The organism is Methylibium petroleiphilum PM1 (assembly GCF_000015725.1).
GTDB lineage: Bacteria > Pseudomonadota > Gammaproteobacteria > Burkholderiales > Burkholderiaceae_C > Methylibium > Methylibium petroleiphilum.
In genome coordinates, this window is record NC_008825.1 from 3,358,279 (window position 1) to 3,470,493 (window position 112,215).

Genomic DNA, 112,215 nt, shown 5'->3' on the forward strand with positions numbered 1-112,215 from the left:
CCGCGGCCGCCCCGCTGCGTTCGCTGCGCCTCCATGGCGACTTCCACCCTGGCAACCTGCTGTGGACGCCTCAGGGCCCCCATTTCGTCGATCTCGACGACGCGGCGATGGGTCCCGCCGTACAGGATCTGTGGACGCTGCTGTCGGGAGACCCGGATGTCGCCCGACAGCAACTCGCCGCGCTGCTGGAGGGCTACGAAACGTTCTGCGACTTCGACCGCCGCGAGCTCGCACTGGTCGAGGCGCTTCGCACCCTGCGGATGATCCACCACAGCGCCTGGCTCGCACAGCGTTGGGACGATCCGGCCTTCCCCGCCGCGTTCCCGTGGTTCGGCGCGCCGAGCTACTGGTCCCAGCAGATCGAGCACCTGCTGATGCAGATCGACGTGATGACCGGCGCGTAGCGCCGGTCAGCGCAGAACGGAGCGGCTCAGACCAGCAGCCGGTTCACGCGCTGCACGTAGGCAGCCGGGTCGTCGAGCTGGCCGCCTTCGGCCAGCACGGCCTGGTCGAACAGCACCTGCGCCAGATCGTCGAAGCGCTCGCTGCCATCGAGGCGCTTCACCAGCGCGTGTTCGGTGTTGACCTCCAGGATCGGCAGGCTCGTCGGTGCGCTCTGGCCGGCCTGCTTCAGCAGGCGCGCAAGGTGCCCGCTGATATCGCCATCTTCCACCACCAGGCAGGCCGGTGAATCGACCAGCCGTGTCGTCACGCGTACGTCCTTGGCGCGCTCCTTCAACGTGTCCTTCAACTTCTCCAGCACCGGCTTGAAGGCCTCGGCCGCTGCCTCGGCCTGCTGCTTCTCGCCCTCGTCCTGCAGCTTGCCCAGGTCCACCGCGCCCTTGGCCACGCTCTGCAGCGGCTTGCCCTCGAACTCGAACAGGTGAGAGAGCATCCACTCGTCGACGCGGTCCGTCAGCAGCAGCACCTCGATGCCCTTCTTGCGGAACACCTCGAGTTGCGGGCTGTGCCGTGCCGCCGCCGTGGTGTCGGCGGTGATGTAGTAGATCGCCTCCTGGCCGTCCTTCATGCGCGCCAGGTAATCGGCCAGCGACACCCCCTCGTCGGCCTGGGTCGATGCGAAGCGCAACAGCTTGGCCAGGCGCTCCCGGTTCGCGTGGTCCTCGCCCACGCCTTCCTTGAGCACCGCGCCGAACTCGCGCCAGAAGGCGGCGTACTGGTCGCGCCGCGCGGCGTCTTCGCTGCCCGCCATCTCTTCCAGCATGCCCAGCACGCGCTTGGTCGAGCCTTCACGGATCGCCTTCACGTCGCGACTTTCCTGCAGCAGCTCGCGCGAGACGTTCAGCGGCAGGTCGCTCGAATCGATCACGCCCTTGACGAAGCGCAGGTAGCTCGGCATCAGCGCCTGTGCGTCGTCCATGATGAAGACGCGTTTCACGTAGAGCTTGATGCCGCCCTGGCGGTCGCGGTTCCACAGGTCGTGCGGCGCCTTCGCCGGCAGGTAGAGCAGCTGGATGTACTCGCTGCGGCCCTCGACGCGGTTGTGCGTGTAGGCCAGCGGCGGCGTGCTGTCGTGGCTGAACTGTTCGTAGAAACTCTTGTATTCCGCGTCGGTGATCTCGCTCTTCGGGCGGGCCCACAGCGCAGCCGCCTTGTTGACGGTCTCCCATGCGTCCTGAGTCACGTACTCGCTCTTCTCCGCGTCCCAGACCTGCCCGCGCATCAGGATCGGCAAGGAAATGTGATCGGAGTAACGACCGATGACGGACTTGAGCTTCCACGCGCTGAGGAACTCGTCCTCGCCGTCGCGCAGATGCAGCGTCACCGAGGTACCCCGCTGCGCACGAACGAGATTCTCGACCTCGAAGTCGCCGGTGCCAGCGCTGCTCCAGCGCACCCCCTCTTCGGCCTTCAGCCCGGCGCGGCGCGACTCGACCGTGATGCGGTCGGCAACGATGTAGCCACTGTAGAAACCCACACCGAACTGGCCGATCAGCTGCGCGTCCTTCGCCTGCTCGCCCGACAGCTTGCCGACGAACTCGCGGGTGCCGCTCTTGGCGATGGTGCCCAGGTTGGCGATCACCTCGTCGGCACTCATGCCGATGCCGTTGTCGGCGATCGTGATCGTGCGCGCCTCCTTGTCGAAACTCACGCGCACTTCCAGGGTCGAAGCATCCTCGTACAGTGCGGCGTCGTTCAAGGCCTCGAAGCGCAGCTTGTCGCAGGCGTCCGAGGCGTTGGAGATCAACTCGCGGAGAAATATCTCCTTGTTAGAGTACAAGGAGTGGGTCACGAGGTGCAGCAGCTGCTGCACCTCGGCTTGGAATGACAAGGTCTGCTTGTTCATGGCGGCCTGAAAATCGTTGACAGGGTGCACGGGCGCGAGAGCCGAATGTGCGCCGAAGATTGTGGGGCCACTTGCCGGTCTTTCAAGACCGCGAGACCCCGGACCCGCGGGCCGCAGCGCGGCCCTGCTGCCCACCGCGGCCCGCGCCAGCGAGCCGGACCGCGACAGCCCCGAGGAGAACAACAACGCCATGGAGACATCAGCTCTCGCCCTGTCCACTGCACCGCTGTGGACCCTGGAAGGTCTGCGCGGTGCCGACCCCGTGCTGGGGATCGCGCTGTTGATCATCATCGCCGTCGTCACCGGCGAGGCGGTGCGTCGCTGGACGCGCCTTCCGCGCACCTGCGGCCACATGCTGGTCGGCGTGATCGCCAGTCCGCTGGCCCTGCGCCTGCTGGAGCGCACCGATCTCGATCCGTGGAAGCCGCTGCTCGATCTGGCAGTCGGCGTGCTCGTGTTCGAGCTCGGGGCCCGCATCCGCCCGCGCTGGCTGTTCGACAACCCCACCCTGGCGCTGCAGTGCATCGCCGAATCGGTGCTCGCGGCGGCCGCCGTGACCGCGGGCCTGGTGATGCTCGGCGCACCGGCGATGTCGGCGGCGCTGGTCGGCGCCGTGGCGATGGCCACCTCCCCGGTCATCACGATGGCCGCCGTGCACGAGACCCAGCCACGTGGTCAGGTCACCGAGCGGCTGCTGATGATGACCGCGCTCAACAGCGTGCTCGCCGTACTCGCGCTGAAGATCTGGCGCGTGATCGCGACCGCTGACGCGCCGCTGAGCTCCGAGTGGCTCCCGGCACTGGCCAATGCGGTCTATGTGCTGTGCGGCTCGTTCCTGCTCGGCGCATTGCTCGGCCTGCTGCTGACGTGGATGTCACGTCCCATGCGCCGCACGATGGCCAGCGCGGTGCTGCAGATCGGCCTGCTGGTGCTCGGCGCGCTGCTGGCCACGCAATGGACGCTGTCGCCGCTGCTGGCGCTGTTGGTCGCCGGCGTCGTGGCGCGCGCACGCATGGGCCACGGCCTGACCATCGAGCCGCAGCTCGGCACCGCCGGCGCCGCGCTGACCGTGCTGCTGTTCGTGAGCCTGGGGCTGGTCAGCTCGGTCGAGAGCTTCTGGAGCCTGTGGCCCTGGGTGCTGGCGATCATCGTCGCGCGCGCGCTCGGCAAGGGACTGGCGGTGGCGGCGCTCGCGCGACCCAGCGGCCTGAGTCTGAAGCAGTCGCTGGCCCTCACCGTGGCACTGCAGCCGATGGCGCAGTCGGCCCTGCTGCTGGGTGCGGCCACCTACGGCTGGCCGGCCGATGCGCCGATCGTCGATGCCGCCGTGCTGCAGGCGCTGGTGATCGCCGTCACGCTGATGCAGCTCAGCGGCCCGGTGTGGTCGGTGCTGGGACTGCGCCATCTCGCCCGCGAAGTCCCGGAACGGAGCTGACCATGGCCTTGCAAGATTTCACCCCTTCGGAGCCGCTGACCCTCGGCGTCGAGCTCGAGCTGCAGTTGCTCAGCACCCACGACTTCGACCTCGCACCGCAGGCGGAGGACCTGCTGCGCGAGACCGCCAAGCACAGCGGCGCGTGGGACATCAAGCCCGAGATCACGCGCAGCATGATCGAGATCGGCAGCTCCATCCAGCGCCGTCATGGCCCGCTGCGGGAGGAGCTGCGCGACATGCGCAACCAGCTGACGCGCGCGGCGCGCAAGCTCAACATCGCCATCGCCGGGGGTGGCACCCACGCGTACCAGCATTGGAGCGAACAGCAGATCTTTCCAGCCGAACGCTTTCGCTACATCAGCGAGCTGTACGGTTATCTCGCCAAGCAGTTCACCGTGTTCGGCCAGCACGTGCATGTCGGCTGCCCTGACGGCGACCAGGCGCTGTGGCTGCTGCATGCCCTGTCGCGCTACGTGCCGCACTTCATCGCGCTGTCGGCCTCATCGCCCTACGTTCAGGGACAGGACACCGGCTTCGATTCGGCACGGCTCAACTCGGTGTTCGCCTTCCCGCTGTCGGGCCGTGCGCCGTTCGTGCGCAGCTGGGAGGAGTTCGGCGGCTTCTTCGACAAGATGACGGCGACCGGCGTCGTGCAATCGATGAAGGACTTCTACTGGGACATCCGCCCCAAGCCCGAGTTCGGCACCATCGAGCTGCGCGTCTGCGATACGCCGCTGAGCGTCGACAAGGCCGCGGCACTGGCGTGCTACCTGCAATGCATCTGCCGTCAGCTGCGCGAGGAGAAGCCCTTCGAGCCCAGCGAGGACGACTACCTCGTCTACACCTTCAACCGCTTCCAGGCCTGCCGCTTCGGGCTCGACGGCGAGATCGTCGACCCGAAGACCAAGCAGCGCTCGCGCCTGCGCGACGACATTCTGCGTACCTTGACGCGCCTGGACGAGCACGCGCTCGACCTGGAGGCGCTCGATGCGACGCAGTTACTGCGCGACTCGCTGTTCGAGGGCAACGATGCCCGCTGGCTGCGAACGCAGCGCGCGGCGATGCTGCCGCTGCCTGCCGTGGTGGAGGCTGCCGCCCGGCGCTGGGGTGAATGATCGACGGGTGCCACCCACGCAGAGCGACAGTTGTCGCCTGCGTGGCCGTGACATCCGTCGCATTGATGCAACGCGCGGACGGTCCAGCCTGCGTCTGGAGCGCGCCGGCGCCTCGGAAACGCAGCTTCGATGACGGGCACAAAGCTTGCCCTGTCGGGTTCACCCGTTGCACGGGTCGAACGACACGCGCACATCACTCACAGGAGACTCACCGATGGTCCTGCTCGAATTCGCCATGGCACCGCTCACCAAGGGCGAGAGCGTCAGCCCCTTCGTCGCCCGCTCGCTCGACATCATCGACAAGAGCGGCGTGCCTTACCAGCTCACACCGATGGGCACGATCCTCGAAGGCGAATGGCACGAGGTGATCGCCGTCGTCAGCGCCTGCTTCGAGGCGATGAGCGCCGACTGCGACCGGGTGGGCACGAACATCAAGATCGACTACCGCGCCGGCCCGGGTGGACGGCTGCAGTCGAAGCTCGACTCCGTTCAGCAGAAGCTGGGACGCACGCTGTCAACCTGACAGCGCGCCCGCGGGAACTGCGGCCCGTGCCGGCCGCAGATCCTGCAAAAGATCAAGCAGCGAGGTCTTCCGGCGTCTTGCCGCCAGCGATCGCATCCAGGAACCACTGCGGGCGCCGCCCGTGGCCCGACCAGCTGTGGCCGGCGTCGTCGCGGTACTTCACTTTGCTGGCGGTCCGAGCCGGCTTCTTCTTTTTCGCCCCGGTGCCGCGCGGTTTGCGGCCCGACGCGGCGAGCCCGAGATCGGCCGCGCTCAGGTCATAGAACGCTATCGCCTCGCGGATGCGCTCGATCACGTCTTTCACTTCGCGCTTCTTGAGAGCTTCCGCCTGACGCTGCAGCGTCGCGATTTCTTTTTGGATCTGGGCCAGTGATTTCGCCATTCCGATGTCCTTCGTGTTGGTATCCATGCCAGTGAGAGCATAAGCCCACGCCGGTAAAATCGCTGGCAGTCGCCCGGCATCGAGGCGCCGCAGCCGCCGGCTGCTTCCACTCTCAACGAAAGCCCCGCCCGCCATGAGCCTCAAATGCGGCATCGTGGGTTTGCCCAATGTCGGCAAATCCACTCTTTTCAATGCGCTCACCAAAGCCGGTATCGCCGCGGAGAACTATCCGTTCTGCACGATCGAGCCCAATGTCGGCGTCGTCGAATTGCCCGATCCGCGGCTGCAGGCGCTGGCCGCCATCGTCGTGCCGGAGAAGCTGGTGCCGGCCATCGTCGAGTTCGTCGACATCGCCGGCCTCGTGGCTGGCGCGAGCCAGGGCGAGGGCCTGGGCAACCAGTTTCTCGCCCATATCCGCGAGACCGATGCGATCGTGAACGTGGTGCGCTGCTTCGACGACGAAAACGTGATCCACGTCGCCGGCAAGGTCGACCCGATCGCCGACATCGAGGTGATCCAGACCGAGCTCTGTCTGGCCGATCTCTCCACGGTCGAGAAGACGCTGCAGCGCTCGATCAAGGCCGCAAAGTCCGGCAATGACAAGGAAGCCGCCAAGCTGGTCGACGTCCTGCAGAAATGCCAGACGGCGCTGAACGAGGCGCGTCCAGTGCGCAGCATCGCCTTCAGCAAGGAAGAAATGGCGATCCTCAAGCCGCTGTGCCTCATCACGGCCAAGCCGGCGATGTTCGTGGGCAACGTCGACGAAGGCGGCTTCCAGGACAACCCGTATCTCGACAAGCTGCGAGCCTATGCCGAGAGCCAGCGGGCACCCGTTGTGGCCATCTGCGCCAAGACCGAGGCCGAGCTCGCCGACATGTCGGACGAGGACCGGCTGATGTTCCTGCAAGAGATGGGACAGGAGGAGCCCGGGCTGAACAGGCTGATCCGTGCGGCCTTCAAGCTGCTGGGCCTGCAGACCTACTTCACCGCCGGCGTGAAGGAGGTGCGAGCCTGGACCATCCACATCGGCGACACCGCGCCGCAGGCCGCCGGGGTGATCCACACCGATTTCGAGCGCGGGTTCATCCGGGCTCAGACCATCGCCTTCAACGATTTCATCGCGTTCAAGGGCGAGCAGGGCGCCAAGGAGGCCGGCAAGATGCGCGCCGAAGGGAAGGACTACGTCGTCAAGGACGGCGACGTGCTGAACTTCCTGTTCAACGTCTGAGCGTCTGTTCGTGAAGAGACCCGGCGGCGCAAGCGCTGGCGGGGTGTGAAGGCGGCCACGGCACGGCCTGCAGCGTGTGCCGACGGAGGCTGCCACGCCCATCGCCGGTGGTAGGCTCGCAGGCGATCGCCCCCGTCCTCATGGCCGATACGCTCACTCACTCCAGTCCGACAGCCTCCGCCCCCCCCTTCGTCGCCACATCGCTGGTGACCCTGGTGCTGGTCGCGCTGGCCTATGTGCTGACGGGCGCGGCCTCGCTGCAACTCGCGATCCCCCCCGGCTACGCTTCGCCGCTGTTCCCGCCGGCCGGCATCGCGCTGGCCGCGGCCTTGGTCTACGGTTGGCGGGTGCTGCCGGCGGTGATGCTCGGGAGCCTGAGCGTGCAGATGCTCGTGTACTTCAACGGCGATCAGCAGCATGTCTTCCGCGATTCGCTCACCGGGCTCGCAATCGCTTGCGGTGCGACGATGCAGACTGCGCTCGGCGCCTGGCTGGTGCGCCGCGGCCTGAGGGAGCCACTGACGCTGGACGGGCCGGCTTCGATCCTGCGCCTGTTCGGTTTCGGTGCGTTGGCCGCCTGTACCGTCGGGGCAAGCCTGAGCGTCCTGGCGCTGTGGTTGGCCGGTCTGCTGCCGACCGCCCTGCTATTCGACACCTGGTGGACCTGGTGGGGCGGCGATGCCTTGGGCGTGATGATCGCCACACCCGTGGTGCTGACGCTGATCGGCCGACCGCGGACCGCCTGGCGCCCGCGCCGCAACACCGTGGCCTTGCCGTTGGTGGTTGCCACCTTGCTGCTGGCGCTGGCCATCTGGCAAGTCGCCCGCTGGGACGGCCAGCGCGACGCGGCGCGCTTCGAGCGCGATGCGATCAGCGTGAGCCGTACAGTCGAGCTGCGGCTCAATGCCCACCTCGACGCACTGGATGCGATGCACAGCATCTATGTCGCGTCGTCGAACGTCGACAGCCGTGAGTTCGAGCGGGCCAGCGCCGGCTGGCTGCGCAAGCTGCCGAGCGTGCAGGCGATCGGTTGGCATGAGCGCGTTGCGCGGCAGGACCTGCCGGCCTTCGAGGCAAGCCTGCGCTCTCTCGGTCAACCGCACTACCGCGTGTTCGAACGCGACAGCGCCCTCAGCGCGAACGACTCCGAACTGATGGTGATGCGCTACATCGAGCCGCGTGCTGGCAACGACACCGCGCTGGGTGTCAACGCGCTGTCGATTCGCGCTGCCCGCGAGGCCATCGCGCGCGCGCGCCTGAACGATGGCGCCACGGTCACCCCTGGCTTCAGGCTCACGCAGGAAACCGCACAGCAGACCGGCGTTGTCGTCTATCGCGCCGTGTACCGTGGGGACGAGCCATCACGCAGCTTGCAGGGAATGGTCTTCATTACTCTACGCATGGAAGACGCTCTGGCCCGGCTTGCTGTCGGTGCCCCACGCTACCTTCAGTTCTGTCTGCTGGACAGTGATGCCCCCCCCGAGAGCCGGCTGCTGGCCGGCTCGTCCGACTGCGCGCGCCCTGCCGTCAATCCCCTATGGAGCCACACCGCGGAGATCCCGTTCGCCGGTCGCACCTGGGAGCTTCGGGTGCAGGCACCGAATGGCGTTCCCAATGGGCCCGCCGCCGGGCCGCTATCGGGAGAGAGCGCGACGGCTTGGCTGTTCTCACTGACCGGGCTGCTCGGCACCGGCATGATGGGTGCGCTGCTTCTGCTCGTCACAGGGCGCACTCGGCAGACCGAAACGGCTGTCGCAGAACGTACCGAGCAGTTGGAGCACGAGATCACCGAGCGCCTGGCCACCGAACAGGCGCTGCGCGAGAGCGAGCAGCGCTTCCGCAGCATCTTCAACTCGGTGCCTATCGGCGTGGTCTACACCGACCTTCAGGGCCGCATCAAGCAGCCTAACGCAGCCTACTGCACCATGACCGGCTACAGCGAAGAAGAGCTGTTGAGCCTGTCGCTCGCCAGCCTGACCCACCCCGAGGACCGTGCCGCCGATCTGGCAAGCCAGCAGGATCTGGTGGACGGGCGGCTGCCGCTGTACCGACGGCGCAAACGCTACGTCACCAGGAACGGCCCGGTACTGTGGGTCAGCGTGACGGTCAGCCTGCTGCGCGACGAGCACGGCCAGCCGCACCGGCTGGTGGGACTGGTCGAGGACATCAGCGAGCACCTGCGCCTCGAAGAAGCGGAGCATGCGCGCGAATCCGCGGAGACCGCCAACCGCGCGAAAAACGAGTTCCTTTCGCGCATGAGCCACGAACTGCGCACGCCGCTCAACGCGATGCTCGGCTTCGCGCAACTGCTCGACCTCGACCGCGGCGAGCCTCTGCACGAGCGCCACCGGATGTGGGTAACGCAGATCCAACAGGCCGGCTGGCATCTGCTGGAGATGATCAACGACGTGCTGGACCTGTCGCGCATCGAGTCCGGCACACTGAGCCTGCAGGTCGAGTCGTTGTCGCTGGAGCCGCTGATCGCCGCATCGATGGCACTGGTGGAGCCGCAGGCGCGCGGTCGCGGCCTCACGCTTGTCCGCACGATGGCCGAGCACGCCCCGCTGCAGGTTTTGGGCGACGCGACTCGCGTCAAGCAGATCCTCACCAACCTGCTGAGCAACGCCGTCAAATACAACCGCGAGGCGGGTGAGGTGCGTGTGTCGACCCGTCGCACTGAGGACCGCGATGGCACGCCGATGCTGGAACTCGACGTCTGCGACACCGGCCTGGGCATCGAGCCTCAGCTGCTGACCCAGCTGTTCCAGCCCTTCAACCGGCTGGGGCGCGAGCGTGGCGCGACCGAAGGCACCGGCATCGGCCTAGTGATCGCCAAGCTGCTGGCCGAGCGCCAGGGCGGGTCGCTGAAGGTGCGAAGCGAGCCCGGTGTCGGCTCGACCTTCACGCTGCGCCTGCCGCTGGACTCGCAAGCGCGGCCGATGACCGCGAGCCAGGAGGCCGACGAAGAGGCCAACGCAGCCTACAACCGTCGTCATGTGCTCTACATCGAGGACAACGACACCAACGTCGAGGTGATGCGCGGCATCTTCGGCCTGCGTCCGCAGGTCCGTCTGGCCGTCGCGACCACCGGGCTGGACGGCTTGGCGGCCGTGCGCACCTCGGCGCCCGACCTGATCCTGCTCGACATGCACCTGCCCGACATCGACGGCATGGTGCTGCTCCAGCACCTGAAGTCCGACGAGCAGACCGCCGAGATCCCGGTCATCGCCGTCTCCGCCGACGCGCTGCCGGCCCAGATCTCGGCCGCCCTGGGGGCCGGCGCGATCCGCTACCTCACGAAGCCGGTCGCCATCGACGAGGTGCTCGGCGTCCTGGACGAGCTGCTGTCGCAGCTGACGACCCGCTTCGGCTAGCCCCCCGCGATTCACCGGCCGGGCGGGAACACGACGCGCACGCGCAGGCCGCAGCCGTCTTCGCCGTCGAGCAACTCGACCCCCGCGTTGTGCGAGCGAGCGATGTCGCGCACGATGGCCAACCCGAGGCCGCTCCCGGCTCCCGTCGAGCCCGGTGCACGGTAGAAGCGCTCGAACACCTTGGCGCGCTCTTCGGCCGCAATGCCGGGGCCGTTGTCTTCCACCTCGAACATCGACCTCGGTGCACCGTCCTGCTGCTTCAGGACACCGGTGCGTACCGTGATCCGGGCCGGCCGCTGGACGGTGCCGGTCGCGTACTCCAGCGCGTTGTGGATCAGGTTGGCGAGCAGCTCACCGAGCAGATGGCGGTGCCCACGCACCGGCGCTGCCTCGAGCTGGAACCCGAGATCGGCGCCGCGTTCCAGTGCGCGCGGAACCCAGTCCTGCGCGGCGTCCTGGGCCCCCGCCTTCAGGTCGACCGGATCCCCAGGCTCGTTGCTGCTGGCCTCGCTGCGTGCCAGCGCCAGCAGCTGGTCCGCGGCCCGGGCCACGCGCTGCGTCGAACGATGCACGCGCTCGAGCGTTGCATGGACGGCGGGCGGGTGGGCTTCCAGCAACGCCAGCTCGGACTCGGTCCGCAGCGCAGTCAGCGGGGTGCGCAACTGGTGTGCCGCATCGGCGATGAAATGGCGCTGCCGCGTCGCGTCGGCCGCCACGCGCTGCAGCAGCTGGTCGATCGCGTTGAGGAGCGGCTGCACCTCGCTGGGCATGCGCCCGCGACGCAGGGGCCGCAGGTCGTCGAGCGAGCGCTGCGCCAGCTGCTCGTTGACGGACTCGAGCGGCTGCATCGCGTGCCGCACCACCCACCAGATCGCCACCGCGAACACCAATGCGAACACCAGCGCGAGCGTCAGTGTCAGCACCAGCGATTCGTTGCGCGCCTTGTCCCGCTTGACCAGCGTCTCCGCCACGCGAACCTGACACAGCCGGGCGCCGCACTCGACCGCGTGCACCGCCATCCGCACGGGATGATCGTCGACCCGCGTGTTGAACATCCGGCGCTCGCCACGAGCGAGCGTGATCGGCGGACTGGCCAGCGGGGCGTCGCCAGCCAGCCGCTGGCCGTCGGCGTCGAGCACGATGTAGTAGGTGGTGTCCGTTGCGCTCGTGCGCAGCGACTGCTCGGTCTGCTGGTTCAGCTCGAACTCCACCTGCCCGTCGATCACGTGCACCAGGTTGCCCAGCGCCAAGGCCCAGTCGCTCAGTCCGACGTCGTAGGCATCGCTGGTGCGCTGCAGCTGGCCGCGCAGGTCAAAGAACAGCCGCACCGGCGCGATCAGCACCGTGAGGAGCACCACCCACAGCAGGAGGGTGGCCTTCAGGCTGTTGAGCATCACTGCACGGAGGGAGCGGCTCCGGCGACTTCTTCCACGAGGTAGCCGAAGCCGCGCACGGCGCGGATGCGCAGGCCGGCCGGCTCGATCTTCGGCCGCAGGCGCGAGACGTAGACCTCGACCGCGTTCTCCGACAGCGCATCGTCCCAGCCACTGATGGCCTGCAGAATCTGCTCCTTGCCGACGACATGTCCGACCCGGCTGAGCAGGTACTCGAGCACCGCCCATTCGCGCGCCGACAAATCGAGCGGCTGTTCGCCGATCCAGGCCCGGTTGGCCTCGAGGTCCATGCGCAACCCACCCATCGAGAGCACGCTGCCCTGGCGCGCCTGGTGACGGCGCGTCAGCACCTTCACCCGCGCGATCAACTCGGCCAGCGCGAACGGCTTGACGAGGTAGTCGTCGGCGCCCATCTCGAGGCCGTGCACGCGATCCTCGATCGCGTCGCGCGCGGTCAGCATCAGGACCGGCAGGGTCGAGCCCTGCTCGCGCACACGACGCAGCGTCTCGAAGCCATCGATGCCGATCAGGCCGATGTCGAGGATCAGGAGGTCGTAGGGATCCGTCTTGACAGACGTCGGGACCGGTTCCCCGCGGGGCGTGTGGTCGACCACCCAGCCTTGCGAGCGCAGTGCGCGCGCCGTCGACTCGGCCAGTGCCGGGTCGTCTTCAGCCAGCAGGATGTGCATGGAGGATGGGTCTTGCGCGAGTGCCTTGGAACGGTGAATCATGTTCGAAGTGGAAGCGATGACCATGGCCCGCACTGTAGCGCGCAGGCCTGCCTCCCCGTCGACCCGCATCGTCTCCGCTGCGTTCGGCAGCGTACTGACGGTGGGCTGACGCCAACCTGAGGGGAGATGCACGCCGGCCGCGCGATCCGGCCTCAGCAGAACGCCTGGATTCCCGTGATGGCCCGCCCGAGGATCAGGGCATGCACGTCGTGCGTGCCCTCGTAGGTGTTGACCACCTCGAGGTTGACCAGGTGGCGCGCCACGCCGAACTCGTCGGAGATGCCGTTGCCGCCCATCATGTCGCGCGCCATCCGGGCGATCTCCAGGCTCTTGCCGCAGGAGTTGCGCTTCATGATGCTGGTGATCTCGACCGCCGCCGTGCCTTCGTCCTTCATGCGCCCCAGCCGCAGGCAGCCCTGCAGACCCAGCGTGATCTCGGTCTGCATGTCGGCAAGCTTCTTCTGGATCAGCTGGTTGGCCGCCAGCGGCCGGCCGAACTGCGGGCGGTCGAGCACGTACTGGCGGGCGCGGTGGAAACAGTCCTCCGCAGCACCCAGCGCTCCCCAGGCGATGCCGTAGCGGGCGCTGTTGAGGCAGGTGAAGGGCCCCTTCAGGCCGCGCACCTCGGGAAAGGCGTTCTCCTCGGGACAGAACACCTCGTCCATGACGATCTCGCCGGTGAGCGAGGCCCGCAGGCCGACCTTGCCGTGCACCGCAGGGGCTTCCAGGCCCTTCATGCCCTTGTCCAGGATGAAGCCTCGGATCTGCCCGCCATCGTCCTTGGCCCAGACAACGAAGACGTCGGCGATGGGGCTGTTGGTGATCCACATCTTGGCGCCGCTGAGGACGTAGCCGCCCTGCACGGCGCGCGCGCGCGTGGCCAGGCTGCCGGGGTCGGAACCGTGGTTGGGCTCGGTGAGGCCGAAGCAGCCGATCCATTCGCCGCGGGCGAGCTTGGGCAGGTACTTCTGTTTCTGGGCTTCGGTCCCGAAGGCGTGGATGGGCACCATGACGAGCGAGCTCTGCACGCTCATCATCGAGCGGTATCCGGAATCGACACGTTCGACCTCGCGGGCCACCAGGCCGTAACAAACGTGGTTGAGGCCGGCGCCACCATAGGCTTCGGGAAGCGTGGCGCCGAGCAGGCCGAGCTCGCCCATCTCGCGGAAGATGGCCGGGTCGGTCTTCTCGTGGCGAAAGGCCTCCAGCACACGAGGCGCCAGGCGGTCCCGGCAGTAAGCCTGCGCGGCGTCGCGCACAGCGCGTTCGTCCTCGCTCAGCTGGCTGTCGAGCAGCAGGGGGTCGTCCCAATGGAAGCTGGCGGCCATGGCGGTCTCCGGGTAAGAAACGCAGTCTAGCGAGCTCGCAGCGCCCGGGGTGACGGGCCATCGCACCTCGACCGCAGCGGCATTTGTAAGCATATGCTCACTACCGAAGAGGTTTCGGCTTGCCCGATCGAAGCAGCGTGATCCGGGCAGTCCTTGGCCCTTCCGTCTTGGAGTTTTAGCACTCGTTTTACGTGAGTGCTAATATTGATGGAACGAAAGGAGGTTCTGGATGTCTTTCGATGCCATGAACACCACGCTGTCCCTGAACACTTCCGCGGGCTCGCAGGCGCTGACGGTGCGCGATCCGTGGGCGCTGGTCCCGTCGCTCGGCGACCTGAATGCCTATATCGCCGCCGTGAACCGCCTGCCGATGCTGACGCTCGAGGAAGAGCAGTCGCTCGGCCAGCGGCTGCGTGACGAACACGACCTCGAGGCTGCCGGTCGCTTGGTGCTGTCGCACTTGCGTCTGGTCGTGTCGGTATCGCGTCAGTACCTGGGCTACGGACTCCCTCACGGCGACCTGATCCAGGAAGGCAATGTCGGCCTGATGAAGGCCGTCAAGCGCTTCGACCCCAGCCAGGGCGTGCGACTGGTCAGCTATGCGCTGCACTGGATCAAGGCCGAAATTCACGAGTACGTGCTGCGCAACTGGCGCATGGTCAAGCTGGCGACCACGAAGGCACAGCGCAAGCTGTTCTTCAACCTGCGCTCGATGAAACAGGGTTTCAAGGGCGATGCCACCGACAGCGACCTGCACCGCAGCACGCTGACCGATGCCGAGATCGACATCGTGGCCAGTGAACTCAAGGTCAAGCGCGAGGAAGTGATCGAGATGGAGACGCGCCTGTCGGGTGGCGATGTCGCGCTCGATCCACAGACCGACGACGGCGACGAGAGCTACGCGCCGATCGCCTATCTGGCCGACGACCGCCACGAGCCGACGCGTGTGCTCGACGCCCAGCGCCGTGACGCGCTGGCCGGCGACGGCATCGGCGAGGCGCTGGACGTGCTGGACGCGCGCAGCCGACGCATCGTCGAGGAACGCTGGCTCAAGGTCAACGACAACGGTTCAGGCGGCATGACGCTGCATGAACTGGCCGCCGAGTACGGCGTCAGCGCCGAGCGGATCCGCCAGATCGAGGTAGCCGCCATGAAGAAGATGCGCAAGGCGCTGGCCGCCTACGCCTGAGTCCCTGACGTGCCTTGCGGCGACGACAAAGCGGCCCGCGGGCCGCTTTGTTCATGGGGCCGGCCTTTTTTCAGGCCAGCAACTGCTTCAGATCGGCTACCCAGGCCTCGATCGGCTGTCCGTAGCGCACGAACAGACGGAGCCGCCCTTGCGGATCGTAGACGTACGCGCCCGCCGTGTGGTCCATCGTGTAGCTGTCCGCCGCCTTGCCCGGGACCTTGCGGAAGAAGGCCTTGAAGGACTTCGCGACCGCCTGGGTCTGCTCGGGCGTGCTGCGCAGCGCGACGAAGCTCGGGTCGAAGCTGCTCATATAGGCCTTCAGGATCTCCGGCGTGTCGCGCTCCGGATCGACGGTGATGAAGACCGCCTGCAGCTTGTCGCCGTCCGCGCCGAGCTGCTTCTTCACGGCGGCCAGTTCGGCCATCGTGGTGGGGCAGACATCGGGGCACTGTGTGTACCCGAAGAACACCACGGTCGCCTTGCCCTTGAAGTCGGCCAGCGTGCGCGGGTGCCCCTCGACGTCGCTCAGAGCGAAGTCGCGTGCGTAGTCGGCGCCGGTGATGTCGATGCCCTTGAAGGGCTCGGCGGGCTTGTCCGCCGGGTCGCAGGCGGCCAGCAGCCCGAGCGCGGCACAGACGGTGAGTACGGCGAGCCTGCGCATCATCATGGCGTACCCCGCAGCAGCGGGCCCAGGTAGTGGTCGAGCAGCAAGGCCGCGAACAGCAGCGACAGGTGCCAGATCGAGAAACGGAAGGTGCGTCGCGCCAGCGCTTCGCTGTAGTGGCGCCACAGCCGGAAAGCATGGCCGCAGAAGCCCACGCCCAACGCGCAGGCCGCGACCAGGTAGAACCAGCCGCTCATGCCGTAGACGAAGGGCAGCAGGGTCGCGGCGAACAGCACGAAGGTGTAGAGCAGGATCTGCAGGCGCGTAAAGTCGTTGCCGTGCGTCACCGGCAGCATCGGCAGACCGGCCCGCGCATAGTCTTCGGCGCGGTAGAGCGCCAGCGCCCAGAAATGCGGCGGCGTCCACAGAAAGATGATCAGGCAGAGGATCCACGGTTCGGCGCCGAGTTCTCCGCGCATCGCGGCCCAGCCCAGCACCGGCGGCATCGCGCCCGAGGCACCCCCGATCACGATGTTCTGCGGCGTCGCCGGCTTCAGCAACACGGTGTAGATCACTGCATAGCCGACAAAGGTGGCGAAGGTGAGCCACATCGTCAGCGCATTGACCCAGACCCACAGCACGGCCATGCCGGCCGCGCACAGCAGCACGGCGAAGCTGAGGGTCTGGGTGTTGCTCAGCTCGCCCTTCGCTGTCGGGCGCCAGGCCGTGCGCTTCATCTTCGAATCGATGGTCTGCTCGACCAGGCAGTTGAAGGCTGCGGCGGCGCTGGCCACCAGCCAGATGCCGATCGAGGCCGCCAGGGCCACGCCCCAAGCAGGCAGCGACGGCCAGCCGGGCACGGCCAACAGCATGCCGATGGCTGCGCAGAACACGATGAGCTGCACCACGCGCGGCTTGGTCAGCGCGCTGAACTGGCGCCAGCGCGACAGCCAGGTGTGCAGCGCGGCGGGTGGGGTGGCGAGGGTCTCGGACATGTCTGCAGCAAGAAGCAATTCTAGGAAGCGCGGCGCGCCACGAGCGGCGCGGTGGCCCGGGACGACGCGGCAACCGGGCGCGCCGACGTGGTACGCAACAGCAACGCCGTCAACAGCAGTACCAGCGCGGCCGCGCCGCCGGTGTGGGCCACGGCCGCCAGCAGCGGCCAGTCGAGCACGACGTTGCTGACGCCGGTAACGACCTGCCACGCAGCCACGCCGACCAACCCCGCGGCGTAGCGGCGCAGCGCCGGTTCTCGCGCCAGCCGCCACACCAGCCAGGCCAAGCCACCGAGCAGCAGCAGCGCACCCAGGCGATGCGTCATGTGGATCGCCGTCAGCGCCGCGAACGGCAGCCACGCGCCGTCCTTGCCCACGCCCAGCGGGCGCAGCACGGCGAAGCCGTGCTCGAAGTCCATCGTCGGCCACCAGCGCCCCTGGCAGGTGGGGAAATCGCTGCAGGCCAGCACCGCATAGTTGGTGCTGACCCAGGCGCCGAGCGCGATCTGCAGCACGGCCAGCAATGACACGATGACCAAGCTGCGGCGCAACGCGGAGCTCACCCCCACGACCCGGTCGGCGGCCGGACGCCAGGCCTGTGCCGCCAGCAGCGCCAACAACGCGAGTCCGCCGAGCAGGTGCGCCGTGACGATGGCCGGGTAGAGCTTCAAGGTCACCGTGAAGGCACCGAAGGCGCCCTGCACACAGACCCATAGCAGTGTGACGGTGGCCCACCAAGGAGAGACCCGCGTCGGCGCTTCGGAACTCCCCCGGCCGTCGCGGCGCCACTGCTGCCAGCTCAGCAGTGTCATCACGGTGATCAGGACACCGACCGCCGTCGCGAGGTAGCGGTGCACCATCTCGACCCAGGCCTTGCCGTGCGTGACCGGGCCGGTCGGCAGCACACTCTGAGCGGCCTGGATCTCGTCACGGGCGCCCAGCGGGCTGGCGCTGCCATAGCAGCCTGGCCAGTCAGGACAGCCGAGTCCGGAATCGGTGAGCCGCGTGAAGGCGCCGAACAGCACCAAGTCGAAAGTGAGAAAGAGCGTCAGCACCGTCAGCGCCCGCAACCGGCCGCGGCCGTCGCCGGAGCGCGTGCGCGCCCACACCCAGGCCAGCGGGCCGAGCGCGATCACGCAGCCCAGCAGCGCCATGCGCGCGAGCGGCTCGAGGTTGACGAGGGCTGCCGAGTCCATCTGCCGCCTTCAGCGCCCCGGCTCGTCCCAGCTGGCCGCTGCGCGCATCAGCTTCTCGAGGTCGCGCTTGATGCGATCGGGCTCGCTCGGGGCCGGAAAGCGCATCATGTAATTGCCGAGCGGATCGACCAGGAAGAAGTGCGCTGCCAGCCCCTGGCGGTCGCTGCCCGCCAGCCAGCGGTCGAGCGCCGCCGCCGGCGCCCGCAGCACGGTGGCGCCCTGCAGGGCCGGCATCAGCTCGGAACGGGGGGCTGCGGCATCGTCGATCAGCCAGACGCGATCGAGCCGGTCCTTGTGCTTGCCGAGAGATTCCCGCAATTGCCGCTGCAGGTAGAGCTGGCGCTCGCACTGCGCATCGCAGGCCCCGCCCGCCACCGCGATCAGCAGCCACTGGCCCTTGAGGCGGGACGGATCGACACCGGCGCCCTGCAGGTCGCTCAAGGGCAGCTCCTCCGCGCTCGGCAGGGGCCGCTGCGGCTCCACGAGCATGCCGTGGTTGGTGCGTCCCTGGGGCCGGATGACGTAATAGGTGAAGTAGGAGGCGATCACCGGTGCCGCGCACACCAGCAGCACCAGCAGCATCTTCAGACGCCCGTGACGCACTGCGGCGTTCGGCAGCGTCGGCGACGGCAGACTGTGCACGGCGAAGCTCAGCGGCTCCGCGGTGGCCGCCTCAGCGCGCGGTGCGCCGCCGCCGGAGCCAGGGTTGGAGGAGTTGGAACCAGACATACAAACCGGTCAGCAGGGTGGCCAGGGCGAACCACTGGAAGGCATAGCCGTAGTGCTTGTGCACGTCGACTGCCGGTCGCGGCCATTGCCGCAGCAGGCCGTCTTCGGGCACGCCGCCTTCCGTCTGGACGATGGAGAGCGGACGCAGCCCGAGTCCCGTTTCTCGGGCATAGGCATCGATGACGATATTTTGCCGGAGCCGGCCCGACTCCTCGTCGGCAAAGGCATACAGCCGAGCAGGAGCCGGGGCGATCTGCCCGACCAACTCCACCCGGCCGCCGGCAGTCGGCACGTCGGGCAGCAGCGCGCGGTCGCGCAGGTCGCGTGGCGCCCAGCCGCGCTGTACCAGCACGGCATCACCGGGCGCAAGCTCCAGTGGCGTGAGCAGGAAGAAGCCCGGACGACCGTTCATCTGGCGGTTGTCGAGAAAGACGCTGTGCTCCGGCCGCCAGCGCCCGGCCAGCGTGATGCGCCGGTGCCATTGGCCGGCGGCGGTCGCGGCATCGCGGGCCAGCGCCACGGCCGGCAGCGGCGGCAGCGCGCCCCGCGTGTCGAGGCTCGCCTGCAGCGCCTCCTTCTCGGCCGCACGCGACAGCTGCCACGCACCGAGACGTGCCGTCAACGCCACGCCGGCGACGGCGGCCAGCAGCACGATCCAGCGGCGCGCCGCCGGGCTCACCGCACCGCCCCGGGCCGGATGCCATACAGTGGCCGGATGAAATGGATCGTGATCCTGGCCTTCGTCGCCATCCTGCTCGCCCTGGCTGCGGCCGGCCGCGCACTGCTCAAGGACGGCCGTGACGGCGCTCCCAAGACAGACCGCATGCTGCATGCGCTCGCTTGGCGGATCGGGCTGTCAGTGGCTTTGTTCGTGTTCATCCTCGTTGCCTACCGGTTTGGCTGGATCCAGCCGACCGGCCTGCCCTTGTCGCCGCGCTGATCCGGCAAAAGGAAAAGAGCGCCTGTGGCGCTCTTTTCACCTCGTCGCTCGGCGCTCTCCGCCCAGCCTCGGGCATGGCGGGCAGCGCCCGGCAATCGCTCACATCCAGTAGACGACCACGTACAGGCCCAGCCACACCACGTCGACGAAGTGCCAGTACCACGCAGCGCCTTCGAAACCGAAATGACGCTCCGGTGTGAAGTGCCCCTTCATCAGCCGAATCGTGATGAACAGCAACATCAGCATGCCGACGAACACGTGGAAGCCGTGGAAGCCGGTCAGCATGAAGAAGGTCGACCCGAACACGCCGCTGCTGAGCTTGAGGTTCAGCTCGGTGTAGGCGTGGTGGTATTCATAGCCCTGGACGAATAGGAAGGTCAGGCCCAGCAACACGGTCAGCCACATGAAGGCGATGGTCTTGCCGCGGTGGTTCTCGCGCAGGGCATGGTGGGCAATGGTCAGCGTCACGCCCGAGGTGAGCAGCAGCGCGGTGTTGATCGTCGGCAGCCAAAACGGGCCCATCGTCGTGAAGGGCTCGACGATACCGGCCGGCGAGGCCGTGGCGCCAGCGGCAACGCTCGGCCACACCGCCTTGAAGTCAGGCCACAGCAGTGCATTCTCGAGGTCCCCTAGGTTGGGCACCGAATGCACGCGCGTCCAGTACAGCGCGCCGAAGAAGGCCGCGAAGAACATCACTTCCGAGAAGATGAACCAGCTCATGCTCCAGCGGAAGGACACGTCGATGCGATCGCTGTACTGTCCACCTTCGCTCTCGCCGATGGCCTGGCGGAACCACTGCTGCAGCACGAAGGCCCACCACAGCAGCCCGAACAGCAGCACGTAGGCGCCCCAGCCATGGCCGTTGACCCACTGGCCGGCGCCGAAGATCACGAACAACAGGCCGATGGCGGCCATGATCGGGTGCCGCGAGGGCCCCGGCACGAAGTAGTAGGGCGTCTGCCCGTGGGTTGCTGCCGACATGTTTTCTCCTCAGAACTCTTGCCTGTCTTGCTGGCCTGACTCGATCCGGGCCGCCTGCCGGCGGACCGCGTCGATCAGTCCCATTTTCGTCTGCATGACCATCTTTCCGACCCGCCCGCTCAGGCCGCGACACCGCTGCCGATGACCCAGCGCACCAGCACCAGCAGCGCGCCGATGAACAGCAGCACCCCGGCGACCCCGGCGATCACGACGTGCAGCGGATTGATCTCGTTCACGTCACGCTCGTATTCGGACGACTTGCGGACGCCGAAGAACGACCACGCCACGGCCCGCGCCGTGCGCATGAACGAGCCCTTGCGACGCGAAGCCTGCCGCAGCGTCGCCCCCGCGTCGCCTTGCGAGCCGCTCAAAGCGCCGCCCCCGCCTTCAAGGCCGCCACGGGGCCGGTCGGAGCCGCAGGCGTCTTGCCGCCCACCTCGAAGAAGGTGTAGCTGAGCGTGATCGTGCGCACGTCCTTCGGCAGCTTCGGGTCGATGTAGAACACGACCGGCCACTGCTTGGATTCCCCCGGCTGCAACTGGTACTCGTTGAAGCAGAAGCATTCCAGCTTGTTGAAGTGCGACATCGCCTGCTTGGGGGCGTAACTCGGGATCGCCTGCGCCGCCATGGCGCGGTTCTGGACGTTGCGGAACTCGTACATCACCGTCGTCAGCTCGCCCGGATGAACTTCCAGCGAGCGCACCGCCGGCTTGAAGTCCCAGGGACCGCGCGCATTGGCATCGAACTCGACCGTGATGCTGCGGCTGAGGTCCACCTGCGTGTTGGCAGGCTTCACCGCGCCCGTACCGTTGACCGTGCGCTCCGACAGCGACAGCACGTTGATGCCGAGCGCCTCACAGATGTGCTTGTAGATCGGCACCAATCCATAGCCGAAGCCGAACATCACCAGCACGACGACCGAAAGCTTGAACAGCATGTGCCGGTTGTCGCCGCCCAGACGGCGGTCGCTGCGGGCGGCGGCGCGATCGGGGGTCGCCATGGCGATGCTCAGTGGTGAAGGAACGTGATCTTGACCACGAAGCCCGCCAGGAACGCGAACGCGACCGACGCCAGGATCAGCGCGAGGCGCAGGTTGCGCTTGCGTTGCTCGGGGGTGATCGCCATCGCGTGCTCCCGCCCAGCCGTCAGCCGATGATCTTGGTGGCCGAGGCGTTGAGCTTGGGCGGCGTCTCGAACGTGTGGAAGGGAGCCGGCGACGGCACTTCCCACTCCAGGCCCTCGGCGGCCTCCCAGGGCTTCTGCGGCGCCGGCTCACCCTTGCCTCGCATCGCCGGGATGACGATGAAGAACAGGAAGTAGACCTGCATCAGCCCGAAGCCGAAGGCGCCGACGGTCGCGAGCGCATTGAAGTCGGCGAACTGCATCGGGTAGTCGGCGTAGCGACGCGGCATGCCTGCCAGCCCGAGGAAGTGCATCGGGAAGAAGGTGACGTTGAAGAAGATCAGCGAACCCCAGAAATGGATCTTGCCGCGCGTCTCCGAGTACATCACCCCGGTCCACTTCGGGCTCCAGTAATAGTAGCCGGCGAACATCGCGTACAGCGAGCCGGCCACCAGCACGTAGTGGAAGTGGGCCACGACGTAGTAGGTGTCCTGCAGCTGGATGTCCACCGGCGCCACGGCGAGGATCAGGCCGGTGAAGCCACCCATCGTGAACACGAAAATGAAGCCCACCGCGAACAGCATCGGCGTCTCGAAGGTCATCGAGCCGCGCCACATGGTGGCGATCCAGTTGAACACCTTCACCCCGGTGGGGATGGCGATCAGCATCGTCGCGTACATGAAGAACAGCTGCCCCGTCACCGGCATGCCGGTGGTGAACATGTGGTGCGCCCAGACGATGAACGACAGGATCGCGATCGATGATGTGGCGTACACCATCGAGGTGTAGCCGAACAGGCGCTTGCGGGCGAAGGCCGGGATGATGGCGCTCACGATGCCGAACGCCGGCAGGATCATGATGTAGACCTCGGGGTGACCGAAGAACCAGAAGATGTGCTGGTACATCACCGGGTCACCGCCGCCAGCGGGGTTGAAGAAGCTCGTACCGAAGTGGCGATCGGTCAGCGTCATCGTGATCGCGCCGGCGAGCACTGGCATCACCGCGATCAGCAGGTAGGCGGTGATCAGCCAGGTCCAGCAGAACAGCGGCATCTTCATCAGCGTCATGCCGGGCGCGCGCATGTTGAGGATGGTGACGATGATGTTGATCGAACCCATGATCGAGCTCGCGCCCATGATGTGCATCGCGAAGATGCCGGCATCCATCGACGGGCCCATCTGCAGCGTCAGCGGTGCATAGAGCGTCCAGCCGGCGGCCGGGGCGCCGCCCGGCATGAAGAACGAGCCGACCAGCATCAGCGCGGCCGGGATCAGCAGCCAGAAGCTGAAGTTGTTCATCCGCGCGAAGGCCATGTCGGCCGCGCCGACCTGCAGCGGGATCATCCAGTTCGCGAAGCCCACGAAGGCCGGCATGATGGCGCCGAACACCATGATCAGGCCGTGCATCGTGGTGAGCTGGTTGAACAGCTCCGGATTCACCACCTGCAGACCGGGCTGGAACAGCTCGGCACGGATGCCGAGCGCCAGCACGCCGCCGATCATCAGCATGGTCAGCGAGAACAGCAGGTACAGCGTTCCGATGTCCTTGTGGTTGGTAGCGAACAGCCAACGCCGCCAGCCGTGGGGATGATCGTGCGCGTGGTCGTGCGCGTGGTCGCCGTGATGATCAAGAACTGCACTCATGGGGCTATCCTCTTTCCGAAACCGGGGCTTACTTGCGAGCGGCGAGCACGTCGGCCGGCTGCACGATCTGACCGGTCGCGTTCGACCAGTGGTTCTTGGTGTAGGTGATGACGGCGGCGATCTCCGTGTCCGACAGGTGCTTCCAGGCGGGCATCGCACCATTGTTCTGGCCGTTGAGCAGGATCGCGATCTGCTTGGTCTTGTCGGCATCGAGCACCACGGCGGCACCGTCGATCGGCTTGATCGCGCCCGCGCCCTTGCCGCTCGCCTGGTGGCAGGCAGCGCAGTTGGCAGCATAGACCTTCTCGCCGCGGGCCACGAGTTCGGGCAGTTCCCAGACCTTGGCCGGATCGTCGGCTTTGGCGGCCAGCTTCTTCTTCTCGCCTTCCACCCACACCGCGTAGTCGGCCTGCGACAGCACCTTCACGTGGATCGGCATGTAGGCGTGCTCCTTGCCGCAAAGTTCGGCGCACTGGCCGTAGAAGTCACCGGTCTTCTCGGCGCGGAACCAGGTGTCGCGCACGAAGCCGGGGATCGCATCCTGCTTGATGCCGAAGGCCGGCACCATGAAGGCGTGGATCACGTCGTTGGCAGTGGTGATGATGCGCACCTTCTTGTCGACAGGCACCACCAGCGGGTTGTCGACCTTGAGCAGGTAGTCGTCGGTCGGTTCGGGCTTGCCGCTGTCCGACATCAGGCGATGCGAGGTATCGAGCGTGGAGACGAAGGCGATCCCCTCACCCTCACCCTTGAGGTAGTCGTAGCCCCACTTCCACTGGTAGCCGGTGGCCTTGATGGTCAGGTCGGCGTTGGTGGTGTCCTTCATCGCGACCACGACCTTGGTGGCGGGCAGCGCCATCAGGATCACGATGAAGAACGGCACGACGGTCCAGATGATCTCGACCGTGGTCGATTCGTGGAAGTTGGCCGGCTTCGCCCCCTTGGAGCGACGGTGCTTGAAGATCGAATAGAACATGACGCCGAACACGGCGACGAAGATGACCATGCAGATCACGAGCATGAAGTAGTGCAGCCATTGCTGTTCAGCCGCAATGCGCGTCACCGGCGGGTGCAGGTCGAGCTGATTCACGGCCGGACCGCCCGGCAGGTCGTTGACGGCCAGAGCCGCCGTCGTGTACAGCGTGGCCGCCAGTCCAAGACCGGTCGCCATGGCCTGCCGTCGGAGGGCGCTCGCGGCGTTGCTAAGGGCGTTGATCGTCTTCATCGTGCTCACTTCCAAACAAAACCGTCTCAGGCAGTGTCGCTCGCGACGCCCGCCGGCCACCACCCCCCCGGCATCTGCCGCAGGGCCGTGCGAAATTCTTCGGCCAGCGCCCGCCGCAGTTCGGGCCGCACATAGCGCCCGACCGCGATCACCCGGCCCTGTCCCGACAACTCGATCAATGACCGGTCATCGTCCCGCGGTTCCACCCGCACCCAGTCCGGAACGAACTCGGCACGCTCGATGCGCCCTCCGTTGAGATGCTCCACGACCAGACGCCCCGGCAACAGAGTGATGAGTTCCCGGTCGGCGGCATGCCTGGCATACACCAGCAAGGCCAGACCGACCAGAAACAACTCCACCCACGCGAACGGCATCACCAGCGTGGCGCCGCCCAACCAGAAGCATGTCGCGATTCCCAACGAGATCACGCACAGCGATGCATAAACCGACAGCAACTGCGCGGGCGAGAAGGAGCAATTGCGCTTGAGGCTCCATTCCACCGACACCGCGGCGCCGCCGCGGGATTCGGCCGGAGCAGCATGGACCTGACCGAATTTCAGGTGTGCCTCGGGCCGGTCCGGTGCGAAAGGCGCTGACATGCTGCTACCGATCCTGATCACCTACCGTGTGGGAAGCTCGGGAGACCATACCCCCGCACTTCACACCGGCGCGCAGTTTATCCCAGCGCCCGACACAGCCTCAAGCATCACTTGCCGATTTGCCGCCGGCACGCGCGAGACTGCGCAAGGTCTCAGCCGAGATACGCGTCTCCGCGGCGATCCGGACACGCGGCAACGGTCGAAATGCGTGGCCGTAGACGATCTCGAAGCTCAGCTGCAGTCGCCCATCCGGTCCGGTGAGTGCCGATTCGAGTTCCGCCAGCAACCGGGTCCGCCAGCGCGGCGTGCGCAGGCCCGCGTGGCGCTGTGCCGCGGCATTGCCGCCGAGCGTTCGCAGTTCCGCCAGCGCCGTCGAGGCATCGGCCCAGGTCAGCGTCAGCGGCTCCATGTCCATCACCGGATCGGCGAAGCCGGCACGCACCATCGCATCGCCCAGGTCGTGCATGTCGATGAAGGCGTGGCCAGCGTCGGGCCAACCCAGTCGCCGGTACAGACCGCGCAGTTCGCGCAGGGTGTCCGGGCCGAAGCACGAGAACATCACGAAGCCATCGACGGCCAAGGCTTCGCGCCATCGCTCGAACAGCCGCACGGGGTCGGCAGACCAATGCAGCATCATGTTGGACCACAGGAGTTGGGCCCGCGCATCCCTGGGAGCCGCATGCTCGGTCCAGACCGGCATCGTCGGCTGCATCCAGCGCTTCGGCGGCCACCATGGTCGGCGCGCGGTGCGCGCACTGCGCTGCGTCAGTCCTTCGTTCGGCTCCACCGCCTCGATGCGTGCCCGCGGGTACTGCGCGCGCAGGGCGGACGCACCCCCCCCCTGCGCCGACCACCAGTCGATCACCACGGCCGGGGTCGCCTTCACGATGGACAGCCGCTCGGCCATGCGGCGCGCAATTTCACCATGCAGCCAGGGCGCCGAGGACATGCGTGCCGCGCGCCGCAGGTACGCCTGCACCGCAGCCGGCTGCGGGCCGGGCGTTGAAGCGGCAGGCTGGGGAGTGGGGTCCATGGGACGCGGCAGTATATTGAGTCGACCATGCTCGCTGGCGCCACTTCACCACGAGAGTTGATCCGCGCGGGTCGCGCGATGTTCGACCGCTGGCCGAACCGCTGCGCGGTCTGCCATGCGGGCACGCGGGGCGCGGCGGCGCGCATCTGCGATGACTGCCTGACGCGGTTCGCACCGAACGTGCCACGCTGCGAACGCTGTGCCTTGCAGCGCCCCGACGGCGTGACCGTCTGCGGCAGCTGCCTGCGAAACCCGCCTCCCTGGTCGCGGGCCGTCGTGGCCTGCGACTACGCCTACCCGTGGGATGGCCTGCTGAACGCGCTCAAGTTCCACGACGCGATCGACCTGGCCGCGCCACTGGCGCAACGCCTGGCGCTCGCCTTGCAGCGGCGCACACCGTCGCCGCCAGTCGAGTTGCTGTTGCCGGTGCCGCTGGCCGCTGCGCGCCTGCGCGAGCGCGGCTACAACCAGGCGGCGTTGCTGGGCCGGCAGCTGGCGCGCCGACTGGACCTCCGCACCGAACCGCAGTGGCTGCTGCGTACGAGCGACACACCGCACCAGACAGCACTCCCTCGCGCGGCACGCCTCACCAACCTGCGCGGCGCGTTTGCCGTCGAACCGTTGGCCCTGGCGGCGCTGCGCGACCGCCACGTCGCGCTGGCCGATGACGTGATGACGACCGGCGCGACCGCTGCAGAACTCACACGCGTGCTGTACGCGGCCGGCGCGGCCTCGGTCCAGGTCTGGGTGGTGGCACGCACACCGGACTGAGCCGGACGCAGCGCCGACAATGCATCTGCCCTCTCCCCATTCGCCATGTTCCATATCGTCCTCGTCGAACCCGAGATCCCACCGAACACCGGCAACGTGATCCGGCTCGCGGCCAACACCGGCTGCACGCTGCACCTGGTGGAGCCGCTGGGCTTCTCGATGGAAGACAAGCTACTGCAACGCGCCGGACTCGATTACCACGAGCACGCCGCGGTACGACGCCACGCGAGCTGGGAGGCACTGCTGGTGGCGGAGCAACCCGATCCTCAGCGGCTGTTCGCCTTCACGACCCGGGGCAGCCGACCGCTGACCGAAGTGCCGTGGCAGGCTGGCGATTGGCTGGTGTTCGGCTGCGAGACCCGCGGGCTCGACCCGACGCTGCGCGACCGCTTCCCGGCCGCGCAGCGCGTGCGGCTGCCGATGCGCGCCGGCCAGCGCAGCCTCAATCTGTCGAACGCGGTGGCCGTGGCGGTGTTCGAGGCCTGGCGCCAGCAGGACTTTGCCGGCGCCTCGGGGGCGCCGGCAGGTTGAGCCTTCAGGCCTCTGCCAGCGGCATCGTGCAATAGCGGCCGATCAACGCCAGCAGCTCTTCCTCGCTGTAGGGCTTGCCCAGGTAGTGATTCACACCGAGCTGCGATGCGTAATCGCGGTGCTTTTGGGCGATACGCGAAGTGATCATGATGACCGGCAGCGCCGCGAGCTGGGCATCGGCGCGGATGTTGCGCACCAGGTCGAAGCCATCCATCCGTGGCATCTCGATGTCGGACAACACCACCGACGGGCGCTCTTCCGCCAGGCGCTCGAGCGCTTCGAGGCCGTCCTTCGCCAGCAACACACGGTAGCCTTCGCGCACCAGCAGGCGCTGCGTGACGCGCCGCACCGTGAGCGAATCGTCGACCACCAGCACCAGCGGCGCCGCCTTCGCGGCCGGTGCGGTGGCCTCGGTCAGGTCCGGCACATCGCTCGCCTCGTGCGACGCCATTGCCTGGCGTGCCACGTCACCGTACACCGTGGCGAGCGCCACCGGGTTGTAGATCAACGACACCACGCCGGACGCGAGCAGCGTCATGCCTGCCAGCCCTGGCAGGCGCGACAGTTGCGGGCCGAGGTTCTTGACCACGACTTCCTGATTGCCCAGCACCTCGTCGACGTGCAACGCAACGCGCTGCTGCGCCGAACGCACGACGACGACCGGCAGCGAGCGGCCCACCAGTTCGGTGCCCCGCCGGCTGAGCTGCAGCAGCGCGCCGAGCCAGAAGAACGGCAGCGAGTGGCCGGCGTACGGGTAGCTGCCCGAGGCATAGGCCGCGGCCAACTCGTCGGTGTTGGCGCGTCGGACCAGCTCGACCAGCGTGGCCGGGATCGCCACCGTCGCATTGCCGCTGCGCAACATCACGACCTGGGTCACGGCGGTGGTGAGCGGCAGGATCAGCCTGAAACTGGCGCCCTGGCCCGCGGCGCTGGCCGTCTCGATCCGGCCGCCGACCGCGTTGACCTCGGCACGCACCACGTCCATGCCGACGCCACGGCCGGACAACTCGGTCACCTTTTCGGCCGTGGTGAAGCCAGGCGTGAAGATCAGGTTCGCGAGCTCCGCATCGCTGTGCGGCGCATGAGGGTCGATCAGTCCCATGGACGCGGCCTTGTCGCGGATCCGCGGCAGATTCAGGCCCGCGCCGTCGTCGCGGAACTCCACGCTGACTTCATTGCCCTCCTGGTGCAGCGACACGACGACGGTCCCGATCGGGTCCTTGCCGGCCGCCACGCGCTGCTCGGGTGGCTCGATGCCATGCGTGATGCAGTTGCGCAGCAGGTGCTCGAAGGCGCCGGTCATGCGGTCCAGCACGCCGCGGTCGACTTCGATCGACCCACCGACAATGTCGAGCCGCACCTGCTTGCCGGTTTCCTTGGCAGCCTGGCGCACGACACGGTAGAGGCGGTCGGACAGCCCCTCGAACTCGACCATGCGCGTGCGCAGCAGGTCGTCCTGCAGGTCGCGGGTCAGGCGCGCCTGGGCGGCCAGTTCGTCCTCCGCCGTTTCCAGCGTGCGTTGCAAGGTGCGCTGCACGGTGGCCACGTCGTTGACCGACTCGGCCATCATCCGCGTCAGCTCCTGAAAGCGCGTGAAACGGTCGAACTCCAGCGGGTCGAACGACTGCGCGGCGGCCTTGGCCGCCTCCATGCGCGTGCTCATCTGCGTTTCGGCCTGCAACTCGATGTCGCGCAGCTGGCCGCGCAGGCGCTCGAGGTTGTCGGTCAGGTCGCCGAGAGAATTCTTGATCTGCCCGACCTGAGATTCCAGGCGTGCTCGGGCGATGCTCACTTCGCCCGCCTCGTTGACCATGCGATCGAGCAACTGGGTGCGCACCCGCACCGCTGCAACCGACGCCAGCGGGATGGCCTTCTCGGCCACCACTGCCATCGGCACGTCTGCCTCCTGCGCAAAGCGTGCCCAGTCGATCGCCGGCCCCGGCGGGACCGCCGACGCTTCCGCGGCAGGCTCCGGCGTTGCGAGCAATTCCTCAGCCAGGCCCGGTGGCAGCTCGATCGCGGTCGCGTCCAGCACGGCACTCTCGTCGAGCGGCGGCCAGGCGGTGGTCACCACCGGCGCTTCCGGTGTGTCGATCAGCGGCTGCACGGCCTCCTGCGCGGCCGCATAGGCCTGCGCATCGCGCTGGCACAAGGCCTCGAACGTCGCATTGAGACCGTCGGCACGGCCGAGCAGTTGATCGACCTCGTGCTCACTCGCCGCATCGCGCGCCAGCAGATGTTCGATCGCGGTCTCGAGACGGTGCGCCAGTTCGCCCAGGCGCATCGCGCCGGCGAGGCGAGCGCCGCCCTTGAGGGTGTGCAGGGTCCGCATCGCCGCCGCGGCATGCGACACCTCGTGCGGCTGCTGCGTCCAGGCTCGCAGGTGGGCCGCCAACTCGGGCAGCAGCTCCTGCGCCTCTTCCTCGAAGAACGGGAACAGGTCGGGGTCGACCGCGTCGACAGCGTCGATGTCCTCGTCGCTGTCGAGCGCCGCCATGCGAGCGGCCCGCTGCGGCTCGACGGGCAGCGGCGCCAAAGCCTTGAACTCGGCCTGCCCCAGGTCAACGATGGCTGCAGGAGCCGCCGGCGCGTCGGCGACGGGTTCGATGCCCATCACTGCGGATCCCGGCACCTCGATCGCGGCGCCGGATGCAGTGTCCTGCGGCGCATTGGCTTGCACCTCGACACGCCGCACGAGGTCGAGCTCGTGCAAGGCCAGACGATCGAGCAGCTCCGCGCTAGGCGACTTGAGGAATCCAGCGGCGAACTGGTGCAGCAGGCGGCGCACTTCATCGGCGACATCTACATACAGCTGCGCATCGGCGCTGGTCCCGCCGCCCAACGCCTGAGAATGCACCAGCGCGTGCTCGAGCTGCCGCGCCAGCAACGACAGGTCGCCGAAACCGACGGTGGCGGAACTGCCGGCCAGCGAGTGCGCCAGCGAGATGGCCGACTCGCCCACCGGGCGGTGCAACTCATGCGCCCATTCGGACAGCTCGGTCCCGAGTCGACGTGACAGCTCGTCGGCCTCGTTCAGGTAGATGTTGAACAGCGGGATGCCGATCTGCAGCGGCCCGACGATCTTGACCTGCTCGCTGGTCGGCTCGCCGACGGTGGTCGCGTCGGTCGACTCATCGCGCTCCTCTGCTCCCTCGAACGGCCCATCGACCGTGGGCGACAGCTCGCCCGCACGCGACGGCTCCAGGGCGACCACGATGTCGCCCGACTCGAAGGGCATGGTGTCGGAGTCCGCAACGTCGTCGAACGGAACGGCCGGGGTGCCGTCCTCCCGGGCCATCACGCCCGGCAACGGCTCGAGGGACTGCAACACTTCGGCGCTGGGCAGCAGCGGCTCGATCAGTGCCGGTGTTTCGGCGGCCGGATCGGCAATGACGTCTTCGGCCAGCTCCGGCACCTCGAGATCGAAGGTGGTGATGGACTCCAGGACCGGCGCGGCCGACGGCAACTCCTCGAGCGGCAGCGGCTCGGTCGCAGCGTGCTCGAAGGCCGGCGCGGAGTCGAGAGCCTCCAGGCCTTCGATCGTCGGCAAAGCCGTCGCGGCAATGGCAGGCGGCTCCGCCGCAGGTAAGGCATCGCCCAGGTCGAAGGTGAAGTCCAGGCCCGGGACCGGCATGGGCTCTTCGGCCTTTTCGGTTGCCGAGACCGTGGGGGCCGGCAGATCGAGGTCGCTGGCCGGCGGCAGCACAAAACCGGGCGGCACCGGCAACGGCGCCGTCGGGGCCGCCGGTGCGCCGGAGACCGCCAGGTTCAGGTAACGTCCCTCGAGCCGCATGGCGTCGGCGGACTGGCGCAGTGGGGCGCTGTGCCAGCCTGCGGTGTCCCCGCGGGCGATGGCCTCGACCCAGTGGCCCAGGTGATCGAGGGCGTCGCCGGTCGTGCGCAGCAGGTCGTCACTCGCGGGCTGCTGGCTGGCCAGCAGGTCGTTGTAGAGCTGCTCACAAGCCCAGGACGCCTCGCCGAACTCGCGCAGGCCGACCATCCGCGAACTGCCCTTGAAGGTGTGGAAGGACCGCCGCACCGTGGTGAGCTGCTCCACATCGCCGGGACTGTCGCTCAAGGCGACGAGTGCCGAGCGCGCGGTGTCCAGGACCTCGCGCGCTTCCTCGAGGAAGATCTCGCGCATCTCGTCGTCGCCCTCGAGTCCGGTCTGCTGCACCGGCGCCGCTGGCGTCAACGACATCAGCGGCATACGGCTCGACACCGGTACGGCATCGAGGCCGATCGGGTCGGACGCCGTCGAGACGAACTCGGCCAGGGCACCAACCACCTGCTCTCGCACGCGGGCCTCGGTCTCGCGCTGAGCGAACGGTGCCTCGGCCCGGTCGAGCGCCGCCTGCGCGCTCGACAAGCTGGCCACCAGATCAGGCTGCGCCGCCACGTCCGGTTGCAGCGCAAGGCGCTCGAGCTCGCGCGAGACCTCGGCCAGCGGCATCGTTTCGGTGGCCGCGCTCGACAGCGTCTGCGCCTGGGCGATCAGCGACGGCTCGAGCCGCGGTGCGGCGGCGTCTTCGAGCGGCGTACTGTGTCGGCCGAGCTGCGAGCTCAGCAGACCGCTGGCGGCATCGAAGCGGAACAGCGACTTCGCCACCTGCGGCTGCACGCCCAGCAGGTCGATCATGAAGCTCAGCGCGCTGAGATTGCCGGCGAGGCGCTCGAACAGCGGCTGCTCGTGGCGCGCCTGGTCGCCCGCCGACACCAGGGTGTCGACGTCGTCGCGCATGCGCAGCACGGCGTGGGTCGCCTGGTCGAGGCCGAGCACCGACATCACGCCACGCATCGCCTGCAGCTGCGCGGGCACAGGCATCAGCACGGCCGGATCGGTCGGTGCACGGAAGAACTGGTCGATCAGTTTTTCGGATTCGGACAGCGACGCGCGCAGCTCCTGGACCACGCTGCCCATCGTCTGGCGATCGGACACCCGACGGTAGAGCTCCTCCATCCAGGTCTCGAGGGGCTCGGGCGCTGCGCCTTCGAGCACTGCGTCGACGCGCTGCGCGAGGCGCTGGACGCGCTCGGCCTGCTCGGGCTGGTCGAACGCGCCGTCCTCGAGCGCGGCCTCGAGATAGAGCACGCTGGTGGCCGTCTCCATGGCCAGCGCCGGCGGCGGCACCGTGCCGGCTTGTACGGACGAGCCGACTGCACGCAACAGGGCATCACCGAGCTGGTCGCCACTCGGCACCAGCCGCTTGAGCGAGTCGGCCACCAGCGCGAACTGCTCGTTCAGGCCGGGCAGCCGGTGCATTTCGCCCCCCGCCACTGCCGACCAGGAATCCTTCGCCGTGGCGACCCGCTTGCGGGCCTGTGCGATCCAAGCTGGGTCGTAGCGGCCTAGCTGGACGGCGTTGTAGTCGGATGGCACGGCCTCGCGCGTGGCCGGGTAGGTGCTGCGCACCGCCTGCAGGCGCGGTGCCTCCCCGATGGCGGGCGCTGCAGCCTGTGTGCAGAAGAAGTGCAGGTCGCGCGCGAGCCGCTCGCCGGCCGCCAGATCACCACGCTGCTGGCTGCGCAGCTGGGCGAGCAGGCGCGAGGTCATGCGCTTGGCATAGACGTCGGGCACCAGCAACCCGACGGACTGCGCCTCGAAAAAGGCGGCCGCCAGCTGCCACAGGGTCCTGGTCTGCGACTGCTCCGAGCCGACCGCGAGCCCCGCACTCAGGTCGCTCAGGCGCTGCGTCACGTCGACGCCCGGCTTGCGCATCAGCGTGAGAACTTGCGATTCGAACTCGGCGACGATGGCCGCATCGGCACCCCGCGGCGCAACGCCGGGCTCGGCAGGCACCACGTGCCATTGCCAGTCCTGAGGCCACAGGTCTGCCGGGTGGATGCGCTCGGCGCCGGCCAGCTCCTGGACCGCGCGGTACTGCGGGAACAGCGCTACCGAGGAAACCGGCTTGCCGGCGAGTCGGCGCGCCAGGAAATCATGCAGCGCGAACGAAGCGCGCTCGATGGTCTCGACCGCCGCCAGGTCGAGCTTGTGGGGCTTGGAGATGTAGCGCTGGACTGCGGCTTCGCTGCCACGCAGCAGCGCGGCACCCGCCGGCAGACCAACCAGTTCGAGCACGCCGACGCCCTGGTGGATCTGCTGCCGCGCTGTGCGCAGCTGAGTCGGTTCGACATCGTCGAGGTCGGACTCAAACGTGGATTCGGTTTCCTTCAGCGTGCGGCGAAGCGCCTTGTGCGCGGTGTCGAGCGACTTGCGCAGTTCCTCCTGAACCCAGGCCAGGGCACTGACGTCGTCGAGGGTGTCGTGTGGGCTGTCCATCCGCTGCTCGGTCCGGTGACGGGTCTGCGCTGTGCGACGAAGAAGCTGCCGCGCCGCTTCAGTCGATCTTGAACCGCGCGACCGAGGCCTTCAGCTCTTCGGCCGTGCGCGACAGTTCCCGCACCAGTTGCGCGGTCGAGCGGGTGCCATCGCCGGTCTGCTCGGTCACCGCGAAGATGTGCTGGATGTTGGCCGCCACGATGTTGGCGGACTGTGCCTCGCGAGAGGCTTCGGCCGAGATCGCCTCGATCAGCTCCGCGAGCTGGCGCGACACGCGGTCGATCTCGCCCAGTGCGGTACCGGCGTTGTCTGACAGCTTGGCGCCCTCGACGACCCCCTGCGTCGACCGCTCCATGGCCGCCACCGCGTCCTGCGTGTCGGTCTGAATGGTCTTCACCAGCGCGGCGATCTGCTTGGTCGCGTCGCCCGAGCGTTCGGCCAGCCGCTGCACTTCCTCTGCAACGACCGAGAAGCCGCGCCCCGCTTCACCAGCCGAGGCAGCCTGGATGGCGGCGTTCAGCGCCAGCACGTTGGTCTGCTCGGTGATGTCGGAGATCAGCTCGGTGATCTCGCCGATCTCCTGCGAGCTTTCACCGAGCCGCTTGATGCGCTTGGACGTGTCCTGGATCTGGTCGCGCAGCGTGTTCATGCCGCCGATCGCGTTCTGCACCGCCTGCAGGCCGGACTCGGCCGCCATCAGCGACTGCCGCGCGACCTGGGCCGACTGCGTGGCCTGCGCCGACACGTCATTGATGCGGCCGGCCATCTGCAGCACCGATTCGCCGGTCTCGCGGATCTCGCGCAGCTGTTCGTCGGAGGCCGCCAGCAGTTCGGTGGACGTCGCTTCGACCTGTGTCGTGGTCTCCGTCATCCGGGACACCGAGCCCTGCACCTGCGACACCAGGGTGCGCAGCTCTTCGACTGTGTAGTTCACCGAGTCGGCGATGGCGCCGGTGATGTCCTCGGTCACGGTGGCCTGCTGCGTCAGGTCACCTTCGGCGACCGTCTGCAGTTCATTCATCAGCCTCAGAATCGCCGCCTGGTTGGCATCGTTGACGCGCTTGGCTTCCTGTTCCTGCCGTTCCGCTTCCTCGCGCTGCAGGTTGGCGACCGCGGCGCGCTGGCGCTGGTCCTGCAGGTAGACATACAGCAGACCGGCGATGCCGGCCAGAGCCAGCAGCACCGAGACCACGATCACCAGCAGGTTGAAGGCACCCAGCCCGGTCCGACCTTGCAACTGGGCCTGAACGGCCTGGAACCCGACCCGCAACGGCTCGCTGTCGGCGAGGATCGACGACTGCGCTTCGCGTGCTGCAACCAGACCTTGCAGATTGCCCAGGATGGAGCCGGCCAGCGTGCGCGTCTCCTCGAACTGCTTCAGCAGCGCCTGCAGGCGTTCGCGTGTCGCGGCGTCGCGGGTCCCCGGCAGCCGCAGCTCGGCGTTGCCGTCGAGCAGCCCCTGGGCGATCTCCTTGAACGAGTTCAGATCCTTGCCGAGCAGGAACACCGCCTCGGGCGACACCCCCTCGACGGTGAGGAACTCGTTGGCCGACTTGCCGATGCGCTGCGTGAGCATCACCAGCTGCCCCACGGCCGACAGTTCGGACGGCGAGGCGTCCTGCTGCAGTTTCAGCGACGACACCGTCTCGGCGATCTCCAGCAGGTCGGACGACTGCCGGTTGATGCCACGCAGCGCCTTCCCCACCTGCGTCAATGTCAGCTGCTGCGCCAGCACGGTGTTGGAGTTCTTCTCGGCCTTGTCGATCAACGGCATCAGTGGCTCGATCAGCGGTTGCACGCCAGCCGGGGCCGCACTGACCATCTCGTTGCCTCCCTGCAGTCCGCGCGACGCCATGGCCAGGACGCCGGCGCTCTCCTTCACCTCGGGGAAAGCCGCATCGTTGCCGATCAGGGCCTGCGAAACCGACTTCGCGAGCCGCTGCGACTGCATGAGCACGTCGCCGGTCGCGGCCACCTGACCGGCGCTGCGATCGGCAGAGGTCAGCGCGGCAACGGTGACCACCACCAGACCAAGCAGGCCGACGAACAGCATGCCGCCCAGCACCCGTTGCTGGCTGCCGATCGACAGGCCGCCGATCAGGGGGAGCGCTGCGCCCACGGCCGCCAGGCCGCCGCTGTTCTCGACGCGCGTCTCGCTGAACCCATCGCCCAACTCCGACGGCGCCGATTCGGAAATGATCGAAGAGTCGTCGTGCAAGGCCGGCGGCGGCGACATCGCCGTCGTGTCGAGCGCGGCACTGCCGTCGTGCCCCCCGACCACGAGATCCTCGGCCATCGGATAGGCGTCGTCGAACGGCAGGTCGTCTGCAGGATCGTCCTGCGACTTGCGCTGGCCCAGATTCTTGAACTTGTTCAGAAAGCTCATAAACGCCTCTCGCTCACCTCGGTGATTCGGTCGCGGTGCCCCGGTGCGCTGTGGCCAGCGGTCACCGGGCGATCCTCAGGAATGCCTCTTCGCCAGCCAGTTCCGCCAGCACGATCTCCTGCCAGCGCCGGCCACCGGCGTCGGCATAGGTAGCGCCGGCGAAGGCCGGATGGGCCGCCTCGTCGGGCACGACCCGCAACTGGTCGGCCGAGCGCAGGCCGGCCAGTCGATCGACCAGCAAGGCGCAGTTGACTTCCAGCGCCGGATTGAACGCGATCAGTCGCGACTGGGGGCCGAACTCCTGGGGCGGCGCCGCGCGCAGGCCCAGGAAGACCGCCAGATCGACCACGCCATGAAGGCGCCCCCGCAGATTGGCCACACCCAGAAACCAGGCACCGGTGTGCGGCACCGGCATCAGCGCCGTCAGCGGGAAGATCTCGCTCGCCTGCCCCAGCGGCAGCAACAGGCCCTGCCCGCCGCACTCGACAGCCAGCCAGGTGGCCGTCTCGGACTTCTGCAGTCGCGCGGCCTGCAGCCGCTCGGCGAGCCGGGTCTGCAGTTCACGCAGCGCTTCCTTCTTGGCCATGCCGTCGCGACTCGGTTGCGGTAGAGATTGACCGACGGCTCAGTCGAACGCGCGGATCTTGGCGATCAGCTCGTCGGCGTCGACCGGCTTGACCACGTAGTCGCGTGCGCCCTGCCGCATGCCCCAGACCTTGTCGGTCTCCTGATTCTTGCTGGTGCACATGATCACCGGGACATCGGTGAAGCGCACGTCCCGCGTGATGGCTCGGGTGAGCTGAAACCCGTTCTGCCCCGGCATCACGACATCCATCAGGATGAGGTCGGGCTTCTCCTCGCCGAGCCGACGCATTGCCTCCTCGCCGTTCTCGGCGGTGCGCACCTGATAGCCGCGCTTGACGAGCAGTTCGGACAGGAAATGCAGTTCGGTCTTGGAATCGTCGACGAGCAGGATCTTCGCGATCGTCATGATGGTGTCCTCAAACTTGCGCGGGCAACCGGGGGCGCCACGCCTGCTGCGCCAGGCCCGGCACGATCACGCAACGCGGCGGTGCTGTTCCACCGCTCGCAGCAACTGGTCTTTGGTGAAAGGCTTGGTCAGGTAGTCCTCGGAGCCGACCATGCGGCCCCGGGCCTTGTCGAACAGGCCGTCCTTCGAGGACAGCATGATCACCGGTACGCCGGAGAACTTGGGGTTGCGCTTGATGATGGCGCAGGTCTGGTAGCCATCGAGTCGCGGCATCAGGATGTCGCAAAAGATGAGATGCGGCTGGTGATCATTGACCTTGGCCAGCGCATCGAAGCCGTCCTCGGCCAGCACGACCACGTATCCGCCCTGCTTCAGGAAGATCTCGGCGCTGCGCCGGATGGTGTTGCTGTCGTCGATGACGAGCACGCGGATGGCTTCGGCAGTTGCAGCCTCCCCGCCCTCCTGTCCTTCTTGCGTCAGCGCCTCGTTCAAAGGATGTGCTCCTCAGCGGCAGGTTGCTAGATCTGCACCATCTCGAAGTCCTCCTTGCGTGCGCCGCATTCGGGACAGGTCCAGTTCATCGGGACGTCGGCCCAGGCGGTGCCTGCAGCGAGGCCGTGCTCCGGATCCCCGGCGGCCTCGTCGTAGATCCATCCGCAGATGAGGCACATCCAGGTTTTCGATTCGCTCACGGTGTCTTGGCTGCTCACTACAATGACAAAAGATTGTAGCGATCGCCTTTGGCAAAAAATCAAGGGTTAGTGGGCACATACGCAACATTCCTCATCATTTTCTGGAACTCCGTGACTGCATGCGCGGCCACGGCTCCAAGCCCTGATCGAACCCTCTCATGAACACGATCGCGCCCAGCGCTACCGAACCCACCGAGCCCGCTGCGAGCGACGCGCCGCCGGCGTGCGTGATGAGCTTCAACGCCAGCGACCCGAGTGGTGCCGGCGGGCTGGCCGGCGACATCTCCACCATCGCCGCGATGGGCGCACACGCCCTGCCCGTTGTCACCGCCATCGTGATGCGCGATACCGCCGAGGTCTTCGAATCGCACGAGATCGAGGCCGACACCATCGTCGAGCAGGCCCGCAGCATCCTCGAGGACGTGACCATCTCGGCGTGGAAGGTCGGCTTTCTCGGCAGCGCCGAGGGCGTGGCCGGCGTGGCCGAAGTGCTGAGCGACTACCCCGACGTGCCGCTGGTCGCCTACCTGACCAGCGTGTCCTGGCTCGAAGAAGACGACCAGCAGGCCTACCAGGACGCCTACCGCGAGCTGATCCTGCCGGCCACCGAGGTCCTGGTCGGCAACCAGCAGACCCTGGTCGACTTCCTGTTGCCCGAATGGGAGGCCGAACGGCCGCCCTCGGCCCGCGAGCTGGCGGTCGCCGCGGGCGAGCTCGGCGCCCGCTACGTGCTGGTGACCGGCATCGCCCTGCCCGCCAGCCGCGGGGCCGAGGCCCAGGTCGACAATGTGCTGGCGTCGCCGCAAGGCGCGATCACCGGGGAGAAGTTCGAGCGCTTCGACGCCACCTTCCTCGGAGCCGGCGAAACCCTGGCCGCCGCACTGGCCTCGCTGCTGGCAAGCGGCCAGGATCTCCACCTCGCGGTCTCGGAGGCGCTCAGCTTCCTCGACCAGGCGCTGGACGCCGGGTTCCGCCCCGGCATGGGCAATGTGGTCCCCGATCGCTTCTTCTGGGCGCTGCCGGAAGCCGAGCCCGGCGCCGAGGAAGAGGGACTGATGGGCGAGCCTGCCACCGACGAACTGCCGTCCGCCGAGCGCGGGCCGCGCCGCATCCACTGATCAAAGCAACTCCACGATGGCCGACTCGCGCAATGCCAGCCTGTTCGAACGGGCCCGCCGCAGCATCCCCGGGGGCGTGAACTCGCCGGTCCGCGCCTTCCGCGCAGTCGGCGGTACGCCGCGTTTCATCGCCCGGGCCGACGGCGCCTACCTGTGGGACGCCGACGGCAAGCGCTACATCGACTACATCGGCTCCTGGGGACCGATGATCCTCGGTCACGGCCACCCCGCCGTGCTGGAGGCCGTGCAGAAGGCAGCAACCGAGGGCTTCAGCTTCGGCGCCCCGACGGAGCGCGAGGTGGAACTGGCCGAGGAGATCCTGAAACTGGTCCCCAGTGCCGAGCAGGTGCGCCTGGTCAGCTCGGGCACCGAGGCGGCGATGAGCGCGTTGCGGCTGGCGCGCGGCGCGACTGGGCGCTCGAAGATTGTCAAGTTCGAGGGCTGCTACCACGGCCATGCCGACGCGCTTCTGGTGAAGGCCGGCTCGGGGCTCGCGACCTTCGGCCACCCCACCTCGGCCGGCGTGCCTACCGAGGTGGTGCAGCACACGCTGGTGTTGACCTACAACGACGTGACGGGCCTCGAGGCGGCTTTCAGTGCGCACGGCGCCGAGATCGCCTGCGTGATGATCGAGCCGATCGCCGGCAACATGAATTTCGTGCGGGCCGGCCTCCCGTTCATGAAGCGGCTGCGCGAGCTGTGCACGCAGCACGGGGCGCTGCTGGTGTTCGACGAAGTGATGACGGGCTTTCGCGTCGCGCTCGGCGGCGCCCAGAGCCTGTATGCGAAGGCGATTCCCGGCTTCAAGCCCGACCTCAGCGTGTTCGGCAAGGTCATCGGCGGCGGCATGCCGCTCGCGGCTTTCGCCGGGCCGCGCGCCATCATGGAACAGCTCGCACCGCTCGGCCCGGTCTACCAGGCCGGCACGCTGAGCGGCAACCCGGTCGCCACCGCGTGCGGCCTGGCCACGCTGCGCGAGATCCAGAAGCCGGGCTTCTTCGAATCGCTGGCAGCGGGCACGCGCGACCTGCTCGACGGACTGCTGCACGCGGCCACTGCGGCTGGCGTGCCGATGGTGGGCGACTGCGAGGGCGGCATGTTCGGCTTCTTTTTCCCGAAGACGGCGCAAGCCGCGCTGCCGCAGAACTATGTCGAGGTGATGGCCACCGACGGCGAGCGCTTCAACCGCTATTTCCACGGCATGCTCGACCGCGGCGTGTATCTGGCGCCGGCTCTCTACGAAGCCGGCTTCGTCAGCGCCGCGCACACGCCGGCCGACATCGAGGCGACGCTCGCCGCGGCCCGCGCCACGCTGGCAGCGGCCTGATCGCGGCCGGGCCCGCATGGCGATGACCGAGGTGCTCGGCCAGGCGGCTGTGGTCCTGCGGACCGCGGACGGCGCCGAGGCGACGGTGCTGCTGCACGGTGCCCATGTGGTGTCGTGGCGACCTGCGGGCCTGCCGGAGCAGCTCTATCTCTCACCACGGGCGCAGGCCGGCCCCGGCCAGGCAGTGCGGGGCGGCATCCCGGTGATCTTTCCGCAGTTCGAACGCCGCGGGCCCTTGCCGCGCCATGGGTTCGCACGCGATCGCGCGTGGACGCTGGTCGAGCACGGCCCGCAGCGCCAGCACACCCAGGCGGTGCTGAGCCTGACCGATACCGACGCCACCCGCGCGGTGTGGCCCCACGCGTTCGAGGCCGAACTGACCGTCAGCCTGTCGGGTCGCGCGCTGGAGATGGAACTGGCCGTGCTGAACACCGGCGATCGGGCCTTCGAGTTCACCGCCGCGCTGCACACCTACCTGCGCTGCGACGACGTGCGCGAGGCCCGCGTCTCGGGGCTGCTGGGCGGTGACTTCGAGGACAGCCTGCGCGGCACAACGCACCGCCAGGAGATCGAGCCGCAGGCGATCGTCGGCGAAATCGATCGCATCTACTGGAACGTCGTGTCGCCGGTGGTGCTGCAGGCGCCGCAGCGGCGCGTCTCCATCAGCGCGGAAGGCTTCCCGGACCGCGTGCTCTGGAACCCCGGCGCCGAGAAGGCGGCAGCGATGGCCGACCTGCCCGACGACGACTGGCTGCAGATGCTGTGCATCGAGACCGCCTGCATCGGCCGGCCCGTGCCGCTGGCCGCGGGCCAGGAGTGGTTCGCTCGACAGACCCTGCAGGCCTGAGTTCGCCGGTTCGTACTCAGGCCGGCGACGACCGCAGGCCGTAGGCCTGCCCGGCCACGAACAGATACTCGGCCCGCAGCACGGCCTCGCCCTGTTCGCCACCGAAGGTGAAGCCCAGCAGGGCCAGTGAGGTACCGGGTCGGATTTCGGCGACCTTCCAGGCCTCCATGCGCGTCAGCGGTGCGAGTTCCACATGCCACAGCCGGTCCTTGCGCGTCGGCAGCACCGCCGCGGCCAGCAGCCCGGGCCCGTCGACCTGGGCGCTCTGCGCGGGCAGCGGGCGCTTTGCCAAGTCGGCAGGCAGGCGCAGGTCGGACGCTACCTCCAGGTCGAGTTCCACGTGCGGGTTGCGCCAAGCGACCCGGACCGCGCGCCCCTCGAGGTAGATCGGGCGGCCCTGGTCGAAGCGGCTCCAGCCGTGGTGGGCCTGCCCCCGCAGCGGCAGCACCGCGCCGGCGCACGCGGCGAGCATCAGGTGGCGACGTTTCATCGGCTTCTCCTTTCCGGCCTCAGGCGTAGGCGATCCAGCGACCGCAGATGATGACGGCGATCCATAGCCCCAGCGACAGCACGGTCTGCGCGCGCGCCCAGACATCGAACCGGTGCAGGCTGCCGCGGGCATGGAAGATCGCCGCATTGCTGCCGGCCGCCAGCAGCAGCGCCATCTTCAGCGTGAAGTAGCGGTTCGCCAGCAGGTCGCCCGGCTGGCTGCTGAACATCAGCGCACCGGACACGGCCGCCACGCTGAAGCCCAGCAGCGTGACCGGCAGCGCGAGCCGCGCCAGCGCCGGCACGCTCAGGGCCGGCGCGGCGCCCCACAGGCGCAGCTCGAACACCACCAGGCTGCCGAACAGCAGCGCGATGCCGCACAGGTGCACGGCCTCGAGCGCCGGGTACAGCCAGGGGTGCTGGGCCAGCCAGGTCCAGGCCGGCAGCACGAGTGGAACGGCTTGTGCTTCCATGTCGCAGAAGGTAGCAGTCTCGGCGGTCGCCGCGGCAACCCGCGTCCCTAGAATGATCGGCCATGCACATTCACATCCTCGGCATCTGCGGCACCTTCATGGGCGGCCTGGCCGCACTGGCTCGCGAGGCCGGGCACCGGGTCACCGGCTGCGATGCCAACGTCTACCCGCCGATGAGCGACCAGCTCCGCGCGCTGGGCATCGAGCTGATCGAGGGCTGGGACGTGCAGCAGCTCGCGCTGAAGCCCGACCTGTACGTGATCGGCAACGTGGTCTCGCGCGGCAACGCGCTGATGGAGGCGATCCTCGACGCCGGCCTGCCCTACACCAGCGGACCGCAATGGCTGGCCGAGCACGTGCTGCAGGGGCGACATGTGCTGGCGGTCGCCGGCACGCACGGCAAGACCACCACAACCTCGATGCTGGCCTGGATCCTGGAGAACAACGAGCGCCGGCCCGGCTTCCTGGTCGGCGGCGTGCCGCAGAACTTCGAGGTCAGCGCACGGCTGGGCGAGGGCCAGCCCTTCGTGATCGAAGCCGACGAATACGACACCGCGTTCTTCGACAAGCGCAGCAAGTTCGTGCACTATCGGCCGCGCACCGCGGTCCTGAACAACCTGGAGTTCGACCACGCCGACATCTTCGCGGACCTGGCGGCCATCGAGACCCAGTTCCACCACCTGCTGCGCACGGTGCCGGCCAGTGGACGCGTGATCGTCAACGCGCGCGAGGAAAGCCTGGCGCGCGTGCTCGAGCGCGGCTGCTGGAGCGACGTCCAGCGCTTCGGCGTGCGCGGCGACGTGCCCGGCTTCCGGGCCCGCGGCGAGCCGCACAGCTTCGACGTGCTGAAGTCCGGCGTGCAGGTCGGCCGCGTGGAGTGGGCGCTGCTGGGTGAGCACAACCAGCTCAATGCGCTCGCCGCCATCGCGGCGGCAGAACATGTCGGCGTCGCGCCGGCCGACGCAGCCCGCGCGCTGGCCGGCTTCGCGAACGTGAAGCGCCGGCTCGAGCTGCGCGGCGAGGTCCGCGGCATCAAGGTCTACGACGATTTCGCTCACCACCCGACGGCCATGCGCACCACCATCGACGGCTTGCGGCGCCGGATCGGCGAGCAGCGCATCTTGGCCGTGTTCGAGCCGCGGTCCAACACCATGAAGCTCGGCGCGATGAAGGCCCAGCTGCCGTGGGCGCTGGAGGAGGCCGACCTGGCCTTCTGCCACAGCGGCGGCCTGGGCTGGAACGCCGGCGAGGCGCTGGCGCCACTGGGCGACCGCGCGGTCGTCGGCGACTCGATCGACGCGCTGGTCCAGCGCGTGGTCCAGGCGGCGCGCAGCGGCGATCACGTGCTGTGCATGAGCAACGGCAGCTTTGGCGGCATCCACGACAAGCTGCTCGCCGCGCTCGCGCGATGAAGCCGCCGTCGCATCTGCTCTACCTGCATGGCTTCCGCTCCTCGCCCGGTTCGGCCAAGGCGCAGCGCGTGGCGGCCGAGGTCACCCGGCTGCAGGACGCGGGCCACTCCCTGGTGTGGTGCTGTCCCCAACTCCCGCCGTCGCCGGCCGCGGCAAAGGCGCTGATCGATTCGCTGACCCATGACTGGCCGTCCGATCGCATGGCGGCGATCGGCAGTTCCCTGGGCGGCTTCTATGCCACCGTGCTGGCCGAGCAGCGCGGTTGCCGCGCGGTCGTGCTCAATCCGGCCGTCGACCCGGCCGACACGCTGGCCGGCCAGATCGGCGAGCAGACCGGCTGGCACGACCCGGCCCTGCGCTTCGAGTTCACCGCGGCCCACGTCGAGGAGCTGCGGGTGATGCGGCCGCCGCGCCTGCGCGATCCGGCGCGCTACCTCGCCGTCATCGCGAAGGGCGACGAGGTGCTCGACTGGCGCGACATGACGGCCCGCTACGCCGGCGCCCGCATCAAGCTGCTGGAGGGCGGCGACCACGCGCTGAGCGACTTCGACGACCACCTCCCGGATCTGTTGGGCTTTCTCGACCTGGGCTGACCGCGCATTGGCGGATGGGACAATCCGCCCCGATATGTCCGATACCTACGCCCTGTTCGAAGAAGCCGGCAAGTTCCTCGCCGGCCGTGTGATGTCCGAGGCCGAGAGCTCGCTGCAGGTGGAGCTCGATTCCGGCAAGCGCGTCAAGGTCAAGAGCGCCAACGCGCTGCTGCGTTTTGCGAAACCTGCGCCAGCCGAGCTGCTGGCGCAGGCGCACAGCCTGTCGGGCGAGATCGACCTCGACCTGATCTGGGAGGTCGCGCCGGACGAGGAGTTCGGCTTCGACGACATTGCTCGCGAGTACTTCAATGCCCAGCCCGACGCACCGCAGCGCGCGGCCACGCTGTTGCGGTTGTTCGATGCGCCGCACTACTTCCACCGGCGCGGCAAGGGACGCTTCCGCAAGGCGCCGGAAGACATCCTGAAGCAGGCCCTGGTGGCGATCGAGCGCAAGGCGCAGCAGGCCGCGCAGATCGAGTCCTGGGCGGTCAAGCTGGCCGGCGGCCACTGCCCGGCGCCGATCTCCGAGCAGCTCTACCGCATCCTGTTCAAGCCCGACAAGAACGGCCCCGAGTACAAGGCCGTGGTCGAGGCCGCGAAGCGTTCGCACAAGGCGCCGCTCGACCTGCTGAAGGACGCCGGCGCGATCACGAGCCCCTACCAGTTCCACTGGAAGCGCTTCCTGTTCGAGTTCTTCCCCAAGGGCACGGCCTTCCCGCCGCTGCAGGCGCCGCCGATCAAGAACGATCTGCCGCTGGCCGCGGTGCAGGCTTTCTCGATCGACGATTCGAGCACCACCGAGATCGACGATGCGCTGTCGGTGCAGGGGCTGGGCAGCGACACCATCGTGTTCGGCGTGCACATCGCCGCGCCGGGCCTGGCCATCCAGCCGGGTTCGGCCGTCGACCAGGTGGCACGCACGCGCTGGTCCACCGTCTACATGCCGGGCCACAAGCTGACCATGCTGCCCGATGAGGTGGTGCAGAGCTACACGCTGCTCGAAGGGCGCGACTGCCCGGCGGTGTCGGTGTACTTCAGTCTCGACGCGGCGTCGCTGACCGTGAAGGCGGTGGAAACGAAGCTCGAACAGGTGCACATTGCCGCGAACCTGCGCCACGACCAGCTCGACGCGGTGGTCACCGAAGCCTCGCTGGCCGGCGAGGCGCCGGCCGGCTACGCCTTCGCGCCCGAGCTCGCGTTCGCTTTCCGCCTGGCCCGGCATCTGAAGGCGCAGCGCGAGCTGGTGCGCGGCAAGCCCGAGAACTTCAACCGGCCGGACTACAACTTCAGGCTCGACGGAGGAGACGCCGGCGAGCCCGACGGCAGCGAGACGGTCGTCATCACCGAACGCAAACGCGGTTCGCCGCTGGACCTGATCGTCGCCGAGGCGATGATCCTCGCCAACAGCCACTGGGGCGGCTGGATCGCCGAATGTGGCGTGCCCGGCATCTACCGCAGCCAGGCCAGCATGGCGCCGGGCATCAAGGTGCGCATGGGCACCAAGCCGGCGCCGCATGCCGGCATGGGCGTCAAGCAGTACACCTGGGCCACTTCCCCGTTGCGGCGCTACGTGGACCTGGTCAACCAGTGGCAGATCATTGCCTGCGCGCGGCACGGCCGCACCGCGGCGCTGGCCGCACCGTTCAAGCCCAAGGACGCCGAGCTGTTCTCGGTCATCTCGGGCTTCGACGCCGCGTACACGGCCTACAACCAGTTCCAGAACGGGCTGGAACGCTACTGGACGATGCGTCACCTCGAGCAGGCGGGCCTGACCGAGCTGGAGGCCGCGGTGATGAAGGACGGGCTGGTCCGCGCCGACACGCTGCCGCTGGTGTTCCGGGCCCTCGGCTGCGAGTCGCTGCCGCGCGGAGCGCGGGTGCGCGTGCGCATCACAGGGGCCGACCTGCTCACGCTGGAGTTGCACGCCAGCCTCGTCGCCCGGCTCGACGATCCGGCGACGCCGGCCGACGATGCGCCGGTCGATGCCGAGGAGGCCGACGAAGCGGCCGAGGCCGCCGCGCCGCTCGCGCTGGCGATCGACCTGCAGGATGGCGACAATGCCGCCGACCCGGCCCCCTCCGGCGCCGCCTAGGATGCCCGACGCATGAAGCTGATTCCGCAACGCTGGGCAGAGCGCCTCCGGCGACTCACCGCACTGCACGTCGCGCTGCTGATCTCCTTCGGTGTTCACGCGGTGCTGCTGACGGTGCGCTTCGTCGATCCGGAAGGCTTCAACCGCGTGTTCAAGGACACGCCGCTCGAGGTCATCCTGGTCAACGCGCGCTCGACCGAGCCGCCGCTGAAGGCGCAGGCGATCGCACAGGCCGCGCTGGCGGGCGGCGGCGAGGCCCAGGCCGGCCGCGCCACCTCGCCGCTGCCACCGTCCGCCCTGACCGAGGTCGGCGATTCGCTGGAAGACGCGCGCCAGCAGATCCAGTCGCTGCAGGAGCAGCAGATGCAGCTGCTGGCGCAGATCCGCCGCGAGCTGGCGCGCCTGCCGCCGCCCGACCCGCAACGCGACGAGGGGAGCCCGGACGCCCGCGCCCAGGCCGAACAGCGCCAGCAGATGCTGCAGATGCTGGCCGAGATCGAGAAGCGCATCAACGACGCCAATGCCCGTCCGAAGAAGCGCTACGTGAGCCCGTCGACCAGCGAGGCGGTGTACGCCGTCTACTACGACGTGCTGCGCCGCAAGATCGAGGAACGCGGCACCCTGAACTTCCCCGAGGACAAGGGCCGCAAGCTCTACGGCGAGCTGACGATGATCGTCACCGTCGACGCGCTCGGCCAGGTGCTCGACACGGAGATCGTCCAGAGCTCGGGCCAGCGCACGCTCGATCGTCGCGCTCAGGCCATCGTGCGCGCGGCATCGCCGTTCGGCCCCTTCACCGACGCGATGCGCAAGCAGGCCGACCAGATCGTCGTCGTGTCGCGCTTCCGCTTCACGCGAGACGAGGGCTTCGAGACGCGGCTCCTGCAGTCGTCGCCGCAATGAAGGACCGCGCGGACGCCGCGGCCCGCGATCGCTACGCGGTCGCCGGCCACCCGGTCGAGCACAGCCGCTCACCGTTCATTCATGCGCGATTCGCCGCGCTGACGGGAGAGCCGATCGACTACGGCCGGCTGCCTTGCCCGCTCGATGGCTTCGCCGCCACCGTGAGCGCCTTTGCGGCATCGACCGGCACCGGGCTCGGGCCGGCGCGCGGCTGCAACGTCACGGTGCCATTCAAGTTCGAGGCCGTCGCGCTCGCCGCGCAGCTCACACCGCGCGCCGCACTGGCCCAGGCGGCCAACACCCTGCGCTTCGATGCCGAAGGCTGGCAGGCCGACAACACCGACGGCGCCGGGCTGGTGCGCGACATCACGGTCCATGCCGGCGTTGCGTTGCAAGGCGCCACACTGCTGCTGGTCGGCGCCGGCGGCGCGGCGGCCGGCGTGCTGGGGCCGCTCCTCGAGACCGGGCCGCAACGGCTGGTGCTGGCGAATCGCTCGCCCGACAGGGCCCGCACGCTGGTCGAGCGCCATGCGGCGCTGGCGGCGCTGCATGGCGTGACGCTCGAGGCGGCCGCGCTGGACGACTGCGGCGACGGCTACGACATCGTCGTCAACGCCACCGCCGCCAGCCTCGCCGGGGCCACGGTGCCGGTCACCGCGCGCGTGCTGCGCCCCGGCGCACTGGCCCTGGACATGATGTACGGGCCCGCAGCGCAGGGCTTTCTGCGCTGGGCGGCGGCGCACGGCGCACACGGCCGTGACGGCCTGGGCATGCTGGTCGAGCAGGCAGCAGAGTCGTTCTGGTTCTGGCGCGGCGTGCGCCCGCCGACGCCGGCCGTGCTGGCCGAATTGCGTGCCGTCATCGAAGGGGCCGACACATGAAGCGCCTGGTCCGCTGGCTGGTGCTGCTGGCCCTCAGCGCCATCGCCTTGCAAGGGGTGTTCGTGCTCCGCATCGCGATGATGCGTTTCGTCGATCCCGAGTCCACCACCTTCCAGCGCAGCGAGATCTGGCGCCTGGCGACCGAGCGCCACGAGGTCCTGTGGTCTCAGCGCTGGCAACCCTACGAGCGCATCGCCGCAACACTCAAGCGGGCGGTGATCGCGTCGGAAGACGCCAGCTTCACCGACCACGGCGGCGTGGACTGGGAAGCGATCGAGAAGGCCTGGGAGCGCAACCAGCGCGCCGAGGCACGCGCCGAGAAGCTGCAGGCACAGCTCGAGAGCCAGCAGCAGCGGCGGGCGGCCAACGCCCGGTCGGCGCCGCCCCGCCCGGCCCCGGTGGCGAAGATCGTCGGCGGCTCGACCATCAGCCAACAGCTTGCGAAGAACCTGTTCCTGTCGGGCGAGCGCAGCCTTGCCCGCAAGGGGCAGGAATTCGTCATCACCTTCATGCTCGAGGCGCTGCTCGACAAGGAACGCATCCTGGCGATCTACCTGAACAACGTCGAGTGGGGCGAAGGTGTGTTCGGCGCGCAGGCTGCGTCCCGCCACTATTTCCGCGTCGATGCCGGCCAGCTGAGCGCGATGCAGGCAGCTCGCCTGGCCGTGATGCTGCCGGCCCCCAAGCGCTTCGAGAAGCGCCCCGGCTCGGCCTATGTCAGCGGTCGCGCTGCGACCATCGTGTCGCGCATGTCGGCGGTCGAACTGCCCTGAACCGGGACCCCGGCTCTCCGCTCCAACCCGTGCCATGCCCTCTTCCGCCCCGTCCGCGCTCAGTGCCGAGATCGCCGCGACCGCGGCCCGGCTCGTCGTCGAAGAAGGACTCGAATACGGGCCGGCCAAACAGCGGGCCCTGAAGCTGCTCGGCCACCGTGGCCTGCCGGCGCGAGACTTGCCCGACAACGACTTGCTTGAATACGAAGTCCGCACTTACATCGAACTGTTCTGCGCCGAGACCCAACCGCGCGAACTGGCGGCCCTGCGCGAAGTGGCACTGGGCTGGATGGAGCGGCTGGCCGAGTTCCGCCCGCACCTGAGCGGCGCGGTCTGGCGCGGCACCGCCACCCGGCTGAACGACGTGCACCTGCAGCTCTACTGCGACGATTCGAAGGCGGCCGAGATCGCGCTGCTCAATGCCGGCATCGGCTACGACGTCGGCAGCACCCGGAGCCCGAACGGGCGCACCATCGACGTACTGAGCCTGGCCCAGCCCTGCGCCACGTTGAATGAATCGGTCACGGTACATCTCAGCATCCTGGACCACAACGACCTCCGCGGCGCGCTCAAGCGCGACGCCCACGGCCGCAGTGCCCGCGGCGATGCCGCAGCACTGCGCCAATTGATGACGAAGGACGCCCGATGAATCCCCCCCCCATCGCTTCGGCACGCCGCCGCCGACTGGTCTTCGGCCTGGGAGCGGGGGCCGGCGTAGCCGCCGGGGTGTGGCTGGCGCTGCGGCAGCAGGCACCGGCGCTCGACCCGACCGTCACGGCGCTGTGGGCGTCGAGTTTCGACCGCCCCGAGGGCGGTACGCTGGCGATGCAGAGCCTGCGCGGCAAGCCGCTGCTGATCAATTTCTGGGCCACATGGTGCGCACCCTGCGTCCGAGAATTGCCGGAAATTGATCGCTTTCATCGTGATTTCCAGTCCAAAGGCTGGCAAGTTGTCGGCCTGGCCGTCGACGGGCCGACCCCGGTCCGCGAGTTCCTGGGTCGCCTGAAGCTGGGTTTTCCGATCGGGCTGGCCGGCTTCGAAGGCAGCGAACTGTCGCGCCAACTGGGCAACGAACAGGGCGGCCTGCCCTTCACCGTGGCCTTCGATGCGAGCGGCCGGCCGGTGCAGCGCAAGCTGGGCGAGACCCGCTACGAAGACCTCGCCGCCTGGGCGCGGGAGCTGGGCTGAGCACGCCCGCTTCGTGATCGACCATCGCCCCGTTTGCGCGTAAAGTCGCGGCTTCGCCGGGGGATCTGCCGGCATCGAACTCGCATCTGATGGAAATACTCGTCCTTCATGGACCCAATCTCAACCTGCTCGGCAGCCGCGAACCGGCGGTCTACGGCGCCACCACGCTGGCCGAGATCGACGCGGCCCTGCTGCGCCGCGCGGGCGAGGCCGGGTTCGGATTGGCGAGCTTCCAGAGCAACCACGAGGGCGCACTGGTCGATCGGGTACAGGAGGCGCGCAGCGACGGCACCCGCTTCATCCTGATCAACCCGGCCGCCTTCACGCACACCAGCGTCGCGTTGCGCGATGCGCTCGCCGCGGTGGCCCTGCCCTTCATCGAGGTGCACCTGTCGAACGTGCACCGCCGCGAGGCCTTCCGTCACCATTCCTATTTCTCGGAGTTGGCCGAAGGAGTGATCGTCGGTCTGGGCGCCAGCGGCTACCGCCTGGCGCTGGAGTTCGCGCTCGAACGGCTCGACGGCACACACAACTGAGCGGTGGCCCTGCCGCGGTACACCGCCGCGCAGGCCCGGTTTGAAGAAACCATAACGACATTCGTTGGAGAGAGAAATCCATGGACCTGCGCAAACTGAAGACGCTGATCGACCTGGTGTCGGAGTCCAACGTCTCCGAACTGGAGATCACCGAGGCCGACGGCAAGGTGCGCATCGTCAAGAGCGCGCCGGTGGCGACGGTTGTGGCCGCGCCGGTGGCGGCGCCCGTGGCCCCCCCCGCGGTCGCGGCGGTCGCCGCCGCGCCGGCACCGGCGGCGGCTGCGCCGGAGCCCGCCGCGCCGACCGGACACAGCGTGAAGTCACCGATGGTCGGCACCTTCTACCGCTCGTCGAGCCCGGGCGCCAAGGCCTTCGCCGAGGTCGGCCAGGAGATCAAGGAAGGCGAGCCGATCTGCATCATCGAGGCGATGAAGATCATGAACGAGATCGAGGCCGACAAGTCGGGCACGGTCACCAAGATCCTCTGCGAGAACGGGCAGGCGGTCGAGTTCGGGCAGCCGCTGTTCATCATCGAGTGAGGCAGAGCACTCGATGTTCAAGAAGATCCTGATCGCCAACCGAGGCGAGATCGCCCTCCGCATCCAGAGAGCCTGCCGCGAGCTCGGCGTGCGCGCCGTCATCGTCTACTCGGAGGCCGACCGCGACGCCAAGTACGTGAAGCTCGCCGACGAGGCGGTCTGCATCGGCCCGCCGGCCTCGGCGCAGAGCTATCTCAACATGCCGGCCATCATCGCCGCCGCCGAGGTGACGGATGCCGAGGCCATCCACCCCGGCTACGGCTTCCTCAGTGAGAACGCCGACTTCGCCGAGCGCGTGCAACAGAGCGGCTTCACCTTCATCGGCCCGACGCCGGAGTCGATCCGCGTGATGGGCGACAAGGTGGCTGCCAAGCAGGCCATGATCAAGTCGGGCGTGCCCACGGTGCCGGGCGCCGAGGGCGCGTTGCCGGACGACCCGAAGGAGATCATCCGCCAGGCGCGCGCGATCGGCTACCCGGTCATCATCAAGGCCGCCGGTGGTGGCGGCGGACGCGGCATGCGGGTGGTGCACACCGAGGCGGCGCTGATCCACGCGGTGCAGACGACGCGCGCCGAGGCCGGCGCGGCCTTCGGCAACCCGACCGTCTACATGGAGAAGTTCCTCGAGAATCCGCGCCACATCGAGATCCAGGTGCTGGCCGACACCCACCGCAACGCGGTGTGGCTGGGCGAGCGCGACTGCTCGATGCAGCGTCGCCACCAGAAGATCATCGAGGAAGCTCCGGCGCCCGGCATCCCGCGGCGCGTGATCGAGCGCATCGGCGAACGCTGCGTCGCCGCCTGCAAGAAGATCGGCTATCGGGGCGCCGGTACCTTCGAGTTCCTGTACGAAAACGGCGAGTTCTACTTCATCGAGATGAACACCCGCGTGCAGGTCGAGCACCCGGTGACCGAGCTCGTGACCGGCGTCGACATCGTGCAGATGCAGATCAAGATCGCCGCCGGCGAGAAGCTTCCGTTCACGCAACGCCAGATCGAGATGCGGGGCCACGCGATCGAGTGCCGCATCAACGCCGAGGACCCTTACAAGTTCACGCCGTCACCGGGCCGCATCACGATGTGGCATCCGCCGGGCGGCCCCGGCGTGCGGGTCGATTCGCACGCATACACCAACTACTTCGTGCCGCCGAACTACGACTCGATGATCGGCAAGATCATCACTCACGGCGACACCCGCGAGCAGGCCTTGGCCCGCATGCGCACGGCGCTGCTGGAGACGGTGATCGAAGGGATCCAGACCAACACGCCGCTGCACCGCGAGTTGGTGGTCGACGCGAAATTCGTCGAGGGCGGCACGAGCATCCATTACCTCGAAGGCTGGATGGCCCAGCGCAAGCGCTGACGTGGCAGACACGAGCATGTTCGAGCTGGTGCTGCTCGCCCGCGAGGAGCAGGTCGAGTCAGTGTCGGACGCGCTGATGGAACTCGAAGCGCTGAGCATCTCGGTCGAAGACGCGGACGCCGACACACCGTCCGAGCAGGCGTTGTTCGGTGAACCCGACATGCCTGCACCGAAGGCCGGTTGGCAGCGCTCGACGCTGCGCGCCCTGTTTCCGGACGAGTCCAGCGCGACCGATGCGGCGACGCTGTTGCTGGCTCAGGAGTGGGCGGCCGATCTACAGGTGCACTCGCTGCAGCCGGTGCCCGAACAGGACTGGGTGCGATTGACGCAGTCGCAGTTCGCGCCGGTCGAGATCACGCCGACCTTCTGGATCGTGCCGTCATGGCATGAGGCGCCGGCCGCGGCGACGCAGGTGATACGGCTCGACCCTGGCCTCGCCTTCGGCACCGGCACGCATCCGACGACGCGCATGTGTCTGCGCTGGATCGCCACGCACGAGGCTGCGGTGCGCGGCCGGCGCGTTCTCGACTATGGCTGCGGCTCGGGCATCCTTGCCATCGGTGCCGCACTGTTCGGGGCCGCGCCGATCGACGCGGTCGACATCGACCCGGCGGCGATCCAGTCGACTCGGGACAACGCACATGCCAATGGCGTGACGCTCGAAGCCGGGCTGCCCGAACGCGCCGGCAGCCCGTCGGCCGCCTATCCGCTGGTGCTGGCCAACATCCTGGCCACACCGTTGAAGCTGCTGGCACCGCTGCTCAGCGCCCATGTCGCCGCGGGCGGCCACCTCGTGCTGGCCGGCATCCTGGAGCGCCAGGCCGCCGAGCTGCAGGCCGCCTATGCGCCATGGCTGGCGCTCGAGGTCAGCGATCGCGAAGACGGCTGGATCCTGATGACCGCCCGCCGCGCCGCCTGAGAGGGGCCTGCGCGATGGCATCATTCGCAGCATGAGCCTGGCCACCCGCTGCACCGCCTGCGGCACGATCTTCCGTGTCGTGCAGGACCAGCTCAAGGTCTCGGAAGGCTGGGTGCGCTGCGGCCGCTGCCAGGACACCTTCAACGCGCTCGAAGGCCTGTTCGATCTGGAGCGCGAGGCACCGCCGCAGCGTATCCCGAAGGCCGGCGCTACGCAGTCGGTGGTCGAGGGCATGGCCGAGTTCGTTGCGAGCCATCACCCCGGCAACAGCGAACACGGCGCACTGCCGGCCATGCCCGCGACCCAGGAGCATGACGCGATCGAGTCGCGCTTCTTCGCGCCGCAGTCCGACGACAGCCGCTCGGACGAGCACCCCGATTTCGCCGATGCCCGCTTTCCGAGCGAGTTCCCGCCCGACGCCGCGGCACTGGAACCGGACGCGACCGAAGATCCCGTCGATGCGCTGCCGCCAGCCAGCCCCAAGAGCGCGCCGCCGTCCACGCCATTGCTGCAGCGCTGGCGCGACAGCCGTGCCGCGCGACAGGCGGCCGCGATGAGTTCGCTGCTGGAGGCGCCGATCGGGGACGAGGCGGCGATGCCGCCGCCCGCTGCGCCGGCCGTTGCCGGCACCCCAGGCTTCCTGCGCCAGGCCGAGGATGCGGCGCGCTGGCGCCGCCCGCGGGTGCGCGCCTCGCTCGTCGTGGCTGCGGCACTGCTGATCGGCACGCTGCTCACCCAGATCGCTGTGCAGTACCGCGACGCCTTCGCGGCACAATGGCCGCAGGCGCGGCCGACACTGGAAACGCTGTGCGAGGTGCTGGACTGCCGCATCGAGCCGCTGCGGCGCCTTGCGGCCATCACCGTCGAATCGAGTGGGCTGACGCAGGTGGAAGGCAGTGATGCCTACCGGCTGAGCCTGACGCTGCACAACCGGGGCCAGGTGGATATCGCCCTGCCGTCGGTCGATCTCAGTGTGACCGACAACAGCGGCACCCTGGTCTCGCGGCGCGCGCTGGCGCCGGCCGATTTCCGCACCGCCACGGGCGGTTCAGTGCCCGGCGTGGCGCTCGCCCCCGGATCGGAAAGTCAGTTGCAAGCACTGCTGACGGCGCGCGGCGCACGCATCAGTGGCTACACGGTCGAGCTGTTCTATCCCTGAGCCCCTCGCTCGTCGCCGATCGACCGCCCTTTTATTCTTCCTCGTCTCGGAGTTGCCATGCCGGCCCTGATCTGCGGTTCGCTCGCGTTCGACACCATCACCATGTTCCCCGGCCGCTTTGCGCAACAGATCCTCCCTGAGCAGATCCACATCCTCAACGTGTCCTTCCTGGTACCCACGCTGAAGCGCGAATTCGGCGGTTGCGCCGGCAATATCGCCTACACCCACCAGCAGCTGGGCGGCACGCCGGTGGTGATGGCGACGCTCGGCGCCGACGGCGACGGCTACCTGCAGCGGCTGCGCGATTGGGGCGTGAGCACGTCCCTGGTCAAACGCATCGATGAAAGCTACACGGCGCAGGCGATCATCATCACCGACCAGGACAACAACCAGATCACCGCCTTCCATCCCGGCGCGATGCAGTTCGCACAGCGCACGGCGGTGCCCCCACGGGGTGACCTGACGCTCGCGATCGTGGCACCGGACGGCCGCGACGCGATGATCGAGCATGCCCAGCAGCTGCACGAGGCCGGCATTCCGTTCATCTTCGATCCGGGCCAGGGCCTGCCGATGTTCGACGGCGCCGAACTGCGCCGATTCGTCGAGCAGGCGAGTTGGGTCGCGGTGAACGACTACGAGGCGAGGATGCTGTGTGACCGCACCGGCCTGAGCCTCGAACAACTGTCGCGCTCCCACTTGCGCGGCCTGTTCGTCACACTGGGCGCTGACGGCTGCGAGGTGTGGGAGCAGGGGCAGGTCCGGCGCGTTCCTGGCGTGGCCGCCACGGCGATCGTCGATCCGACCGGTTGCGGCGACGCCTTCCGCGGTGCGCTGCTCTACGGACTGGAGCGCGACTGGCCCCTGGCGCGCTGCGCCGAACTCGGAAACCGCGTCGGCGCGCTGAAGATTGCGTGCGCCGGCCCGCAGAACCACCGCATCGATCGAGCCGCGCTCGGACTCTGAATTGGTATCGACTGTGCCGTAATGCACAGTCGTGAGGCAGCGGCGCCCCTCGGAGACAGCGACACGCGAGATGGATTCACGGACGCAGTGGCGGCCGAGCAGCTATCGTTCGCATCAGGCTGAGTGGCCGGTGAAACTGCGGCTGCCGAAGGAGTGTGCGATGACTCTCACGAACTGGCTGCTGCTGATGGGCGCTGCGCTCGCGCTGGCCGCGCTTTCGTGGCTGATGTGCGCCTGGTGGTATCGACGCCAGTTGAGTGCCGTGCTGCAACGCCTCGAGAAGGCCCGCGCCGTCGCGGGCCAGAATGCAACGCAGGCCAAACGCCAGATCGCACAGTTGCAGAAGGAACTGGCCGAACGCCCGGCGCTGAGTGCAGTTCAGCGCGAAGCCCGCGACAAGGCCGCCGATGCCGCCGCGCGCAAGCAGGAACTTGCCGAGAACCTCGACCGCGGCCGACTCGCGACGGCCCTGCCTGCGAACGGCTTCGCCGATACGCAACCTCTCTAGACCGACTGCGTACTGCCGCTGCTGCTGCGCCCATGAAAAAGCCCGGCCGAAGCCGGGCTTTCAACTGGTCGAGCCAATCGCTCAGGGCTTGGTGCCCGTCGGGAAAGGCCAAGCCGCTTGCGGGCTGAGCGTGGTCTTCGCTGCCGGTGCTGCAGGCGCAGCAGGGGCGGCGGGAGCCTTCTTCGCAGCCGGCTTCTTCGCGGCTTTCTTCGCAGCCGGCTTCTTGGCGGCCTTCTTCGCGGCAGGCTTCTTCGCCGCGGCCTTCTTGGCAGGGGCCTTCTTCGCCGCCGCCTTCTTGGCCGGAGCCTTCTTCGCCGCCGCCTTCTTGGCCGGGGCCTTCTTCGCTGCCGCCTTCTTGGCCGGAGCCTTCTTCGCTGCCGCCTTCTTGGCCGGAGCCTTCTTGACTGCAGCCTTCTTCGCCGGGGCCTTCTTGGCCGCGACCTTCTTCGCCGGGGCCTTCTTGGCCGCAGCCTTCTTCGCCGGGGCCTTCTTAGCGGCCGGTTTCTTCGCAGTTGCCATCACGATTCTCCTTGATCAAGTTGCAAAGAGCACTGTGCCGCTCGATACGGCACAGCGATTCACTGCCCATGGGGCTGCCTTGGAGAGACGCTCCGGTGCAGTGAATGGGGTCGTGGGCAATGCGTTGCGCTTCTGCGTCGCTAACGTCTCACCCACAGATCTTGATTTGTTGTCTTCCTTCTTCTTCAGGGCCCGAGCGCCGTGCGCACGAGGTGCTTCAATCCCAGGAGAGCGCGCCACCGGACTGGTACTCGATGACGCGGGTCTCGAAGAAATTGCGCTCCTTCTTCAGGTCGATCATTTCACTCATCCACGGGAACGGGTTTTCCTCGTTCGGGAAGAGCTCCTCCAGGCCGATCTGCGTCGCGCGCCGGTTCGCGATGTAACGCAGGTAGCCCTTGAACATGGACGCGTTCAGACCGAGCACGCCGCGCGGCATGGTGTCTTCGGCGTAGCGGTATTCCAGTTCGACGGCCTTCATGAACAGGGCCTTGATCTCGGCCTTGAATTCGGCGGTCCACAGCTGGGGGTTCTCGAGCTTGATCTGGTTGATCAGGTCGATGCCGAAGTTGCAGTGCATCGACTCGTCACGCAGGATGTATTGGTACTGCTCGGCCGCGCCCGTCATCTTGTTCTGCCGACCGAGCGCGAGGATCTGCGTGAAGCCGACGTAGAAGAACAGACCTTCCATCAGGCAGGCGAAGACGATCAGCGATTTCAGCAGCGTGCGATCGTTCTCGAGCGTGCCGGTGTGGAAGTTCGGATCCATGATCGCGCCGATGAAGGGGATCAGGAACTCGTCCTTGTCGCGGATCGACTGGACCTCGTTGTAGGCGTTGAAGATCTCGCTCTCGTCCAGGCCCAGCGACTCGACGATGTACTGGTAGGCGTGCGTGTGGATCGCTTCTTCGAAGGCTTGGCGCAACAGGAACTGCCGGCACTCGGGCGCGGTGATGTGGCGGTAGGTGCCCAGCACGATGTTGTTGGCGGCCAGCGAATCGGCGGTCACGAAGAAGCCGAGGTTGCGCTTGATGATGCGGCGCTCGTCTTCCGACAAGCCGTTCGGATCCTTCCAGGTCGCGATGTCGCGCGACATGTTGACCTCTTGCGGCATCCAGTGATTCGCACAGGTGGCGAGGTACTTCTCCCACGCCCACTTGTACTTGAACGGCACCAGTTGGTTGACGTCGGTCTGGCCGTTGATGATGCGCTTGTCGGCCACGTTGACGCGGCGCGTGCCCGCTGCCGCCGAAGGCTTCACGGCATGGGCCGCAGCCGGAGGCGCATCGAACAAGGCAGCAGACTGCGTTGCGGGCGACGAGGAAATCGGGGATGACGGGTCTGTGGCCCGTGCATCGCGCAGCGATGAGGGCGGAGTGTGATGCGTCGCAGTGGAGGCGGAACGAGCGTCGTCTTCCCAAACCAGCATGGTGTACTTCCTGTGAACTGAATTATCGGAGTGTTGTGTTCAAACACCAAGCACTTGTTGACATCGAAGCGCTGAAGTTGTTGCGGTCGTGCATCGCTTGCAGGCGACCACGACCGCACGACACGCATTGGCGAATCACTGACAGGCCTCGCACGTCGGGTCGTCGATCGCGCAGAACTTCATGTCGGTGGCAGGCACGCTGCTCGCAGCATCGAACTGCGCTTGCGCTGCGGCAGCCACGGCATCGACACCACCGCTGCCGCTCGACACGGCATTCAGGTGCCCCGCCTTCACCGTCGATTTCTCGGCATGCGTCGCGCCCACCGTGCGCAGGTAGTAGGTGGTCTTCAGGCCACGCTGCCACGCGAGCTTGTAGGTGTCGTCGAGCTTCTTGCCGGACGCGCCCGCCATGTAGATGTTGAGGCTCTGCGCCTGGTCGATCCATTTCTGGCGGCGTGCCGCCGCCTCGACCAGCCAGGTCGGCTCGACCTCGAAGGCCGTCGCGTAGAGCGACTTCAGTTCCTCTGGCACGCGGTCGATGCGACGCAGCGAACCATCGAAGTGCTTGAGGTCCATCACCATCACGTCGTCCCACAGACCGAGCTTCTTCAGATCACGCACGAGGTACTCGTTGATGACCGTGAACTCGCCCGACAGGTTGGACTTGACCGACAGGTTGCTGAACGACGGCTCGATCGACGCGTCCACGCCGATGATGTTGGAGATGGTCGCGGTCGGAGCGATCGCCACGCAGTTGGAATTGCGCATGCCGTGCTGCTGGATGCGCGCGCGCAGCGCGTCCCAGTCGAGCGAGGTGGAACGGTCGACGTCGACGTAGCCGCCGCGCTGCTCGGCCAGCAGATCCAGGCTGTCGATCGGCAGGATGCCGCGGTCCCACAGCGAACCCTTGTAACTGGAATAGCGGCCGCGCTCCTCGGCCAGTTCGGTCGAGGCCCAATAGGCGTGGTAGCACACCGCCTCCATCGAACGGTCGGCGTACTCGACCGCCTGCTGCGAAGCGTAGGCAATGCGCAGTTGGTAGAGGCTGTCCTGGAAGCCCATCACGCCCAGGCCGACCGGGCGGTGGCGCAGATTGGAGTCGCGTGCCTTCTTGACCGCGTAGTAGTTGATGTCGATCACGTTGTCGAGCATGCGCATCGCCGTCGACACCGTCTTCCTCAGCTTGGCGTGGTCGATCTCCAGACCCTCGGCGCCGTGCATCAGGTGCTGGGCGAGGTTGACCGAGCCGAGGTTGCAGACCGCGATCTCGCTGCCGTTGGTGTTGAGCGTGATCTCGGTGCACAGGTTCGAAGAGTGCACCACGCCGACATGCTGCTGGGGCGAGCGGACGTTGCAGGCATCCTTGAACGTGATCCACGGATGCCCGGTCTCGAACAGCATCGACAGCATCTTGCGCCACAGGTCCTTGGCCGGCACGCGCTTGTAGAGCTTGAGCTCGCCTCGATCGGCCTTCTGTTCGTATGCGGTGTACGCCTGCTCGAAAGCGATGCCGAACTTGTCATGCAGGTCCGGGCAGGTGGACGGCGAGAACAGCGTCCAGTCGCCGCCTTCGATGACGCGCCGCATGAACAGATCGGGGATCCAGTTCGCGGTGTTCATGTCGTGGGTGCGACGGCGGTCGTCGCCGGTGTTCTTGCGCAGCTCCAGGAACTCCTCGATGTCGAGGTGCCAGGTTTCCAGGTAGGCACAGACCGCCCCCTTGCGCTTGCCGCCCTGGTTGACGGCCACCGCGGTGTCGTTGACGACCTTCAGGAATGGCACGACGCCCTGCGACTCGCCGTTGGTGCCCTTGATGTGACTGCCGAGCGCACGCACCGGTGTCCAGTCGTTGCCCAGACCACCGGCGAACTTGGAGAGCAACGCGTTCTCCTTGATCGCCTCGTAGATGCCGTCCAGGTCGTCGGCCACGGTCGTGAGGTAGCAGCTCGACAGCTGCGAGCGGCGCGTGCCGCTGTTGAACAGCGTCGGCGTGCTCGACATGAAGTCGAAGCTCGACAGCACCTCGTAGAACTCGATTGCCCGCGCCTCGCGGTCGACCTCGTTCAGCGCCAGGCCCATGGCCACGCGCATGAAGAAGGCCTGCGGCAATTCGATGCGCGCCTTGCGAACGTGCAGGAAGTAGCGGTCGTACAGCGTCTGCAGGCCGAGGTAGTCGAACTGCAGGTCGCGGTCGGCCTTGAGCGCCTCGCCCAGGCGGCGCAGGTCGTACTGCATCAGCCGCTCGTCGAGCAGTTCGGCCTCGACACCCTGCTTGATGAAGCCCGGGAAGTAGTCGGCATAGCGCTGCTGCATTTCCTCGTGGAGCACCTCGCCGCCGAGGATTTCGCGGCGGATGGTGTGCAGCAGCAGCCGCGCAGTCGCCCGCGTGTAGGCCGGGTCCTTCTCGATCAGCGTGCGGGCGGCCAGGATGGCGGCCTTGTAGACCTCGTCGATCGGCACGCCGTCGTACAGGTTCCGCTGGGTCTCGGCGAGGATCGGCGCAGCCTGCACCTCGCTGCCGAGATTGGCACAGGCCGATTCCACCAGGGCCTGCAACCGGCCGGTGTCGAGCGGCACGCGCTGGCCGCGATCGATCACGTGCAGTGCGACGGCCGGCGTCACCGGCGCAGCGCCCTGCTTGGCGCGCTCCTGAGCGCGGCGCTCGCGGTACAGCACATAGGCGCGGGCGATCTCGTGGTGCCCGCCGCGCATCAGCCCAAGTTCAACCGCATCCTGGACGTCCTCGATGTGGAAGGTGCCGCCGCCCGGACGTGAACGCAGCAGCGCGCGCACCACCGATTCGGTCAGACCATCGACCATCTCGCGGACGCTGGCCGAGGCCGCACCCTGCGTGCCGTGCACGGCCAGGAAGGCCTTCATCAAGGCCACGGCGATCTTGTTCGGCTCGAACGCCACCACCGCTCCGTTGCGCCGGATGATCTGGTAGCCGGCATAGGCCGAGCTGCCGGGAGCCGCCCGCGAAACTGCGGTGGCGGCGAGCGCGCCGCCGGCAAGAGCGGCGGCCGGAACGCTGGAGCTGATGGATTGCATGAGGTCCCTTTCGGTTCTTATGAGATGACGGTGTTTGCGACGGGCCGGCGCAAGGGGTTCGACTGCGGGTGATCGCCCGGGTTCAGCCTTCGAGGTACCAGCGTGCACGGGACACGGTGCGCCATGAACTGCCGATCGCCATCGTGACAGCGGGACGATCGGAGCAGACGCAGCGCCGGGCTGTACAACGCCGCCCGGACGGGGCGGCCACGAGGTCGATGTTCACGCGAGAGCGACCCCGGACGTGCTCGGCTCAGGCAGGACGGGAAGGCATCGGCACACTATATCTAGCGCTCGCCGCCTCTACAAGCACTATATGTAGCGTGTCACGACTTGAAACGTGGCGACCTTTCTCACACCTCGGAGACAAGCCGCATCAGTGCTTGCGCACGATGGCCAAGCCCACGAGTGACGCGCCTCCAGCGCGAAAATCGGCCGCCAGGCCGCATGGAACCTGCCTTCGCCAAACGCGCTCGCTTCGCGCCTTCAGCGCGAGGCGAGCACACCCTTGGGAAAGTACCGATCCGGCCATTCTGTCAGCGACTGCAGGCGCACCCACTCGAAGCCGGCGCCGGGGTCGAGCTTGCGCCCGGGAGCCACGTGCTCATGCCCGGCCACGTCGCGCAACGGGTGCTGCCGCGCGAGCGCGTGCAGCAACTCGGCGAGGCGCTCGTACTGCGACGGCTCGAAGCGCTCGCCCTCCAGACCTTCGAGCTCGATGCCGATCGAATAGTCGTTGCAGTTCTCCCGGCCTCGCCACGCCGAGCGGCCGGCATGCCAGGCCCGCCGCGCTGTCGGCACGAACTGCAGCAGCTCGCCGTCGCGCCGGACGACGAAATGCGACGACACCTCGAGGCCGCGGATCTGCTGGAAATAGGGGTGAGCATCCCAGTCGAGCGTGTTGGTGAACAGCCGCTCGATCGAGTCGCCTCCATAGCTGCCAGGCGGCAGGCTGATCGAATGGATCAGCGCCAGCGTGACCTCGGTGCCTTCTGGCCGCGGCCCATGGTTGGGCGAATCGACGCGGCGCGCAGCCGACCACCAACCGTCCTGCCAGTGCGTGCCCTGCAGGCTCACGCCCGCCCCGATCCGGCGGGCGGCAGTTCGTCATCCGAGTCGTCGGCACCCGGCCCGATGGCCACGCCATGCTCGGCGACCATGACCCCCAGCCGCGCCATGCGATAGCGCATCTGTCGCAGCGAGAGACCGAGGCTGGCGCCTGCAGCAGTGCGATTGAAGCGGTAACGCTCCAGCGCACGCACGAGGATGTCGCGCTCGACGCCGTCGAGGTAGGCGGCGAGATCGTCCGGCAACGGCGTCGGCAGCGCCGCGCTCGCCGGGAACTCGGCGGCGCTCGGCGGCGGCACATCCGCTGGCAGCGCCGCCAGCTCGGCACGCCCGCTGTCGCTGAACGCCGACTCGGGCAGATCGAGGTCGCCGACATCGATCACATCGCCATCGCAGAGCGCGACGGCCCGGTGCAGCAGGTTCTCGAGTTCGCGGACGTTGCCGCCGAAGGGGTAGCGCAGCAAGTAGGCGAGCGCGTCACGCGTCAGCCGCGGCGGCGGACTGACTCCGGCGTCGGCGGCGATGCGCTCCAACACGCGCTCGCAGATCGCCGGCAGATCCTCGAGCCGCTCGCGCAGCGGCGGCACCCGGATCTGGATCACGTTGAGCCGGTAGTACAGGTCCTGGCGGAAGCGCCCCGCCTGCACGTCGGCCGCCAGGTTCTTGTGTGTCGCGCTGACGATGCGAACGTCCAGCGCCGTCTCCGTCGTCGCGCCCACCGGCCGCACCGAGCGTTCCTGGATCGAGCGCAGCAGCTTGCTCTGCATCGACAGCGGCAGATCACCAATCTCGTCGAGGAACAGCGTGCCGCCACGCGCGGCCTGGAAGAAACCGTCGCGGTCCTCGTTCGCCCCCGTGAACGCACCGCGTCGGTAGCCGAAGAACTCGGCTTCCAGCAACTGCTCAGGGATCGCCCCGCAGTTCACCGCAATGAAGGGCTGACTCCGGCGCACGCCGCTGTCGTGGATCGCCCGTGCGACCAGCTCCTTGCCGGTGCCGGACTCGCCATGCACCAGCACCGGTGCCATGCTGCGCGAGACCTTCTCGATCAGCGAACGCACCTGCTGCATCGGGGCCGAGTTGCCTGCCATCCGCGCCAGCGCGCCGGCCGGAGGGACCACCGCAGCGGCCGGGCCGATCACGATCGTCGGCACCGGGCGTGCGGCAACGCCGGCGCGCGAGGGCCGCGCCGCCCCGGACTCGGACGGCAACTGATCGGGCTGCACCGTCGGACCGCTGGCCGCGGCCCGACCGAGGGCAGACGCCACGACGCTGCGGAACAGTTTCAGGTCGACCGGCTTGGTCAGGTAGTCGTAGGCGCCGGCCTTCAGCGCCTCGACGGCGCTTTCCGCCGAGCCGTAGGCGGTGATGACGATGGTCTTCTCGCGGCGCCCGGCTTCCTCCAGGCGATGCAGCAGGTCGAGCCCGCTGCCGTCGGGCAGACGCATGTCGGTGATCACCGCGCTGAACGTACGGTCGGCGAGCTGCGCCCAGGCGTCCTCGACACAGGCTGCGGTCTCGATCTCGTAGCCCTCGCGCAGCAGCGTCAGCTCGTAGAGGGTGCGCAGGTCAGGCTCGTCGTCGACCACCAGCAGGCTGAAATGCGAGGCCGGGCTCATGGCGTCGCTCCCGCGGTGGAGCATCGCCGCGCCGACAGGTCATGTGCCGTCGAAGGGCTGAAGTCGCTGGGCACTGAAATTCTCATGCGCTGAAGTGAAGCCGGGAATCGCCGTCCGGAAGCAGCGTGCGCCGCATGGCGACCGAGAACACGTTGCGGTGGCGCTCCGGCGCGCCGCGTGAGCTGAATTCGATGCTGGCGCCGTAGCGCTCGCACAGCTCACGACAAATATACAGTCCCAGTCCGGTGCCGCGGCTGCGCGTCGAGAAGAAGGGCTCGAACAGGTAACGCTCGACCTCCGGCGCGATCTGCTCGCCGTCGCTTCCCACCGTGAGCAGGGCTCGGCTTTCGCTCGCCGCAGCGAGCCGCAGTTGGACCGCACCGGGCGTCCGGCTTCCGTGCCGCAGCGCGTTGTCGAGCAGATTCACCAGCACGCGGCGCAGGTGCTCGCCATCGAACACCACGCCGAGCGGCTCGCTCGGCAGGTCGACCCGCAGCACGCTGTCGGCACCGATCGCCAGGCCCGCGGTGCGGGCCCACTCGCCGCAGATGGTGGCGACCTGCAGACTCGCGTCGAGCGGCGCCGGCTCGGGCAGCAGGCTCGGTGCAACCTCCATCACGTCGTCGACGATGCGCTTCAGGCGCTCGGCGTTCTCACCCACCATGCGCGTGAGCTGCACCTGCTGCGCGCTGCTGGCGTCTTCGGCCAGCAGCGCATTGGCTTGCATGATCGCCGCCAGCGGATTGCGGATCTCGTGCGCAATGCCGGCCGACACGCGACCCATCGCCGCCAGCTTTTCCTGGCGCACGCGCGCCTGCACCGTGCGCAGGTCCTCCAGGAAGAGCACGCAGTAGTCCTCCGGCGCCCCCGTCTCGCGGCGACGCGTGAAGCGCACGCGCAGGCGCAGCTGTCGTGGCCCCGTATCGCTGGAGGCCACACGGGGCAACACCACGTCGCGCCCCCCCTCGGGCCAGTGGCCCTCCCCGAAGGCCCGGTCCACGGCCCTGACCAGGGGCTCCCAGGCCTGCACACCGGTCAGCGAGAAGCTGTCGGCGGCGCTGATCAGGGGCTCCCAGGCCTGCACACCGGTCAGCGAGAAGCTGTCGGCGGCGCTGATCAGCGGCTCGTCGAGCAGATGGCGCGCCGCCGGGTTGGCGGCGCGCACCCGGCCACGGCGGTCGACGACCATCACGCCGTCCTGCATTTCCTCGAGGACGAGGCGATTGAGTTGCGCCTGCTGGCGCGCCAATTCGAGGCTGCCGCGCGCCGTCAGCTCCTCGCGCGCCAGCCGACCGGACAACTCGCCCGCCATCAGGCTGACCACGAACAGGCCGACGCCGGCCAGGCCCGCCTGCGTGAGCTGCAACGTTGCCTCGCCGGTCACGTCCACATTGAGCCCCGCGGCAGCAAGCAGGATCAAGGTGCACCCGGCGGCCACTCCCAACGCCTGCAGACGCGGCGTCAGCACACCGGCCATCAGCACCGGCAGCACGAGCAGCGCCGAGTAGTTCAGCACGCCGCCGCCGGCCAGCAGATGCAGGACGCCGAAGCTCAACATGTCGACCCCGATCGTCGCCATCCAGTGGCGGCGTCGCAGACGCGACTGCAGCGCCGGCTGCATCGGACCCAGCAGGTTGGGCAGCACCCACAACAGGAGCGCGGCCATCGCGTAAAGCGAACACAGCGACAGCACCAGCTCTCGCTGTGGCCGCGGACTCAGCCAGGTGATCGCCACCTCGGTGGCCAGCAGCGCGAGACCGAGCACCGCGCGCGAGGCCACGAAGGCACGGTAGAGCCGGTACACCGCGCTCTGGCCCGACCCGGCGATCCGCCGCGCCTGACGCGACAGGAAGCGCGAATCGGCAGCATCGGTCTCGCGCCACTCGCCACGGTCGAAGCGCGACTGCGCCGCATCGTCGTCACCGGGCAGGCCGAGATCGATCGACCCGAACCACGACGCCCCGCCATCCGCAGGGGCGCGACGGCGACCCGATCCGGTCGTGCCCGCCATCAGCGTGAGTCGCCGTGGGCGAGCCGGTGCGCGTCGCTGCAGTAGTGGCCCTGCAGGCCCGCCACGGCCTCGGCTCGCGGCAGGTGCACGCCGCAGTGAACGCACTCGATCATGGCCTGCGGCGCACTGCCCTCGGACGCGGGCGCACGGTCGGGGCGTACCGCACGTGGCCGCGAACGCACGAGCCACAGCACGGCCACGATCACCAGCAGCAGGACCAGGTACTTCATGCGTGAAGGGACATCGGAAAGACAGAAGAAGGCCGTGCTTCGCCGTCAGGTCGTGCGGTGGAGGACCACTTCCAGCACGAAGCGCGAGCCGACGTAGGCGAGCAGCAGCAGCCCGGCCCCCACATAGAGCCAGCGCGTCGCCAGCCGGCCCCGCCACCCGAAAGCGCGGCGCCCGGCGAGCAGGGCCGCGAACACACCCCAGGCCAGCACGGAGAACACGCTCTTGTGATCCCAGCGCCAGGGCGAGGAGAACCACCAGCCGAGCAGCAGCGTGGCCGACAGCACGACGAAGCCAGCCGCCACGAAGCGGAAGGTCAACTTCTCCAGCCGCAGCAGCGGCAGCCCGGGCGACGGCACGCGCGGCGCTTCGCCTGCCGCCGGCTTGCTGCGCAGGCGCTGCTCCGCACGCCGCAGCAAGGCGGCGTGCAGCAGCGCGGTGCCGAACAAGCCATACGATGCAATGCCGAGGATCCAGTGCAACGGCGCCCACGGTGAGCCAGCGTGCGGGCGCAGTTCGCCGGGAAACACCAGGGTCAGCACGACGGCAGCCGCACCCAGCACGGCCAGCGTGCGCCGCACGCCGGCCAGCGGCACGAAGCGGCTTTCGATCGCATACACCGCCAGCACCAGCCACAGCGTCACCGACAGCGCGGGCGCGAAACCGAAGCGAGCGCCCGGCTGCGCCTCGCCGACGCCGGCCGCGTGGAGGCCGATGGCCAGGCCATGGCCGATCCATCCGACCGCCAGCACGACGCCGAGCCATGTGGCTTCGCGCCTGAACGCAGCGACAAGGTAGGCCAGCAGCGCCACGATGCTCGTCGCGGCCAGCGGCAGCAGGCTCGCAGCGGAGAGGCCGGGCGATAAAATCATGCTGCGCAGTGTACGTTCGCGCCCCGGGCCGCAAGGGGTGCGCGCCGGACGGCCGGCTCCGCAGCGCGCCGCGCCCCGACACAGCACCAACCCGAGACCTCCTCCCATGGCATCCGCCCTTTCCGAACGCCTGAGCCGCCTGGTCAAGACCATGCGCGGCCAGGCCCGCATCACCGAAGACAACGTGCAGGACATGCTGCGCGAGGTGCGCATGGCGCTGTTGGAGGCCGACGTCGCGCTGCCGGTGGTGCGCGACTTCATCGCCCGCGTGAAGGAAAAGGCACTGGGTCAGGAGGTCGTCGGCTCGCTGTCGCCGGGGCAGGCGCTGGTGGGCGTGGTGCACAAGGAGCTCGCGGCGACCATGGGCGCCGGCGGTGTGGCCGAGCTGAACCTCGCGACGCAACCGCCGGCGGTGATCCTGATGGCCGGCCTGCAGGGCGCCGGCAAAACCACGACGACAGCCAAGCTCGCCAGGCACCTGATCGGGCGCAAGAAAAAGGTGCTCACGGTGTCGGGCGACGTTTACCGGCCGGCCGCGATCGAGCAGCTGAAGACGGTGACCCAGCAGGCCGGCGCGGAGTGGTTTCCGTCGCAGGCCAGCGACCAGCCGGTCGACATCGCGCTGGCCGCGGTGGACTACGCGAAGAAGCACTACTTCGACGTGCTGCTGGTCGACACCGCCGGCCGCCTGGCGATCGACGAAGCGATGATGGCCGAGATCCGCGCGCTGCACGCGGCGCTGAACCCGATCGAGACATTGTTCGTCGTCGACGCGATGCAGGGCCAGGACGCGATCAACGTTGCCAAGGCCTTCAAGGAAGCGCTGCCGCTGACCGGCATTGTTCTGACCAAGCTGGACGGTGACTCGCGCGGCGGCGCCGCGCTGAGCGTCCGCCAGGTCACCGGCGCGCCGATCAAGTTTGCCGGCGTGTCCGAGAAGATCGACGGCCTGGAGCTGTTCGATGCCGAGCGCCACGCCGGACGGGTACTCGGCATGGGCGACATCCTCGCGCTGGTCGAGCAGGTGCAGCAGGGCGTCGACCTGCAGGCGGCACAGAAGCTCGCCGACAAGGTGAAGTCGGGCTCGGGCTTCGACCTCGAGGACTTCCTCTCGCAGATCTCGCAGATGAAGAACATGGGAGGCCTGTCGGGCCTGATCGACAAGCTGCCCGCGCAGATGACCGGTGGCAAGACGCCACAGCTCGGCGCCGCCGACATGGACCGTGCCGAGCGCGACGTGCGTCGCATGGAAGGAATCATCCGTTCGATGACGCCGCTCGAGCGGCGCAAGCCCGAGTTGCTCAAGGCCAGCCGCAAGCGCCGCATCGCCGCCGGCGCGGGCGTTCAGGTGCAGGAGGTCAACCGCCTGCTGAACCAGTTCGAGCAGATGCAGGGGATGATGAAGAAGATGAAGGGCGGCGGCATGATGAAGATGATGAAGCGCATGGGCGGCGGCGGAATGAAAGGATTTGTTCGCTAGCCCGAAAGCGTGCGTTGTTCTCTTGACGCTCTTCGGCGCCCCACTTACGTTCATCGTCGGGGTTTTGGAGGATGACGATGATGGGCGATCCGATGGTTTTGCAGGCGCTGGCGGTGCTGTTGGCGGGCCTGATGCTGGTGGTACTGGCGCGACGCCGCGGTGGCCGTGAACGCCCGGAAAGTCCGGGCCGCGACAAGCAGCGCGACAAGCGCGTCGAGGCGCTCGACACCGTGGCCGCGTGGCCGCCCGAAGCCACCCGCGTGCTCACGCTCAAGGAGCGCAAGGCGCAGTTGGTGCTGCAGCAGGCCCTGCCCGAGTACACCGTGCTGGCGCAGGTGCCCCTGGCCCGCTTCATCCGCGTGCCGACCCGCAATTCGTACCACGAGTGGATGCGCCGCGTCGGCCAGATCTGCGCCGACCTGGTGGTCTGCGACACGGTCTCGCAGGTGATTGCCGTCGTCGAAGTACGCCGCCCGCCCGGCAAGGACGGTGAACGCACCGTGCGCCGCCACGAGCGCATGGACCGCGTGCTGCAGCAAGCCGGCATCCGCGTGATCGTCTGGAACGAGGACGCACTGCCGAGCGTCCCGATGGTGCGCGACCAAGTGGTGAACACGTCGCAGGGCCTTCGCACCGAGGACGGCGGCAGCCGTGTGCGCACTCGCCCGGCAGCGGTCATGCCGGGGGTGCTCGTGACCGAGGTCGCCGGCAGCGCCGCGCCGGCGGCGCGGCCCACGATGGTGACCTTGCAGGACGTGCTCGAGGACCTGGACCGCGAGGCAGCTGACGGCGCCACGCTGGCGGAGCCCGCCCAGTCGACCTGGTTCGACGATCTGTCGTCCGCGTCGATGCCGCTCGACGCGCCGGCCCGCTGAACCCGGCGCGTCCGGCTCAGGTCAGCAGCGCCTGCGAGAACTCGCGCGCGTCGAAAGTCTCCAGATCCGCGAGCTTCTCGCCCACGCCGATGAAATAGACCGGCACCGGCGAGGCGCCGTCACGCTCGCGCGACCACAGCGCGATCGCCGCCAGCACCCCGCCCTTGGCAGTGCCGTCGAGCTTGGTGACGACCAGCCCGGTCAGCCCCAGCACGGCATCGAAGGCCTTGACCTGGGCCAGCGCGTTCTGCCCGGTGTTGCCGTCCACCACCAACAGCACCTCGTGCGGCGCGCCGTCCATGGCCTTGCCGATGGTGCGCTTGATCTTGCGCAGCTCTTCCATCAGGTGCGCCTGCGTCGGCAGGCGGCCGGCGGTGTCGGCGACGACCACATCGCAGCCGCGGGCCTGCCCGGCCTTCACGGCATCGAAGCTCACCGCGGCCGGGTCGCCGCCTTCCTGGCTGACGATCTCGACGCGGTTGCGGTCCGCCCACACCGCGAGTTGCTCCTTCGCCGCTGCGCGGAAGGTGTCGGCCGCCGCCAGCAGCACCTTCAGGCCGCCGTCGGCAAGGTGGCGCGTGAGCTTGCCGATGCTGGTCGTCTTGCCCGCGCCGTTGACCCCCGCAACCATGATCACCGTCGGCCGCGTCTCGCCCAGCACCAGCGGCCGCTGCAGGGGCGCAAGCAATTCGGCCAGCGCGTCGACCAGCAACAACTTCACCGCGGCAGGATCGGTGGCCTTGTGCTCCTTGACGCGCCGCTTCAGGTCGGCGAGCAGGTGCTGCGTGGCGGGCATGCCGGCGTCGGCCATCAGCAGCGCCGCCTCGAGTTCCTCGTACAGCGCCTCGTCGATGCGCGTGCCGGTGAACACCTGCGTGATGCCGGATCCGGTGCGCCGCAGCCCGCTCTTGAGCCGGTCGAGCCAGGGGCGGCGCTGTTCGGCTGGCGCCGCAGCAGCCACGCGGACTTCGGCAGCAGGCCCGGGAGACGGTGCGGATGCTGCTGGGGCCTCGGGGCCGGTCGGCGGTGGCGCCACGACCGGCGCCTTCTTCTTGAAGAAACTGAACATGTGGCCCGGATTCTAGGGACAGGCCGCCGCTGCCTCTCTGGGACGCAGCGCCCCACACGCACCACGGTGAGCCCGGCGCGCGAGCGATCGTCACCGGCGCACCGGAGAAGCGGCTGCCTAGAATCGGCCGATGGCCCGTGCCCCCGCTGCCGCCCGCCCCGCCGCCACGCCAGCCAGGCCGGGTGAGGTCCGACTGATCGGCGGGCAGTGGAAGCGCAGCAAGCTGCCGGTGCCCGTGGCTCCGGGGCTGCGCCCCACGCCCGACCGCGTGCGCGAGACCTTGTTCAACTGGCTTGGCCAGGACCTGAGCGGCTGGCGCTGCCTCGATGCCTTCGCCGGCAGCGGCGCGCTCGGTTTCGAGGCAGCCTCGCGCGGCGCCAGCGACGTGATGCTGCTCGAGCGCGACGCCGCCCTGGTGCGCGGACTGTGCGCAGTGCGGGCGCGACTGGCGGCCCACGCGGTGCGCATCGAGGCCGCCGACGCGCTGGCGTGGATGACGCGTTACGCCGGCGCGCCCTTCGACTTGGTGCTGCTGGATCCGCCCTTCGACGGGGGCCTGTTCGAGCCGGCGCTGCGCGCTGCGCAGCGCGTGCTGGCACCCACCGGTCGCGCCTACCTCGAAGCCGACCGGGCGTTCGAGGCCGAGACGCTGGAGCCACTCGGCTTCGCGCTCGATCGGCACACCCGCGCCGGGCAGGTGCATGCGCACCTGCTCCGCCCCGCGGACCGTGACGCTGCGGCATAAACTTCGCCACCCTGCCCGCTCCGCGAAGGAAACACCGTGCCCTTCAACCCCGGCCTGAGCGCCGTCTACCCCGGTACCTTCGACCCGATGACGCTCGGACACCAGGATCTGGTGCGTCGCGCCAGCGCGCTGTTCCCCCGTCTGATCGTCGCCGTGGCCGCCGGCCACCACAAGCGCACCATGTTCACCATCGCCGAACGGCTGGAGATCGCGCAGGAACTGCTGGCCTCGCATCGCAACGTCGAAGTCATCGCGTTCCGCGGGTTGCTGCGCGACTTCGTCGTCGAGCACGGCGGCAAGGTGGTGGTGCGCGGCCTGCGCGCCGTGAGCGACTTCGAATACGAGTTCCAGATGGCCGGCATGAATCGCCAGCTGATGCCCAACGTGGAAACCGTGTTCCTGACCCCGAGCGACCAGTACCAGTTCATCAGCGGCACCTTCGTGCGCGAGATTGCCACCTTGGGCGGTGATGTTTCGAAGTTCGTGGCACCCTCGGTCCTCCAGCGCCTGAAACAGCGCGTCAGCCAGGCCACATGACACACCGGATGTCCGTCCCGATCGACAACGCCCGCCGCGGGCTCGGCGGCCGTGCGCCGCTGCATCGGAGCTCCCCATGGCCCTGATGATCACGGACGACTGCATCAACTGCGACGTCTGCGAGCCCGAGTGCCCCAACCAAGCCATCTCGCTCGGGCCCGAGATCTACATCATCGACCCGGCCAAGTGCACCGAGTGCGTCGGTCACTTCGACGAACCGCAGTGCGTGCAGGTCTGCCCGGTCGCCTGCATCCCGGTGAATCCGGCGCACGTCGAGAGCCCGCCGCAGTTGTGGGCCAAGTTCAGGGCGCTCGTCGGTGAACCCGCGTCGCCAGACGTGTCGCCGCTGCCCCCCTCCGGCACCGCTGCGGGCTGAATCGCCGTTCTGTGTTCAACGGGTCGGCGGGGCCGCCGTTCCGGCGCGCGTCTTCTTCTTGGCACCGGGCGGCGCAGGCCCTGTCGCCTTGAAATCTCCGGAAGCACCGGCCGGAGGGTTTGCAGGCCGCTTCGCGTGCCGCCGCTTCTTCGGGTTCGGCTTGCCGGCAGTCGCGTGCACCTCTGCGTCCTTCTGCGTTGGCGCGCTCAACGAAGCCGCCCTCACGCTCACCGACTCGGCTTGGCGTCGCTCGTGGGCGAGCGCATCGGCCAAGCGGGCATCGCGCCGCGCCGCCTCCATGACCTGCTGGCGCTGGGCCGGCGTGCGCACGTCGTCATCGACGCGTAGCGTGCGCCCGTCCGCACAAGGCTGCTGCGAGTAGCTGCGTCCGTCGGCGCCGCAGCGGTAGACAGCCCCCTGGGCGCTGGCGGCCTGCGGTGCCGCGGCGGCGAACAAGCCCAGCACCAGCAGTGACAGCATCCCATGCTTCATGGAGGATCGCCCTGGGTGGTGGCCGGGGCGCTGCCGGCAATATCGGGCGCCCTAGGAGCATCCGCCGCAGCAGGAACCCCAGTGCCCGCGACCGCCACCGGCCGCGGCGGCTTCGGCCGGGGCGGCTTGCTGGTGTGCAGGCGCAGCGTGGCCTTGCTCATGTCACCGGACAGCAAGGCGTCGACAGCAGTCAGCGAGCGCACGATGCAGGCATCGATGGCCTCACGGTGCTCGCGCATGGGCTTGCCGAGCACGTAGTTGGCCACCTCGGCCTTCACACCCGGATGACCGATGCCCAGCCGCAGACGCCAGTAGTCGGTGGAACCGAGTTGCGCATGGATGTCGCGCAGGCCGTTGTGGCCGGCATGGCCACCGCCCTGCTTGAGCTTCATCTCGCCCGGCGGCAGGTCGAGCTCGTCGTGGGCCACCAGGATCTCCTCCGGAGCGATCTTGAAAAAGCGTGCCAGCGCCGCTACCGACTTGCCCGACACGTTCATGTAGGTCTGCGGCTCCAGCAGCCACACCGGCCCGACAGGCGTGTTCACTCGCGCCACCAACCCGTGGTACGCGCGCTCCGCGTGCAGCGAGGCCTTGAGCTGGCGCGCGACGGCGTCCACCCACCAGAAGCCGGCGTTGTGGCGAGTGGCCTCGTACTCTGGGCCCGGGTTGCCGAGCCCCACCATCAGTCGAATCATGACAAAGATTATCGTGAGGACCCAGACCGAGCCACACCGTGGAAAGCGTGCAGCCACGAAGGAGCTTCTCTCTCCTCTTGCGATCTTTCATCGAGTCGGAACAGGTCGAGTCTGCGTAGGCAAGGCATGTCCCTGTGTGGAGATCTCAGCGTACTTGAAGCCCGCATCCGTGGTCGCGCCCCCATGAGAGGGAGTTGCCCAGATCGTGTAGCGGGCCCCGGTGCGACACGGGCAACAAAAAGCCCCGCCGAAGCGGGGCTGGAAGCATGGGCAGCGAACACCCAAGAAGAATCACTTCTTGTTCTGCTTCTCGCTCTTCTTGCCCTTGGCAGCTGGCGCGGCAGCGGTCGGGGTGGCGACTTCGGCCGGGGCTTCTTCCGCGGCCTGCATCACCACGGTGGCGATCACCGGGTTCTTCTTGCCGCGCAGCACCACCTTCACGCTCGGGGGCAGCTTCAGGTCATTGACGTGCAGCGACTGGCCCTTGGCCAGTTCGCCCAGATCGACCGTCAGGTACTCGGGCAGTTGCGAGGCCAGGCACTCCACCTCGAGTTCGGTCACCACGTGCGAGATCAGGCCCTTGTCGAGCTTGACGCCCGGCGCGTTCTCTTCGTTGACGAAGTGCAGCGGCACCTTCTTCGTGACGCGCGTGGTGGCGTCGACGCGCTGGAAGTCGACGTGCAGCACCTGCGGGCGGAAGGCGTGCATCTGCACATCACGCAGCAGCACCTGCTGGCTCTTGCCATTGAATTCCATGTCGAGCAGGGAGGCGTGGAAGGCTTCCTTCTTGAGCGCGTGGAACAGCGCGTTGTGGTCGAGCTCGATCTTCAGCGGCTCGCCGGCGCCGTAGACGATGCCCGGCACCTTGCCGGAAATACGCAGGCGGCGGCTCGCTCCGGTCCCCTGCAGTTCGCGCGGATAAGCGACGAATTTCATGAGTTTTCTCCAAAAGGAAGGCGCCCGCGACCAGGCACCCTGTGTGAACCCGCACGCCCCATGCGCACGGGCAGAACCCGGCTCAGAAGTTGTTGTTCTGCTCCGAGAAAAGCGAGGTGACCGACTCACCGTCCGAGATGCGGCGGATGGTCTCGGCAAACAGGAAGGCCACCGACAGCTGGCGGATCTTGGTGGTGGCCTTGGCCGCCGCGTTGAGCGGAATGGTGTTGGTGATCACCACCTCGTCGATCTGCGAGTTCTTGATGCGCTCGATCGCCGGGCCGGAGAACACCGGATGCGTGCAGTAGGCGAACACGCTCTTCGCGCCGCGCTCTTTCAGCACCTCGGCGGCCTTCACCAGGGTGCCGGCGGTGTCGATCATGTCGTCCATGATCACGCAGTTGCGGCCGTCGATCTCACCGATCACATGCATGACTTCCGACACGTTGGCCGCGGGGCGGCGCTTGTCGATGATGGCGAGGTCGCAGTTGAGCTGCTTGGCCAGCGCGCGGGCGCGCACCACGCCGCCGACGTCGGGCGAGACGACGATCAGGTCGTCGTAGCGGCGGCTCTTCAGGTCCGACAGCAGCACTGGCGAGGCGTAGATGTTGTCGACCGGAATGTCGAAGAAGCCCTGGATCTGGTCGGCGTGCAGATCCATCGTCAGCACGCGGTTCACACCCACGGCCTCGAGCATGTTGGCAACGACCTTGGCGCTGATCGGCACACGAGTGGAACGAGGGCGGCGATCCTGGCGCGCGTAGCCGTAGTAGGGGATCACGGCGGTGATGCGGCCGGCCGAGGCACGCTTGAGCGCGTCGACCATGATGAAGAGCTCCATCAGGTGCTCGTTCGTCGGGGTGCAGGTGGGCTGCACGACGAAGATGTCGCGCGCCCGCACGTTCTGCTGGATCTCGACCGTGACCTCGCTGTCCGAGAACCGCCCGACGGCCGCGCGGCCCAGTTCGATGCCGAGCGAGGTGGCGATCTCCTGCGCCAGCGCCGGATTCGCATTGCCGGTGAAGATCACGGTGTTGGAGGAGAGCATCACGCCTCCGAGGCGGTCGTTCGTTGGAAAAAACCTGTCCGATCAAAAAACATGGCGCCCGGAACGCGGGCGCCATGCTTCCTGGGTAAAGCTTTGGCAGGGGAAGAAGGATTCGAACCTTCGCATGTCGGAATCAAAATCCGATGCCTTAACCAACTTGGCGACTCCCCTACACAGGACACCGCTCTGGCTTGCGCCCGAGCCACGCCCGAAACCGTCGCTTGGCGACGATCAGCCGGCCCAGAGCGCCAGCGGATGCACCGTCAAGCCGCGGCACATGCGTCCCACCCACGACGGAGGAAGCGAAGCCGCTTCCATCATCGCAACCGTCGGTGACTCGCCGGTGCCGGCCTCCGCGAACACCGCGCTGCCGGATCCCGACATGCGGCTTGCGCCGTAGCGGGATTGCAGCAGCGCCAGAGCCTGGACCACCTCGTCGCTGTACGCCATTGCGGGCGTTTGCAGATCGTTGTGGCCGAACTCGACTGCGTTTGCAGAGAAGTCCGAGATTGTAGCAGCAGCGGTGTTCCTCACCAACAGCGGGCTGCCGAAGATCGCCACGGTGGGCACCGCCACAGCGGGCTTCAGCACGGCCCACCAGCGCGGCGCCAGCTCGATGGGCGTCAGTCGTTCGCCGATGCCCTCGACCCAGGCGTTGTGACCGCCCACGAAGAAGGGCACGTCGGCGCCGAGCTGCAGGCCCAACGCCAGCAGCCGCTCGCGCGACCAGTGCAGGCCCCACAGGCGGTTCAGCGCCAGCAGGGTGCTGGCGGCGTCGGAGCTGCCGCCGCCTAGGCCGGCGCCCCAGGGTACGTCCTTGTCGATCGAGATGTCGGCGCCGAGCGGGCAGGCACTCTCGCGCTGCAGCAGGCGCGCCGCGCGCAGGCACAGGTCGTCCTCGGGCAGCGCGGCGGCCAGGTCGTGGCGGACCAGGCGGCCGTCGAGGCGGCGTTCGAAATGCAGGGTGTCGGCCCAATCGATCAGCGCGAACACCGACTGCAGCAGGTGGTAGCCATCGTCGCGCCGGCCCGTCACGTGCAGGAACAGGTTCAGCTTGGCTGGCGCGGGAACGTCGTAGAGGGCTTGCAGACTCATCGGCGGGCCTTCTCAGGGGGCATCGTCGAGCTTGGCGCGCACGCTCACCACGGGGAGCGCGGCGCGGCGCGCCTCGACCCAGCCCTCGGCCCGGCGCGACACGTCGACCACCCAACCGAGCTGCGAAAAGCCCTGCGGTTGCGCCGCGCTCGGCGCGCCGGGCCAGGGCCGGGCGTGAAGCCAGTCGAACAGCGCGGCGAGCGGTACCCGCTCGCCCAGCGCGTCTTCCGCCAGGCTCTCTAGGTCGGGGTAGAGGCGCTCGCCGTCGCCGGAGCGCAGGCGAACCTGCCGCGGCGACCAGTCGGCGCGGGCGAGCTGGATGCCGAGCGGCGTCGTCAACGACAGCTGGCCCGACTCGGACGAACCTTCCAGTTCGAACGCCGCATTGAAGTTCCGTGCCGCGTCGCCCTCGACACGCACCGACAGCCGTCCCGCCAGCCGCTCGCCCTGGGGCGCCGGCGTGCCAACGCCGGCGCACCCCGCCAGCCACACTGCCGCAGCACACGCGGCGGCGAGCAGTGCGCAGCCACGCCTCACAGATCGACCTTGAGCCGCGCCAGGGTTTCCTTCAGCACGTCGTTCGTGGCGTCGCGGGCCCGGGCCTCGGCCCAGATCCGACGAGCCTCGTCGCGCCGGCCACTGACCCAGAGCACCTCACCCAGGTGCGCGGCGATCTCGGTGTCCGGTCGTGCGCCGTGTGCCTGCCGCAACCAGCGGATCGCCTCGTCATGGTTGCCGAGCCGGTACTCGACCCAGCCCAGGCTGTCGATCAGGAACGGATCGCCCGGCGACAGCTCCAGGGCCTTGATGATCAGCTGGCGCGCTTCCGGCAGGCGCTGGTTGCGATCAGCGAGCGAGTAGCCCAGCGCGTTGTAGGCCTGCGGCTGCTGCGGCTTCAGCGCGATCACGCGACGCAGCAACTGCTCCATCTCGGTCATGCGGTCGAGCTTCTCGGCCATCATCGCCTGCTCGTACAGCAGGTCGGTGTCGTCGCGGTAGCGGTCGTTGGCCTCGGTCAGGACGCCCAGTGCCTCCGACCACTGCTTCTGGTCGCGCAGCAGTTGCGCCTCCACCAGTAGCTTGGAGCGCGCGTCCTCCGGCTGCCGTTCCGGCAGCGCGCGGATCAGGCTGCGCGCCTCGGCGAGCTTGCCCTGCTGCGCCAGCAACGATGCGCGCCGCGATTGCACCGTCAGTGCCTGGGAGCTGTCGACCTTGGCCAGCCAGCCCTCGGCGGCCTTGAAGTCGCGCCGCTGCTCGGCGGCCTGGGCCAACAGCAGGTAGGCCTGCGTCAGACGCTGCATGGGCGTGGCGGCGTCCTCGTCCTGCGTGGCATCGGCCGCTTCGGTCGATGCCGCCTCGCTGCCGGCCTCGAGGCGCGCGAGGTACTCGCGCAGCGCCGCTTCGGCCTCGGCCGGCTGCTTCAGTTCCAGCCGCAAGGCGCCCAGCGTCAGCCAGGCGTCGACAAACTGCGGCGCGTCGCGCGTCACCGCCTCGAGCTGCGGCGCGGCGTCCGCATAGCGCTGCGCGACAGCCAGCGTGCGGGCATAGACCAGCCGCACCGCGCTGCGCGTGGCGGCCGGAGCCGGTGGCTGGGCCTCGAGAAAGGCCGTGACCAGCGACTCGGCCCGCTGCTCGGTCGGCATCAGTTCAATGGCGAGCAGCGCCACGGCCTCCGACCGCGGACTCAGCGCTTGACCACGGCGCGCGGCGTCGAGCGCGCGCGCCGCATCGCCGGCGGCCAGCCGGCTGCGGCCCAGCGCCACCCAGGCGGCCACCGCGGTGGCTTGCGGCTCGCCCGCCGAGCGCTGCTCTGCATAGGGCAGCAGCACCTGTTCGAGCACCGCCGTGGTCGCCTTGCGATCGGTGGTGCGCGAGAAATAGCCAGGCAAGGACCCGATGGCCGCCGGCCGCTGGGCCGGCGGCACCAGCGCCAGCGTGGCCCGCAGCGGCTGCACGGTTTCGGCGGTGCGATTCAACGCGACCAGCAACTGCACCTCGAAGCGGTGGGCGTCGATCGAGCCGGGCACGGCCTGGCGCCAGGCGCGTGCCGCATCGAGCGCCTGCTCGCCGGCCTGTGCCTGCAAAGCGACTTCGGTGGCGCGCCGGAACAGGCGCTCGTCGCGGGTCTTGCGGGCCGCATCCAGCAGGACCTGGTAGCTGGTACCGGCATCGCCCTGGCTGAGCTCCATCTCGCCGATCAGCAACTGGTAGAACAGCGGTGCGTCGAGGACCGAATTTTCCACCGGTGCCGCAGCGCCCGGCCCGGATGCCGGCGCTTCCGCCGGAGCGGGCTGGGCCCACGCCGTCGCGGCAAGAACGCTGGAGGCCGCGAGGGCCAGGACAGCGAATCGGAAAGGGGCCATGGACACTCCAAAGTCGAATTTCATTCTATGCATCCCCAGATAATGGCCCTATGCCCGAGTTGCCCGAAGTGGAAGTCACGCGCCTGAGCCTGGTCGATCGGCTGCGCGGCGCCGAGATCGCCGGGGTGCGTGTGGGCAAGCCGTTGCGCTGGCCGCTCGGCTGCGCGCCGTCGACACTGGTCGGGCGGCGCCTGCTCGACGTCAACCGCCGCGGCAAGTACCTGTGGTTCGCACTGGGAGCGCGGCCCGGCGTCGCGGCCGATGACGGCGGGCTGCTGCTGCATCTCGGCATGTCGGGTTCGCTGAACCTGTCGACGCACGCCGAGCCGCCCGGCCCCTGGGACCACTTCGACCTGGCGACCAGCCATGGCCTCCTGCGGCTGACGGACCCACGCCGCTTCGGCGCGGCCGTGTGGTCGTCCTCGCGCGACGAGGGCGCGGCCGGCAAGCTGCTGGCGGGACTGGGCGTGGAGCCGCTCGAGGCCGGCTTCACCGCCGCACTGCTGCACGCGCGCCTGCGAGGCCGTCGCGTCGCCGTCAAGCAGGCACTGCTGGCCGGAGACATCGTGGTCGGCGTGGGCAACATCTACGCCTCGGAGGCGCTGTTTCTGGCGGGCATCGACCCGCGCACGCCGGGCCATCGCATCAGCCTCGCGCGCTGCGAGCGCCTCGTCGATGCCGTGCGCGCGGTGCTCGCCCGCGCCGTGGCGGTGGGTGGTTCGACGCTGCGCGACTTCCGGGACGCCCATGGTCTGGGCGGCGCCTTCCAGAACGAGGCCCGGGTCTACGGCCGCGAGGGCGAGCCCTGCACGACCTGCGGCGGCACGGTGCGCCGCATCGTCCAGGGGCAGCGCTCGACCTACTTCTGTCCCCACTGCCAGCGCCGTTAGCGCGGTCGACGCAGCGGCCCGCTGTCACAAATGCACACGTCTTGAGCGGCGCGGGCGTGACGTGCTGACGACGGCGGCACGCCGGCGAGAAGGGCCCTGCGCTACCATCTTCTGCACAGAGAGCCCGCGTTGGAAAGTCACCCGTCCGCCTCGTTCGCCCACAGTGTCGACACCCTTGGTCACTGGCGCAGCACGCTGGAATCCAGGGTGCGGGAACTCGCCCGTTTCCTGCGCGAGCACGAGTTGCTCGACGAGCCCGCGACCGGCCTTCTCGAGTCGTTGCGCCAGCGGCTCGCGGGTGAGAAGCTCATCGTCGCCTTCGTCGCCGAGTTCTCGCGCGGCAAGTCGGAGCTGATCAACGCCATCTTCTTCGCCGACACCGGCCGCCGCATCCTGCCGGCAACGCCGGGCCGCACCACGATGTGCCCGGTGGAGATCGGCTACGAGGCCGACGAGCCGCCCGGCCTCGCGCTGCTGCCGATCGACACGCGCCTGCAGAGCCCCTCGCTCGCCGACCTGCGCCGCCAGCCCCGCGCCTGGCAGCTGACGCCGCTGGACATGGAGGACACCGAAGGTCTGGCGCAGGCGCTGACCCAGGTGACCCAGACCCGGTCGGTCAGCGTGACGATGGCGCGCGACCTCGGCTTCTGGAACGACGACACGCCGGACGACAACCCGCCGCTCGACGAACAGGGATGCGTCGAGGTGCCGGCCTGGCGTCATGCGCTGATCAACCTGCCGCACCCTCTGCTCAAACGCGGCCTGGTCGTGCTGGACACGCCGGGCCTCAATGCCATTGGTGCTGAGCCCGAGCTCACCGTCGGCCTGCTGCCGGCGGCCCACGCCACCGTGTTCGTGCTGAGCGCCGACACCGGCGTCACCAAGTCCGACCTGGCCATCTGGCGCGACCACCTCGGCGTGCAGGGCGTGAGCCGCTATGTCGTGCTCAACAAGATCGACACACTGGTCGACCCGCTCAGCACGGCCGAGGAGACCGAGGCGCAGATCGAACGCCAGTGCAACGATGTGGCCCACACGCTCAACATGCCTCGCGAACGCGTGTTCCCGCTGTCGGCCAAGCAGGCCCTGGCGGCGCGCGTGGCCGGTGACGAGGCCGATCTCGTCGCAAGCCGCCTTCCCGCGCTCGAGGAGGCCCTGAGCGAACGGCTGCTACCCCAACGCCAGCAAATGCTGGCGCAGATCGGCGTCGAGGGCATCGCGATCGTCGAGCAGCAGGTCGGCCGGCGCCTGACCGACCGGCGCCGTCAGATCGCCGAGCAGTTGCTCGAGCTGCGCGGCCTGCGCGGCAAGAACGCCACCAAGGTCAAGCTGATGCTGACGCGCGTCGATGCCGAGGCGGCGGAGTTCGAACAGTGCATCTCGCGCCTGCAGGCGATGCGCGTGGTGCACACCCGCATGCTGAAGGACGCGCTGCTCGACCTGTCGAGCGACCGGCTGCGCGAGCACGTGGGCGAGATGCAGGAAGGCATCCGCAGCTCGCTGCTGCAGCTCGGCGCCAAGAAGGCCTTCATGACGCTGTGCGGCAAGCTGCGCGAGCGCATGAAGCGCGCCCAATCGCGCAGCGAAGAGATCCACTCGATGCTCGAGGCGTCGTTCGAGATGCTGAACACCGAATTCGGGTTCAGCCTGCTGGTCGCGCCCACGCCCGAACTCGGCCGCTTCATCGGCGACCTCGACCTGATCGAACGCAACTACGTGCAGTACCTGGGCTTGACGCAGGCACTCAAGCTCACGCAGGAGCGCTTCCTCGAGCAGTTCCGCCGCATGCTGGTGTCGCGGCTGCGCGTCGTCTTCGAGAGCGCCAGCGGCGAACTCGAGCTGTGGAACAAGACCGCGTCCGCTCAGATCGACACCCAGTTGCGCGACCGTCGGCGGGGCTTCAAGCGCCGGCGCGAGGCACTCGAACGCATCCAGGCCGCCGCCGGCGAACTGGAGTCGCGCCTGAGCGAGCTCGAGAGCCAGGATGCGCGCCTGCAGCAGTTGCAGCAGCGCGTGACCGAGCTGGTCGAGGGCACCCGACTGCACGCCGATCCGCGCGGCGACCTGTCCGAGCGGGATACCGTCAGCACCAGCGAACTCCTCGACGACTCGATCGACCTGCTGCTCGACTTCGAGATCGATCCGGCCCGCGCTTGAGCGCCGCCGTGTCCCCACCGGCCCCGAGCGGCAGGACGCCGGCTTCCGCGCCCGACACCGGCGCAACCGCCACCACGGCCAGCCTGGCCGAGCGCGTGGTGACGTGGCAGCGCACCCAGGGTCGCCACGGACTGCCCTGGCAGCGCGAGCGCGATCCCTACCGCGTGTGGCTGTCGGAGATCATGCTGCAGCAGACCCAGGTCAGCACCGTGCTGACCTACTATGTCCGCTTTCTCGAACGCTTTCCGGATGTGGCCGCGCTGGCGCGCGCGGCGCTCGACGACGTGCTGGCCGCCTGGGCTGGCCTGGGCTACTACAGCCGCGCGCGCAATCTGCACCGCTGCGCCCAGGCGGTGATGGCCGAGCACGGCGGCCGCTTCCCGGCCAGCGCCGAGCAGCTCGCCACGCTGCCCGGCATCGGCCGATCGACCGCCGCCGCCATCGCCGCGTTCTGCTTCGGCGAGCGGGCCGCGATCCTCGACGGGAACGTGAAGCGCGTGTTGACGCGCGTCCTGGGCTTCAGCGCCGACCTCGCCGTCGCCCGCCACGAGCGCGGCCTGTGGGCTCGGGCCTGCGAGCTGCTGCCTCCGGCGTCGGCCGACATGCCGACCTACACCCAGGGGTTGATGGACCTGGGTGCCACCGTCTGCCTGGCCCGCAAGCCGAACTGCCTGCTCTGCCCGCTTCAGGGCGACTGCGTGGCGCGACGTGAGGGCCGGCCCGAGGCCTACCCGGTGAAGACGCGCAAGCTCAAGCGCACCCGCCGCGAACACTGGTGGCTGTGGCTGGAGCACGCTGGCGCGGTGTGGCTGCAGAAACGCCCGGCGACCGGCGTGTGGGCCGGACTGTGGAGCCTGCCACTGCTCGACGACGAAGCCGCGCTCGGTGCGGTGGTGCAGCGCTGGCAGGTGCCGGTGGAGCCGCAGCCGCTGATCGAGCACGCACTGACCCACTTCGACTGGACGCTGCACCCGCGGCGCGCGGTGCTGGACAGCGCAGAGGGTGTCGAGGCCGCGCTGGGCCCCGGCCGCTGGATCGCGCTCGACGCCCTCGATACCGTGGGGCTGCCGGCGCCGCTGAAGAAGCTGCTCGCGGCGCGCTAACGCGCCAGCGCCTTCAGCGCGAGCTTGATGCCGTCGCTGACGCCCACCTCGGCCGGCAGCGCCTTGACCGCCGCCTGCGCCTCGCGCTCGCTGTAGCCCAGCGCGATCAGCGCCTGCAGGATGTCGGCCTGCGCGTCGCTGGCCGGCTTGCCGCCGATCGCGGGGCCCAGATCGGCACCGAGCTTGCCCTTCAGTTCGAGCAGCAGCCGTTCGGCGGTCTTCTTGCCGATGCCCGGCACCTTGACGAGGCGGCTGGCGTCCTGCGCCGTCACCGCCTGCGCCAGATCACCCACCGTCAGACCGGACAGGATGGACAACGCGGTGCGCGGCCCGACACCCGAGATCTTGATCAGCATCCGGAAGGTTTCGCGCTCGGGCGCCGTGAGGAAGCCGAACAGAACCTGCGCGTCCTCTCGCACGACGAAGTGCGTCAGCAGCGTGACCTTCTCGCCGATGGCGGGCAGGTTGAAGAAACTGCTCATCGGCACGTCGACCTCGTAGCCGACGCCGCCGACGTCGATCAGCACCTGCGGCGGGGATTTCTCGGCCAGCAGGCCGGTGAGGCGACCGAGCATCCTAGGCTGCCGCGGCGGTCGCGGCGCACGGGTGCGCCGTCTTCAACGCCGGAACAGGCCGAGCCGCTGGGCCTCCAGGGCCACCTCAGCGCGCGAGCTCACGTTGAGCTTGCGGTAGATCTGCTTCACGTAGTCGGCGATGGTGTGGCGCGACAGGTTCAGCTGCACGCCGATCTCCGGCAGCGTGAAGCCCTTGGCCACGCGCAGCAGGACTTCGTTCTCGCGCTCGGTCAGCGTCACGCCCGGCATCAGCGGCGTCTTCTCGCGGAACTGGCTGCGCTGCTGGGCCGCGAAATACTGGATCACGCGGCGCGCGATCGACGGTGACAGCGGCGGCTCGCCGGCGCTGATGCGTCGCAGCTGGTCGGCCAGCTGTTCGCGGGACTGCTCCTTCAGCAGGTAGCCGAAGGCTCCTGCCTGCAGCGCGGGGAACAGGTGGTCGTCGTCGTCGTGGATCGTGACGACCACCGACTGCGCCTCGGGCTGGGCCTCGCGCAGCGCCGCCACCACCTCCACGCCCGAACCGTCGGGCAGGCCCAGATCGACCAATGCCAGATCGAAGCGCTGGGCGCTGATGTGCTCGCGCGCGTCGTGCACGCGGGCGGCCTCGGTGATCTGCGCCTGTGGAAACACCTGCAACGCAAGTGCCTTCAACCAGACACGGATCTCGGGCAGATCTTCCAGCAGCAGGATGTGGGTCATGTCACTCACCGTTTCATGGTAACAGTCTGAGCGCTGACGGCAAGGCCCGCAAGCGACCGGGCGCTGCTCACAGCGGAAGCGTGAGCCGGATCACGGTTCCATAGCCCGGGCCCGACTCGATCAGGCACTGGCCCTGCATCTGCTTGGCGCGTTGCTTCATGCTGGCCATGCCGTGGCCGCGGTCGAGGCGGCCGTCGAGTTCGAGCGGGATGCCGCGCCCGTTGTCTCGGATCACCAGCTGGAACTCGTCGCCGATGCGGCAGGTGACGGTCGCCCGCGAGGCGCCGCTGTGCTTGATGAGGTTGCTCGTGGCCTCGCGCAGCACGCGCGTCGTCTGCACATAGGAACGGGCCGCCAGGGTGCGCGGCGTGGTCGGCTCGGTGCTGTGCCACTCGATCTCGATGCCGGCATCGCCCAGCCGCGACACCGTCTCGGCACGCCAGTCGGCCAGCGCGTCGGTCAGCTGCACCGGCTTGCCGGCGATGCCACGCACCGACAGCCGCATCTCCTCGAGCGCCTCGCGCGCCAGCGTCGAGATACGCTCGTCGGTGCTGGTGTGGACGATGGTCAGCAGCTTGGCACCCAGGTCGTCGTGCAGGTCGGCGGCGATGCGCTTGCGCTCCTTCTCGGCCACCTGCTCCACCCGCACCTCGGCCAGGTGCGAGAAGTTGCGCTCGATCTCGGCCGAGATCTCGTAGACGCGCTGCTCGAGCTGCTGGCGCGCCGTCTCGGCGGCGGTCAGCGCGTTCGCGAAGGTCTGCACCAGCCGGAACGCCAGCACGCAGAACAGCAGCGGGATCGCGAAGTGGATGACATGGACATTGGGCAGCTTGAGGAAGCTGTCCTGCACACCGACCTCGATGCCGATCACCACCACGACCAGTGCGAGGATCGAGCCCAGCAGCCAGAACTCGCCGCGCCGCGTGCGCCACACGTGCGCGAGGCAGAAGCCGATCGCCGCGAACACCTCCAGCGCCAGCACGGAATAGCACAGCACCGCCCCTGAGAACAGCCGCTCCGGCCCGGCCAGCAACAGGCCGGCCGGCATCACCAGGCACTGGGTCCACAGGGCGATGTCGACGGCGCGCCACTTCATGCCGCAGTAGCGCAGCAGGAACAGCACCGCACACACCGACAGCGGGACGAAGGCGATGCAGCTCAGCAGTTCCAGCGTGCCGTTCGGCAGCGGGATGTCGCGCCACCAGATGCGAGCGCTTAGCAGCGCCCAGCCCAGCGACACCACGCCGAAGTACTTCAGGTGCGACACGCGCCGCACCCAGCCCAGCGCCAGCATCACCACGCCGATCATCACGAGCGTCGCCGCCACGATCTGCGCGAAGCTCACGTTCCAGAAGCGCTGGCGCTCATGCAGCTCGCGCAACTGCGGATAGGGCCCGATCAGCACCTCCGACAAGCCACCGGCACGCTGACGCCCCGCCACGCGCGGCAGCGGGTAGCCCACCACCTGGAGCGCCAGTTCGTTGCCGGCGGCATGCAGCAGACCGGCGGGCAGGCTGACCAGCTGCGACTGGTAGCAGTTGCGCGTGACCGGCTCGCGCAGGCTGCCACCGCGATAGAGCAACTGGCCATTGAGGTAGACCTCGAGGTTCGAGCACACCCGCGGGATGTAGGCGGAGAGCAAGGCGCCCGCAGCCTGCTGCGGCGCATCGAAGCGCAGCCGGTACCACTTGACCTGTTCGCCCGCCGGGCCCTGCGCCGACCAGTCGTCCGGGAGTGCCACGGTCTCGAAACCGCCGCCGACCGGCGGCGCGAGCGTCAGTGACGGCACGCTGGCGACCTGGGCGCTGCGCAGCGTCAGCAGGTCCGTCGTCTGGGCGACCGTCGGAGCGGCGAACGGCAGGCCGCCGCACAGGCCCAGCCACAGCAGCAGAAACAGGCGCCCGGGCGCGGAGAGGTGGCGAAGCATGGGCGGCGATTGTGCAGGATGGTGCGCGGGGCGTGCCTGTCGCCGGCGCCCGGCCGCGCCACAATCGGGCTCCCCACGCGACCGCCCTGCCCGTGATCCTGCGCCACGCCTTCATCCCGCTCGACAACATCCGCCTCGCGCACCTGTGCGGCACGCTCGACGAGCACCTGCGTGCCATCGAGGCGGCCTTCAACGTCGGCATCACGCGCCGCAACGAGTCCTTCCGCATCGAAGGGGCCAAGGCGCAGGCCGAGCGCGCCACGGCGCTGCTGCAGTCGCTCTACGACCGCGCCAAGAAGCCCATCACCCCCGAGAGCTTCCAGCTCGCGCTGGTCGAGGCCGCCCAGGGCGGCGGCGTCCGCGACGCGAACCCCGGCGACGGCGCCATCACCCTGCGCACCCGCCATGCCGACCTGGCCGGCCGCACCGGCAACCAGACCCAGTACCTGCGCCACATCCTCGACCACGACATCGCCTTCGGCATCGGCCCGGCCGGCACCGGCAAGACCTTCCTCGCCGTGGCCTGCGCGATCGATGCGCTGGAGCGCAGCGCAGTGCAGCGCATCGTCCTCACCCGGCCGGCCGTCGAGGCCGGCGAACGTCTGGGCTTCCTGCCCGGCGACCTGGCGCAGAAGGTCGACCCCTACCTGCGCCCGCTGTACGACGCGCTCTACGACCTGATGGGCTTCGAGCGCGTCACCAAGGCCTTCGAGAAAGGCACGATCGAGATCGCGCCGCTGGCCTTCATGCGCGGACGCACGCTGAACCACGCCTTCGTCATCCTCGACGAGGCACAGAACACCACCACCGAGCAGATGAAGATGTTCCTCACCCGCATCGGCTTCGGCAGCAAGGCCGTCGTCACCGGCGACGTGAGCCAGATCGACCTACCCAAGGGCGTGGAGAGCGGCCTGATCGAGGCCGAGCGCGTGCTCCGGCGCGTCAAGGGCATCGCGATGACGCGTTTCACGTCGGCGGACGTGGTTCGCCACCCGCTGGTGGCCCGCATCGTCGAGGCCTACGAGACCGCGGCAAAGCCGGTGTCCTAGGATGAAGCGCCCCGCCCGTCCGGTGCTGAAGCTGTCGCTGCAGTTCGCCGATGCAAGCCATCGGGCCCAGCTGCCGCGCCACAAGGTACTGCGCTGGATCCGCGCCGCACTGGACGTGCCGGCCGAGATCACGGTGCGCATCGTCGGAACCGACGAAGGCCGCGCGCTGAACCGCGACTACCGGCAGAAGGACTACGCCACCAACGTGCTGACCTTCGACTACGAGGCCGAGCCGGTGGTGGTGGCCGACCTGATCCTGTGCGCCCCGGTGGTCGAGCGCGAGGCCCGAGACGAGGGCCGCTCACTGGAAGCCCACTACGCCCACCTGCTGGTGCACGGCACCCTGCACGCCCAGGGCCACGACCACGAGATCGAGGCCGAGGCGCAGGCGATGGAAGCGCGCGAGACCGAGGTGCTGCGTGCGCTCGGCTACGCCGATCCCTACGCCTGAGCGCATTCCTGTCGGCCATGGCCCTCGTCGTCTTCAGCTGCGTGCTGCTGATCGTCGCCACGACGCTGACGCACTACGAGGTGCTGAACCTGCTGACCCGCCTGCTCGACCGGCTGCACTGGCCGGGCCGGGCCAAGCTGATCGTCGCCGTGCTCGGCTGCTTCATCGGCCACGGCGCGGAGATCCTCCTCTACGGCGCCGGCTACTGGCTGCTGATCATCAGCGCCGGCCACGGGTCGCTGGGCGGCACCGCCACGCCCGACCTCGGCAGCGCACTCTATTTCTCGGCCGAGACCTACACCTCGCTGGGCTTCGGCGACGTGGTGCCGGCCGGCCCGGTGCGGCTGCTGGCCGGCGTCGAGGCGCTCAACGGCCTGCTGCTGATCGGCTGGTCCGCGTCCTTCCTGTACCTGGAGATGGAGCGCTTCTGGCGGCGACGCGAGCGCTGAGAGGGAGGGAGCAAGGCGTTGCGCCACGCTCACTGCTTCAGGATCGCCAGCCCCTTCAGGTACTCGCCCTCGGGGAAGTTCACCGTCGTCGGGTGGTCCGGCGCCGCCTCCAGCCGTTCGAGCAGGTAGCCGTCGACCCCGGCATCGAGTCCGGCGCCGGCGACGATCTTGTGGAACAGGGCGGCGTCGACACCGCCGGAGCACGAGAACGTGAACAGCAGGCCGCCGGGCACCAGTAGCTTCAGCGCGAGGCGGTTGATGTCCTTGTAGGCGCGTGACGCGCGCTCGGCGTGCGCCGCCGTCGGCGCGAACTTCGGCGGGTCGAGCACGATGGCGTCGAAGCTCGCGCCGAGCTCGAGATGGCGCCGCAGCGTGCCGTTCACGTCGGCGTCCAGCGCCTCGTGCCGCGCCGCATCGAAGCCGTTCAGCTGCACGTGCTCGCTCGCCCGCGCCAGCGCCGGGCCGGACGAATCGACGCTGATCACCTGCTGCGCGCCGCCGGCCAGCGCGGCGACCGAGAAGCCGCCGGTGTAGCTGTAGCAGTTCAGCACGCGCCGGCAGCCGAACTGCCGCACCAGCTGCATGAAGCGCAGCCGGTTGTCGCGCTGGTCGAGGTAGTAGCCGGTCTTGTGGCCCTCCGCCACATCGACCTTCAGTTGCCAACCGTGCTCGCGGATCGTGAGTTCGGTCGCGCCCTCGTCGGCAGCGGGCCGGCGCAGCCAGCCGGTCGCGCTCGGCAGGCCCTCGAGCTCGCGCACGTTGGCGTCGGAACGCTCGTACAGCCGCGCGCACCCGGTGGCCGCCAGCAGGGCCTCGGCGATGGCCGGCTTCCAGCGCTCGACGCCAGCGCCGAGGAACTGTGCGCTCAGCGTGTCGCCGTAGCGATCGACGATCAGCCCGGGCAGGCCGTCGGCTTCGCCATGCACCAGGCGCTGGGCGTCGCTGTCGATCGCCAACCGCGCACGCAGCGCGACCGCGCGCTCGACGCGCCGCGCGAACAGGCTCGCATCGACGCGCTCGGCCACATCGAAACTCCAGGCCCGCACGCGGATCTGCGACGCCGGGCTGTAGGCACCCCACGCGAGGAAGCTGCCGTCGTGGGCGTCGATCCGCACGGTCTCGCCCGGATCGGCTTTCCCGGAGGCGATGCTGCCCTCGAACACCCAGGGATGGCGGCGCAGCAGCGAGCGCTCCTTGCCGGCGCGCAGACGGATCGATTTCATGACCGGATTGTCGCGTGGGGCGGCGCGCGCCGGCGCCGCCGGCGCCGCCGGCGACGCATCACGACTTCTTGCGCGCCCGCGGGTGGGCCGCGTCGTAGGCCTTGGCCAGGTGCTGGAAGTCGAGCTTGGTGTAGACCTGCGTGGTCGTGATGTTGGCGTGCCCCAGCAGCTCCTGCACAGCGCGCAGGTCGCCGCTGGACTGCAGCAGGTGCGAGGCATAGCTGTGCCGCAGCATGTGCGGGTGCACATGGGTCGGCAGGCCGGCCTGGATGGCCCGCTCCTTCAGCCGCGTGCGCACCTGCGAGGCCGTCAGCCGCCGGCCGTGGCGGCTGACGAACAGCGCCGGCTCGTCGACCTGCGCCACGCTGCCGCGCTGCGCCAGCCAGTCGTCCAGCGCGGCAAGCGCCGCCCGGCCCACCGGCACGCTGCGCCGCTTGCTGCCCTTGCCGAGCACGTGCGCCTCGGCGTCGGCGCGGTCGATCCAGCCCAGCGCGCCACCGCCGGGCGTCACGTCCAGGTCCACCAGTTCGGCCACCCGCAGGCCGCAGCCATAGAGCAGTTCGACCAGGCAGCGGTCGCGCGCCTCGAGCCGCGCATCGCCGTCGACCTGCCGGTGATCGGCCAGTGCCACGGCATGGTCGACCGACAGCGCCTTCGGCAACGGCTTGGCCGCGCGAGGCGCCCGCAGCCCTTCGACCGGGTTCAGCGCCACCCGGCCTTCGTGCCCGAGCCAGCGGTACAGCCCGCGCCAGGCCGACAGCGCGATCGCGATGCTGCGCGGCGCCAGCCCGCCGGCATGCAACCGCGCCATCCAGTGGCGCACGTGGTGCGGCTGCACGGCACGCAGGGCTACGCCGTCGCGCTGCGCCGCTTCGCCGAGCCGCCGAAAGGCCTCCTCGTAGTTGAGCAGGGTCTTGGCCGACAGGCGGCGCTCGACGCGCAGGTGCTGGAGGTGCCCGACGACATCGGCGTCGAGCGGCAGCGGCGCGGCCGGTGTGCCATCCGGAGGCTCGCGGCGGGTGGCGACGGCGCTCCGGCGTCGGGCGGCCGCGGGCGCCGACGGCACGATGGGCCTCGTCAGTGCACCGGCAGCAGCCGGTGCAGGCCGGCGCTGGCCAGCTCGCCGATGCGCACCAGGAACTCGGTGCCCATGTCGGCGGTGTAGCGCGTCGGGTCGGGCGAGCCCAGCACCAGCATGCCGAAGGCCGGCGCGGACGGGTCGTGGCGCAGCGGCAGCATCGCGAGCGACACCACCGCGCCCGACTCGTCGAACCAGCCGGCGGCCTCGAATCCCGAGTTCACGCCGCAGTAGGGCTGCGTCAGGCTGGTCGCGAAGCTCTTCACCTCGTCGCTCACCGGGCGCGCAAAGGCCAGCGACTCGAAGGCATCGGCCGCGCCCCACACGCGGATGCCGGCCTGCGGGATCAGGAACTCGTGCTTCAGCTGCTCCACCAGCACGGTCGGCAGGTCGCTGGCGTTGTTGGTCAGCATGATCGAGCGCGTCCAGCGGTGCAGCTTGTCGGCGATCGCCACGTTCTCCTGGCCGTGGCGGATCATCTCGACCAGCCGCATCTCGAGGCCGCGGATCTTCTCGCGCAGCATCTCCATCTGGCGCTCCTGCAGCGAGACCGCGCGGTTGCCGTGCGGGCTGGTGAGCTGCACGCTGGCCAGCGTGTCGGCATGGCGCTCGAAGAAGCCAGGCGTCTGCTGCAGGAAACTCGCGATGTCGTCCTCGGTAATGCCTTGCGTGCTCATCTGGGTCAGTCTCCCTGTTCCGGTAAATCGATCTCGCCGACGTACACGCTCTCGGCGGGGCCGGTCATCCACACCGGCGCGTCGCTGCGGCCGGCCCATTCGATCGTCAGTTCGCCGCCGCGCGTGTCCACGTCGACCGGCGTGCCGGCGCGCAGCCAGCCGAGGCGGATGCCCGCCACCACCGCGGCGCAGGCACCGGTGCCGCAGGCCAGCGTCTCGCCGGCGCCGCGCTCGTACACGCGCAGCTTCACATGGGTATCGCTCAGCACCTGCAGGAAGCCGGCGTTCACGCGCTGCGGGAAACGCGTGTGGCGCTCGACGAGCGGGCCCAGTTCGGCCACCGGCGCCTCGTCGACGCCCCCGCTGCCGAACTGCGCCACGTTCATCACCGCATGCGGGTTGCCCATCGACACCACCGCAGCCTCCACCGTGCGGTCCGCCGCGTCCAGCGGCCACAGCGCAAAGCCGTTCAGCTCGCGCGGCTGCAGGCCGGCGGCGTCGAACGGTACGCGGGCGGGCTCGAACACCGGCGCACCCATGTCCACGGTGACGCGGCCGTCCACCAGCCAGCGCGGTTCGATCACGCCGCCGGCGGTGCGCACGCGGATCGCGCTCTTCTTCGTGAGGCCGGCCTCGCGCACGTAGCGAACGAAGCAGCGCGCCCCGTTGCCGCATTGCTCGACCTCGCTGCCGTCGGCATTGACGATGCGGTAGGTGAAGTCGATGCCGGGCTCGTCGCTCGCGCCGACGATCAGGACCTGATCCGCGCCGACGCCGAAGCGCCGGTCGGCCAGATAGCGGTACTGCGCCGGGCTCAGCGTCAGCGGCTCTCGGGTGGCGTCGAGCACGACGAAGTCGTTGCCCGCGCCCTGCATCTTGGTGAACCGCAGCTTCATGATGACGGGATTATCGACCCCTCCCGTGCCGCCAGCCGACAATGAGGCGTCCTCGATCCCGGCTCCGCGCCGCTCCTCCGTGCCCACGACCCCGATCCCTCCCGCCGCTGCGGCCCGGCCGCCCGCGGCGGAACCGCGCACGCAGTTCTTCGACGAGGCGCGCGCCGCCCTCGCCGACCACCGCCTCGTCAAGATGGTGCTGGCCGGCCCGCGCGGGCCCCGGCCCGACCTGCAGCGCGTGCTGGTGCGGCCGCTCACGCTGAAGGGCCGCGCCTGCCTGTCGCTGACCTACAACCACCGCACGAAGGACGTGACGAAGAACCTGCCGGTCGAGGAGGGCCTGTCCACGGTGGCCGAGCTGATCGACAGCGCCTTCGACAACCTGCACCTGCTGACCCCCGACGGCGAACTGCAGCTCGCCATCAGCCGCAAGGGCAAGGCCACGCTGCGGCGCAGCCGCAAGCCCGCCGCGCCGGCCGATGCCGCCGCCGAGAACCCGGAACAGCCCTCCGCACTGGCGAACGGCGGGTCCGACGCGCCGACGGCCGCACCGCCTTCGCACGACCGCGAGAAGCACCGCTACGTCGACCCGCAGCAGCCCTTCCTCGTCGCCCTGGGCGTCACCGACGCCCAGCACCGCGTGGTGCCGGCCATGGCACGCAAGTGGAAGCAGATCAACAAGTTCATCGAGGTGCTGGCCCACGCGCTGGCGTCGGCTCCGTCGCTCGCGCAGGCTCAGGGTGAGCAGCCGCTGCAGGTGCTGGACTTCGGTGCCGGCAAGGGCTACCTCACCTTCGCGGTGCACGACCACCTGCGCCGCACGCTGCACCGCCCGGTCCGGGTCACCGGCGTCGACCTGAAGGACGACATGGTCGCTCTGGGCAACGCCACCGCGCAGCAGCTCGGCCTGGACGGCCTGTCCTTCGAGCTGGGCGACGTGCGCAGCTACGCGGCCCGGCCGGTCGACATCATGATCGCGCTGCACGCCTGCGACATCGCCACCGATCACGCGATGCACATGGGCATCCGCTCGGGCGCGCGCATCATCATGTGCTCGCCTTGCTGCCACAAGCAGCTGCGCCCGCAGCTGCGCAGCCCCACGCTGCTGCTGCCGCTGCTGCGGCACGGCATCCACCTCGGCCAGGAGGCCGAGATGCTGACCGACGGCCTGCGCGCGCTGCTGCTGGAGGCCGAGGGCTACGACACCCAGGTGTTCGAGTTCACCTCGCTCGAGCACACCCAGAAGAACAAGATGATCCTGGCGGTGAAGCGCGAGCACCCGAGGGCCGCCGAACCGCTGCGCGAGCAGGTGCGCGCGCTGAAGGACTACTACGGCGTCCAGGAGCAATGCCTGGAGACGCTGCTGGCGACCGACCGCGCGGAGGCCGCGCCGCAACCCGGCAGCGCCGGCTGAACGGCCCGCAGCGGCGCGCCGCTACAGCAGACCCTCCGCCAGCGAACGCGTCACCTCGGCGGCCGGCAACGCGAGGCAGCCGCTCGCGTTCTGCCCCGACCACAGCGGCGAGAAGTCGCCGCTGCCCTGCTTCTCGGCGTGTGCGCGCAGCGGCGCGATCGCCGCGGTGGCCAGCGGGAACGCGGGCGCGGCCGGGTTCATCGGCCCCAGCTCGCGCATCACACGGTTGACGATGCCGCGCGCGGGCCGGCCGGTGAACAGGCGCGTGAGGGCCGTGTGGCGCGCGGCGTCGCTCTGCAGCGCGGCGCGGTGCAGCGCGCTGGTGGTCGCTTCCGGGCACAGCAGGTAGGCCGTGCCCACCTGCACGCCGGCCGCGCCCAGGGCCAGCGCTGCGGCCACGCCGTTCGCATCGGCAATGCCGCCGGCCGCGATCACCGGCACGCGCACCGCCCGCACCACCTGGGGCAGCAGCGCGAAGGTCCCGAGCTGGGCGCTCAGGTCGTCGGACAGGAAGTGGCCGCGGTGGCCGCCGGCCTCCAGGCCCTGGGCGATGACGGCGTCGACCCCGTGGTCCTCGAGCCAGCGCGCCTCGTCGACCGTGGTGGCCGACGCCAGCAGCTTCGCGCCCCAGCGCCGCACGCGCACCATCAGCTCGGCCGACGGGAGCCCGAAGTGGAAGCTCACCACCGGCGGCTCGAACTCGGCCAGCAGCTCCGCCTCCTCGGCACCGAACGCGCGTCGCCCCGGGCCCGGCGGGATGGCCGAGGCGTCGATACCGAACTCGCGGTAGTACGGCGCCAGCGTGGCCCGCCAGTTCGCCTCGCGCTCGCTGCTGGGCACGGGCGGTGCATGGCAGAAGAAGTTGACGTTGTAGGGGCGTGCGGTCCGTTCGCGGATCGCGGCCAGCTCGCTGCGCAGCGCGTCTGCGCCCAGCATCGCGGCCGGCAGCGAGCCCAGCCCGCCGGCGTTGCTGACGGCGACGGTCATCGCGCCGACCTGCACGCCAGCCATCGGCGCCTGGATGATCGGCAGCTCGGTGCCGAGCAGGGCGAGCAGTTGGGAGGTGGCAGCGCTGGACATGGTGTCTCCTTGCGGTCGGTAGGCGGTGGGCGCTCGGCCGCACGCGCGTCGGGTGGCGCCGTGGTGCGGGAGAAAGCGGCCCCTCAGTGAGTCTGCAGGAAGCGCAGCACGCGATCGTTGATCGCATCGGGCCGCTCGACCCAGAAGAAGTGGCCCACGCCGTCGATGCGGTCGACCTCGGAGCCCGGGCCCAGTTGGCCGAGCATGGCCTCGGCCGCCGCCGCGTCGAGCGCGATGCAGCCGTCGTCGTTGCCGTGCAGGTAGAGCGTGGGCTGCGGCACCGGCCGGCCCAGCACCGCGGCATGCTCGTCGGCCCAGGCCGGCGTGCCGAAGCGCTGCGGAGCGAAGAAGTCGCGGTAGTAGCCCAGCGCCGCGTGCAGGTGGGCCGGGTCGCGCAGGCAGGCCTTCACGTGCGCCATCTCCGCCGCAGGCTCGTGGCCCGGCGACCAGTCGCGCCACAACTGCTCGAGGAAGGCCAGGTCGTTCGCGGCCACCCAGCGTTCGGCGATGTCCATCTGGAACAGCCAGAAGTAGAACGAGCGCTTGAGCTGCGGGTAGCGCGACGCGATCGCCCCGAACACGCGGAAGTGCGGCACGCTGCCGATCACCGCGCGGCGCCAGCGCGCGGGCTCGGCGGCCAGCGCACCGTAGGCGGCGAAGGCACCCCAGTCGTGGGCGATCAGCACGGCGTCACCGGCGCCGCCCAGCGCCTGGTGCAGCGCGTTGGGATCGTTCGCCAGCGCGCGGCTCGAGAAGTCGCCGTCGGCCGGCACCCCGGTCGGCGCATAGCCGCGCATGAAGGGTGCCACGGCGCGGTAGCCGGCCCGGGCCAGGCGCGGCAGCAGATGGCGGTAGGTCCAGGGCGAATCGGGAAATCCGTGCAGGCACAGTGCCAGTGGCCCGCTGCCGGCCTCGAGATAGTGGAACTGCAGGCCGGCGGCGCGCACGCTGCCGCGCCGGAATTCCGAGGCTGCCTGTTCGTCCATTGCGTTCTCCTTCCCGGCGCCCACGGATGCGCTTCCCGGGCCCCGACGTTCAGCGGAAGGCCGCTTCCATCTCGCGGCGGAACTGCACCGCCTCGCTGCGGGCATCGAACTCCACGTCGTTCCATCCGACCGGCCGCCCGTCGGCGATGTCGCGCTTGAGCCTGACCTTGTGCGCCAGCCCCAGCGGCAGGTAGCCGCCGGCCAGCGAGGTGGCCGCCGGCATCAGCTTGCCGTAGACGGTGTAGCCGCCCTCGCCGTCGAGCACCTCGCCGGCACGCAGCGCGCGCTTGGCGGTCGCCACCACGTCGCCGCGCCATCCGGTGGCCGCGCCGGTCGCCTCGCGGCGCAGGCCGGCGCTGGCCACGCTGATGCCGAGTTCCAGGCCGATCAGGTGGAAGGGCTTGTACATCGACGAGTACTCGCCGCTCGGGTCGGTGACAAGGCCGTACTCCTTGAAGCAGCGGCGCACGTACTCGCTGTCGGCCGCGAAGGTGACGTAGACGCCCCAGCGCAGGTCGCGGAACACCGGGCGGCCGTCGCGCTCCAGCGAGGAGATCACCTCCACCTGGCCGCGGTGCTGCAGCAGGCCGCCGTCGGCGCGCGGCTTGAGCAGGCGCGCCAGGTCATCCACGCCGCAGGGCGGGAAGGCCAGCCCGTCGTCGGCCGGTGTCAGGCCGCAGGCGTTGGACACCGCGGCCATCTCGATGGCGCTCTTGGTGCCGTCGAGGAAGCTGTTGAACATCTGCGCGTTCATGCCGCCCGCCCTGGCGTCGTCGGCGCTCAGGCCGTAGTGGTTCCACACCGTATCGGGCGTGCTGGCGTGGTAGCTCGGCAGGTACTTGGTGCCCTTGCCGGCGGCCACCACCTGGAAGCCCGCAGTGCGCGCCCAGTCGACCATCTCGCAGATCAGCGCCGGCTGGTCGCCGTAGGCCAGCGAGTAGACGATGCCGGCCTCGCGCGCCTTGCGCGCCAGCAGCGGGCCGGCCAGCGCGTCGGCCTCCACGTTGACCATCACGATGTGCTTGCCGTGCCGGCAGCACGCCAGCACGTGGGCAATGCCGGCGGCCGGCGAGCCGGTGGCGTCGATCACCACCTCGACCGCGTCGCTGGCGATCACGGCCGGCGTGTCGTCGGTGAGGCAGGTGCTGCCGCTGCGATGGGCGTCGTCCAGGGTCTTCGCGCCGAGCCGGTCCTCGTCCCAGCCTACCGACAGCAGCGCCGCCTTCGCGCGTGCCGGGCTCAGGTCGGACACCGCCACCAGGTGCAGTCCGGGGGTGCGGCGCACCTGACTCAGGAACATGGAGCCGAACTTGCCGGCGCCGATCAGGGCCACCCGCAGCGGGCGGCCGTCGGCGGCGCGCTGCGCGAGCATGGCGTGAAGGTTCATGGGGCGTCTCCTGTCGAGGGTGTAGCGGGTGGAGCGCGCTCCGTCGGGGAAGTTCAGCCGCCGTACAGCGGCGCCTCGCCGGGCGGTCGCGTCTTGAAGCGCTTGTGGACCCAAAGATACTGCGCCACGTGCTCGCGGATGCGCTCCTCGATCCAGCGGTTCATGCGCAGGGTGTCGGCCTCGGCATCAACGGTCGGGAAGTCGTCCCAGGGCTCGAAGAAGCGCACCCGGTAGCCGCGTCCGCCGGGCAGCATGTAGGCGATGACCGGCTGCACCTTCATGCCCAGCAGCCGCGCCATGCGCGACGGCGCCAGCAGCGTGGCGGCCGGCACGCCGAAGAAGGGCACGAAGGCCGCATCCTTGGCGCCGAAATCCATGTCGGGCAGATTGAAGAAGCCCATGCCGTCCTTGATGGCGCGCATCAGCGGCTTGGCGGTCTCGTTGCGCGCGAAGATCCTGGCGTTGCCGTAGCGCAGCCGGGCGCGTCGCAGCGCTGCGTCGAACACCTTGTTGCTCTGCGCCTGGTAGATGGAACAGCCGGGCCGCGCCACGAACAGCTGCACCGCGGCGCCGGCCACGTCGAGGCCCATGAAGTGCGGCACCAGCCACATCACCGGGCCGTCGTGGGTATCGGCGAAGCTGGCCGGCCCCTCGATGTGCATCAAGCGACGCAGGCGGGCCGGCGAGGCATACCAGAGCAGGCCGCGCTCGAGCAGGCTGCGGCCCAGCCAATGGAAATGCTCGCGCGCCAGCGCCTGGCGCTGGTCTTCGGTCCAGGCCGGGAAACACAGCGCGAGGTTGCGCAGCGCGATGCGCCGGCGCGACCCGGCCACGTGCCACAGCAGCCGCCCGAGGCCGCGGCCCAGCGCGGCGAGGATCGGCAAGGGCAGCCAGTGCAGCAGCCACAGCAGGAAGAGAACGAGGCGCATGTCAGTCGTCGGCGCCGGCGACACCGCCGGAGCGTGGTTGCTTGTAGCGGTGGTAGCCCCACAGGTATTGCTGCGGGCACTGGCGGATCAGGCCTTCCATCGCGCGGTTGATGGCCGCGGCGGCCTCGGCCGGGTCGGCGGGCAGCGGCTCGCCGAGCTCGCTGACGCGCACCCGGTAGCCAGCGCCGCCGGGCAGGCGCTCGCCCCAGATCAGCAGCAGCGCCGCACCGGTCTGCTGCACCAGGCGCGCGGCCAGGGTCATCGTGTAGGCCGGCTGGCCGAAGAACGGCGCCCACACGCCCAGGCCCTCGGGCGGTACCTGGTCAGGCAGCAGGCCGACGACCTCGCCTCGCTTGAGCGCGCGGATCATCTGGCGCACGCCACCCAGCGTGGCGGGCGCGGCATCGAGCCCGGGCCGGCGGCGCGCCGCCTCGACCAGCGGGCGCAGCCAGGGCTTGCGCGCCGGGCGGTAGAGCACCGTCATCGCGCCGCGGCCGGCGCCGTAGTGCTCGGCATACGACTGCCCCACGACCTCGAAGCAGCCGAGGTGGGGCGTCAGCATCACCAGCCCGCGACCGGCGGCCTGGGCCCGTTCGATCAGTTCGCCGCCCTGCCACTGCACCGTCATCGGCAGCGCGGCCTCGGGCGGGCGGGCCCACAGCGGTGGCAGCTCGGTGAGCATGCGGCCGGCCGCGCCGATGGCCTGCCGCGCCTGCGGCCACGGCACGCCGGCGAGCGCCACGTTGGCGCGGAAGCGGCGCCGGTAGTCGCCCGAGGCGGCATAGACCAGCCAGCCGATCGGCGCGCCGAGGCCGTGCAGCAGCCACAGCGGCCAGCCGGACAGCACGCGCATCAGGGTCGTCAGGAATCGGCTCATCGAGGGTCGTTAGAATTGTGGCGTCGCCGAGTTACGGAACTACTTGCGGGGCGATTGCAGGGCCGGTCGGGTCTGCCGGGTCGAAGGACCCAACAAACCGCTAAAGCGTTCGCCGCTCCTCCCGACCCGGGCCGGCAACGCGAGTTGCAATGGATCGATTGATGGAGTTTAAGAGTGGCCAACGACTTCCTTTTCACCTCTGAGTCCGTCTCCGAAGGGCACCCCGACAAGGTGGCCGACCAGATCTCGGACGCCATCCTCGATGCGATCTTCGCGCAGGACCCGCGCTCGCGCGTGGCGGCCGAGACGCTGACCAACACCGGCCTCGTGGTGCTGGCCGGCGAGATCACGACCAACGCGCACGTCGACTACATCCAGGTCGCGCGCGACACGATCAAGCGCATCGGCTACGACAACACCGAGTACGGCATCGACTACAAGGGCTGCGCGGTGCTGGTGGCCTACGACAAGCAGAGCAACGACATCGCGCAGGGCGTCGACCAGGCCAGCGACGACCACCTGAACACCGGCGCCGGCGACCAGGGCCTGATGTTCGGCTACGCCTGCGACGAGACGCCCGAGCTGATGCCCGCGCCGATCTACTATGCGCACCGCCTCGTCGAGCGTCAGGCGCAGCTGCGCAAGGACGGCCGCCTGCCCTTCCTGCGGCCCGACGCGAAGAGCCAGGTGACGATGCGCTACGTGGACGGCAAGCCGCACAGCATCGACACCGTGGTGCTGTCCACCCAGCACAGCCCCGACCAGAGCGAGACCGCGAAGAAGATGAAGGCCTCGTTCACCGAGGCCATCATCGAAGAGATCATCAAGCCGGTGCTGCCCAAGGAATGGCTGAAGGACACCAAGTACCTGATCAACCCGACCGGCCGCTTCGTCATCGGCGGCCCCCAGGGTGACTGCGGCCTGACCGGCCGCAAGATCATCGTCGACACCTATGGCGGCGCCTGCCCGCACGGCGGCGGTGCGTTCTCCGGCAAGGACCCGACCAAGGTCGACCGCTCGGCCGCCTATGCCGCGCGCTACGTGGCCAAGAACATCGTCGCCGCCGGCCTGGCGCGGCAGTGCCAGATCCAGGTGGCCTACGCGATCGGCGTGGCGCGGCCGATGAACATCACGGTCTACACCGAAGGCACCGGCGTGATCCCCGACGACCAGCTCGCCAGGCTGGTGGCCGAGCACTTCGACCTGCGCCCCAAGGGCATCATCCAGATGCTCGATCTGCTGCGCCCGATCTATGAGAAAACCGCAGCCTACGGCCACTTCGGCCGCGAAGAACCCGAGTTCAGCTGGGAGAAGACCGACAAGGCGAACGCGCTGCGAGCAGCGGCCGGGCGTTGAGCCCGGCAGGCGCGTAGCGCCTCGTTCGCCTTGGGGCGAAGTTCATGTCGCGCAACGACGTGAACGCAGACCACAAAGCTGCGGCGCAGGCTCACTTCGCGCCAGCGAAGTGAAGGGCCTCCAGGCCCGTGCCGCAGCCAGAAGAATCCTCGGCGCAGCCGCTGACAGGATGCAGCGGCCGTCCAGGCCGTGGCGACCCGACGCTGCGGCCAGACCGGCTGTCCCGCAGCCATCCCGCCGGGGGCAAGCCCCCAGGGAGTCGCCCTGACTGCGACCGGGCTATTCGGTTCTGCAAAACAGGAACGGGCCGGGCCGATCGCGTAGCCTAATGGGTCGACACGCCGTCCGATGAGCAACCCCCTCCGCAACGCCACCTTCCGCCAGCTCGCCGCCTTCAACGCGGTCGCGCGGCTCGGCAGCGTGTCGCGCGCGGCCGACGAGATGCACCTCACGCAGCCGGCGGTGTCGATCCAGCTCGGCATCCTGGAAGACGCGGCCGGCACGCCGCTCCTGCGGCGCAGCGCGCGGGGGGTGAAGCTCACCGAGGCCGGCGAGCTGCTGGCCGGCTACGCCAGCCGCATCCTCGACCTGTGGGGCGAGGCCGGCGACGCGATGGCGGCGCACTGCGGCGACATCGCCGGCCTGCTGCGCATCGGCGCCGTGACCACCGCCGAGTACCTGCTGCCGCCGCTGCTGCTGGAGTTCGTGCGCGAGCACCCGCAGGTGAAGGTGAAGCTGCAGATCGGCAACCGCGCCGACGTGGTGAACCAGCTCGCCGGACAGGACATCGACCTGGCCATCATGGGCCGCCCGCCCGCCGAGCTGAAGACCATCTCCGCCGCGTTCGCGAAGCACCCGATGGCCTTCGTCGCCGCGCCGTCGCACCCGCTGATGACCACGCCCAAGCCCGGCCTCGCTGCGCTGAACCAGGCCAACCTGCTGGTGCGCGAGCGCGGCTCCGGCACGCGCACCACGGTCGAGCAGTTGTTCAAGGACGCCGGCGTGTCGCTGACCATCGGCTCCGAGATGTCGAGCAACGAGGCCATCAAGCAGATGTGCGCGGCCGGCTTCGGCGTGGCCTTCCTCTCCTTGCACTCCTGCGTGCTGGAGCTGGAGACCGGCATGCTGGCCATCCTGCCGATGCCGGACTGTCCGATCGAACGCGACTGGCACGTGATGCACCTGGCCGGCCGGCCGGTGCCCGCCGCCGCCGCCGCCTTCGAGCAGTTCCTGCGCGTGCATGGCCAGGCCTGGATCCACTGGCGGCTGGAGCACATGCGGCGCAAGAGCGCCGCGGCCGGGGCACCGGCCGTGAGCGCTGCCGCCGCGGAGCCGACCGTCCCGGCGCGCAAGAAGGTGGTGCGCAGCGCGGCGTGACCGAGGCAGCCGGGCGCGCGTCCCCGCGCCGCCTCAGCCCTTGGCCGCCGCGCTGATCGAATCGGCCTTCGCGAGCAGCGCCTCGGCCATGCGGATGCTGGCGATGTCGATCAGGCGGCCGTCGAGCGAGACCGCGCCGCGGCCTTCCTTCGCGGCCTGCGCCATCGCCTCGAGGATGCGGCGCGCCTTGGTCACCTCGGCCTCGGACGGCGTGAACACCCCGTTGGCCAGCTCGATCTGCGACGGGTGGATCGCCCACTTGCCCTCGTAGCCCAGCACGGCCGCGCGGTTGGCCGCGGCCCTGTAGCCGTCGGGGTCACCGAAGTCGCCGAACGGGCCGTCGATCGGGCGCAGGCCGTAGGCGCGGCAGGCCACCATCATGCGGGTCTGCGCGGCATGCCAGGGGTCGGTCCAGAACGCCTGGCGGTTGCCCTGCTCGTCCTTGTCGGTCAGCACCACCGAGTCCTTGTTCACGCCGCCGATCACCGTGGTGCGGGCGCGCGTCGACGCGGCGTAGTCGGCCACGCCGAAGCTCATCGCCTCCAGCCGCCGGCTCGACTGAGCGATCGCCTCGACGTTGGCCATGCCGAGCGCCGTCTCGATCAGCACCTCGAAGCCGATGCGCTTGCTGCGCCCCTTGGCGTTCTCGATCTGCGTGACCAGCATGTCGATCGCGTACACGTCGGCGGCGACGCCGGCCTTCGGGATCAGGATCATGTCGAGCCGCGGGCAGGCCTCGACGATGTCGACCACGTCGCGGTACATGTAGTGGGTGTCGAGGCCGTTGATGCGGATCATCATCGTCTTCGTGCCCCAGTCCACCTCGTTGAGGCCCTGGATGATGTTCTTGCGCGCCTGCGGCTTGTCGTCGGGCGCCACCGCGTCCTCGAGGTCGAGGAACACGATGTCGGCGGCCGACGCGGCGGCCTTCTCGAACATCGCCGTGTTGGTGCCAGGCACGGCCAGCTCGGAGCGGTGCAGGCGCGGCGTGGCCTGGTCGATGATGGTGAAGCTCATGGCAGCAAGTCCTCGATGATGGAAAAGGGGAAAGCGGAGAAAGGCAGTGGGTCGCCCGACGCGTCAGCCGGTGGCGCCCAGGCCGGCGGCCGCGCAGTTGATCGACAGCAGGAAGGCGGTGCGCACGTCGTCGTCGCCGCCGTCGCGCAGCGCGCGCAGCAGTTGCACCTGCTCGCGGCTGACCTGGTTCATGGTCTGCAGCCGGCGCGCCAGACGGCGACGCAGCTGCGGGAAGCGCTCGGCCACCTGCCTGCCGCCCGACACCTTCAGCACCATCTCGCAGGTGAGGCGGTACTCGCGCTCGATGGCCTGGAAGATCGGCTCTCGCACCGCCGGGTCGGCCACCAGGCCGGCGAACTCGCGCGCGATGTCGAGGTCGACCGTCAGCAGCGTCTTCTCCACCTCGTCGATCACGGTGCGGAACAGCCGGCCCTCGTGGAACATGCGCTGCAGCAGGTCGAGCCCGCGCGCCTTGCGCACCTCGACGAAGGCCGCCAGCCCGCTGCCCAGGCCGTACCAGCCGGTCAGCATGTGGCGGTTCTGCGTCCACGCGAACACCCAGGGGATCGCGCGCAGGTCGGCCAGCGTGCGCGCCTGCGTGCGCCGCGCCGGCCGCGAGCCGATGTTGAGCAGGGCCAGCTCCTCCAGCGGGCTGGAGCCCTGCAGGTAGGCGAGCAGGTGCTCCGACTCCATCAGCTGGCGGTAAGCCGTCCACGACACGCCGGAGATCGCCTCCATCGCCTCGTCGAACTCGTGCTTGGGCACCAGCGCGGACTCGCGCTCGGACAGCAGCACGTGCTGCAGCACCGACGACGCGAGCAGCTCCACCTGGTAATGCGCGGTGCCGCGGTTGGCGTACTTGTACGACACCACCTCGCCCTGCTCGGTGCTGCGGAAGCCGCCGCGGATCGAGCCCGCGGGCAGCGCCGCGATCGCGCGGCCGGTGGGCGCGCCGCCGCGGCTCACCGAGCCGCCGCGGCCGTGGAAGAAGGCGATCTTGACGCCGAGATCCTCGCCCAGCCGCGTCATCGTCGCCTGCGCCTTGCTCAGCTCCCAGTTGGCGGTGAAGTAGCCTCCATCCTTGTTGGAGTCCGAGTAGCCGATCATCACCTCCTGCACGTTGCCGTGCAGGCGCAGCGAGCGCTGCACCAGCGGCACCGCGAGCAGCTCCTTCAGGATGGCCGGCGCGCGCCGCAGGTCGGGAATGGTCTCGAGCAGCGGCACCACCGGCAGCGTGCAGCGCTCCACCGCCTGCGCATCGTTGAACAGCCCGGCATGCTTGGCCAGCAGGTAGACGCCCAGCACATCGGTGGCGCTGTGGGTCATGCTGAGGATCAGCGTGCCGAAGGCCTCGCGGTCGACGCGGTCGCGCATCTCGGCGACTGTGCGGAAGGTCGCCAGCGTCTCCTGCGCCTCCGGCGTGAGGCCCGCGGTGGCGAGCGGCGCCTCGCCGGCGCGGCGCGGCGCGGCCAGCTCGGTGAGCAGCCAGTCCTTCCACTCGGCGCTGTCGCTGGCCGGCGGCTCGCTGCCCCGCACGGCACGGTAGAGCTCCCCGAGCGTGGCGTTGATGCGGATCGTGTTCTCTCGGATGTCCAGGCGCACCGTCGCGAAGCGGAAGGTGCGCACCTCGCGCAGCAGCGGTGCGAGGAAGGTCTTCGCGAGCGGCTGGGCGCCGGTCTCGACCAGTGCACGGTGCATCAGCTCGATGTCGCCGATCAGCTGGTCGGCATGCTCGTAGGGCGCGGCATCGCGCGCGGCGTCGGCCGGCTCGGGCTGCTCGCCGTTGCGTGCGATCGTCGCGTCGAGCCTGGCCAGCATGCCGGCGATGAACTGCCGGAACAGCTCGCCGGGGTTGCGCGCGGCCACGCCGGCGCCGTCGGGCAGTGCAGCCAGCGCCGCGGCGACGGCGGCGCGGAAGTCCTCCGGCAACGCGGCGGCCCGCTCGCTGATGCTGAGGTTGCGCGCCAGGTCGGCCAGCCGGCTGCGGTAGCGGCGCAGGCTCGCCAGGCGCATCTGCCACAGCGTGTGGCGCGTGACCGTGCTGGTCACGAAGGGGTTGCCGTCGCGGTCGCCGCCGATCCACGAGCCGAAGCCGAACACCACCGGCAGCTCCAGCGTCTCGCCGGGGAACTGCTTCGCGAACGCGGCCTCGATGCGGCCGTAGAGCTGCGGCACGACGTCGAACAGGTTCTCGTCGAAGAAGTACAGGCCCCAGGCCACTTCCTGGTCCACCGTGGGCTTGTCGAGCTTCAGCTCGCCGGTGAGCCACAGCAGCTCGACCTCGTCGCTGATCGCGCGGGTGAGGTCCTCGCGCTCGCGGTCGGTCCAGCGCGGCGACTCCAGGTCGAACAGGCGCAGGTAGATGCGGCGGTGGCGTTCGAGCACCGTCACGCGCTTGGCCTCGGTCGGGTGCGCGGTGATGACCGGGCGGATGCGCAGGCTGCACAGCGCCTCGCGGATCTGCTTCGCATCGAGACCGGCCTCGACGGCGGTGTGGAACACGTGCGCGAAGGTGCCGCGCACCTGCGCATGGCCACGCTGGCGCTCGACCTCGCGGCGGCGCCGCATGTCGCGGTTCTGCTCGGCGATGGCGAGCAGCTGGAACCAGATCGCCTGCGCCTGGATCGTGCGGGCCAGCAGGCGGGTGGACATGCGCTCCAGCGGCGCCTCGCCGCGCAGCACGCGCGCGACCTCGGGCTCGTAGCGTTCGATGACGCCGATCAGCGCCGCACGCAGCAGCTCCGAGCGGGCCAGCGCGTCGGCGCGTTCGGCGCCGGCGGCCGACTCGTCGGGGTCCGCGAGGTCGGGGCGGGAACGTTCGCCCATCACTGCACGCGCGTCAACGCCTGCGCGACGGTCTTGCCCAGCTCGGCCGCGCTCGGCGACACCAGCAGGCCGTAGGAACGCATGATCTCGGCCTTCTCGGCCGCCGTGTCGCCCACCGCGGAGATGATGGCGCCGGCATGGCCCATGCGGCGGCCCTTCGGCGCGGTGAGGCCGGCCACGTAGCCGACCACCGGCTTGCTCATGTGGGCCTGGACCCAGGCCGAGGCCTCGGCCTCCTGCGGGCCGCCGATCTCGCCAATCATGATCACGGCCTTGGTCTCCGGGTCCTGCTCGAAGCGCTCGAGGTGGTCGAGGAAGGAGCTGCCGTTGATCGGGTCGCCGCCGATGCCCACGCTGGTGGTCACGCCGATGCCCAGCGCCTTCATCTGCGCGGCGGCCTCGTAGCCCAGCGTGCCCGAGCGCGACACGATACCGACGTTGCCACGCTGGTAGATGTTGCCCGGCATGATGCCCAGCATGGCCTTGCCGGCGCTGATGATGCCGGCGCAGTTGGGGCCGACGATGGTGGTGCGCTGCTCCTTCGCGTAGCGGCGCAGGTAGCGCTTCACGCGCATCATGTCCTGCGCCGGGATGCCGTCGGTGATGATGCACACCAGCTTCAGGCCGGCGTCGGCCGCCTCCATCAGGGCGTCGGCGGCGAACGGCGGCGGCACGAACAGCAGGCTGGCCTCGGCGCCGGTGTCTCGGACCGCTTCCTTGACGGTGTTGAACACCGGGCGTTCCAGGTGGCGCTGGCCGCCCTTGCCGGGCGTCACGCCGCCGACCACGTTGGTGCCGTAGGCGATCATCTCCTTCGCGTGGAAGGTCGCCTTGTCGCCGGTGAAGCCCTGCACGATGACGGGGGTCTTCTCGTCGATCAGGATGCTCATGGGTGTCTCGCTTTCTCGTCGGTGAGGGTCGTCGTCGTCAGGCTCAGGCGGGCACGTGCTCGCGCGCGGCCTGCACGGCCTTCTGCGCGGCCTCGGCCAGCGAGTCGGCGGTGATGATGGGCAAGCCGCACTCGCGCACGATCTTCTGGCCCTCCTCCACGTTGGTGCCGGCCAGCCGCACGATCAGCGGAACGCGCAGGCCCTTGGCGGCCTGCACCACGCCCTGCGCCACCCAGTCGCAGCGGTTGATGCCGGCGAAGATGTTGACCAGGATCGCCTTGACGTTGCGGTCCGACAGCACGAGGTTGAAGGCCTGACCGACGCGCTCGGGCGAGGCGCCGCCACCGACGTCGAGGAAGTTCGCGGGCTCGCCGCCGGCGTACTTGATCATGTCCATCGTCGCCATGGCGAGGCCGGCGCCGTTGATGATGCAGCCGATGTCGCCTTCGAGGCCCACGTAGTTCAGGCCATGCTGGTTGGCGGTGGCCTCGCGCGGGTCCTCCTCGGCCACGTCGCGCATCTCGGCGATCTGGCGGCGGCGGAACAGCGCGTTGTCGTCGAAGCTCATCTTGGCGTCGAGCGCCAGCACGCGCTGGTCCTTGGTGACCACCAGCGGGTTGATCTCGACCATCGTCGCGTCGAGGTCGCGGAAGGCGCGGTAGCAGCCCATGATGGCCGTGACCGCCTGGCTCACCTGCTTGATGTTGAGGCCCAGGCCGAAGGCGATCTCGCGCGCCTGGAAGGGCTGCAGGCCCACCGCCGGCTCGACCTCGATCTGCAGGATCGACTCGGGCTTGTCGTGCGCGATCTCCTCGATCTCCATGCCGCCGTTGGCCGAGGCGATGACGCGGATGCGCTCGATCTTGCGGTCCAGCACGAAGCCCAGGTAGAGCTCGCGCTCGAAGGGTTCGGCCTGCTCGACGTAGAGGCGGTTGACCACCTTGCCGGCCGGGCCGGTCTGGTAGGTCACCAGCGTGGCGCCGAGCATCGCCTTCGCGGCGGCGGCCACTTCCTGGTAGGTGCGGCACAGCTTCACGCCGCCGGCCTTGCCGCGGCCGCCGGAGTGGATCTGCGCCTTCACGGCCCAGTGCCAGCCGCCGAGTTCGGTGGCGGCGTAGACGGCCTGGTCGGCGCTGTAGGCCACGCTGCCGCGCGGCACCGGCACGCCGAAGCCGGCGAGCAGTTCCTTGGCCTGGTACTCATGAATGTCCATCGTGGTCTCCTGTGGGTTCTGTGGAATTCGGCGGGCGGCGAGCAGCCCGGCTCAGCCGAGCTTGGCCTTGACCGTGTCGTGCACGCGCTCGGAGAGCGGCCCGCATTCGGCGAGCAGGCCCTGCAGCTCGGTCAGCGCGCGGTCGGCCCAGGCGCGGTCCTTGATCTGCGGCGCGTTGATGTGCACGTTGAGCGCGGCGCTGCGCAGCGCGGCCCAGGCCGCGACCACGCCGACACCGACGTCGCTGATGACATTGAGGTTGCCGTGCGCGACAGCGCGTTCGGTCAGGCGCACTGCCTCGGCGCAGGCGCGGGCACAGGCCAACGGTGCCTCGGTGGCCAGCTTCAGGCCGGCCTGGATGGCCGCGCTGCGCGCGGCCTTCTCGTCGTCGCTCGCCTTCGGCAGCTTGTAGGCGGCCATCAGCGTGTCGAAGGCCGCCACGTCCTCGGCCACCATGTCGGCCAAGCGCACGCGCAGTGCCTCCGACTCGGCCAGCAGCTGGCGCATCTCGGTCTCGACGGCCTCGTAGCCCTTCTTGCCGATGGTGAGGTTGGCCACCATCGACACCAGCGCGGCGCCCATCGCGCCCATGATCGCGGCGGCGCTGCCGCCGCCCGGCGTGGCGTTGCCGCTGGCCAGTGCGTCGAGAAACTTGCTTGTCGTCAGATCGTCAATCACGTTCATGTCTCCTTCACACACCCCGTCCGCATCTCACGACCCCCCGAGTGGCCGCCGCGGGTCCGGCTTGGCCGGCCCGCCAGCGGCGCCCCCTCGGGGGGAGCGGCGCAGCCGCAACGGGGGGGTCGTCATCTACCCCACCATGGTTTTCGCGATGGCGTAGATCTCTTCGCCGTCGAGCACGAGATCCTGCTGTTCGAACATGCGGGCGATGCAGGCGCGGTGCAGCGCGATCTTCAGCGCGCCGAAACCGATGGCGCCGAACACCGTCTTGCCGTGACGCTGCGCACCCTTGTCCATCATGTCGATGCCCTCGATGCCCAGCGTGGGCGTGGCGTTGGCGTCCGACAGCAGCTCGAGCTGCGGGTGGTCCTTCCAGGCCGCCTCGTCGAGCAGCGCGACACCGGCCGCGCCGGTGGCGAACACCAGGTTCGCGCCTTCGATGGCGCGGGCGCGGGCCGCGTTGTCGTCCGCCTCGATCGCGTCGACCTCGATCTTGAAGCGCTCGGCGATGGCCCGTGCGGCCGCCTGCGCGCGCTCCAGCGTGCGGCTGGTGATCGCCACGCGCGCGCCCTCCTTCGCCAGCATCACCGCGGCGCGCTGGCCCACCGGGCCGGTGCCGGCCAGCACCACGGCGCGCTTGCCGGCCAGCGAGCGGCCGTGCGCCAGCCACGCCACACCGGCCGCGGCGGTGGTGTTCGAGCCGTTGCTGTCGAGCATCACCGACACGCGGAAGTTGGCGAAGAACTTCTTGCGCACCGCCTTGAACAGCGCCTCGCCGTCGGCCATGTTGGACCCGCCGACGAAGATCGCGGTGTTCTTCTTGTCCTTCGGCGCGCGCGTGAAGATCGCGCCGTCGACGAGCCCGCCCACGTTGGCCGGCGTGATGCCGCCATAGGCCGTCACGTGATCGGCGCCGCCGTCGTAGGCGACGACGTTGTCGAACACTGCCGGATGCGGGTCGGTGTCGAATTGGTACAGCAGTTTCTTCATCGCCGGCTCCTCAGGTCACCAGATGCTGCGGTCGGCCTTCGGCCCACCGATCGATGTTGTCGATGAGCTGGTCGGCCAGGAACTGCATCGCGCCGTCCGAGGCCCAGGCCACGTGCGGTGTGAGGATGAAGTTCGGGCGCCGCACGTCCAGCAGCGGGTGGCCGTTCTTCGGCGGCTCGGTGGTGAGCACGTCGAAGCCGGCGCCGGCGATCAGGCCTTCGTCGAGCGCCTGGATCAGCGCCGCCTCGTCGACCAGGCCGCCGCGCGAGGTGTTGATCAGCAGCGCATTGCGCTTCATGCGGCGCATCTGCTCCAGCCCGATCAGGTTGCGCGTCGACGGCGTCAGCGGGCAGTGCATCGAGATCACGTCGCTCTCGGCAAGCACCTGCTCGAAGGGCGTGAACTCAACGCCCGGCATCTTCGGCGGCTCGTGGTCGGCGAAGAGCACCTTCATGCCGAAGCCACGCGCGATCGCCGCGGTGCCCTGGCCGATCGCGCCCTCGCCGATGATGCCCAGCGTGGCGCCGTGCAGGTCGCCGATGTCGTGCGTGAAGAAGCAGAACTGGTCCGACTTCTGCCACACGCCCGCCTCCACGTCCTGCCGGTAGGCCAGGATGTTGCGACGCAACGCCAGGATCAGCGCGAAGGCATGCTCCGGCACCGTGTGCACCGCGTAGTTGCGGATGTTGGCGACCGCGATGCCGTGCTCCTTGCAGTAGGGCACGTCGATCACGTCGTAGCCGGTGGCGGCCACCGCGATCATCTTCAACTGCGGCAGCTGCTTCAGCGTCTCGGCCCGCAGCGGCACCTTGTTGGTGATCGCCACGGTCGCGCCCTGCAGCTTCGCGACCACCTCGTCGACCGAGGTCTTGGCGTGCTCCACATAGCTCTCGGCCTGCGCCGGCTTGCGGACCTTCGCCTTCAGCGATTCACGGTCCAGGAACACCACGGAATGGCTCATGTCAGTCTCCATCGTTCTTCATCACCACCCACTCACCCAACCACTGCGCAGCCGCGCGGCCGCCGCGGATCCGGCTCCGCCGGTCCGCCTGCGGCGCCCCCTCGGGGGGAGCGCCGCAGGCGCAACGGGGGGGTCGATCAATGCGCGCCCTCGGTCGACCCCATCGACTGCGACGCATACACCACCTCGCTGCGGGCGACCTTCTTCTTGGGCACGTTGTCGTGGGTGCGGAAGTACTTCTGCGCCGCGGCCACGCCCGAGCCCGGCTCGATCCTGATGCCCACGTCGAGCATGGACATCTCGGCGCCGGCCAGCGCGCCCAGCACCATCAGCTCGTTCAGGTCGCCCAGGTGGCCGATGCGGAACACCTTGCCGGCCACCTTGCTCAGGCCGGCGCCCAGCGACAGGTTGTAGCGGCGGAAGGCCACGTCGATCACGTGCGCGCCGTTGATGCCCTCGGGCACGACGATCGCCGACACGGTGTCGGAGTACCACTTCGGATCCTTCGCGCACAGGCCGAGCTTCCAGCCGTCCAGCACGGCTGCGCGCACGCCCGAGGCCAGGTATGTGTGGCGCCAGAAGATGTTCTCCAGGCCCTCTTCCTTGATCATCGTCAGCGACTCGCGCAGGCCGTAGAGCATCGGCAGCGCCGGCGTGTACGGGAAGTAGCCGGTGGCGTTGGCCTTGATCATGTCGCCGAAGTCGAAGAAGCAGCGCGGCGCCGTCGAGGACTCGCGCGCCTTCAGCGCCTTCTCGCTGGCACACACGATGCCCAGGCCGGCCGGCAGCATCAGGCCCTTCTGCGAGCCGCTGACGCAGATGTCCACGCCCCACTCGTCCATGCGGAAGTCGATGCTGCCCAGCGAGCTGACCGCGTCGACCAGCAGCAGCGCCGGATGCCTGGCGTCGTCGAGGGCCTTGCGCACGCCGGCGATGTCGCTGGTCACGCCGGTGGCGGTCTCGTTGTGGGTGGCGATCACCGCCTTGATCTTGTGGCCCTTGTCCTTGGCCAGGATCTCGGCGTACTTCTCGACCGGCACGCCCTCGCCCCACTCGCACTCGACCGTCTCCACCTGGAAGCCCAGGCGCGTGATCATGTCGATCCAGAGGTGGCTGAACTGGCCGAAGCGCGAGGCCAGCACCAGGTCGCCGGGCGACAGCGTGTTGGTGAGCGCCGCTTCCCAGCCGCCGGTGCCGGTGGCGGGGAAGATGATCGGCGTGCCGGTGGTGGTCTTGAAGACCGCCTTCAGGTCCTCGAGCACGCTCTTGGTCAGGTCGGGGAACTTGGACGAGCGATGGTCTTCCATCGACACGACCATCGCGCGTTGCACGCGCTCGGGCACGTTGGTGGGTCCGGGAACGAACAGGAAATTGCGGCCAGCCATGTGAGTCTCCTTGGTTGCTGGGATTCGGAATCGGTGGGTCGTCGAAGTGCAGGGAAAGTGCGCGCGATCAGAGTCCGTGGACGTCGGCGCCGTAGACCGGGAATCGCCGGCACAGCGCCGTGACCTCGGTGGCGACGCGCGCGATCACGGCATCGTTTTCGGGTGCCTCCAGCACGTCGGCCATCAGGTTCGCGATCGCGGTAGCTTCGGTCGTGCCGAAGCCGCGCGTCGTCATCGCCGGGGCGCCGATGCGGATGCCGCTGGTGACGAAGGGCTTCTCGGGGTCGTTGGGGATGGCGTTCTTGTTCACGGTCATGTGCGCACGGCCGAGCACGGCCTCGGCGGCCTTGCCGGTGATCTTCTTGGCGCGCAGGTCGAGCAGGAACACGTGGCTCTCGGTGCCGCCAGAGACGATGCGCAGGCCGCGCTCGGTGAGCGTCCTCGCCATCGCCTTGGCGTTGGACTTGACCTGCTGCTGGTAGGTCTTGAACGCCGGCGAGGCCGCCTCCTTGAAGGCCAGCGCCTTGGCGGCGATCACGTGCATCAGCGGGCCGCCCTGGATGCCGGGGAAGATCATCGAGTTGAGCGGCTTCTCGAACTCGGCGTTCGACAGGATCAGGCCGCCGCGCGGACCGCGCAGCGTCTTGTGGGTGGTCGAGGTCACGAAGTGCGCGATGCCGACCGGGTTGGGGTATTCACCCGCGGCGATCAGACCGGCGTAGTGCGCCATGTCGACCAGCAGGTAGGCACCGTTCCGGTCGGCGATGTCGCGCAGGCGCTGCCAGTCGATCACCATCGAGTAGGCCGACGCGCCGGCGACGATCATCTTCGGCTTGTGCGTCGCGGCCAGTTCGGCCACCTGCGCGTAGTCGATCGTCTCGGTCTCGGGCTCCAGGCCGTAGGACACCGCCTTGTAGAGCTTGCCGCTGAAGCTCACGCTCGCGCCGTGCGTCAGGTGGCCGCCGTGGGCCAGCGACATGCCCAGGATGGTGTCGCCGGGCTGCAGCATCGCCATGTAGACGGCGGCATTGGCCTGCGAGCCCGAATGTGGCTGTACGTTTGCATATTCGGCGCCGAACAAGGCCTTCGCGCGATCGATCGCCAGCTGCTCGGCGACGTCGACATGCTCGCAACCGCCGTAGTAGCGCTTGCCGGGATAACCCTCGGCGTACTTGTTGGTCAGCACCGACCCCTGCACCCGCATCACGCCGGGGCTGACGTAGTTCTCGGAGGCGATCAGCTCGACGTGGTCTTCCTGGCGTTGCAGCTCGTGCTGCATCGCAGTCCACAGCTCGGGATCGGTATCGGCAATGCGCAGGGAGGGATCGAACACGGCGGGCTCCAGTCGGG

General features: G+C 69.0%; 105 protein-coding genes and 1 tRNA gene (1 of these 106 only partly in view). 42 read left to right on the top strand and 64 right to left on the bottom strand.

Features of this window, described 5'->3' with window-relative positions:
- Positions 1 to 404, top strand: the 3' end of a protein-coding gene (locus MPE_RS15950) for a serine/threonine protein kinase (protein ID WP_011830736.1). The gene continues 613 nt to the left of window position 1, outside the view; 404 of the gene's 1,017 nt are visible here — the last part of the coding sequence; the start codon falls outside the window, past its left edge; its stop codon occupies positions 402 to 404.
- A 26-nt stretch (positions 405 to 430) separates the two neighbouring features.
- On the opposite strand, the gene htpG is transcribed toward MPE_RS15950, so the two are convergent.
- Positions 431 to 2,308 carry a molecular chaperone HtpG gene (gene htpG / locus MPE_RS15955; protein ID WP_011830737.1) on the bottom strand — a complete coding sequence of 626 codons (1,878 nt, stop codon included), beginning with the start codon at positions 2,306 to 2,308 and terminating at the stop codon, positions 431 to 433.
- A 190-nt stretch (positions 2,309 to 2,498) separates the two neighbouring features.
- On the opposite strand from htpG, the gene MPE_RS15960 reads away from it, so the two are divergent.
- From MPE_RS15960 to MPE_RS15970, 3 genes are all read left to right on the top strand, one after another.
- Positions 2,499 to 3,743, top strand: a complete 1,245-nt coding sequence (locus MPE_RS15960; protein ID WP_011830738.1) for a cation:proton antiporter — start codon at positions 2,499 to 2,501, stop codon at positions 3,741 to 3,743.
- Positions 3,744 to 3,745: 2 nt separating this feature from the next.
- Positions 3,746 to 4,858: a YbdK family carboxylate-amine ligase gene (locus MPE_RS15965; RefSeq protein WP_011830739.1), complete on the top strand. Its 1,113-nt coding sequence runs from the start codon at positions 3,746 to 3,748 to the stop codon at positions 4,856 to 4,858.
- 214 nt (positions 4,859 to 5,072) lie between these two features.
- The gene (locus MPE_RS15970) at positions 5,073 to 5,381 is read left to right on the top strand and encodes an MTH1187 family thiamine-binding protein (RefSeq protein WP_011830740.1); all 309 of its coding nucleotides are present in this window, start codon (positions 5,073 to 5,075) and stop codon (positions 5,379 to 5,381) included.
- Positions 5,382 to 5,433: 52 nt separating this feature from the next.
- Here the strand turns inward: MPE_RS15970 and MPE_RS15975 are convergent, their stop codons facing one another.
- Entirely contained in the window at positions 5,434 to 5,790 is a 357-nt protein-coding gene (locus tag MPE_RS15975; protein ID WP_011830741.1) for an H-NS histone family protein, read from the bottom strand.
- 106 nt (positions 5,791 to 5,896) lie between these two features.
- Between MPE_RS15975 and ychF the strand changes: the two genes are divergently transcribed.
- Both ychF and MPE_RS15985 read left to right on the top strand, forming a co-directional pair.
- Positions 5,897 to 6,991 (top strand): redox-regulated ATPase YchF, encoded by a 1,095-nt coding sequence (gene ychF / locus MPE_RS15980; protein ID WP_011830742.1) that lies wholly within the window; start codon positions 5,897 to 5,899, stop codon positions 6,989 to 6,991.
- Between the two features lie 140 nt (positions 6,992 to 7,131).
- On the top strand, positions 7,132 to 10,365 hold the full coding sequence (locus tag MPE_RS15985) for a CHASE domain-containing protein (RefSeq protein WP_011830743.1): 3,234 nt from the start codon (positions 7,132 to 7,134) through the stop codon (positions 10,363 to 10,365).
- An 11-nt stretch (positions 10,366 to 10,376) separates the two neighbouring features.
- Here the strand turns inward: MPE_RS15985 and MPE_RS15990 are convergent, their stop codons facing one another.
- The 3 genes from MPE_RS15990 to MPE_RS16000 all read right to left on the bottom strand — a co-directional run bounded on the left by MPE_RS15990 (position 10,377) and on the right by MPE_RS16000 (position 13,818).
- Positions 10,377 to 11,759 (bottom strand): sensor histidine kinase, encoded by a 1,383-nt coding sequence (locus MPE_RS15990; RefSeq protein ID WP_011830744.1) that lies wholly within the window; start codon positions 11,757 to 11,759, stop codon positions 10,377 to 10,379.
- Positions 11,759 to 12,448, bottom strand: coding sequence for a response regulator (locus tag MPE_RS15995; protein ID WP_036249371.1), 690 nt, complete (start codon positions 12,446 to 12,448; stop codon positions 11,759 to 11,761). The genes MPE_RS15990 and MPE_RS15995 overlap by 1 nt, the downstream gene beginning before the upstream one ends.
- Positions 12,449 to 12,642: 194 nt before the next feature.
- Entirely contained in the window at positions 12,643 to 13,818 is a 1,176-nt protein-coding gene (locus MPE_RS16000) for an acyl-CoA dehydrogenase (RefSeq protein ID WP_041929725.1), read from the bottom strand.
- Positions 13,819 to 14,062: 244 nt separating this feature from the next.
- Here MPE_RS16000 and rpoH point away from each other — a divergent pair, with 244 nt between their 5' ends.
- Entirely contained in the window at positions 14,063 to 15,007 is a 945-nt protein-coding gene (gene rpoH / locus MPE_RS16005; protein WP_193373396.1) for an RNA polymerase sigma factor RpoH, read from the top strand.
- Between the two features lie 70 nt (positions 15,008 to 15,077).
- Here rpoH and MPE_RS16010 read toward each other — a convergent pair whose 3' ends face one another.
- Genes MPE_RS16010 through MPE_RS16030 form a run of 5 tightly spaced genes read right to left on the bottom strand, consistent with a single transcriptional unit; the run spans position 15,078 to position 19,183 of the window.
- A complete protein-coding gene (locus tag MPE_RS16010; protein WP_011830748.1) occupies positions 15,078 to 15,674 on the bottom strand; it encodes an SCO family protein in 597 nt (198 codons plus the stop codon).
- Positions 15,671 to 16,606: a heme o synthase gene (gene cyoE, locus MPE_RS16015; protein ID WP_011830749.1), complete on the bottom strand. Its 936-nt coding sequence runs from the start codon at positions 16,604 to 16,606 to the stop codon at positions 15,671 to 15,673. The genes MPE_RS16010 and cyoE overlap by 4 nt, the downstream gene beginning before the upstream one ends.
- Before the next feature lie 20 nt (positions 16,607 to 16,626).
- On the bottom strand, positions 16,627 to 17,802 hold the full coding sequence (locus MPE_RS16020; protein ID WP_011830750.1) for a COX15/CtaA family protein: 1,176 nt from the start codon (positions 17,800 to 17,802) through the stop codon (positions 16,627 to 16,629).
- Positions 17,803 to 17,811: 9 nt separating this feature from the next.
- Positions 17,812 to 18,531 (bottom strand): SCO family protein, encoded by a 720-nt coding sequence (locus tag MPE_RS16025; protein WP_011830751.1) that lies wholly within the window; start codon positions 18,529 to 18,531, stop codon positions 17,812 to 17,814.
- Complete coding sequence (locus tag MPE_RS16030; protein WP_237706335.1) at positions 18,476 to 19,183, bottom strand: SURF1 family protein; 708 nt, start codon at positions 19,181 to 19,183, stop codon at positions 18,476 to 18,478. Before MPE_RS16030 ends, MPE_RS16025 begins: the two co-directional genes overlap by 56 nt.
- Before the next feature lie 75 nt (positions 19,184 to 19,258).
- On the opposite strand from MPE_RS16030, the gene MPE_RS16035 reads away from it, so the two are divergent.
- Positions 19,259 to 19,471 carry a DUF2909 domain-containing protein gene (locus tag MPE_RS16035; protein ID WP_193373402.1) on the top strand — a complete coding sequence of 71 codons (213 nt, stop codon included), beginning with the start codon at positions 19,259 to 19,261 and terminating at the stop codon, positions 19,469 to 19,471.
- A gap of 99 nt (positions 19,472 to 19,570) precedes the next feature.
- Here the strand turns inward: MPE_RS16035 and MPE_RS16040 are convergent, their stop codons facing one another.
- The 8 genes from MPE_RS16040 to MPE_RS16070 form a co-directional block, all read right to left on the bottom strand.
- The gene (locus MPE_RS16040; RefSeq protein WP_011830753.1) at positions 19,571 to 20,452 is read right to left on the bottom strand and encodes a cytochrome c oxidase subunit 3; all 882 of its coding nucleotides are present in this window, start codon (positions 20,450 to 20,452) and stop codon (positions 19,571 to 19,573) included.
- A 119-nt stretch (positions 20,453 to 20,571) separates the two neighbouring features.
- Positions 20,572 to 20,823 (bottom strand): DUF2970 domain-containing protein, encoded by a 252-nt coding sequence (locus MPE_RS16045; RefSeq protein WP_011830754.1) that lies wholly within the window; start codon positions 20,821 to 20,823, stop codon positions 20,572 to 20,574.
- Positions 20,820 to 21,452 carry a cytochrome c oxidase assembly protein gene (locus tag MPE_RS16050; protein WP_011830755.1) on the bottom strand — a complete coding sequence of 211 codons (633 nt, stop codon included), beginning with the start codon at positions 21,450 to 21,452 and terminating at the stop codon, positions 20,820 to 20,822. The genes MPE_RS16045 and MPE_RS16050 overlap by 4 nt, the downstream gene beginning before the upstream one ends.
- An 8-nt stretch (positions 21,453 to 21,460) precedes the next feature.
- Positions 21,461 to 21,577 carry a cytochrome oxidase small assembly protein gene (locus tag MPE_RS24690; protein WP_375136158.1) on the bottom strand — a complete coding sequence of 39 codons (117 nt, stop codon included), beginning with the start codon at positions 21,575 to 21,577 and terminating at the stop codon, positions 21,461 to 21,463.
- Positions 21,578 to 21,597: 20 nt separating this feature from the next.
- The gene (gene ctaD / locus MPE_RS16055; protein WP_011830756.1) at positions 21,598 to 23,217 is read right to left on the bottom strand and encodes a cytochrome c oxidase subunit I; all 1,620 of its coding nucleotides are present in this window, start codon (positions 23,215 to 23,217) and stop codon (positions 21,598 to 21,600) included.
- Between the two features lie 28 nt (positions 23,218 to 23,245).
- Entirely contained in the window at positions 23,246 to 24,388 is a 1,143-nt protein-coding gene (coxB, locus tag MPE_RS16060; protein ID WP_085984419.1) for a cytochrome c oxidase subunit II, read from the bottom strand.
- Positions 24,389 to 24,468: 80 nt separating this feature from the next.
- On the bottom strand, positions 24,469 to 25,041 hold the full coding sequence (locus MPE_RS16065; RefSeq protein WP_011830758.1) for a DUF2244 domain-containing protein: 573 nt from the start codon (positions 25,039 to 25,041) through the stop codon (positions 24,469 to 24,471).
- 100 nt (positions 25,042 to 25,141) lie between these two features.
- Entirely contained in the window at positions 25,142 to 26,074 is a 933-nt protein-coding gene (locus MPE_RS16070) for a methyltransferase domain-containing protein (protein WP_011830759.1), read from the bottom strand.
- Between the two features lie 27 nt (positions 26,075 to 26,101).
- Here MPE_RS16070 and MPE_RS16075 point away from each other — a divergent pair, with 27 nt between their 5' ends.
- Complete coding sequence (locus tag MPE_RS16075; RefSeq protein WP_237706337.1) at positions 26,102 to 26,845, top strand: ComFC family protein; 744 nt, start codon at positions 26,102 to 26,104, stop codon at positions 26,843 to 26,845.
- Between the two features lie 45 nt (positions 26,846 to 26,890).
- Positions 26,891 to 27,376 carry a tRNA (cytidine(34)-2'-O)-methyltransferase gene (locus tag MPE_RS16080; protein ID WP_011830761.1) on the top strand — a complete coding sequence of 162 codons (486 nt, stop codon included), beginning with the start codon at positions 26,891 to 26,893 and terminating at the stop codon, positions 27,374 to 27,376.
- Positions 27,377 to 27,380: 4 nt separating this feature from the next.
- On the opposite strand, the gene MPE_RS16085 is transcribed toward MPE_RS16080, so the two are convergent.
- From MPE_RS16085 to MPE_RS16110, 6 genes are all read right to left on the bottom strand, one after another.
- Positions 27,381 to 33,659 (bottom strand): hybrid sensor histidine kinase/response regulator, encoded by a 6,279-nt coding sequence (locus tag MPE_RS16085; protein ID WP_011830762.1) that lies wholly within the window; start codon positions 33,657 to 33,659, stop codon positions 27,381 to 27,383.
- 58 nt (positions 33,660 to 33,717) lie between these two features.
- Positions 33,718 to 36,045 (bottom strand): methyl-accepting chemotaxis protein, encoded by a 2,328-nt coding sequence (locus MPE_RS16090; RefSeq protein WP_036231574.1) that lies wholly within the window; start codon positions 36,043 to 36,045, stop codon positions 33,718 to 33,720.
- Between the two features lie 61 nt (positions 36,046 to 36,106).
- Positions 36,107 to 36,631 (bottom strand): chemotaxis protein CheW, encoded by a 525-nt coding sequence (locus tag MPE_RS16095; protein ID WP_011830764.1) that lies wholly within the window; start codon positions 36,629 to 36,631, stop codon positions 36,107 to 36,109.
- A 39-nt stretch (positions 36,632 to 36,670) separates the two neighbouring features.
- On the bottom strand, positions 36,671 to 37,036 hold the full coding sequence (locus tag MPE_RS16100) for a response regulator (protein WP_011830765.1): 366 nt from the start codon (positions 37,034 to 37,036) through the stop codon (positions 36,671 to 36,673).
- 66 nt (positions 37,037 to 37,102) lie between these two features.
- The gene (locus MPE_RS16105) at positions 37,103 to 37,516 is read right to left on the bottom strand and encodes a response regulator (protein WP_193373397.1); all 414 of its coding nucleotides are present in this window, start codon (positions 37,514 to 37,516) and stop codon (positions 37,103 to 37,105) included.
- Between the two features lie 38 nt (positions 37,517 to 37,554).
- Positions 37,555 to 37,707 carry a rubredoxin gene (locus tag MPE_RS16110; RefSeq protein WP_011830767.1) on the bottom strand — a complete coding sequence of 51 codons (153 nt, stop codon included), beginning with the start codon at positions 37,705 to 37,707 and terminating at the stop codon, positions 37,555 to 37,557.
- Positions 37,708 to 37,886: 179 nt separating this feature from the next.
- On the opposite strand from MPE_RS16110, the gene thiD reads away from it, so the two are divergent.
- Genes thiD through MPE_RS16125 form a run of 3 tightly spaced genes read left to right on the top strand, consistent with a single transcriptional unit; the run spans position 37,887 to position 41,020 of the window.
- Positions 37,887 to 38,846, top strand: coding sequence for a bifunctional hydroxymethylpyrimidine kinase/phosphomethylpyrimidine kinase (gene thiD, locus MPE_RS16115; RefSeq protein ID WP_011830768.1), 960 nt, complete (start codon positions 37,887 to 37,889; stop codon positions 38,844 to 38,846).
- 16 nt (positions 38,847 to 38,862) lie between these two features.
- Entirely contained in the window at positions 38,863 to 40,173 is a 1,311-nt protein-coding gene (hemL, locus tag MPE_RS16120; RefSeq protein ID WP_011830769.1) for a glutamate-1-semialdehyde 2,1-aminomutase, read from the top strand.
- A gap of 16 nt (positions 40,174 to 40,189) precedes the next feature.
- Positions 40,190 to 41,020 (top strand): D-hexose-6-phosphate mutarotase, encoded by an 831-nt coding sequence (locus MPE_RS16125; protein ID WP_011830770.1) that lies wholly within the window; start codon positions 40,190 to 40,192, stop codon positions 41,018 to 41,020.
- A gap of 16 nt (positions 41,021 to 41,036) precedes the next feature.
- Here the strand turns inward: MPE_RS16125 and MPE_RS16130 are convergent, their stop codons facing one another.
- Together MPE_RS16130 and MPE_RS16135 are read right to left on the bottom strand one after the other, a co-directional pair.
- Positions 41,037 to 41,510, bottom strand: a complete 474-nt coding sequence (locus MPE_RS16130) for a DUF6152 family protein (RefSeq protein ID WP_011830771.1) — start codon at positions 41,508 to 41,510, stop codon at positions 41,037 to 41,039.
- A gap of 19 nt (positions 41,511 to 41,529) precedes the next feature.
- Positions 41,530 to 41,982 (bottom strand): hypothetical protein, encoded by a 453-nt coding sequence (locus tag MPE_RS16135; RefSeq protein ID WP_011830772.1) that lies wholly within the window; start codon positions 41,980 to 41,982, stop codon positions 41,530 to 41,532.
- Between the two features lie 62 nt (positions 41,983 to 42,044).
- Here MPE_RS16135 and mpl point away from each other — a divergent pair, with 62 nt between their 5' ends.
- The 15 genes from mpl to MPE_RS16210 all read left to right on the top strand — a co-directional run bounded on the left by mpl (position 42,045) and on the right by MPE_RS16210 (position 55,811).
- The gene (gene mpl, locus MPE_RS16140) at positions 42,045 to 43,394 is read left to right on the top strand and encodes a UDP-N-acetylmuramate:L-alanyl-gamma-D-glutamyl-meso-diaminopimelate ligase (RefSeq protein WP_011830773.1); all 1,350 of its coding nucleotides are present in this window, start codon (positions 42,045 to 42,047) and stop codon (positions 43,392 to 43,394) included.
- Complete coding sequence (locus MPE_RS16145; protein ID WP_011830774.1) at positions 43,391 to 43,987, top strand: YqiA/YcfP family alpha/beta fold hydrolase; 597 nt, start codon at positions 43,391 to 43,393, stop codon at positions 43,985 to 43,987. The genes mpl and MPE_RS16145 overlap by 4 nt, the downstream gene beginning before the upstream one ends.
- A 34-nt stretch (positions 43,988 to 44,021) precedes the next feature.
- Positions 44,022 to 46,079 carry a ribonuclease catalytic domain-containing protein gene (locus tag MPE_RS16150; protein ID WP_011830775.1) on the top strand — a complete coding sequence of 686 codons (2,058 nt, stop codon included), beginning with the start codon at positions 44,022 to 44,024 and terminating at the stop codon, positions 46,077 to 46,079.
- Between the two features lie 12 nt (positions 46,080 to 46,091).
- Positions 46,092 to 46,982 carry an energy transducer TonB gene (locus MPE_RS16155; RefSeq protein ID WP_011830776.1) on the top strand — a complete coding sequence of 297 codons (891 nt, stop codon included), beginning with the start codon at positions 46,092 to 46,094 and terminating at the stop codon, positions 46,980 to 46,982.
- Positions 46,979 to 47,863 (top strand): shikimate dehydrogenase, encoded by an 885-nt coding sequence (gene aroE, locus MPE_RS16160; RefSeq protein ID WP_011830777.1) that lies wholly within the window; start codon positions 46,979 to 46,981, stop codon positions 47,861 to 47,863. The genes MPE_RS16155 and aroE overlap by 4 nt, the downstream gene beginning before the upstream one ends.
- Entirely contained in the window at positions 47,860 to 48,636 is a 777-nt protein-coding gene (locus tag MPE_RS16165) for a transglycosylase domain-containing protein (RefSeq protein WP_011830778.1), read from the top strand. The genes aroE and MPE_RS16165 overlap by 4 nt, the downstream gene beginning before the upstream one ends.
- 34 nt (positions 48,637 to 48,670) lie before the next feature.
- Entirely contained in the window at positions 48,671 to 49,285 is a 615-nt protein-coding gene (locus MPE_RS16170; RefSeq protein WP_011830779.1) for a hypothetical protein, read from the top strand.
- Positions 49,282 to 49,824: a TlpA family protein disulfide reductase gene (locus MPE_RS16175; protein ID WP_011830780.1), complete on the top strand. Its 543-nt coding sequence runs from the start codon at positions 49,282 to 49,284 to the stop codon at positions 49,822 to 49,824. The genes MPE_RS16170 and MPE_RS16175 overlap by 4 nt, the downstream gene beginning before the upstream one ends.
- An 86-nt stretch (positions 49,825 to 49,910) precedes the next feature.
- Positions 49,911 to 50,360, top strand: coding sequence for a type II 3-dehydroquinate dehydratase (gene aroQ / locus MPE_RS16180; RefSeq protein WP_162467881.1), 450 nt, complete (start codon positions 49,911 to 49,913; stop codon positions 50,358 to 50,360).
- A gap of 80 nt (positions 50,361 to 50,440) precedes the next feature.
- Positions 50,441 to 50,899: an acetyl-CoA carboxylase biotin carboxyl carrier protein gene (gene accB / locus MPE_RS16185; RefSeq protein WP_011830782.1), complete on the top strand. Its 459-nt coding sequence runs from the start codon at positions 50,441 to 50,443 to the stop codon at positions 50,897 to 50,899.
- A gap of 13 nt (positions 50,900 to 50,912) precedes the next feature.
- Positions 50,913 to 52,262 carry an acetyl-CoA carboxylase biotin carboxylase subunit gene (gene accC / locus MPE_RS16190; RefSeq protein ID WP_011830783.1) on the top strand — a complete coding sequence of 450 codons (1,350 nt, stop codon included), beginning with the start codon at positions 50,913 to 50,915 and terminating at the stop codon, positions 52,260 to 52,262.
- A gap of 16 nt (positions 52,263 to 52,278) precedes the next feature.
- The gene (prmA, locus tag MPE_RS16195; protein WP_011830784.1) at positions 52,279 to 53,181 is read left to right on the top strand and encodes a 50S ribosomal protein L11 methyltransferase; all 903 of its coding nucleotides are present in this window, start codon (positions 52,279 to 52,281) and stop codon (positions 53,179 to 53,181) included.
- Positions 53,182 to 53,212: 31 nt separating this feature from the next.
- Positions 53,213 to 54,340, top strand: a complete 1,128-nt coding sequence (locus MPE_RS16200; RefSeq protein WP_011830785.1) for a zinc-ribbon and DUF3426 domain-containing protein — start codon at positions 53,213 to 53,215, stop codon at positions 54,338 to 54,340.
- A 57-nt stretch (positions 54,341 to 54,397) separates the two neighbouring features.
- Positions 54,398 to 55,303 carry a carbohydrate kinase family protein gene (locus MPE_RS16205; protein ID WP_011830786.1) on the top strand — a complete coding sequence of 302 codons (906 nt, stop codon included), beginning with the start codon at positions 54,398 to 54,400 and terminating at the stop codon, positions 55,301 to 55,303.
- Positions 55,304 to 55,433: 130 nt separating this feature from the next.
- Positions 55,434 to 55,811, top strand: coding sequence for a hypothetical protein (locus MPE_RS16210; RefSeq protein ID WP_148210973.1), 378 nt, complete (start codon positions 55,434 to 55,436; stop codon positions 55,809 to 55,811).
- A gap of 81 nt (positions 55,812 to 55,892) precedes the next feature.
- Here MPE_RS16210 and MPE_RS16215 read toward each other — a convergent pair whose 3' ends face one another.
- From MPE_RS16215 to MPE_RS16250, 8 genes are all read right to left on the bottom strand, one after another.
- The gene (locus MPE_RS16215) at positions 55,893 to 56,330 is read right to left on the bottom strand and encodes a histone H1-like DNA-binding protein (RefSeq protein ID WP_011830788.1); all 438 of its coding nucleotides are present in this window, start codon (positions 56,328 to 56,330) and stop codon (positions 55,893 to 55,895) included.
- A gap of 217 nt (positions 56,331 to 56,547) precedes the next feature.
- The gene (locus MPE_RS16220; RefSeq protein ID WP_011830789.1) at positions 56,548 to 57,759 is read right to left on the bottom strand and encodes a ribonucleotide-diphosphate reductase subunit beta; all 1,212 of its coding nucleotides are present in this window, start codon (positions 57,757 to 57,759) and stop codon (positions 56,548 to 56,550) included.
- 135 nt (positions 57,760 to 57,894) lie between these two features.
- Complete coding sequence (locus MPE_RS16225) at positions 57,895 to 60,810, bottom strand: ribonucleoside-diphosphate reductase subunit alpha (protein ID WP_011830790.1); 2,916 nt, start codon at positions 60,808 to 60,810, stop codon at positions 57,895 to 57,897.
- 486 nt (positions 60,811 to 61,296) lie between these two features.
- Complete coding sequence (ampD, locus tag MPE_RS16230; RefSeq protein WP_011830791.1) at positions 61,297 to 61,887, bottom strand: 1,6-anhydro-N-acetylmuramyl-L-alanine amidase AmpD; 591 nt, start codon at positions 61,885 to 61,887, stop codon at positions 61,297 to 61,299.
- Complete coding sequence (locus MPE_RS16235) at positions 61,884 to 63,497, bottom strand: sigma-54-dependent transcriptional regulator (protein ID WP_011830792.1); 1,614 nt, start codon at positions 63,495 to 63,497, stop codon at positions 61,884 to 61,886. The genes ampD and MPE_RS16235 overlap by 4 nt, the downstream gene beginning before the upstream one ends.
- A gap of 82 nt (positions 63,498 to 63,579) precedes the next feature.
- Positions 63,580 to 65,508: a sensor histidine kinase gene (locus MPE_RS16240; RefSeq protein WP_011830793.1), complete on the bottom strand. Its 1,929-nt coding sequence runs from the start codon at positions 65,506 to 65,508 to the stop codon at positions 63,580 to 63,582.
- Entirely contained in the window at positions 65,508 to 65,738 is a 231-nt protein-coding gene (locus tag MPE_RS16245; RefSeq protein ID WP_011830794.1) for a PP0621 family protein, read from the bottom strand. The genes MPE_RS16240 and MPE_RS16245 overlap by 1 nt, the downstream gene beginning before the upstream one ends.
- A 45-nt stretch (positions 65,739 to 65,783) precedes the next feature.
- On the bottom strand, positions 65,784 to 66,608 hold the full coding sequence (locus MPE_RS16250; RefSeq protein ID WP_011830795.1) for a cytochrome C assembly family protein: 825 nt from the start codon (positions 66,606 to 66,608) through the stop codon (positions 65,784 to 65,786).
- A gap of 106 nt (positions 66,609 to 66,714) precedes the next feature.
- Here MPE_RS16250 and ffh point away from each other — a divergent pair, with 106 nt between their 5' ends.
- Positions 66,715 to 68,088, top strand: coding sequence for a signal recognition particle protein (gene ffh / locus MPE_RS16255; RefSeq protein WP_011830796.1), 1,374 nt, complete (start codon positions 66,715 to 66,717; stop codon positions 68,086 to 68,088).
- Positions 68,089 to 68,165: 77 nt separating this feature from the next.
- Positions 68,166 to 68,963 carry a DUF2726 domain-containing protein gene (locus MPE_RS16260; protein WP_041929729.1) on the top strand — a complete coding sequence of 266 codons (798 nt, stop codon included), beginning with the start codon at positions 68,166 to 68,168 and terminating at the stop codon, positions 68,961 to 68,963.
- A 16-nt stretch (positions 68,964 to 68,979) separates the two neighbouring features.
- On the opposite strand, the gene ftsY is transcribed toward MPE_RS16260, so the two are convergent.
- Positions 68,980 to 70,032 carry a signal recognition particle-docking protein FtsY gene (gene ftsY, locus MPE_RS16265; RefSeq protein ID WP_011830798.1) on the bottom strand — a complete coding sequence of 351 codons (1,053 nt, stop codon included), beginning with the start codon at positions 70,030 to 70,032 and terminating at the stop codon, positions 68,980 to 68,982.
- Between the two features lie 130 nt (positions 70,033 to 70,162).
- On the opposite strand from ftsY, the gene rsmD reads away from it, so the two are divergent.
- The 3 genes from rsmD (at position 70,163) to MPE_RS16280 (ending at position 71,690) form a co-directional block, all read left to right on the top strand.
- Positions 70,163 to 70,777, top strand: a complete 615-nt coding sequence (rsmD, locus tag MPE_RS16270) for a 16S rRNA (guanine(966)-N(2))-methyltransferase RsmD (protein WP_011830799.1) — start codon at positions 70,163 to 70,165, stop codon at positions 70,775 to 70,777.
- Positions 70,778 to 70,864: 87 nt separating this feature from the next.
- The gene (coaD, locus tag MPE_RS16275; protein WP_049820916.1) at positions 70,865 to 71,314 is read left to right on the top strand and encodes a pantetheine-phosphate adenylyltransferase; all 450 of its coding nucleotides are present in this window, start codon (positions 70,865 to 70,867) and stop codon (positions 71,312 to 71,314) included.
- A 76-nt stretch (positions 71,315 to 71,390) separates the two neighbouring features.
- Positions 71,391 to 71,690 carry a YfhL family 4Fe-4S dicluster ferredoxin gene (locus MPE_RS16280; protein ID WP_011830801.1) on the top strand — a complete coding sequence of 100 codons (300 nt, stop codon included), beginning with the start codon at positions 71,391 to 71,393 and terminating at the stop codon, positions 71,688 to 71,690.
- Between the two features lie 15 nt (positions 71,691 to 71,705).
- Here the strand turns inward: MPE_RS16280 and MPE_RS16285 are convergent, their stop codons facing one another.
- The 8 genes from MPE_RS16285 to MPE_RS16320 all read right to left on the bottom strand — a co-directional run bounded on the left by MPE_RS16285 (position 71,706) and on the right by MPE_RS16320 (position 78,319).
- A complete protein-coding gene (locus MPE_RS16285) occupies positions 71,706 to 72,170 on the bottom strand; it encodes a hypothetical protein (RefSeq protein ID WP_041929730.1) in 465 nt (154 codons plus the stop codon).
- Positions 72,171 to 72,178: 8 nt separating this feature from the next.
- The gene (pth, locus tag MPE_RS16290; RefSeq protein WP_011830803.1) at positions 72,179 to 72,877 is read right to left on the bottom strand and encodes an aminoacyl-tRNA hydrolase; all 699 of its coding nucleotides are present in this window, start codon (positions 72,875 to 72,877) and stop codon (positions 72,179 to 72,181) included.
- A 291-nt stretch (positions 72,878 to 73,168) separates the two neighbouring features.
- A complete protein-coding gene (locus MPE_RS16295; protein ID WP_011830804.1) occupies positions 73,169 to 73,813 on the bottom strand; it encodes a 50S ribosomal protein L25/general stress protein Ctc in 645 nt (214 codons plus the stop codon).
- A gap of 82 nt (positions 73,814 to 73,895) precedes the next feature.
- Complete coding sequence (locus MPE_RS16300; RefSeq protein WP_011830805.1) at positions 73,896 to 74,861, bottom strand: ribose-phosphate pyrophosphokinase; 966 nt, start codon at positions 74,859 to 74,861, stop codon at positions 73,896 to 73,898.
- Between the two features lie 94 nt (positions 74,862 to 74,955).
- Positions 74,956 to 75,032 (bottom strand) — tRNA-Gln (locus tag MPE_RS16305).
- Between the two features lie 60 nt (positions 75,033 to 75,092).
- Positions 75,093 to 75,956 carry a 4-(cytidine 5'-diphospho)-2-C-methyl-D-erythritol kinase gene (ispE, locus tag MPE_RS16310; RefSeq protein ID WP_011830806.1) on the bottom strand — a complete coding sequence of 288 codons (864 nt, stop codon included), beginning with the start codon at positions 75,954 to 75,956 and terminating at the stop codon, positions 75,093 to 75,095.
- Between the two features lie 12 nt (positions 75,957 to 75,968).
- Positions 75,969 to 76,493, bottom strand: a complete 525-nt coding sequence (locus MPE_RS16315) for an outer membrane lipoprotein LolB (protein ID WP_011830807.1) — start codon at positions 76,491 to 76,493, stop codon at positions 75,969 to 75,971.
- Positions 76,490 to 78,319 (bottom strand): tetratricopeptide repeat protein, encoded by a 1,830-nt coding sequence (locus MPE_RS16320; protein ID WP_011830808.1) that lies wholly within the window; start codon positions 78,317 to 78,319, stop codon positions 76,490 to 76,492. Before MPE_RS16320 ends, MPE_RS16315 begins: the two co-directional genes overlap by 4 nt.
- Before the next feature lie 50 nt (positions 78,320 to 78,369).
- Between MPE_RS16320 and mutM the strand changes: the two genes are divergently transcribed.
- The 3 genes from mutM (at position 78,370) to mutY (ending at position 82,469) form a co-directional block, all read left to right on the top strand.
- Entirely contained in the window at positions 78,370 to 79,209 is an 840-nt protein-coding gene (gene mutM, locus MPE_RS16325; RefSeq protein WP_011830809.1) for a bifunctional DNA-formamidopyrimidine glycosylase/DNA-(apurinic or apyrimidinic site) lyase, read from the top strand.
- 207 nt (positions 79,210 to 79,416) lie between these two features.
- The gene (locus tag MPE_RS16330) at positions 79,417 to 81,366 is read left to right on the top strand and encodes a dynamin family protein (RefSeq protein WP_237706339.1); all 1,950 of its coding nucleotides are present in this window, start codon (positions 79,417 to 79,419) and stop codon (positions 81,364 to 81,366) included.
- Between the two features lie 8 nt (positions 81,367 to 81,374).
- Entirely contained in the window at positions 81,375 to 82,469 is a 1,095-nt protein-coding gene (gene mutY / locus MPE_RS16335) for an A/G-specific adenine glycosylase (RefSeq protein ID WP_375136159.1), read from the top strand.
- Here mutY and ruvA read toward each other — a convergent pair.
- From ruvA to MPE_RS16350, 3 genes are all read right to left on the bottom strand, one after another.
- Positions 82,466 to 83,044: a Holliday junction branch migration protein RuvA gene (gene ruvA, locus MPE_RS16340; protein WP_011830812.1), complete on the bottom strand. Its 579-nt coding sequence runs from the start codon at positions 83,042 to 83,044 to the stop codon at positions 82,466 to 82,468. The genes mutY and ruvA overlap by 4 nt on opposite strands.
- A gap of 42 nt (positions 83,045 to 83,086) precedes the next feature.
- The gene (locus MPE_RS16345) at positions 83,087 to 83,746 is read right to left on the bottom strand and encodes a response regulator (RefSeq protein ID WP_011830813.1); all 660 of its coding nucleotides are present in this window, start codon (positions 83,744 to 83,746) and stop codon (positions 83,087 to 83,089) included.
- A 67-nt stretch (positions 83,747 to 83,813) separates the two neighbouring features.
- The gene (locus tag MPE_RS16350) at positions 83,814 to 85,673 is read right to left on the bottom strand and encodes a sensor histidine kinase (protein ID WP_011830814.1); all 1,860 of its coding nucleotides are present in this window, start codon (positions 85,671 to 85,673) and stop codon (positions 83,814 to 83,816) included.
- A 92-nt stretch (positions 85,674 to 85,765) separates the two neighbouring features.
- Between MPE_RS16350 and MPE_RS16355 the strand changes: the two genes are divergently transcribed.
- Genes MPE_RS16355 through MPE_RS16365 form a run of 3 tightly spaced genes read left to right on the top strand, consistent with a single transcriptional unit; the run spans position 85,766 to position 87,622 of the window.
- Complete coding sequence (locus MPE_RS16355) at positions 85,766 to 86,722, top strand: PhoH family protein (protein WP_041929731.1); 957 nt, start codon at positions 85,766 to 85,768, stop codon at positions 86,720 to 86,722.
- Between the two features lies 1 nt (position 86,723).
- Entirely contained in the window at positions 86,724 to 87,173 is a 450-nt protein-coding gene (gene ybeY, locus MPE_RS16360; protein WP_011830816.1) for an rRNA maturation RNase YbeY, read from the top strand.
- A 17-nt stretch (positions 87,174 to 87,190) separates the two neighbouring features.
- A complete protein-coding gene (locus tag MPE_RS16365) occupies positions 87,191 to 87,622 on the top strand; it encodes a potassium channel family protein (RefSeq protein ID WP_011830817.1) in 432 nt (143 codons plus the stop codon).
- 29 nt (positions 87,623 to 87,651) lie between these two features.
- Here MPE_RS16365 and MPE_RS16370 read toward each other — a convergent pair whose 3' ends face one another.
- The 4 genes from MPE_RS16370 to dapF are packed head-to-tail and all read right to left on the bottom strand — an operon-like array spanning position 87,652 to position 91,496.
- Positions 87,652 to 88,845, bottom strand: coding sequence for a class I SAM-dependent rRNA methyltransferase (locus MPE_RS16370; protein WP_011830818.1), 1,194 nt, complete (start codon positions 88,843 to 88,845; stop codon positions 87,652 to 87,654).
- A 58-nt stretch (positions 88,846 to 88,903) separates the two neighbouring features.
- The gene (locus tag MPE_RS16375; protein WP_011830819.1) at positions 88,904 to 89,911 is read right to left on the bottom strand and encodes a tyrosine recombinase XerC; all 1,008 of its coding nucleotides are present in this window, start codon (positions 89,909 to 89,911) and stop codon (positions 88,904 to 88,906) included.
- Between the two features lie 11 nt (positions 89,912 to 89,922).
- The gene (locus MPE_RS16380) at positions 89,923 to 90,600 is read right to left on the bottom strand and encodes a DUF484 family protein (RefSeq protein WP_011830820.1); all 678 of its coding nucleotides are present in this window, start codon (positions 90,598 to 90,600) and stop codon (positions 89,923 to 89,925) included.
- Between the two features lie 5 nt (positions 90,601 to 90,605).
- Complete coding sequence (dapF, locus tag MPE_RS16385) at positions 90,606 to 91,496, bottom strand: diaminopimelate epimerase (RefSeq protein WP_011830821.1); 891 nt, start codon at positions 91,494 to 91,496, stop codon at positions 90,606 to 90,608.
- A 79-nt stretch (positions 91,497 to 91,575) separates the two neighbouring features.
- Between dapF and MPE_RS16390 the strand changes: the two genes are divergently transcribed.
- Positions 91,576 to 92,910, top strand: a complete 1,335-nt coding sequence (locus MPE_RS16390; protein ID WP_011830822.1) for a class I SAM-dependent methyltransferase — start codon at positions 91,576 to 91,578, stop codon at positions 92,908 to 92,910.
- Between the two features lie 21 nt (positions 92,911 to 92,931).
- Here the strand turns inward: MPE_RS16390 and MPE_RS16395 are convergent, their stop codons facing one another.
- From MPE_RS16395 to MPE_RS16415, 5 genes are all read right to left on the bottom strand, one after another.
- Complete coding sequence (locus tag MPE_RS16395) at positions 92,932 to 93,990, bottom strand: NAD(P)H-dependent flavin oxidoreductase (RefSeq protein WP_011830823.1); 1,059 nt, start codon at positions 93,988 to 93,990, stop codon at positions 92,932 to 92,934.
- Between the two features lie 83 nt (positions 93,991 to 94,073).
- Positions 94,074 to 94,976: an alpha/beta fold hydrolase gene (locus MPE_RS16400; RefSeq protein ID WP_011830824.1), complete on the bottom strand. Its 903-nt coding sequence runs from the start codon at positions 94,974 to 94,976 to the stop codon at positions 94,074 to 94,076.
- 49 nt (positions 94,977 to 95,025) lie between these two features.
- Positions 95,026 to 96,363, bottom strand: a complete 1,338-nt coding sequence (locus MPE_RS16405) for an NAD(P)H-dependent oxidoreductase (protein WP_011830825.1) — start codon at positions 96,361 to 96,363, stop codon at positions 95,026 to 95,028.
- A gap of 53 nt (positions 96,364 to 96,416) precedes the next feature.
- Entirely contained in the window at positions 96,417 to 97,292 is an 876-nt protein-coding gene (locus MPE_RS16410) for an LpxL/LpxP family acyltransferase (RefSeq protein WP_011830826.1), read from the bottom strand.
- Position 97,293: 1 nt separating this feature from the next.
- Entirely contained in the window at positions 97,294 to 98,169 is an 876-nt protein-coding gene (locus MPE_RS16415; RefSeq protein WP_011830827.1) for a lysophospholipid acyltransferase family protein, read from the bottom strand.
- A gap of 174 nt (positions 98,170 to 98,343) precedes the next feature.
- Here MPE_RS16415 and metK point away from each other — a divergent pair, with 174 nt between their 5' ends.
- A complete protein-coding gene (gene metK / locus MPE_RS16420) occupies positions 98,344 to 99,525 on the top strand; it encodes a methionine adenosyltransferase (protein WP_011830828.1) in 1,182 nt (393 codons plus the stop codon).
- 348 nt (positions 99,526 to 99,873) lie between these two features.
- The gene (locus tag MPE_RS16425; RefSeq protein ID WP_011830829.1) at positions 99,874 to 100,902 is read left to right on the top strand and encodes a LysR family transcriptional regulator; all 1,029 of its coding nucleotides are present in this window, start codon (positions 99,874 to 99,876) and stop codon (positions 100,900 to 100,902) included.
- 33 nt (positions 100,903 to 100,935) lie between these two features.
- Here MPE_RS16425 and MPE_RS16430 read toward each other — a convergent pair whose 3' ends face one another.
- The 9 genes from MPE_RS16430 to glyA all read right to left on the bottom strand — a co-directional run bounded on the left by MPE_RS16430 (position 100,936) and on the right by glyA (position 112,198).
- Positions 100,936 to 101,919, bottom strand: coding sequence for an HpcH/HpaI aldolase/citrate lyase family protein (locus tag MPE_RS16430; protein ID WP_011830830.1), 984 nt, complete (start codon positions 101,917 to 101,919; stop codon positions 100,936 to 100,938).
- A 63-nt stretch (positions 101,920 to 101,982) separates the two neighbouring features.
- The gene (locus MPE_RS16435; protein WP_011830831.1) at positions 101,983 to 104,745 is read right to left on the bottom strand and encodes a phosphoenolpyruvate carboxylase; all 2,763 of its coding nucleotides are present in this window, start codon (positions 104,743 to 104,745) and stop codon (positions 101,983 to 101,985) included.
- Positions 104,745 to 105,635, bottom strand: coding sequence for a succinate--CoA ligase subunit alpha (gene sucD, locus MPE_RS16440; RefSeq protein ID WP_011830832.1), 891 nt, complete (start codon positions 105,633 to 105,635; stop codon positions 104,745 to 104,747). The genes MPE_RS16435 and sucD overlap by 1 nt, the downstream gene beginning before the upstream one ends.
- Before the next feature lie 43 nt (positions 105,636 to 105,678).
- On the bottom strand, positions 105,679 to 106,848 hold the full coding sequence (locus tag MPE_RS16445; RefSeq protein WP_011830833.1) for a malate--CoA ligase subunit beta: 1,170 nt from the start codon (positions 106,846 to 106,848) through the stop codon (positions 105,679 to 105,681).
- Positions 106,849 to 106,899: 51 nt separating this feature from the next.
- On the bottom strand, positions 106,900 to 107,532 hold the full coding sequence (fchA, locus tag MPE_RS16450; RefSeq protein WP_011830834.1) for a methenyltetrahydrofolate cyclohydrolase: 633 nt from the start codon (positions 107,530 to 107,532) through the stop codon (positions 106,900 to 106,902).
- A 126-nt stretch (positions 107,533 to 107,658) separates the two neighbouring features.
- A complete protein-coding gene (locus tag MPE_RS16455; RefSeq protein WP_011830835.1) occupies positions 107,659 to 108,519 on the bottom strand; it encodes an NADP-dependent methylenetetrahydromethanopterin/methylenetetrahydrofolate dehydrogenase in 861 nt (286 codons plus the stop codon).
- Positions 108,520 to 108,529: 10 nt separating this feature from the next.
- On the bottom strand, positions 108,530 to 109,480 hold the full coding sequence (locus tag MPE_RS16460) for a D-2-hydroxyacid dehydrogenase (RefSeq protein ID WP_036230595.1): 951 nt from the start codon (positions 109,478 to 109,480) through the stop codon (positions 108,530 to 108,532).
- A 137-nt stretch (positions 109,481 to 109,617) separates the two neighbouring features.
- A complete protein-coding gene (locus MPE_RS16465) occupies positions 109,618 to 110,865 on the bottom strand; it encodes an aminotransferase class V-fold PLP-dependent enzyme (protein WP_011830837.1) in 1,248 nt (415 codons plus the stop codon).
- Between the two features lie 67 nt (positions 110,866 to 110,932).
- Entirely contained in the window at positions 110,933 to 112,198 is a 1,266-nt protein-coding gene (gene glyA, locus MPE_RS16470; protein ID WP_036230590.1) for a serine hydroxymethyltransferase, read from the bottom strand.
- Positions 112,199 to 112,215: the final 17 nt, after the last annotated feature.

Bases quoted from the DNA above. Each gene is read 5' to 3' on its own strand.
- htpG (WP_011830737.1), bottom strand. From the start codon at position 2,308: ATGAACAAGCAGACCTTGTCATTCCAAGCCGAGGTGCAGCAGCTGCTG.
- MPE_RS15960 (WP_011830738.1), top strand. From the start codon at position 2,499: ATGGAGACATCAGCTCTCGCCCTGTCCACTGCACCGCTGTGGACCCTG.
- MPE_RS15965 (WP_011830739.1), top strand. From the start codon at position 3,746: ATGGCCTTGCAAGATTTCACCCCTTCGGAGCCGCTGACCCTCGGCGTC.
- MPE_RS15970 (WP_011830740.1), top strand. From the start codon at position 5,073: ATGGTCCTGCTCGAATTCGCCATGGCACCGCTCACCAAGGGCGAGAGC.
- MPE_RS15975 (WP_011830741.1), bottom strand. From the start codon at position 5,790: ATGGATACCAACACGAAGGACATCGGAATGGCGAAATCACTGGCCCAG.
- ychF (WP_011830742.1), top strand. From the start codon at position 5,897: ATGAGCCTCAAATGCGGCATCGTGGGTTTGCCCAATGTCGGCAAATCC.
- MPE_RS15985 (WP_011830743.1), top strand. From the start codon at position 7,132: ATGGCCGATACGCTCACTCACTCCAGTCCGACAGCCTCCGCCCCCCCC.
- MPE_RS15990 (WP_011830744.1), bottom strand. From the start codon at position 11,759: ATGCTCAACAGCCTGAAGGCCACCCTCCTGCTGTGGGTGGTGCTCCTC.
- MPE_RS15995 (WP_036249371.1), bottom strand. From the start codon at position 12,448: ATGCACATCCTGCTGGCTGAAGACGACCCGGCACTGGCCGAGTCGACG.
- MPE_RS16000 (WP_041929725.1), bottom strand. From the start codon at position 13,818: ATGGCCGCCAGCTTCCATTGGGACGACCCCCTGCTGCTCGACAGCCAG.
- rpoH (WP_193373396.1), top strand. From the start codon at position 14,063: ATGAACACCACGCTGTCCCTGAACACTTCCGCGGGCTCGCAGGCGCTG.
- MPE_RS16010 (WP_011830748.1), bottom strand. From the start codon at position 15,674: ATGATGATGCGCAGGCTCGCCGTACTCACCGTCTGTGCCGCGCTCGGG.
- cyoE (WP_011830749.1), bottom strand. From the start codon at position 16,606: ATGTCCGAGACCCTCGCCACCCCACCCGCCGCGCTGCACACCTGGCTG.
- MPE_RS16020 (WP_011830750.1), bottom strand. From the start codon at position 17,802: ATGGACTCGGCAGCCCTCGTCAACCTCGAGCCGCTCGCGCGCATGGCG.
- MPE_RS16025 (WP_011830751.1), bottom strand. From the start codon at position 18,531: ATGTCTGGTTCCAACTCCTCCAACCCTGGCTCCGGCGGCGGCGCACCG.
- MPE_RS16040 (WP_011830753.1), bottom strand. From the start codon at position 20,452: ATGTCGGCAGCAACCCACGGGCAGACGCCCTACTACTTCGTGCCGGGG.
- MPE_RS16050 (WP_011830755.1), bottom strand. From the start codon at position 21,452: ATGGCGACCCCCGATCGCGCCGCCGCCCGCAGCGACCGCCGTCTGGGC.
- MPE_RS24690 (WP_375136158.1), bottom strand. From the start codon at position 21,577: ATGGCGATCACCCCCGAGCAACGCAAGCGCAACCTGCGCCTCGCGCTG.
- ctaD (WP_011830756.1), bottom strand. From the start codon at position 23,217: ATGAGTGCAGTTCTTGATCATCACGGCGACCACGCGCACGACCACGCG.
- coxB (WP_085984419.1), bottom strand. From the start codon at position 24,388: ATGGCGACCGGTCTTGGACTGGCGGCCACGCTGTACACGACGGCGGCT.
- MPE_RS16065 (WP_011830758.1), bottom strand. From the start codon at position 25,041: ATGTCAGCGCCTTTCGCACCGGACCGGCCCGAGGCACACCTGAAATTC.
- MPE_RS16070 (WP_011830759.1), bottom strand. From the start codon at position 26,074: ATGGACCCCACTCCCCAGCCTGCCGCTTCAACGCCCGGCCCGCAGCCG.
- MPE_RS16075 (WP_237706337.1), top strand. From the start codon at position 26,102: ATGCTCGCTGGCGCCACTTCACCACGAGAGTTGATCCGCGCGGGTCGC.
- MPE_RS16080 (WP_011830761.1), top strand. From the start codon at position 26,891: ATGTTCCATATCGTCCTCGTCGAACCCGAGATCCCACCGAACACCGGC.
- MPE_RS16085 (WP_011830762.1), bottom strand. From the start codon at position 33,659: ATGGACAGCCCACACGACACCCTCGACGACGTCAGTGCCCTGGCCTGG.
- MPE_RS16090 (WP_036231574.1), bottom strand. From the start codon at position 36,045: ATGAGCTTTCTGAACAAGTTCAAGAATCTGGGCCAGCGCAAGTCGCAG.
- MPE_RS16095 (WP_011830764.1), bottom strand. From the start codon at position 36,631: ATGGCCAAGAAGGAAGCGCTGCGTGAACTGCAGACCCGGCTCGCCGAG.
- MPE_RS16100 (WP_011830765.1), bottom strand. From the start codon at position 37,036: ATGACGATCGCGAAGATCCTGCTCGTCGACGATTCCAAGACCGAACTG.
- MPE_RS16110 (WP_011830767.1), bottom strand. From the start codon at position 37,707: ATGTGCCTCATCTGCGGATGGATCTACGACGAGGCCGCCGGGGATCCG.
- thiD (WP_011830768.1), top strand. From the start codon at position 37,887: ATGAACACGATCGCGCCCAGCGCTACCGAACCCACCGAGCCCGCTGCG.
- hemL (WP_011830769.1), top strand. From the start codon at position 38,863: ATGGCCGACTCGCGCAATGCCAGCCTGTTCGAACGGGCCCGCCGCAGC.
- MPE_RS16125 (WP_011830770.1), top strand. From the start codon at position 40,190: ATGGCGATGACCGAGGTGCTCGGCCAGGCGGCTGTGGTCCTGCGGACC.
- MPE_RS16130 (WP_011830771.1), bottom strand. From the start codon at position 41,510: ATGAAACGTCGCCACCTGATGCTCGCCGCGTGCGCCGGCGCGGTGCTG.
- MPE_RS16135 (WP_011830772.1), bottom strand. From the start codon at position 41,982: ATGGAAGCACAAGCCGTTCCACTCGTGCTGCCGGCCTGGACCTGGCTG.
- mpl (WP_011830773.1), top strand. From the start codon at position 42,045: ATGCACATTCACATCCTCGGCATCTGCGGCACCTTCATGGGCGGCCTG.
- MPE_RS16145 (WP_011830774.1), top strand. From the start codon at position 43,391: ATGAAGCCGCCGTCGCATCTGCTCTACCTGCATGGCTTCCGCTCCTCG.
- MPE_RS16150 (WP_011830775.1), top strand. From the start codon at position 44,022: ATGTCCGATACCTACGCCCTGTTCGAAGAAGCCGGCAAGTTCCTCGCC.
- MPE_RS16155 (WP_011830776.1), top strand. From the start codon at position 46,092: ATGAAGCTGATTCCGCAACGCTGGGCAGAGCGCCTCCGGCGACTCACC.
- aroE (WP_011830777.1), top strand. From the start codon at position 46,979: ATGAAGGACCGCGCGGACGCCGCGGCCCGCGATCGCTACGCGGTCGCC.
- MPE_RS16165 (WP_011830778.1), top strand. From the start codon at position 47,860: ATGAAGCGCCTGGTCCGCTGGCTGGTGCTGCTGGCCCTCAGCGCCATC.
- MPE_RS16170 (WP_011830779.1), top strand. From the start codon at position 48,671: ATGCCCTCTTCCGCCCCGTCCGCGCTCAGTGCCGAGATCGCCGCGACC.
- MPE_RS16175 (WP_011830780.1), top strand. From the start codon at position 49,282: ATGAATCCCCCCCCCATCGCTTCGGCACGCCGCCGCCGACTGGTCTTC.
- accB (WP_011830782.1), top strand. From the start codon at position 50,441: ATGGACCTGCGCAAACTGAAGACGCTGATCGACCTGGTGTCGGAGTCC.
- accC (WP_011830783.1), top strand. From the start codon at position 50,913: ATGTTCAAGAAGATCCTGATCGCCAACCGAGGCGAGATCGCCCTCCGC.
- prmA (WP_011830784.1), top strand. From the start codon at position 52,279: ATGTTCGAGCTGGTGCTGCTCGCCCGCGAGGAGCAGGTCGAGTCAGTG.
- MPE_RS16200 (WP_011830785.1), top strand. From the start codon at position 53,213: ATGAGCCTGGCCACCCGCTGCACCGCCTGCGGCACGATCTTCCGTGTC.
- MPE_RS16205 (WP_011830786.1), top strand. From the start codon at position 54,398: ATGCCGGCCCTGATCTGCGGTTCGCTCGCGTTCGACACCATCACCATG.
- MPE_RS16215 (WP_011830788.1), bottom strand. From the start codon at position 56,330: ATGGCAACTGCGAAGAAACCGGCCGCTAAGAAGGCCCCGGCGAAGAAG.
- MPE_RS16220 (WP_011830789.1), bottom strand. From the start codon at position 57,759: ATGCTGGTTTGGGAAGACGACGCTCGTTCCGCCTCCACTGCGACGCAT.
- MPE_RS16225 (WP_011830790.1), bottom strand. From the start codon at position 60,810: ATGCAATCCATCAGCTCCAGCGTTCCGGCCGCCGCTCTTGCCGGCGGC.
- MPE_RS16235 (WP_011830792.1), bottom strand. From the start codon at position 63,497: ATGAGCCCGGCCTCGCATTTCAGCCTGCTGGTGGTCGACGACGAGCCT.
- MPE_RS16240 (WP_011830793.1), bottom strand. From the start codon at position 65,508: ATGGCGGGCACGACCGGATCGGGTCGCCGTCGCGCCCCTGCGGATGGC.
- MPE_RS16245 (WP_011830794.1), bottom strand. From the start codon at position 65,738: ATGAAGTACCTGGTCCTGCTGCTGGTGATCGTGGCCGTGCTGTGGCTC.
- MPE_RS16250 (WP_011830795.1), bottom strand. From the start codon at position 66,608: ATGATTTTATCGCCCGGCCTCTCCGCTGCGAGCCTGCTGCCGCTGGCC.
- ffh (WP_011830796.1), top strand. From the start codon at position 66,715: ATGGCATCCGCCCTTTCCGAACGCCTGAGCCGCCTGGTCAAGACCATG.
- MPE_RS16260 (WP_041929729.1), top strand. From the start codon at position 68,166: ATGATGGGCGATCCGATGGTTTTGCAGGCGCTGGCGGTGCTGTTGGCG.
- ftsY (WP_011830798.1), bottom strand. From the start codon at position 70,032: ATGTTCAGTTTCTTCAAGAAGAAGGCGCCGGTCGTGGCGCCACCGCCG.
- rsmD (WP_011830799.1), top strand. From the start codon at position 70,163: ATGGCCCGTGCCCCCGCTGCCGCCCGCCCCGCCGCCACGCCAGCCAGG.
- coaD (WP_049820916.1), top strand. From the start codon at position 70,865: ATGACGCTCGGACACCAGGATCTGGTGCGTCGCGCCAGCGCGCTGTTC.
- MPE_RS16280 (WP_011830801.1), top strand. From the start codon at position 71,391: ATGGCCCTGATGATCACGGACGACTGCATCAACTGCGACGTCTGCGAG.
- MPE_RS16285 (WP_041929730.1), bottom strand. From the start codon at position 72,170: ATGCTGTCACTGCTGGTGCTGGGCTTGTTCGCCGCCGCGGCACCGCAG.
- pth (WP_011830803.1), bottom strand. From the start codon at position 72,877: ATGATTCGACTGATGGTGGGGCTCGGCAACCCGGGCCCAGAGTACGAG.
- MPE_RS16295 (WP_011830804.1), bottom strand. From the start codon at position 73,813: ATGAAATTCGTCGCTTATCCGCGCGAACTGCAGGGGACCGGAGCGAGC.
- MPE_RS16300 (WP_011830805.1), bottom strand. From the start codon at position 74,861: ATGCTCTCCTCCAACACCGTGATCTTCACCGGCAATGCGAATCCGGCG.
- ispE (WP_011830806.1), bottom strand. From the start codon at position 75,956: ATGAGTCTGCAAGCCCTCTACGACGTTCCCGCGCCAGCCAAGCTGAAC.
- MPE_RS16320 (WP_011830808.1), bottom strand. From the start codon at position 78,319: ATGGCCCCTTTCCGATTCGCTGTCCTGGCCCTCGCGGCCTCCAGCGTT.
- mutM (WP_011830809.1), top strand. From the start codon at position 78,370: ATGCCCGAGTTGCCCGAAGTGGAAGTCACGCGCCTGAGCCTGGTCGAT.
- ruvA (WP_011830812.1), bottom strand. From the start codon at position 83,044: ATGCTCGGTCGCCTCACCGGCCTGCTGGCCGAGAAATCCCCGCCGCAG.
- MPE_RS16345 (WP_011830813.1), bottom strand. From the start codon at position 83,746: ATGACCCACATCCTGCTGCTGGAAGATCTGCCCGAGATCCGTGTCTGG.
- MPE_RS16350 (WP_011830814.1), bottom strand. From the start codon at position 85,673: ATGCTTCGCCACCTCTCCGCGCCCGGGCGCCTGTTTCTGCTGCTGTGG.
- ybeY (WP_011830816.1), top strand. From the start codon at position 86,724: ATGAAGCGCCCCGCCCGTCCGGTGCTGAAGCTGTCGCTGCAGTTCGCC.
- MPE_RS16365 (WP_011830817.1), top strand. From the start codon at position 87,191: ATGGCCCTCGTCGTCTTCAGCTGCGTGCTGCTGATCGTCGCCACGACG.
- MPE_RS16370 (WP_011830818.1), bottom strand. From the start codon at position 88,845: ATGAAATCGATCCGTCTGCGCGCCGGCAAGGAGCGCTCGCTGCTGCGC.
- MPE_RS16380 (WP_011830820.1), bottom strand. From the start codon at position 90,600: ATGAGCACGCAAGGCATTACCGAGGACGACATCGCGAGTTTCCTGCAG.
- dapF (WP_011830821.1), bottom strand. From the start codon at position 91,496: ATGAAGCTGCGGTTCACCAAGATGCAGGGCGCGGGCAACGACTTCGTC.
- MPE_RS16395 (WP_011830823.1), bottom strand. From the start codon at position 93,990: ATGTCCAGCGCTGCCACCTCCCAACTGCTCGCCCTGCTCGGCACCGAG.
- MPE_RS16400 (WP_011830824.1), bottom strand. From the start codon at position 94,976: ATGGACGAACAGGCAGCCTCGGAATTCCGGCGCGGCAGCGTGCGCGCC.
- MPE_RS16405 (WP_011830825.1), bottom strand. From the start codon at position 96,363: ATGAACCTTCACGCCATGCTCGCGCAGCGCGCCGCCGACGGCCGCCCG.
- MPE_RS16410 (WP_011830826.1), bottom strand. From the start codon at position 97,292: ATGCGCCTCGTTCTCTTCCTGCTGTGGCTGCTGCACTGGCTGCCCTTG.
- MPE_RS16415 (WP_011830827.1), bottom strand. From the start codon at position 98,169: ATGAGCCGATTCCTGACGACCCTGATGCGCGTGCTGTCCGGCTGGCCG.
- MPE_RS16425 (WP_011830829.1), top strand. From the start codon at position 99,874: ATGAGCAACCCCCTCCGCAACGCCACCTTCCGCCAGCTCGCCGCCTTC.
- MPE_RS16430 (WP_011830830.1), bottom strand. From the start codon at position 101,919: ATGAGCTTCACCATCATCGACCAGGCCACGCCGCGCCTGCACCGCTCC.
- MPE_RS16435 (WP_011830831.1), bottom strand. From the start codon at position 104,745: ATGGGCGAACGTTCCCGCCCCGACCTCGCGGACCCCGACGAGTCGGCC.
- sucD (WP_011830832.1), bottom strand. From the start codon at position 105,635: ATGAGCATCCTGATCGACGAGAAGACCCCCGTCATCGTGCAGGGCTTC.
- MPE_RS16445 (WP_011830833.1), bottom strand. From the start codon at position 106,848: ATGGACATTCATGAGTACCAGGCCAAGGAACTGCTCGCCGGCTTCGGC.
- fchA (WP_011830834.1), bottom strand. From the start codon at position 107,532: ATGAACGTGATTGACGATCTGACGACAAGCAAGTTTCTCGACGCACTG.
- MPE_RS16455 (WP_011830835.1), bottom strand. From the start codon at position 108,519: ATGAAGAAACTGCTGTACCAATTCGACACCGACCCGCATCCGGCAGTG.
- MPE_RS16460 (WP_036230595.1), bottom strand. From the start codon at position 109,480: ATGAGCCATTCCGTGGTGTTCCTGGACCGTGAATCGCTGAAGGCGAAG.
- MPE_RS16465 (WP_011830837.1), bottom strand. From the start codon at position 110,865: ATGGCTGGCCGCAATTTCCTGTTCGTTCCCGGACCCACCAACGTGCCC.